The organism is Kitasatospora sp. NPDC023120, from assembly GCF_055560835.1.
The window spans coordinates 1-108,872 of the sequence record NZ_JBVHHY010000020.1 but is presented as its reverse complement, the minus strand read 5'-3'; the positions used below and the strand labels follow the sequence as shown (position 1 = coordinate 108,872).

General features: G+C 71.0%; 132 protein-coding genes and 1 pseudogene (1 of these 133 running past the window's edge). 89 read left to right on the top strand and 44 right to left on the bottom strand.

Annotation, left to right across the window (positions count from 1 at the left end):
- The 3 genes from ACZ3TI_RS27705 to ACZ3TI_RS27695 form a co-directional block, all read left to right on the top strand.
- Positions 1–176, top strand: the 3' portion of a protein-coding gene (locus ACZ3TI_RS27705) for a hypothetical protein (RefSeq protein ID WP_465730769.1). Its footprint begins 835 nt before the window's first position; only the last 176 of its 1,011 coding nucleotides appear in the window; its start codon lies beyond the left edge, outside the window; its stop codon occupies positions 174–176.
- 29 nt (positions 177–205) lie between these two features.
- Entirely contained in the window at positions 206–589 is a 384-nt protein-coding gene (locus ACZ3TI_RS27700) for a hypothetical protein (RefSeq protein ID WP_465730767.1), read from the top strand.
- Between the two features lie 353 nt (positions 590–942).
- Positions 943–1,221: a hypothetical protein gene (locus tag ACZ3TI_RS27695; RefSeq protein WP_465730765.1), complete on the top strand. Its 279-nt coding sequence runs from the start codon at positions 943–945 to the stop codon at positions 1,219–1,221.
- Positions 1,222–1,279: 58 nt separating this feature from the next.
- Here the strand turns inward: ACZ3TI_RS27695 and ACZ3TI_RS27690 are convergent, their stop codons facing one another.
- The 9 genes from ACZ3TI_RS27690 to ACZ3TI_RS27650 all read right to left on the bottom strand — a co-directional run bounded on the left by ACZ3TI_RS27690 (position 1,280) and on the right by ACZ3TI_RS27650 (position 6,200).
- Entirely contained in the window at positions 1,280–1,996 is a 717-nt protein-coding gene (locus tag ACZ3TI_RS27690) for a hypothetical protein (protein WP_465730763.1), read from the bottom strand.
- 29 nt (positions 1,997–2,025) lie between these two features.
- Positions 2,026–3,408 carry a replicative DNA helicase gene (gene dnaB, locus ACZ3TI_RS27685; RefSeq protein ID WP_465730761.1) on the bottom strand — a complete coding sequence of 461 codons (1,383 nt, stop codon included), beginning with the start codon at positions 3,406–3,408 and terminating at the stop codon, positions 2,026–2,028.
- Entirely contained in the window at positions 3,405–4,370 is a 966-nt protein-coding gene (locus tag ACZ3TI_RS27680) for a hypothetical protein (RefSeq protein ID WP_465730759.1), read from the bottom strand. Before ACZ3TI_RS27680 ends, dnaB begins: the two co-directional genes overlap by 4 nt.
- A 108-nt stretch (positions 4,371–4,478) precedes the next feature.
- Positions 4,479–4,673: a hypothetical protein gene (locus ACZ3TI_RS27675; protein WP_465730757.1), complete on the bottom strand. Its 195-nt coding sequence runs from the start codon at positions 4,671–4,673 to the stop codon at positions 4,479–4,481.
- Positions 4,670–4,888: a hypothetical protein gene (locus ACZ3TI_RS27670; protein WP_465730755.1), complete on the bottom strand. Its 219-nt coding sequence runs from the start codon at positions 4,886–4,888 to the stop codon at positions 4,670–4,672. The genes ACZ3TI_RS27675 and ACZ3TI_RS27670 overlap by 4 nt, the downstream gene beginning before the upstream one ends.
- Before the next feature lie 5 nt (positions 4,889–4,893).
- The gene (locus ACZ3TI_RS27665; protein ID WP_465730753.1) at positions 4,894–5,091 is read right to left on the bottom strand and encodes a hypothetical protein; all 198 of its coding nucleotides are present in this window, start codon (positions 5,089–5,091) and stop codon (positions 4,894–4,896) included.
- Complete coding sequence (locus tag ACZ3TI_RS27660; protein ID WP_465730751.1) at positions 5,088–5,300, bottom strand: hypothetical protein; 213 nt, start codon at positions 5,298–5,300, stop codon at positions 5,088–5,090. The genes ACZ3TI_RS27665 and ACZ3TI_RS27660 overlap by 4 nt, the downstream gene beginning before the upstream one ends.
- A 101-nt stretch (positions 5,301–5,401) precedes the next feature.
- Positions 5,402–5,917, bottom strand: coding sequence for an endonuclease domain-containing protein (locus ACZ3TI_RS27655; RefSeq protein ID WP_465730749.1), 516 nt, complete (start codon positions 5,915–5,917; stop codon positions 5,402–5,404).
- A 49-nt stretch (positions 5,918–5,966) separates the two neighbouring features.
- Positions 5,967–6,200 (bottom strand): helix-turn-helix domain-containing protein, encoded by a 234-nt coding sequence (locus ACZ3TI_RS27650; RefSeq protein ID WP_465730747.1) that lies wholly within the window; start codon positions 6,198–6,200, stop codon positions 5,967–5,969.
- Between the two features lie 119 nt (positions 6,201–6,319).
- On the opposite strand from ACZ3TI_RS27650, the gene ACZ3TI_RS27645 reads away from it, so the two are divergent.
- From ACZ3TI_RS27645 to ACZ3TI_RS27625, 5 genes are all read left to right on the top strand, one after another.
- Entirely contained in the window at positions 6,320–6,796 is a 477-nt protein-coding gene (locus ACZ3TI_RS27645; RefSeq protein ID WP_465730745.1) for a GntR family transcriptional regulator, read from the top strand.
- Positions 6,726–7,178 (top strand): UTRA domain-containing protein, encoded by a 453-nt coding sequence (locus tag ACZ3TI_RS27640; protein WP_465730743.1) that lies wholly within the window; start codon positions 6,726–6,728, stop codon positions 7,176–7,178. Before ACZ3TI_RS27645 ends, ACZ3TI_RS27640 begins: the two co-directional genes overlap by 71 nt.
- A gap of 366 nt (positions 7,179–7,544) precedes the next feature.
- Positions 7,545–7,832: a hypothetical protein gene (locus ACZ3TI_RS27635; protein WP_465730741.1), complete on the top strand. Its 288-nt coding sequence runs from the start codon at positions 7,545–7,547 to the stop codon at positions 7,830–7,832.
- A gap of 679 nt (positions 7,833–8,511) precedes the next feature.
- A complete protein-coding gene (locus ACZ3TI_RS27630; protein ID WP_465730739.1) occupies positions 8,512–9,711 on the top strand; it encodes a helix-turn-helix domain-containing protein in 1,200 nt (399 codons plus the stop codon).
- Entirely contained in the window at positions 9,708–10,235 is a 528-nt protein-coding gene (locus ACZ3TI_RS27625; protein ID WP_465730737.1) for a hypothetical protein, read from the top strand. Before ACZ3TI_RS27630 ends, ACZ3TI_RS27625 begins: the two co-directional genes overlap by 4 nt.
- Positions 10,236–10,371: 136 nt before the next feature.
- On the opposite strand, the gene ACZ3TI_RS27620 is transcribed toward ACZ3TI_RS27625, so the two are convergent.
- The 3 genes from ACZ3TI_RS27620 to ACZ3TI_RS27610 all read right to left on the bottom strand — a co-directional run bounded on the left by ACZ3TI_RS27620 (position 10,372) and on the right by ACZ3TI_RS27610 (position 12,473).
- Entirely contained in the window at positions 10,372–10,857 is a 486-nt protein-coding gene (locus tag ACZ3TI_RS27620) for a hypothetical protein (protein ID WP_465730735.1), read from the bottom strand.
- Between the two features lie 201 nt (positions 10,858–11,058).
- Positions 11,059–11,589: a GIY-YIG nuclease family protein gene (locus ACZ3TI_RS27615; RefSeq protein WP_465730733.1), complete on the bottom strand. Its 531-nt coding sequence runs from the start codon at positions 11,587–11,589 to the stop codon at positions 11,059–11,061.
- Between the two features lie 104 nt (positions 11,590–11,693).
- Positions 11,694–12,473, bottom strand: coding sequence for a GntR family transcriptional regulator (locus ACZ3TI_RS27610; protein ID WP_465730731.1), 780 nt, complete (start codon positions 12,471–12,473; stop codon positions 11,694–11,696).
- A gap of 538 nt (positions 12,474–13,011) precedes the next feature.
- On the opposite strand from ACZ3TI_RS27610, the gene ACZ3TI_RS27605 reads away from it, so the two are divergent.
- The 20 genes from ACZ3TI_RS27605 (at position 13,012) to ACZ3TI_RS27510 (ending at position 22,301) form a co-directional block, all read left to right on the top strand.
- Complete coding sequence (locus tag ACZ3TI_RS27605; RefSeq protein WP_465730730.1) at positions 13,012–13,155, top strand: hypothetical protein; 144 nt, start codon at positions 13,012–13,014, stop codon at positions 13,153–13,155.
- Entirely contained in the window at positions 13,152–13,370 is a 219-nt protein-coding gene (locus tag ACZ3TI_RS27600) for a hypothetical protein (RefSeq protein ID WP_465730729.1), read from the top strand. Before ACZ3TI_RS27605 ends, ACZ3TI_RS27600 begins: the two co-directional genes overlap by 4 nt.
- A gap of 152 nt (positions 13,371–13,522) precedes the next feature.
- Positions 13,523–13,693, top strand: a complete 171-nt coding sequence (locus ACZ3TI_RS27595) for a hypothetical protein (protein ID WP_465730727.1) — start codon at positions 13,523–13,525, stop codon at positions 13,691–13,693.
- Positions 13,693–13,893 carry a hypothetical protein gene (locus tag ACZ3TI_RS27590; protein WP_465730726.1) on the top strand — a complete coding sequence of 67 codons (201 nt, stop codon included), beginning with the start codon at positions 13,693–13,695 and terminating at the stop codon, positions 13,891–13,893. The genes ACZ3TI_RS27595 and ACZ3TI_RS27590 overlap by 1 nt, the downstream gene beginning before the upstream one ends.
- 11 nt (positions 13,894–13,904) lie before the next feature.
- Positions 13,905–14,177, top strand: a complete 273-nt coding sequence (locus ACZ3TI_RS27585) for a hypothetical protein (RefSeq protein ID WP_465730724.1) — start codon at positions 13,905–13,907, stop codon at positions 14,175–14,177.
- Between the two features lie 25 nt (positions 14,178–14,202).
- Positions 14,203–14,400: a hypothetical protein gene (locus ACZ3TI_RS27580; RefSeq protein WP_465730722.1), complete on the top strand. Its 198-nt coding sequence runs from the start codon at positions 14,203–14,205 to the stop codon at positions 14,398–14,400.
- A 196-nt stretch (positions 14,401–14,596) separates the two neighbouring features.
- Positions 14,597–14,896 (top strand): DUF7739 domain-containing protein, encoded by a 300-nt coding sequence (locus ACZ3TI_RS27575; RefSeq protein ID WP_465730720.1) that lies wholly within the window; start codon positions 14,597–14,599, stop codon positions 14,894–14,896.
- A 41-nt stretch (positions 14,897–14,937) separates the two neighbouring features.
- Entirely contained in the window at positions 14,938–15,141 is a 204-nt protein-coding gene (locus ACZ3TI_RS27570) for a hypothetical protein (protein WP_465730719.1), read from the top strand.
- 87 nt (positions 15,142–15,228) lie between these two features.
- On the top strand, positions 15,229–15,729 hold the full coding sequence (locus ACZ3TI_RS27565; RefSeq protein WP_465730717.1) for a hypothetical protein: 501 nt from the start codon (positions 15,229–15,231) through the stop codon (positions 15,727–15,729).
- 62 nt (positions 15,730–15,791) lie between these two features.
- The gene (locus ACZ3TI_RS27560; protein ID WP_465730715.1) at positions 15,792–16,016 is read left to right on the top strand and encodes a hypothetical protein; all 225 of its coding nucleotides are present in this window, start codon (positions 15,792–15,794) and stop codon (positions 16,014–16,016) included.
- 349 nt (positions 16,017–16,365) lie between these two features.
- On the top strand, positions 16,366–16,602 hold the full coding sequence (locus ACZ3TI_RS27555; protein WP_465730714.1) for a hypothetical protein: 237 nt from the start codon (positions 16,366–16,368) through the stop codon (positions 16,600–16,602).
- Positions 16,603–16,605: 3 nt separating this feature from the next.
- Positions 16,606–16,806 carry a hypothetical protein gene (locus tag ACZ3TI_RS27550; protein WP_465730712.1) on the top strand — a complete coding sequence of 67 codons (201 nt, stop codon included), beginning with the start codon at positions 16,606–16,608 and terminating at the stop codon, positions 16,804–16,806.
- 44 nt (positions 16,807–16,850) lie between these two features.
- Positions 16,851–17,396 carry a DUF6197 family protein gene (locus tag ACZ3TI_RS27545; RefSeq protein WP_465730710.1) on the top strand — a complete coding sequence of 182 codons (546 nt, stop codon included), beginning with the start codon at positions 16,851–16,853 and terminating at the stop codon, positions 17,394–17,396.
- Between the two features lie 14 nt (positions 17,397–17,410).
- A complete protein-coding gene (locus tag ACZ3TI_RS27540) occupies positions 17,411–17,674 on the top strand; it encodes a hypothetical protein (RefSeq protein ID WP_465730708.1) in 264 nt (87 codons plus the stop codon).
- A gap of 68 nt (positions 17,675–17,742) precedes the next feature.
- The gene (locus tag ACZ3TI_RS27535) at positions 17,743–17,877 is read left to right on the top strand and encodes a hypothetical protein (protein ID WP_465730706.1); all 135 of its coding nucleotides are present in this window, start codon (positions 17,743–17,745) and stop codon (positions 17,875–17,877) included.
- A gap of 14 nt (positions 17,878–17,891) precedes the next feature.
- A complete protein-coding gene (locus ACZ3TI_RS27530; protein WP_465730704.1) occupies positions 17,892–18,098 on the top strand; it encodes a hypothetical protein in 207 nt (68 codons plus the stop codon).
- 12 nt (positions 18,099–18,110) lie between these two features.
- Complete coding sequence (locus ACZ3TI_RS27525; RefSeq protein ID WP_465730702.1) at positions 18,111–18,443, top strand: hypothetical protein; 333 nt, start codon at positions 18,111–18,113, stop codon at positions 18,441–18,443.
- Positions 18,444–18,462: 19 nt separating this feature from the next.
- The gene (locus ACZ3TI_RS27520; RefSeq protein WP_465730700.1) at positions 18,463–19,881 is read left to right on the top strand and encodes a DUF2637 domain-containing protein; all 1,419 of its coding nucleotides are present in this window, start codon (positions 18,463–18,465) and stop codon (positions 19,879–19,881) included.
- 279 nt (positions 19,882–20,160) lie between these two features.
- Positions 20,161–21,999 carry an FtsK/SpoIIIE domain-containing protein gene (locus ACZ3TI_RS27515; protein WP_465730698.1) on the top strand — a complete coding sequence of 613 codons (1,839 nt, stop codon included), beginning with the start codon at positions 20,161–20,163 and terminating at the stop codon, positions 21,997–21,999.
- Between the two features lie 62 nt (positions 22,000–22,061).
- On the top strand, positions 22,062–22,301 hold the full coding sequence (locus ACZ3TI_RS27510) for a hypothetical protein (RefSeq protein ID WP_465730696.1): 240 nt from the start codon (positions 22,062–22,064) through the stop codon (positions 22,299–22,301).
- Here ACZ3TI_RS27510 and ACZ3TI_RS27505 read toward each other — a convergent pair.
- The gene (locus tag ACZ3TI_RS27505; protein ID WP_465730694.1) at positions 22,298–22,798 is read right to left on the bottom strand and encodes a YebY family protein; all 501 of its coding nucleotides are present in this window, start codon (positions 22,796–22,798) and stop codon (positions 22,298–22,300) included. The genes ACZ3TI_RS27510 and ACZ3TI_RS27505 overlap by 4 nt on opposite strands.
- A gap of 112 nt (positions 22,799–22,910) precedes the next feature.
- Here ACZ3TI_RS27505 and ACZ3TI_RS27500 point away from each other — a divergent pair, with 112 nt between their 5' ends.
- From ACZ3TI_RS27500 to ACZ3TI_RS27415, 18 genes are all read left to right on the top strand, one after another.
- The gene (locus ACZ3TI_RS27500; RefSeq protein ID WP_465730692.1) at positions 22,911–23,594 is read left to right on the top strand and encodes a hypothetical protein; all 684 of its coding nucleotides are present in this window, start codon (positions 22,911–22,913) and stop codon (positions 23,592–23,594) included.
- 862 nt (positions 23,595–24,456) lie between these two features.
- Positions 24,457–25,293 (top strand): SGNH/GDSL hydrolase family protein, encoded by an 837-nt coding sequence (locus ACZ3TI_RS27495; RefSeq protein WP_465730690.1) that lies wholly within the window; start codon positions 24,457–24,459, stop codon positions 25,291–25,293.
- Positions 25,294–25,373: 80 nt separating this feature from the next.
- Positions 25,374–25,943, top strand: coding sequence for a hypothetical protein (locus ACZ3TI_RS27490; RefSeq protein WP_465730688.1), 570 nt, complete (start codon positions 25,374–25,376; stop codon positions 25,941–25,943).
- Between the two features lie 18 nt (positions 25,944–25,961).
- Complete coding sequence (locus tag ACZ3TI_RS27485) at positions 25,962–27,557, top strand: hypothetical protein (protein ID WP_465730687.1); 1,596 nt, start codon at positions 25,962–25,964, stop codon at positions 27,555–27,557.
- Between the two features lie 13 nt (positions 27,558–27,570).
- A complete protein-coding gene (locus ACZ3TI_RS27480; RefSeq protein WP_465730685.1) occupies positions 27,571–29,910 on the top strand; it encodes a phage portal protein in 2,340 nt (779 codons plus the stop codon).
- Between the two features lie 224 nt (positions 29,911–30,134).
- Positions 30,135–30,626, top strand: a complete 492-nt coding sequence (locus tag ACZ3TI_RS27475; RefSeq protein WP_465730683.1) for a phage minor head protein — start codon at positions 30,135–30,137, stop codon at positions 30,624–30,626.
- Between the two features lie 9 nt (positions 30,627–30,635).
- Positions 30,636–31,013: an XkdF-like putative serine protease domain-containing protein gene (locus tag ACZ3TI_RS27470; RefSeq protein ID WP_465730681.1), complete on the top strand. Its 378-nt coding sequence runs from the start codon at positions 30,636–30,638 to the stop codon at positions 31,011–31,013.
- Complete coding sequence (locus ACZ3TI_RS27465; protein WP_465730679.1) at positions 31,013–32,602, top strand: hypothetical protein; 1,590 nt, start codon at positions 31,013–31,015, stop codon at positions 32,600–32,602. Before ACZ3TI_RS27470 ends, ACZ3TI_RS27465 begins: the two co-directional genes overlap by 1 nt.
- Before the next feature lie 81 nt (positions 32,603–32,683).
- Positions 32,684–34,183, top strand: a complete 1,500-nt coding sequence (locus ACZ3TI_RS27460; protein ID WP_465730677.1) for a hypothetical protein — start codon at positions 32,684–32,686, stop codon at positions 34,181–34,183.
- Positions 34,184–34,349: 166 nt separating this feature from the next.
- Complete coding sequence (locus ACZ3TI_RS27455; RefSeq protein WP_465730675.1) at positions 34,350–34,763, top strand: hypothetical protein; 414 nt, start codon at positions 34,350–34,352, stop codon at positions 34,761–34,763.
- A 41-nt stretch (positions 34,764–34,804) separates the two neighbouring features.
- On the top strand, positions 34,805–35,167 hold the full coding sequence (locus ACZ3TI_RS27450) for a hypothetical protein (protein WP_465730673.1): 363 nt from the start codon (positions 34,805–34,807) through the stop codon (positions 35,165–35,167).
- 126 nt (positions 35,168–35,293) lie between these two features.
- Positions 35,294–36,157 (top strand): hypothetical protein, encoded by an 864-nt coding sequence (locus ACZ3TI_RS27445; protein WP_465730671.1) that lies wholly within the window; start codon positions 35,294–35,296, stop codon positions 36,155–36,157.
- Entirely contained in the window at positions 36,157–36,564 is a 408-nt protein-coding gene (locus tag ACZ3TI_RS27440; RefSeq protein WP_465730669.1) for a hypothetical protein, read from the top strand. The genes ACZ3TI_RS27445 and ACZ3TI_RS27440 overlap by 1 nt, the downstream gene beginning before the upstream one ends.
- Before the next feature lie 11 nt (positions 36,565–36,575).
- Positions 36,576–36,953 (top strand): hypothetical protein, encoded by a 378-nt coding sequence (locus tag ACZ3TI_RS27435; RefSeq protein WP_465730667.1) that lies wholly within the window; start codon positions 36,576–36,578, stop codon positions 36,951–36,953.
- A gap of 11 nt (positions 36,954–36,964) precedes the next feature.
- The gene (locus ACZ3TI_RS27430) at positions 36,965–37,462 is read left to right on the top strand and encodes a hypothetical protein (protein ID WP_465730665.1); all 498 of its coding nucleotides are present in this window, start codon (positions 36,965–36,967) and stop codon (positions 37,460–37,462) included.
- Between the two features lie 11 nt (positions 37,463–37,473).
- On the top strand, positions 37,474–37,641 hold the full coding sequence (locus ACZ3TI_RS27425) for a hypothetical protein (RefSeq protein ID WP_465730663.1): 168 nt from the start codon (positions 37,474–37,476) through the stop codon (positions 37,639–37,641).
- Positions 37,641–38,009: a hypothetical protein gene (locus tag ACZ3TI_RS27420; protein WP_465730661.1), complete on the top strand. Its 369-nt coding sequence runs from the start codon at positions 37,641–37,643 to the stop codon at positions 38,007–38,009. Before ACZ3TI_RS27425 ends, ACZ3TI_RS27420 begins: the two co-directional genes overlap by 1 nt.
- Positions 38,010–38,107: 98 nt before the next feature.
- The gene (locus tag ACZ3TI_RS27415) at positions 38,108–38,692 is read left to right on the top strand and encodes a hypothetical protein (protein ID WP_465730660.1); all 585 of its coding nucleotides are present in this window, start codon (positions 38,108–38,110) and stop codon (positions 38,690–38,692) included.
- Positions 38,693–39,132: 440 nt separating this feature from the next.
- Here ACZ3TI_RS27415 and ACZ3TI_RS27410 read toward each other — a convergent pair whose 3' ends face one another.
- Complete coding sequence (locus ACZ3TI_RS27410; RefSeq protein ID WP_465730659.1) at positions 39,133–39,285, bottom strand: hypothetical protein; 153 nt, start codon at positions 39,283–39,285, stop codon at positions 39,133–39,135.
- Positions 39,286–39,432: 147 nt separating this feature from the next.
- Here ACZ3TI_RS27410 and ACZ3TI_RS27405 point away from each other — a divergent pair, with 147 nt between their 5' ends.
- Genes ACZ3TI_RS27405 through ACZ3TI_RS27395 form a run of 3 tightly spaced genes read left to right on the top strand, consistent with a single transcriptional unit; the run spans position 39,433 to position 44,018 of the window.
- Complete coding sequence (locus ACZ3TI_RS27405) at positions 39,433–39,822, top strand: hypothetical protein (protein ID WP_465730658.1); 390 nt, start codon at positions 39,433–39,435, stop codon at positions 39,820–39,822.
- 26 nt (positions 39,823–39,848) lie between these two features.
- A complete protein-coding gene (locus tag ACZ3TI_RS27400) occupies positions 39,849–40,139 on the top strand; it encodes a hypothetical protein (RefSeq protein ID WP_465730657.1) in 291 nt (96 codons plus the stop codon).
- A 3-nt stretch (positions 40,140–40,142) separates the two neighbouring features.
- Positions 40,143–44,018, top strand: a complete 3,876-nt coding sequence (locus ACZ3TI_RS27395) for a transglycosylase SLT domain-containing protein (RefSeq protein WP_465730655.1) — start codon at positions 40,143–40,145, stop codon at positions 44,016–44,018.
- A gap of 54 nt (positions 44,019–44,072) precedes the next feature.
- Here ACZ3TI_RS27395 and ACZ3TI_RS27390 read toward each other — a convergent pair whose 3' ends face one another.
- The gene (locus ACZ3TI_RS27390; RefSeq protein ID WP_465730653.1) at positions 44,073–44,477 is read right to left on the bottom strand and encodes a hypothetical protein; all 405 of its coding nucleotides are present in this window, start codon (positions 44,475–44,477) and stop codon (positions 44,073–44,075) included.
- Positions 44,478–44,829: 352 nt separating this feature from the next.
- On the opposite strand from ACZ3TI_RS27390, the gene ACZ3TI_RS27385 reads away from it, so the two are divergent.
- The 10 genes from ACZ3TI_RS27385 to ACZ3TI_RS27340 all read left to right on the top strand — a co-directional run bounded on the left by ACZ3TI_RS27385 (position 44,830) and on the right by ACZ3TI_RS27340 (position 53,998).
- Positions 44,830–46,077: a phage distal tail protein gene (locus tag ACZ3TI_RS27385; RefSeq protein WP_465730651.1), complete on the top strand. Its 1,248-nt coding sequence runs from the start codon at positions 44,830–44,832 to the stop codon at positions 46,075–46,077.
- A gap of 25 nt (positions 46,078–46,102) precedes the next feature.
- Entirely contained in the window at positions 46,103–47,182 is a 1,080-nt protein-coding gene (locus ACZ3TI_RS27380; protein ID WP_465730649.1) for a hypothetical protein, read from the top strand.
- On the top strand, positions 47,179–48,381 hold the full coding sequence (locus tag ACZ3TI_RS27375; RefSeq protein WP_465730647.1) for a hypothetical protein: 1,203 nt from the start codon (positions 47,179–47,181) through the stop codon (positions 48,379–48,381). Before ACZ3TI_RS27380 ends, ACZ3TI_RS27375 begins: the two co-directional genes overlap by 4 nt.
- A 24-nt stretch (positions 48,382–48,405) precedes the next feature.
- The gene (locus ACZ3TI_RS27370) at positions 48,406–48,717 is read left to right on the top strand and encodes a hypothetical protein (RefSeq protein ID WP_465730646.1); all 312 of its coding nucleotides are present in this window, start codon (positions 48,406–48,408) and stop codon (positions 48,715–48,717) included.
- Positions 48,714–50,414 (top strand): glycosyl hydrolase family 28-related protein, encoded by a 1,701-nt coding sequence (locus ACZ3TI_RS27365; RefSeq protein ID WP_465730644.1) that lies wholly within the window; start codon positions 48,714–48,716, stop codon positions 50,412–50,414. Before ACZ3TI_RS27370 ends, ACZ3TI_RS27365 begins: the two co-directional genes overlap by 4 nt.
- A gap of 111 nt (positions 50,415–50,525) precedes the next feature.
- Positions 50,526–50,969 carry a DUF1003 domain-containing protein gene (locus ACZ3TI_RS27360; RefSeq protein ID WP_465730642.1) on the top strand — a complete coding sequence of 148 codons (444 nt, stop codon included), beginning with the start codon at positions 50,526–50,528 and terminating at the stop codon, positions 50,967–50,969.
- Positions 50,966–51,775 carry a C1 family peptidase gene (locus ACZ3TI_RS27355; RefSeq protein ID WP_465730640.1) on the top strand — a complete coding sequence of 270 codons (810 nt, stop codon included), beginning with the start codon at positions 50,966–50,968 and terminating at the stop codon, positions 51,773–51,775. The genes ACZ3TI_RS27360 and ACZ3TI_RS27355 overlap by 4 nt, the downstream gene beginning before the upstream one ends.
- Positions 51,776–51,786: 11 nt before the next feature.
- On the top strand, positions 51,787–53,349 hold the full coding sequence (locus ACZ3TI_RS27350) for a GH25 family lysozyme (protein WP_465730638.1): 1,563 nt from the start codon (positions 51,787–51,789) through the stop codon (positions 53,347–53,349).
- A complete protein-coding gene (locus ACZ3TI_RS27345; protein WP_465730636.1) occupies positions 53,349–53,729 on the top strand; it encodes a hypothetical protein in 381 nt (126 codons plus the stop codon). Before ACZ3TI_RS27350 ends, ACZ3TI_RS27345 begins: the two co-directional genes overlap by 1 nt.
- A complete protein-coding gene (locus tag ACZ3TI_RS27340) occupies positions 53,726–53,998 on the top strand; it encodes a hypothetical protein (RefSeq protein WP_465730634.1) in 273 nt (90 codons plus the stop codon). Before ACZ3TI_RS27345 ends, ACZ3TI_RS27340 begins: the two co-directional genes overlap by 4 nt.
- 89 nt (positions 53,999–54,087) lie before the next feature.
- Here the strand turns inward: ACZ3TI_RS27340 and cyaB are convergent, their stop codons facing one another.
- Together cyaB and ACZ3TI_RS27330 are read right to left on the bottom strand one after the other, a co-directional pair.
- Entirely contained in the window at positions 54,088–54,651 is a 564-nt protein-coding gene (gene cyaB / locus ACZ3TI_RS27335) for a class IV adenylate cyclase (RefSeq protein ID WP_465730632.1), read from the bottom strand.
- A gap of 13 nt (positions 54,652–54,664) precedes the next feature.
- A complete protein-coding gene (locus ACZ3TI_RS27330) occupies positions 54,665–55,516 on the bottom strand; it encodes a helix-turn-helix domain-containing protein (protein WP_465730630.1) in 852 nt (283 codons plus the stop codon).
- A gap of 269 nt (positions 55,517–55,785) precedes the next feature.
- On the opposite strand from ACZ3TI_RS27330, the gene ACZ3TI_RS27325 reads away from it, so the two are divergent.
- Positions 55,786–56,301: a hypothetical protein gene (locus ACZ3TI_RS27325; RefSeq protein WP_465730628.1), complete on the top strand. Its 516-nt coding sequence runs from the start codon at positions 55,786–55,788 to the stop codon at positions 56,299–56,301.
- Between the two features lie 245 nt (positions 56,302–56,546).
- Here ACZ3TI_RS27325 and ACZ3TI_RS27320 read toward each other — a convergent pair whose 3' ends face one another.
- Entirely contained in the window at positions 56,547–56,792 is a 246-nt protein-coding gene (locus ACZ3TI_RS27320; protein ID WP_465730626.1) for a helix-turn-helix domain-containing protein, read from the bottom strand.
- A 380-nt stretch (positions 56,793–57,172) separates the two neighbouring features.
- Between ACZ3TI_RS27320 and ACZ3TI_RS27315 the strand changes: the two genes are divergently transcribed.
- From ACZ3TI_RS27315 to ACZ3TI_RS27290, 6 genes are all read left to right on the top strand, one after another.
- Positions 57,173–58,303: a CdaR family protein gene (locus tag ACZ3TI_RS27315; RefSeq protein ID WP_465730624.1), complete on the top strand. Its 1,131-nt coding sequence runs from the start codon at positions 57,173–57,175 to the stop codon at positions 58,301–58,303.
- Positions 58,304–58,446: 143 nt separating this feature from the next.
- Complete coding sequence (locus tag ACZ3TI_RS27310; RefSeq protein WP_465730622.1) at positions 58,447–58,950, top strand: Rossmann-fold NAD(P)-binding domain-containing protein; 504 nt, start codon at positions 58,447–58,449, stop codon at positions 58,948–58,950.
- Positions 58,951–59,003: 53 nt separating this feature from the next.
- Entirely contained in the window at positions 59,004–59,369 is a 366-nt protein-coding gene (locus ACZ3TI_RS27305; protein WP_465730620.1) for a hypothetical protein, read from the top strand.
- A 74-nt stretch (positions 59,370–59,443) separates the two neighbouring features.
- Positions 59,444–60,538 (top strand): M1 family aminopeptidase, encoded by a 1,095-nt coding sequence (locus ACZ3TI_RS27300; protein ID WP_465730618.1) that lies wholly within the window; start codon positions 59,444–59,446, stop codon positions 60,536–60,538.
- Positions 60,539–60,819: 281 nt separating this feature from the next.
- A complete protein-coding gene (locus ACZ3TI_RS27295; RefSeq protein ID WP_465730616.1) occupies positions 60,820–61,248 on the top strand; it encodes a nuclear transport factor 2 family protein in 429 nt (142 codons plus the stop codon).
- Between the two features lie 82 nt (positions 61,249–61,330).
- Positions 61,331–61,567, top strand: a complete 237-nt coding sequence (locus ACZ3TI_RS27290; RefSeq protein WP_465730614.1) for a hypothetical protein — start codon at positions 61,331–61,333, stop codon at positions 61,565–61,567.
- Between the two features lie 69 nt (positions 61,568–61,636).
- Here the strand turns inward: ACZ3TI_RS27290 and ACZ3TI_RS27285 are convergent, their stop codons facing one another.
- From ACZ3TI_RS27285 to ACZ3TI_RS27265, 5 genes are all read right to left on the bottom strand, one after another.
- Complete coding sequence (locus tag ACZ3TI_RS27285) at positions 61,637–63,328, bottom strand: sigma-70 family RNA polymerase sigma factor (RefSeq protein WP_465730612.1); 1,692 nt, start codon at positions 63,326–63,328, stop codon at positions 61,637–61,639.
- A gap of 201 nt (positions 63,329–63,529) precedes the next feature.
- A complete protein-coding gene (locus tag ACZ3TI_RS27280) occupies positions 63,530–64,513 on the bottom strand; it encodes a CAP domain-containing protein (RefSeq protein WP_465730610.1) in 984 nt (327 codons plus the stop codon).
- Positions 64,514–64,629: 116 nt separating this feature from the next.
- The gene (locus tag ACZ3TI_RS27275; RefSeq protein WP_465730608.1) at positions 64,630–65,109 is read right to left on the bottom strand and encodes a GNAT family N-acetyltransferase; all 480 of its coding nucleotides are present in this window, start codon (positions 65,107–65,109) and stop codon (positions 64,630–64,632) included.
- A gap of 173 nt (positions 65,110–65,282) precedes the next feature.
- Positions 65,283–65,813, bottom strand: coding sequence for a dihydrofolate reductase family protein (locus tag ACZ3TI_RS27270; protein ID WP_465730606.1), 531 nt, complete (start codon positions 65,811–65,813; stop codon positions 65,283–65,285).
- Positions 65,810–66,391: a TetR/AcrR family transcriptional regulator gene (locus ACZ3TI_RS27265; RefSeq protein WP_465730604.1), complete on the bottom strand. Its 582-nt coding sequence runs from the start codon at positions 66,389–66,391 to the stop codon at positions 65,810–65,812. The genes ACZ3TI_RS27270 and ACZ3TI_RS27265 overlap by 4 nt, the downstream gene beginning before the upstream one ends.
- A 168-nt stretch (positions 66,392–66,559) precedes the next feature.
- Here ACZ3TI_RS27265 and ACZ3TI_RS27260 point away from each other — a divergent pair, with 168 nt between their 5' ends.
- The 5 genes from ACZ3TI_RS27260 to ACZ3TI_RS27240 all read left to right on the top strand — a co-directional run bounded on the left by ACZ3TI_RS27260 (position 66,560) and on the right by ACZ3TI_RS27240 (position 70,648).
- Complete coding sequence (locus ACZ3TI_RS27260; RefSeq protein WP_465730602.1) at positions 66,560–68,110, top strand: ATP-dependent DNA ligase; 1,551 nt, start codon at positions 66,560–66,562, stop codon at positions 68,108–68,110.
- Between the two features lie 214 nt (positions 68,111–68,324).
- Positions 68,325–68,573 (top strand): ferredoxin, encoded by a 249-nt coding sequence (locus ACZ3TI_RS27255; protein ID WP_465730600.1) that lies wholly within the window; start codon positions 68,325–68,327, stop codon positions 68,571–68,573.
- Positions 68,574–68,695: 122 nt separating this feature from the next.
- Positions 68,696–69,877, top strand: coding sequence for a cytochrome P450 (locus tag ACZ3TI_RS27250; RefSeq protein ID WP_465730907.1), 1,182 nt, complete (start codon positions 68,696–68,698; stop codon positions 69,875–69,877).
- Positions 69,878–70,038: 161 nt separating this feature from the next.
- On the top strand, positions 70,039–70,203 hold the full coding sequence (locus ACZ3TI_RS27245; protein WP_465730598.1) for a hypothetical protein: 165 nt from the start codon (positions 70,039–70,041) through the stop codon (positions 70,201–70,203).
- Between the two features lie 106 nt (positions 70,204–70,309).
- Entirely contained in the window at positions 70,310–70,648 is a 339-nt protein-coding gene (locus tag ACZ3TI_RS27240) for a hypothetical protein (RefSeq protein ID WP_465730596.1), read from the top strand.
- 16 nt (positions 70,649–70,664) lie between these two features.
- Here the strand turns inward: ACZ3TI_RS27240 and ACZ3TI_RS27235 are convergent, their stop codons facing one another.
- From ACZ3TI_RS27235 to ACZ3TI_RS27220, 4 genes are all read right to left on the bottom strand, one after another.
- The gene (locus ACZ3TI_RS27235) at positions 70,665–71,603 is read right to left on the bottom strand and encodes a hypothetical protein (protein ID WP_465730594.1); all 939 of its coding nucleotides are present in this window, start codon (positions 71,601–71,603) and stop codon (positions 70,665–70,667) included.
- A gap of 29 nt (positions 71,604–71,632) precedes the next feature.
- Positions 71,633–71,953, bottom strand: a complete 321-nt coding sequence (locus ACZ3TI_RS27230) for a DUF427 domain-containing protein (RefSeq protein WP_465730592.1) — start codon at positions 71,951–71,953, stop codon at positions 71,633–71,635.
- 69 nt (positions 71,954–72,022) lie between these two features.
- Positions 72,023–72,259, bottom strand: a complete 237-nt coding sequence (locus tag ACZ3TI_RS27225) for a DUF6296 family protein (protein ID WP_465730590.1) — start codon at positions 72,257–72,259, stop codon at positions 72,023–72,025.
- Between the two features lie 85 nt (positions 72,260–72,344).
- The gene (locus ACZ3TI_RS27220) at positions 72,345–72,584 is read right to left on the bottom strand and encodes a DUF2277 domain-containing protein (protein WP_465730588.1); all 240 of its coding nucleotides are present in this window, start codon (positions 72,582–72,584) and stop codon (positions 72,345–72,347) included.
- Between the two features lie 173 nt (positions 72,585–72,757).
- Here ACZ3TI_RS27220 and ACZ3TI_RS27215 point away from each other — a divergent pair, with 173 nt between their 5' ends.
- Positions 72,758–73,612, top strand: coding sequence for an MFS transporter (locus ACZ3TI_RS27215; RefSeq protein ID WP_465730586.1), 855 nt, complete (start codon positions 72,758–72,760; stop codon positions 73,610–73,612).
- Here the strand turns inward: ACZ3TI_RS27215 and ACZ3TI_RS27210 are convergent.
- Both ACZ3TI_RS27210 and ACZ3TI_RS27205 read right to left on the bottom strand, forming a co-directional pair.
- A complete protein-coding gene (locus ACZ3TI_RS27210; protein ID WP_465730584.1) occupies positions 73,548–74,075 on the bottom strand; it encodes a gamma carbonic anhydrase family protein in 528 nt (175 codons plus the stop codon). The two genes, ACZ3TI_RS27215 and ACZ3TI_RS27210, sit on opposite strands and share 65 nt — an antisense overlap.
- A 195-nt stretch (positions 74,076–74,270) precedes the next feature.
- Positions 74,271–74,837, bottom strand: coding sequence for a DJ-1/PfpI family protein (locus ACZ3TI_RS27205; protein WP_465730582.1), 567 nt, complete (start codon positions 74,835–74,837; stop codon positions 74,271–74,273).
- 258 nt (positions 74,838–75,095) lie between these two features.
- On the opposite strand from ACZ3TI_RS27205, the gene ACZ3TI_RS27200 reads away from it, so the two are divergent.
- The gene (locus ACZ3TI_RS27200) at positions 75,096–75,644 is read left to right on the top strand and encodes an RBBP9/YdeN family alpha/beta hydrolase (protein ID WP_465730580.1); all 549 of its coding nucleotides are present in this window, start codon (positions 75,096–75,098) and stop codon (positions 75,642–75,644) included.
- Between the two features lie 19 nt (positions 75,645–75,663).
- On the top strand, positions 75,664–76,263 hold the full coding sequence (locus tag ACZ3TI_RS27195) for a hypothetical protein (protein ID WP_465730578.1): 600 nt from the start codon (positions 75,664–75,666) through the stop codon (positions 76,261–76,263).
- Positions 76,264–76,283: 20 nt separating this feature from the next.
- Here ACZ3TI_RS27195 and ACZ3TI_RS27190 read toward each other — a convergent pair whose 3' ends face one another.
- From ACZ3TI_RS27190 to map, 6 genes are all read right to left on the bottom strand, one after another.
- A complete protein-coding gene (locus ACZ3TI_RS27190; RefSeq protein WP_465730576.1) occupies positions 76,284–76,589 on the bottom strand; it encodes a hypothetical protein in 306 nt (101 codons plus the stop codon).
- A gap of 79 nt (positions 76,590–76,668) precedes the next feature.
- Positions 76,669–78,978, bottom strand: coding sequence for a transglycosylase domain-containing protein (locus tag ACZ3TI_RS27185; protein WP_465730574.1), 2,310 nt, complete (start codon positions 78,976–78,978; stop codon positions 76,669–76,671).
- A gap of 167 nt (positions 78,979–79,145) precedes the next feature.
- A complete protein-coding gene (locus ACZ3TI_RS27180; protein WP_465730572.1) occupies positions 79,146–80,645 on the bottom strand; it encodes an alpha/beta hydrolase in 1,500 nt (499 codons plus the stop codon).
- Between the two features lie 147 nt (positions 80,646–80,792).
- Positions 80,793–81,218, bottom strand: coding sequence for an acyl-CoA thioesterase (locus tag ACZ3TI_RS27175; RefSeq protein ID WP_465730570.1), 426 nt, complete (start codon positions 81,216–81,218; stop codon positions 80,793–80,795).
- 61 nt (positions 81,219–81,279) lie between these two features.
- Positions 81,280–81,975, bottom strand: coding sequence for an HAD-IA family hydrolase (locus ACZ3TI_RS27170; protein ID WP_465730568.1), 696 nt, complete (start codon positions 81,973–81,975; stop codon positions 81,280–81,282).
- 34 nt (positions 81,976–82,009) lie between these two features.
- On the bottom strand, positions 82,010–82,777 hold the full coding sequence (gene map / locus ACZ3TI_RS27165) for a type I methionyl aminopeptidase (RefSeq protein WP_465730566.1): 768 nt from the start codon (positions 82,775–82,777) through the stop codon (positions 82,010–82,012).
- A 439-nt stretch (positions 82,778–83,216) separates the two neighbouring features.
- Between map and ACZ3TI_RS27160 the strand changes: the two genes are divergently transcribed.
- Both ACZ3TI_RS27160 and ACZ3TI_RS27155 read left to right on the top strand, forming a co-directional pair.
- Entirely contained in the window at positions 83,217–83,696 is a 480-nt protein-coding gene (locus ACZ3TI_RS27160; protein WP_465730564.1) for an LppU/SCO3897 family protein, read from the top strand.
- A gap of 31 nt (positions 83,697–83,727) precedes the next feature.
- The gene (locus ACZ3TI_RS27155; RefSeq protein ID WP_465730562.1) at positions 83,728–84,006 is read left to right on the top strand and encodes a helix-turn-helix domain-containing protein; all 279 of its coding nucleotides are present in this window, start codon (positions 83,728–83,730) and stop codon (positions 84,004–84,006) included.
- A gap of 67 nt (positions 84,007–84,073) precedes the next feature.
- On the opposite strand, the gene ACZ3TI_RS27150 is transcribed toward ACZ3TI_RS27155, so the two are convergent.
- The 3 genes from ACZ3TI_RS27150 to ACZ3TI_RS27140 all read right to left on the bottom strand — a co-directional run bounded on the left by ACZ3TI_RS27150 (position 84,074) and on the right by ACZ3TI_RS27140 (position 87,356).
- Positions 84,074–85,471, bottom strand: a complete 1,398-nt coding sequence (locus ACZ3TI_RS27150) for an ABC transporter substrate-binding protein (RefSeq protein ID WP_465730560.1) — start codon at positions 85,469–85,471, stop codon at positions 84,074–84,076.
- 74 nt (positions 85,472–85,545) lie between these two features.
- Positions 85,546–86,439: a carbohydrate ABC transporter permease gene (locus tag ACZ3TI_RS27145; RefSeq protein WP_465730558.1), complete on the bottom strand. Its 894-nt coding sequence runs from the start codon at positions 86,437–86,439 to the stop codon at positions 85,546–85,548.
- Complete coding sequence (locus ACZ3TI_RS27140) at positions 86,436–87,356, bottom strand: carbohydrate ABC transporter permease (RefSeq protein WP_465730556.1); 921 nt, start codon at positions 87,354–87,356, stop codon at positions 86,436–86,438. Before ACZ3TI_RS27140 ends, ACZ3TI_RS27145 begins: the two co-directional genes overlap by 4 nt.
- Before the next feature lie 280 nt (positions 87,357–87,636).
- Here ACZ3TI_RS27140 and ACZ3TI_RS27135 point away from each other — a divergent pair, with 280 nt between their 5' ends.
- A complete protein-coding gene (locus tag ACZ3TI_RS27135) occupies positions 87,637–88,290 on the top strand; it encodes an SMI1/KNR4 family protein (protein WP_465730554.1) in 654 nt (217 codons plus the stop codon).
- A gap of 83 nt (positions 88,291–88,373) precedes the next feature.
- Here the strand turns inward: ACZ3TI_RS27135 and ACZ3TI_RS27130 are convergent, their stop codons facing one another.
- Complete coding sequence (locus ACZ3TI_RS27130; RefSeq protein ID WP_465730552.1) at positions 88,374–89,135, bottom strand: SDR family NAD(P)-dependent oxidoreductase; 762 nt, start codon at positions 89,133–89,135, stop codon at positions 88,374–88,376.
- A 223-nt stretch (positions 89,136–89,358) separates the two neighbouring features.
- Positions 89,359–89,946, bottom strand: coding sequence for a TetR/AcrR family transcriptional regulator (locus ACZ3TI_RS27125; RefSeq protein WP_465730550.1), 588 nt, complete (start codon positions 89,944–89,946; stop codon positions 89,359–89,361).
- Positions 89,947–90,110: 164 nt separating this feature from the next.
- Between ACZ3TI_RS27125 and ACZ3TI_RS27120 the strand changes: the two genes are divergently transcribed.
- On the top strand, positions 90,111–90,584 hold the full coding sequence (locus ACZ3TI_RS27120) for a DoxX family protein (protein ID WP_465730548.1): 474 nt from the start codon (positions 90,111–90,113) through the stop codon (positions 90,582–90,584).
- Positions 90,585–90,623: 39 nt separating this feature from the next.
- On the opposite strand, the gene ACZ3TI_RS27115 is transcribed toward ACZ3TI_RS27120, so the two are convergent.
- Together ACZ3TI_RS27115 and ACZ3TI_RS27110 are read right to left on the bottom strand one after the other, a co-directional pair.
- Positions 90,624–90,923: an MTH1187 family thiamine-binding protein gene (locus tag ACZ3TI_RS27115; RefSeq protein WP_465730546.1), complete on the bottom strand. Its 300-nt coding sequence runs from the start codon at positions 90,921–90,923 to the stop codon at positions 90,624–90,626.
- A gap of 82 nt (positions 90,924–91,005) precedes the next feature.
- Positions 91,006–92,496 (bottom strand): SulP family inorganic anion transporter, encoded by a 1,491-nt coding sequence (locus ACZ3TI_RS27110; RefSeq protein ID WP_465730905.1) that lies wholly within the window; start codon positions 92,494–92,496, stop codon positions 91,006–91,008.
- Between the two features lie 780 nt (positions 92,497–93,276).
- Between ACZ3TI_RS27110 and gcl the strand changes: the two genes are divergently transcribed.
- From gcl to ACZ3TI_RS27095, 3 genes are all read left to right on the top strand, one after another.
- The gene (gene gcl / locus ACZ3TI_RS27105) at positions 93,277–95,049 is read left to right on the top strand and encodes a glyoxylate carboligase (RefSeq protein ID WP_465730903.1); all 1,773 of its coding nucleotides are present in this window, start codon (positions 93,277–93,279) and stop codon (positions 95,047–95,049) included.
- A 139-nt stretch (positions 95,050–95,188) separates the two neighbouring features.
- Positions 95,189–95,677 carry a glutathione peroxidase gene (locus tag ACZ3TI_RS27100; RefSeq protein ID WP_465730544.1) on the top strand — a complete coding sequence of 163 codons (489 nt, stop codon included), beginning with the start codon at positions 95,189–95,191 and terminating at the stop codon, positions 95,675–95,677.
- Between the two features lie 229 nt (positions 95,678–95,906).
- A complete protein-coding gene (locus tag ACZ3TI_RS27095) occupies positions 95,907–98,348 on the top strand; it encodes a helicase C-terminal domain-containing protein (RefSeq protein WP_465730542.1) in 2,442 nt (813 codons plus the stop codon).
- A gap of 235 nt (positions 98,349–98,583) precedes the next feature.
- On the opposite strand, the gene ACZ3TI_RS27090 is transcribed toward ACZ3TI_RS27095, so the two are convergent.
- Positions 98,584–99,507 (bottom strand): LysR family transcriptional regulator, encoded by a 924-nt coding sequence (locus ACZ3TI_RS27090; RefSeq protein WP_465730540.1) that lies wholly within the window; start codon positions 99,505–99,507, stop codon positions 98,584–98,586.
- 109 nt (positions 99,508–99,616) lie between these two features.
- Between ACZ3TI_RS27090 and ACZ3TI_RS27085 the strand changes: the two genes are divergently transcribed.
- The 6 genes from ACZ3TI_RS27085 (at position 99,617) to ACZ3TI_RS27060 (ending at position 104,851) form a co-directional block, all read left to right on the top strand.
- Entirely contained in the window at positions 99,617–100,321 is a 705-nt protein-coding gene (locus ACZ3TI_RS27085) for a succinate dehydrogenase cytochrome b subunit (protein ID WP_465730538.1), read from the top strand.
- Complete coding sequence (locus tag ACZ3TI_RS27080) at positions 100,318–102,264, top strand: fumarate reductase/succinate dehydrogenase flavoprotein subunit (protein ID WP_465730536.1); 1,947 nt, start codon at positions 100,318–100,320, stop codon at positions 102,262–102,264. The genes ACZ3TI_RS27085 and ACZ3TI_RS27080 overlap by 4 nt, the downstream gene beginning before the upstream one ends.
- Entirely contained in the window at positions 102,261–102,998 is a 738-nt protein-coding gene (locus ACZ3TI_RS27075; protein ID WP_465730534.1) for a succinate dehydrogenase/fumarate reductase iron-sulfur subunit, read from the top strand. Before ACZ3TI_RS27080 ends, ACZ3TI_RS27075 begins: the two co-directional genes overlap by 4 nt.
- 353 nt (positions 102,999–103,351) lie before the next feature.
- The gene (locus tag ACZ3TI_RS27070; RefSeq protein ID WP_465730532.1) at positions 103,352–103,657 is read left to right on the top strand and encodes a hypothetical protein; all 306 of its coding nucleotides are present in this window, start codon (positions 103,352–103,354) and stop codon (positions 103,655–103,657) included.
- Between the two features lie 256 nt (positions 103,658–103,913).
- Entirely contained in the window at positions 103,914–104,474 is a 561-nt protein-coding gene (locus tag ACZ3TI_RS27065; RefSeq protein WP_465730530.1) for a DUF6232 family protein, read from the top strand.
- Positions 104,471–104,851 (top strand): hypothetical protein, encoded by a 381-nt coding sequence (locus tag ACZ3TI_RS27060; protein ID WP_465730528.1) that lies wholly within the window; start codon positions 104,471–104,473, stop codon positions 104,849–104,851. The genes ACZ3TI_RS27065 and ACZ3TI_RS27060 overlap by 4 nt, the downstream gene beginning before the upstream one ends.
- Before the next feature lie 34 nt (positions 104,852–104,885).
- Here the strand turns inward: ACZ3TI_RS27060 and ACZ3TI_RS27055 are convergent, their stop codons facing one another.
- Positions 104,886–105,824: a DUF2797 domain-containing protein gene (locus tag ACZ3TI_RS27055; RefSeq protein ID WP_465730526.1), complete on the bottom strand. Its 939-nt coding sequence runs from the start codon at positions 105,822–105,824 to the stop codon at positions 104,886–104,888.
- A gap of 617 nt (positions 105,825–106,441) precedes the next feature.
- Here ACZ3TI_RS27055 and ACZ3TI_RS27050 point away from each other — a divergent pair.
- Both ACZ3TI_RS27050 and ACZ3TI_RS27045 read left to right on the top strand, forming a co-directional pair.
- Complete coding sequence (locus tag ACZ3TI_RS27050; RefSeq protein ID WP_465730524.1) at positions 106,442–108,580, top strand: restriction endonuclease; 2,139 nt, start codon at positions 106,442–106,444, stop codon at positions 108,578–108,580.
- 171 nt (positions 108,581–108,751) lie between these two features.
- A pseudogene (locus ACZ3TI_RS27045) lies at positions 108,752–108,872 on the top strand (ABC transporter ATP-binding protein); the annotation flags it as partial.

Below are 108,872 nucleotides of genomic sequence, written 5' to 3'. Positions count from 1 at the left end.
ACGTCTTCGAGACCGACCACAGCGTCAGCACCAAGGGGGACTCAGGTTCAACTGTAGAGGTGGGCACGAGCGCCGGCCGCATCACCGGCCATGTCGTAGCCGGAGACGCCCTGCGGACCGTGGTGCAGGATCTTGACTACCAACTCACTTGGTTCAACGCGCAGCTTCGCCCCTGACCACACCCTCTCCTCACTGGAGGCGGCAAGTGAACGTGTTGCTCTGGATCGTAACTATCGCTGGGGTAGTTGGCGCTGGGGTGATGCTCGGTGTCGGCCTGAACCAGGACATCACCTACGGCTCGGTGGTGCGCGGAGCGGCGAAGGACGTGTTGGAGGCTGGACGGACGACAGTCCAACAGCAAGCGCAGCTGGTGACCAGCACGGCCAAGGAGGAGAACGGCGAAGAAGCAGTGCGGGCGCTGGAGGCGCAGTCCAGCGCCCTCGGCACAATGGGGAGCGCGCTCGAAGGCATGGCGAAGTTTGCCGAGGCGCTCAAGGGACTTGATGCTGCCTCGCGCGACTATCTGATCTCCGTCGTGTTCTTGCTTGTTGCAGTAGCGTCCGCGTCCGTCGGTCGGATTGCCGGTTGACACCGATCAGCTGACGACATTGGCGCGCATCCATCTCTTCCTCCCACGTCAGCATCCAGGCCCCCGAACAGGCCGAACTCGTTGCGGACGCAGGCTTTCGGGATGGCCCCGAACCATCCCGACACGCTGGGAAAGATCACACGATGGGTGGGGAGATCAACCGAGCAGGTTTGGCCTACCCCTGAGCACCGGGTGGGGAGATTCAAAGCGAGAGATCCATGGGTGAAACCTCCTGGTGTATGACGAATTGTTCCAGCCGTGCGGGCGTGCGGGTAGGCGTCTGACGTGACGAAATGCGCTCAAAGGTGCTCGATGCGGCGGCAGTTACCGACGGCCGCCGTAGCCTGTCGGCCATGAACCTGAGCGAAGACGAGAAGACCCTGCTATCCCTGATCGCCGCGGCGCAGCGGCCGGTGTCGGCATCGAGCTACTTCCACGGCATGTACCCGCCGCCCGCGGACATGGGCGAGGAGGGGCCGGTACGCGACGCGTGGACGGAGCAGCAGATCAGCTTGTACGGGGTGTACCTGAGCTTGCACGACAAGGGGCTGATCGAGGTGGCGGTACCGGCTGACGGCAGCAACCCGGACCTGGTCGTGCCCACCGGCGCGGGTCGCGGCCTGGTGGGCTGAGCCACTCGTGCCGGCCGCCGCGGCGCAGCGGCCGGCACCTTCGCTTCGTTACGGGCGGTCAGGCCGAGGATGCCGTGGCAGCCGTCGGCCACGGCATGTCCTTCACGACCGGCTGCTCGTACTCGTCCGCATCGAGTTCGGTCCGAACCCGCACCGTGCCGTCGTCGAGCCGGTGCACGACGAGGACGGTCCGGCAGAAGTCCGTCATCACGTTCGCCGGCGAGTCCAGGCTCGACCAGGCGCCGAGTCGCCTGTCGAAGACCGGTTCTTGATCGACCACCGTCGTGAAGAGCACCGGGACGTCCAACTCGCCGTACTGGCCGTCGACGGCGCGGCCGCACCACATCAGCTCGTCGCCGCGAGAGAGATTCTCGGGCCGGTCCGTGAGACGCATCCGCTCGTACCGCTCGACCACAATCAGCGCCGGCGGGGTGCCGAGCGCGATCAGCTTTCGCGCCTCGGTGTTCACCGTGTCGGGCGTGAGCTTGTCATCGTCGAGGACGTGCAGACGCTCCTGCGGCTGCGGCGGGTAGCCGGTGCACAGAAGGACGTGGCCGACCTCCTGGGCGACGAACTCGGCGATCCGGCGGCCGGCGGTTGCTTCCCGGGTGCGGCGCTGTGCGACGATCCCGACCTTGCGCCGGTATCCGAGGCGGAGGACCTGCTCCATGGCCGGCCACGGCATCGGCAGGTAGCGGCTGCGGCCGGACTGCAGGTCGTCGATGTAAGCGTCCCCCCTGGAGGCGATCGAGTCGGCGGGCGGGTTCTCTGCCATGGTGTTCCTTCCGAAGGGCTGAGGTGCTATCAGGCTGCCCGCAGATCCGCGACCATGTCGACGAAACGGGAGTAATGCCCCTGGAACGCCACCGTGATCACCGAGGTCGGCCCGGACCGGTTCTTCGCCACGATGAAGTCCGCCTCGCCGGCCCGCGGCGACTCCTTGTCGTACGCGTCCTCGCGGTGCAGCAAGAGGATCAGGTCGGCGTCCTGCTCGATCGCCCCGGACTCGCGCAGGTCCGCCGCCATGGGCTTCTTGTCGGTGCGCTGCTCCGGGCCGCGGTTCAGCTGCGACAGCGCGATGACCGGGATCTCAAGTTCCTTCGCGAGGAGCTTGATCGACCTGGAGAGGTCTGAGACTTCCTGCTGCCGGGACTCGTAGCGCTGGCCGCCGCCGGAGCGCAGCAGCTGCATGTAGTCGATGATGATGAGCTTGAGTTCGGTCTCCGCGGCCATCTGCCGGGCCTTGGTCCGGATCGACGTCATCGTGAGGTCCGGCGAGTCGTCGAGGTACAGCGGCGCCTGCGAGATCGACTGCAGGGTCTTGGCGGTGCGGGTCCAGTCGTCGTCGGTCATGCCGCCGCGGGTCTGCATGTGGTGCAGGGGGACGCGGCCTTCCGCAGCGATGACGCGCTTCATGATCTCGGTGCGGGACATCTCCAGGGAGAAGAAAGCCGTGCCGAGGCCATGCTTGATTGCGGCGGACCGGGCGATGTCCATGCCGGCCGTGGACTTGCCCATGCCGGGACGGCCGGCAATGACGATCATCTGGCCGGGGTGCATGCCGCCGGTGAGAGCGTCGAGGTCCCTGAATCCCCACGGCGCGCCAACCGGCACGGTTCCCTCGTTGACGGCCTCGATGGCGTCGAGGGTGGCCTCCAGGCTGTTCGCGATGGGGGCGAGGCCGACGTTGGCGCCGGGCATGTCGCCGGTGCCGGCCGCGGCGATGATCTCGGCCTGGATCGTCTGGATGAGCTCGTCCGGGTCGCCCTCGGCGGCGGCGACCATGTTGGAGCTGCGGTTGAGGGCGACGCCGACGGCCCGCAGGCGGGCCTTCTCGCGGACGATCTGGGCGTAGTACTCGGCGTTCGCCGGCGCGGGAGCGGACTGGATGAGGCCGTGCAGGTAGTCGGGGCCGCCGCAGCGCTGGAGCTCGCCACCGATGGTCAGCTGCCGGGCGACGAGGATCGGGTCGGCGGGGTCGCCGGCCGCGTAGAGGGCGGTGATCGCGTCCTGGATCTTCTCGTGGGCGGGCCGGTAGAACTCGGCGGGGCGCAACCCGGTACCGAGGACATCGGCGATCGCCTGGGCGGAGATCAACTGGGCGCCGAGGGCGGCGCGTTCGGCGTGGAGGTCCTGAGGCGGCTGCCGCTCGAAGCCGGGGTCGAACTCGGGCTCGCGGTCGGTCATGCGGCACTTCCTTGGGCTCGACGGGCGATAGCGCGCCCGGTGGGGTGGCAGACAGCGCAGTAGGCCTGTTCGCCATCGGGGAGGGTGAGCATGTGGGTGATCGGGTCACAGTTCGGGCGGCCGCAGCGTTCCTCATCCGGCACGGTCTGCAGTAGCGGGGGGAGCTTCTGGACCAGGCGCTTCCGGAGGAACCCGGCCGGGCTGGCGACGACGGCGGGCAGGCCGCTGGTGACGGCGAGCTCCATCCGCGTTTCGGTGGTGCGCTCCAGCCAGGGTTCGACGAGAGGGGCGAGTTCGGCGAGTTCGGTCTCGCCGAGAGCGAGTTGGGGGTGCTTGGCGGCGATCCGGGCAAGGGCGTTGTACGCGGCGGGGCTGTCTTGCCGCCGTGAGGCGGTCCTCCCGCCCTCCCGCCCTTCGACGGTTGGGGCCGGTTCGGGTCGGGTCTCGACAGCGGCCGGCGGGGAGGGGGGTTGGTAGGGAGGGGTAAAAGGAGGGGTAGGGGGGGTCAATCCGATGCCCCATTGGGCACTTGCGGCATCTGTTCCATGCCCCATTGGGTCACTTTCGGCATCTACCTCATGCCCCAACGCCGGTGTTTCGGCATCGGATCCATGCCCCAATGCCGGTGTTGGGGCATCCGGCTCATGCCCCAAGTCGGTTTCGGCATCCAATCCATGCCCCAACGGAGCGAAGCGCGGAACCCGATACTTCGCAGCCATCCCCCGACGCCCCGCGACAGCCACCTCCAGCGCACCCTTGCGCACCAAAGCAGCCCGCAGGTTCTTCCACCCCTCCAGCTTCAACCCGACCCGACGCACAATCCGCGGATCAGTCATCGCCGACCACGTCAGCCGAGTCTCGTCATTCGCGTCCTCCAACACCACGATCATGGCCTTCCACTCAGCCGGCGTCAGACCCGCCGGCGTGTGGTCCATGAACTCCACGATCAGCTTGATCCCCATCACGACACCGCCAACGCGGGCACGGGGGTACGCAGGTACACGGCTTCTCCAGCTGGACGTGAAGATGAAAGGGAGGGGCCGCCCGCGGCGGGGCGGCCCAGGGGTGTGTCAGCGGCCGAGGATCCGGTCGATCGTCCGCTGCGCCGTAGTCGCCGGCAGATCACCGGTCACCGTGTGGTAGCCGGTCGGCGGCTCATAGTGCGTCCGCACGTTCTCGAAGCCCAGCTGGCGGGCATCCTCGGCAGTCGCAACGATCTGCGCCGCGGCACCGGGCCGGCTCTCATGCAGGGACTGCAGGTTCACCGCGGCAGCCCCTCGACGAAGCTGATGGCGTCGCCGTGCACCGACCGCAAGACCATCACGACCAAGTCCTCCGTCAGGAACCGCGGGTCGAAGCCAACGACGACCTGGTCCGGCGCGATCCACGTCGCACGCATCGCCGGACCGTCGTCGGGAAGGGTCACGGTGATCAGACCCGCGGTGATACGCGGGCTGGCGGCGCTCAGGGTCGTTTGCACGGCAATCACTCCCCCACCCGGTCGCAGTTCACAGCACGCAGGTACCGGTGCGCGAACAGGCGAGCACCTTCGCGGTCCCCACGACGCAGCGCCCAGTTCATCAAGCGCAGCAGGAAGCCGGGCTCGGAGGAGGAAGTCGGCCGGCGGCTGGCGAGGCCGACCGCGAGGTTCTCGGTAGGACGGGCCACGGTGACGGCGATCATCGGGCCACCGCCGGGGTGACGTCGAACAGCGGACCGAACGCTGCGGTCAAGGCCGCCCAGGCGTCCACGCGGGAGATCCGCCTCGGGTCGAACGCCGCCGCGAGAGCACCCTGGATCCACCGGAAGTCCAGCGGGCACGGGGCGGTACTGGGGAGGATGCCGGCCAGAGCGGCCGGAGCGGGGTTGGGGGCAGCGACAGAAGATGCCATGATGGAGTCTCCGATCTGTGCGCGCTTCGGTTACCAGGCCTAAGGGCGCGCACGGTGAGATTAGCGGCCCCGCTTCTGCGGGGCCGTTTTGTTTAGTTGCTCTACTTCGCGTCCCGCTTCGGGGTCTCGCGCATCTTGACGAGAAGGCGCACGAGTACCGCGAAGCCCTGAGGGCTCATGTGCTTCCGGAGGGCCTCGGCCGTCTCACGCGGGCTACTGAGGGGCAGGAGGAGGTCCGTGGGCCTGGTGTTCAGCACGGCTGCCACCGCCCGCTGGTAGTACACGATGTCCTGCCAGATCTCGGTCGACCTCCGGTGAACCTTCCTGCCCGCCGAGATCTCGCGAGTCTTCCCCACGAACCAAGCGCGTTCGTAGTACTCGCGAAACGAGCGGCTCGGGTTGTGATCCCTCACCGCCGGGAACGGCATCAACCGGTCCAGAACCCCGAGACTCTGGTTGCACCGGTTGCACAGCAGGCCACGCACAGCGGAACGACCGTAGCGGTGGTCGTGGTCAATTACGAGGTTGCCGGGCGTCCCGCAGACCTCGCATGCACCCCCAGAGCGTTCCCAGAGGCTGTTGTAGTCCTCGCATGTCAGGAGGTACTTCCGGTGCACAGTGCAGCTGATGCCGCTCAGGTGGTGAGACATGAGAAGACCGGCGCCGTCAGGCCGCTGCGAGGGGCTGGCCGTCGGAGCACAGCAGCGTCTCCACGGTGAGTCCGTAGCTGGACGCGAGCCGAACGGCGGTGTCGAGGGACGGCGCGTTCTCGCCGCGAGTCACCCGGCTGAGGACAGTGAGGTCGATCCCGGTCCGCTTGTGAATCCGATACAGGCTCGTGTCGCCGTTGCCGGCCGCCGCCGATCGGAGTCGCTCCGTGTGGAGCGTGTAGGTCGCCACTTCAAGGCCCCCAAGGTCGATTGGCTGCACCCGTTGTGCGGCCACAACCACACAGTAGCACCCTCCAAGAGCACTAGACTAGTCTAACTAGGACGCTGGCTGACTTTCCCTCACCGCAGATGGAACGGGCGAGCCGTGGGCATGTAGCGGTAGTTGATGGACCACCAGATTCCCGTCGCACATCACACGCGCGGCGACGAGCCTCAGGAGTGGGCGGCGCAATGGACGAGAACGTGATCATTCCCTGGGCTCAGCACGAGCTCATGGCCAGCTATCTGCGCGAGGGCATTCTGAACGGAGACTTCCCGCCGGGGAGCAAGTTGCCGTCCACCCGAGTGATGCAAGAGAAGTTCGGCGCCGCGCCCCAGACGATCAAGCACGCGAACGACCTGCTCGCCAAGGAGGGGCCTCGCGGTCAGTCATCGGGGCAGCGGCATCATCGTCCGTCCCCACCGGCAGCGAACTCTGGTGCCAGCCGAGACCAAGATGCCGGCAGCTCCAGGGGAGGCATACGCCTGGATTGGTGTGGCGGAACAGAAGGGGATGCGCGGATCCAGCGAGCTGGTCTCAGTGGGGCCAGTAGAGCCTCCGGCTGATGTCCGCGAGGCCATGAGTCTTCCGAAGGGCGGCCAGGCGATCGAGAGGGTTCAGATCCTCTCACTGGACGACGAGCCGACGGAATTGGTGAAGTCGTATTACCCGCTCGATCTGGCAGAGGGAACGGCGCTGGAACAGAAGGGGAAGATCAAGGGCGGTGCACCGCGCCTGCTTGCCGACATGGGGCACAGTCCTGACCGGTGTGTCGACAAGGTCTCTGCTCGGATGCCAACCATGGAGCAGTTTCTGGCTCTTCGGATGCCAACCCGAGAGCCGGTGCTGCGGACGCTTCGCACTGTATTTGACCAGTCGGGGAAGGTGATCGAGGTGACAGCCATGGCCAAGGCTGGCTATCAGAGTGAGCTCCAGTACGAGTTCTGAGGCTCGGACGAAGGCGCCCTGTAGGAGATTGCTGTTGGGTGCTGGGGTTGCCGCCGCGCCTTCAGCACCTACAAGATCCTGTAGGTGCTCCCGAGGCGCAGTCTCTGGGCATCTCTTGGATGCGTCCGCTTTTCGGGGCTGGAGCTGGTCGTCCCGTCGCCTGGCCTCACGCTGATCATCATGAGCATGGACGGCGGAAGCTGTCTCCCCAGGGCCGTCACCCCCGAAATTTCGGGGGTGGTCATGTAAGACTCGCAGGCGCAGTCCCGTGATGTAGCGCTACGGTGGCTGCGCGCCGTTTTGCAACGACGGTGCTGGCGGGTCGTGCCCGCCTACCAGGGACCCGCCGCCACTGGGAGAGATCAGATGACCGCCCACCAGCCGTGGAGCATCGAGCGCATCGCTGCGGCTCTCGGCAACCCGACCCTTGCCCAGCGCTTCCTCAGCGAGATCAACAAGGCCCCCGCATATCAGGTAATGGAGGTCTTCGCCAAGTGGCAGGGCGTTGCCGAACGCCTTGAGGAGACCGCGGTCCGCATCGAGGAGGCCCGCGCCGCGGAGGCAGCCGGCCTGCCCACTCCTGGGGAGTGGGAGGACATCACTGAAGATGTCCAGGCGAAGGCCGCGCAGATCCGGGCGCGCGGCGCGGCGTGATCCGGCTGTTCGGGTGACGGTGGTCAACGGCGCACGCTACGCTCACGCTCGGTAGCCCATCTGCCACTAGATGCCACCCGCGCGACCCTCAGGGCGCCGCTGATCACCTGGACAGCGAATGACCTACTCCCTGCAGTGCAGTCGGACCGTTGAGGCAGTCTGGGACTCGCTTCCGCAGCCTGTGTCCGGCAGGCTTGCCGCCGCTCTTGCTCGTGCCTGCGACGATCCGATGGGCGAGACGCAACCGTGGGGGGTCGATGACGGGGTGACCCGGATGCTCGTCCTCAGTGACGTCTTTGCGGTGCTGTACCTGGAGCACTCGGCGAAGGCGCTGCACATCTACCAGATCGACTACCTGGGCTGACCTGGATCGCGTGCTTGCCCCGCTAGACCTGCCTGGCGGGGCATTTTTGTGCCTGCGTAGGTCCGCAGATCGTCTGCTGGGCGGGTCGGCAGGGCATCGCCGGCGGCGCGACGGGGCGTGCCGAACAAGGCGCCATTCTGGTCTGTACCAATGCCTGCGGGGCGCCCGCGCATCGGGTGTCCGCCTGCACTCGTCAAGCCGGTCGCACAGATCGAATGCCGGGCATTCCCGCAGCTCACCGCACTTGCGGAGTCTTTCTGTCAGCGCTCGGCGCGCGGTCACTCCGGCAGGTGAACCCCAGGTCACAACCTAGTCATGTCGATTGCGATTCTCGCAACGCAACTGTACGGTCACAGCATGGATGCCGGACTGATTGAACGCGTGCGTCAGGTCATCGGCACAGCGGGTGAGACCCAAGCCGCCGTTGCCGAGCGCATTGGAATCTCCCCAGACAAGCTGTCGAAGTCACTTGGCGGGAAACGCCGCTTCTCCTCCCTCGAACTCGCCCTGATCGCGGAATTCGGCGGCAAGACCGTCGACTGGCTGCTGCGCGGCACCGAGCCTCGGACTGCTCTCGGCGCTGCCGCACGCAAGACGACCACGTGCGAGCACACCACCGACGAAGTGCGGGAACTGCTCGGCCTCTACGAGCGAGTCATCGACTCCCTGGCGCGCATCGGAAACGAGCTGCCGCGATACCTGCACAACCGGCCCAAGGTCCCCGGCGGCGCCAACCTTGCCCGAGCTGCCCTCAGCCAGCTGGGGGCGGATCCTTGGACACTCTCCACCCGCAACCTGGCCTCGCGATTCGAACAGACATTCGGCATTGAGGTGGCGGGCGTCAAGCTCCCCAGCAAGCTGGACGGCCTGTCGTGGTCGACCGACAGCTTCGACCTCATCCTCGTAGCCAGGACCAGCGTATGGACCCGCCAGCGGTTCACACTCGCCCATGAGCTCGGACACATCCTCGCCGGCGACGCGCACGACGAGGCAGTCGTCGAAAGAGTGCAGCCAGGCCGGTCAACTGCGGCCATGGAGATCCAGGCAAACGCCTTCGCCGCGGAGTTCCTCATGCCCGGCGACGCGGTTCTCCACGACACGCAAGGCCGAACCCCCGGCGCCGAACTCGTAGCCGAGCTGGCCTGGAAGTACCGGGTCTCACCGAGCGCGATGGCAACCCGGCTCAAGGTGCTAGGCGTCCTGACGGCCGATCAGCGCCGCCAGTGGGGAACGATGTTGACCGCCGACAGCATCCGAATCGCAGGCGCCGCAGGTGGGTTGGAGCAGCATATGATCAACGCCGAGCGCGGCCAGCGGGGTTGGCATCCTCGGAGGCTAACAGAGCTCGCGATCAAGGCATATGCTTCGGGTGATACGACAGTCCGGCCGCTGGCAGCCCTCCTTGGCCTCGACCCGGACGAGCTCCTGGACCTCCTTGAGCCCGCCCCACCCGAGCCTGAGCAGCAGCAGGCGGCGCCGTCCGATCCTGGAACGGAGCTCGCGTTCAGCCCATGATCATCTGCTTTCCCGACAACACGGTCCTGTGCAACTTCGCTTCGGTCTCCAGGCTCGACCTCCTGGAAGACGTACTGAACGGACGGGGCCGCTGGACGGAAGCAGTGGAACACGAGGTCAAACAGTCCTCACGGTTCCTGCCGGCACTCGACCCTCCTGATATCAGCCGCTGGCTCGGCGAACCGATCGAAGTCGACGACCCTGACGCCGTCGAACGCATCCGCCAGGGCGTCTTCTTCGGCGACCCGTCGAAGCCGACCAAGCACCTCGGCGAGTCCGAGACGCTGCACGTCATCAGCACCCACCAGGAGTTCAAGGGCGCCACCTGGATCAGCGACGACAAGGCGTCGCTGGACCTCGCCCGCCTCCGGGGGATCCCAACGATGCGCACCAAAGACGTCATGGCGGAGGCCTGCGTCGGCTTCCTCATCTCCAAGCAGGACGGCTTCGCCCTGCTGCAGACAATGGTGGCAAACGGCAACACCCTCCGCCTGCCGGCCAGCGCCGACGAGCTGATGCGCTGAACACACAGCTGCGCCCCGTCCCAGATGATCTCCGGGGCGGGGCGCAGCTGCGTGTTCGGCAGGTTGGTGAACCCGTGTCAAGTACGCCTCGACGAAGGCTATCTCGCCCCGGGTCGGCAGCCCACGATGCGGAGAGCTACCCGATGGCAGTCCGCGGACTCTGCACGTCGCCGTAGTAGTGGCCATCCACCCAGACCCCAGTGGAGATCACGTAAGTGCCCCTCGGCGCGGTCCAGTCCGACCAGGACGAACCGTAGCCGGGGTCGCGCCCCGCCCACACCCAGTCCCCCCCGGCCGAGGACGACGTGCAGCCGAAATCATGGGCCCAGGGGCCGTAGATGTTGTTCACGTTGAGGGCGTGTGCGCAGTACGTCAGGCCCTGGCCGGTGTAGTTCGAAAACGGGATCTTCGCTTCGATGGTGCGGCGGTCGTCCAGGACGTTGTAGCAGGAGTCCAGGTAGACCGCGTTGCCGAGGACGGCCACATACCGCCCGTGGTCATTCCAGGAGCGGCACGCGTACGCGCTGTCGGCGTGGGCGCTGCCGGTGCCGACGACCATGCCGCTGACGGCAATGGCGCCGGCGACGACGGCCTTGGTGACCCGTCCGGTCATCTTGCGCATCTCTTCCCCTCCAGAGTCGGCCCTGGAGCTGAAACACGGACACCAGGGCGATACGGCAAGCCGACCGTGGGGCCGGCTCGGCACCATCTTCGCCTCGGCGGTAGCCGGCCACCACGACGTTGACCAGACGTTCGGCCGACACTTGCGCCGCGGGACGGACGCAGAGCCGAAGCGCACGTGACCGACCGGTCCGTGGGACAGCTACTTCCCCGCAGCAGGGGAGGCCTGGCGGGCCGACCGACACCCCCGGAGCCACCAGCGGCTGCCCCAACCCTCAAGAACATGATTTGTCGTTAGCTCGTGGAAGAGTGACGAGATGGTGGCTGGCGACGTCTCGTACCTCTCAGCGAGGACTGTGGCGTACGGGAGCACCCGACCCCGCCGATACTCCTCGGCGTCTATGTCAGCAAGCAGAAGAGCTTTAATCTCGGCCCTTCGCGGGTCTTCATAGATGTGATGAACACTGCAGGCGGGAGGGATGGGGTTCAGTCGCGAGGCATCGAACCTCGGACGCTCCGTTGTCAGAGCCTTCGCCTCAGCAGCCTCAGCCAGGGCCCTGTTTTCGAACCACTCGAAGGTCTTCCGGTGGACGAGATGCCACCACGTCTTGTCGAGCCGGTGGGTGTTCCACCGCTTCTCCAGGTCGTGGGTGATACCTGCATACAGCAGGACATCGTCTACGTCGTCGAAGCGGTAGAGGGCAGTACGCCGCTGCGCGAGTGGCTCCTTCATGTTTTCCCCCAAGCGAGATGGCGATCGGCTGTCGGTGGCCGCAACGACAGAACTTCTCTTGACGTGAAGCGAGTCGCGCCAGGCGAACCTGGCGCGACCGTGTCTCAGCTCGTCCTCGGCCAGACGGCGGAGGCGTCCCTCTGCACGCGGTAGGCCAAGGCAAACCGCTCCGACGACATGCTGGTCTCGTTGACCTCGGCGGCAATCAGGTCGCCTTCCCGGCGAATCCGGGCCACTCGGGTCACCACGAGGACAGGGATCGCCTTCGAGATCTTCAACTCTTCCTGCTCGATCTCGGTCGGCTGGCGCGACCAGGCGGTCTCTTCCCACTCAAGAGGGGCCTGGAAGTGCTCCTCCAAGCGGTCGTAGATGCCGCCAGGCCCTGCCTTCTCGGCGCCCAACACGGGGAGCTCCGCCACGAGAGCCATCGGCAGGTAGGTGGTCGCCAACTGGAGTACCTGCTTCGGATCCTTCGAACCCATCTTCCGATCTCGCACGAGAACGTCCTGGCCCCGAGGGACCCCCAGGAGGTCTGCCACGTGGTCCGGGGGGACCGCCAGACCGCGGGTGGGTGGCTCGACGGCATCCCACGTCTTCGCGTTCTGATCGAAGAAGTAGCCGATCGCGTCACGATAGACGGTGCGGTCCCGGACGATGAGCCGGCTTCGCGGGCGCTCCCGCACCCTGGCTGTCTGCCGATGAGCGATTGTCACGTGCCCCTCAGCCGCGAGCAGGCGAATTGCCTTGTACACGGTCTCCCGAGCCACGCCGAAGCGTTCTTGCAGGGCTTTCGTCGTAGGCAGGGCCTGGCCGGGGACCAGCCCGCCCTCCTCAATCTCCGCGCGCAAGGCGTCCGCGATGCGGCGGGATGCATCTCCAGTCATCGACCCTCCTTCTCTCTGTCCAAGAAACTACCTTCTAGACTAGTCCAGCATCCCTAGAGGCTGCTAGAGTCGTACTGCACCAAGCAACGCGGCCCTGGCGGTGATCGCACACCGGCCAGGGCTTGGAACGCCCACCTGCAGTTTCAGGAGAGGCATGCCATGCACGATCGTACGACCGCTAGCCCTGGTAGCACACTCCAGCAGGGCCAAGCCTCCTCCAATGGTTCTCCTCGGCTGCAGCAGCAGACCCGACCGTGGGACGGTCTCGACCCCGTCGAGCCGGGCCCGCAGCCTTCTCGCCCTAACCCTGCTTTCGGCGCGCCCGACATCGGTCAGCGCCACGTCAAGGAGGACTCCATGTTCCGCAACCAGGACGACCCAAAGGGTGACCACTCCGCGAACGGTGGTTACGGCCACCAGCCGCTACCGCCGCTGCCGAACCCGCAGCCCACGAAGTGACCGGCTGGGACAACCGGCCGGTGATCCCGAGGATCCCGCGGCCGCGTAAGCCGATCGACCCGATCGAGAAGGAGAAGTGATGGCTGCCGGTGACATCGTTCCGCGTCCCTCGGACGACCCGGACTGCCGGGATCTCGTCGAGATGCTGTGCCTGATGACGGCTGCGGACGGCACTCCCTACCTGGACCTCCTCCTGGAGGCCGATGAGGAGGACTCCGGATGAGTGACCGGACCGTCTACATCGTCAGGGTGTTCAACCCCGACGGATCCGCCTACCTCGACCCGATCGGCAAGTCCCTTGCCAGCCTGGGCGTTTCCCCGGCGGCGTCTGGGATCAGCGCCTACAGCGAGGCCGAGCGTGACCGGCGCATCGCCACTGCCCAGGCGAACGGCTACACCGCCACCTGGGAGGTCGCTCCCGATTGGAGGAGCGGCTGATGGCCGCCGGCCGGGGACCACCTTGAGGCCCAGGTCCAGACCGCCTACGCAGACGCCTTCGGAGGGTCTCCCGAGGTTCGTCGGGCCTGTGATGCCGAGGTTCGGGCGGCGATTGCCCACCTGCAGAGTACCGATACCCCCGAGGAGCACCGATGAGCGACCAGCAGACCCGCACCCTGGAGGACGAGATCCACCGCATCAGCGAGGCGATCCTCGCCGCGAGCGACCCGGCGGAGGGGCGGCGCCTCTGCACGGAGCTGGAGGCCAAGTGCGTGGAGCTCCGGCAGGCCGAGCTCGCCGACGGCGAGCGGAGCGTCGTCTGATGGCCACTTACCAGGAACGCCTGGACGGCATCGCCAGCGTCGAGGTCGCGCTCGGTCGGCTCCCCGCTGATGCGACCGCCGCCCAGCGTGAGGCCGCCGTCGAGGCGGTCCTCGCCGACAACGAGGCGCTCGTGGAAGCCCGCGCGACCGAGCTCCTCTACCGGCTCGGCGCGGGCCGCCATTACCCGGCCGCTGCCTGAAGGGAAGCCGCATGCCCTTGCGCCACGAGGTGGAGCGTCGGCAGTGGCCGGCCGATCTGCCGGATCGCGGAAGCGTCGTCTCCGTGTTCCAGGCGTACGGCGGTGGCAGTCACATCGCCGTCGTCCGAAGCCGTGCTGCGGCGGACCGAGCGAGCTCCGACCTGTGGGTCGCCTGCAACTGCGGGTTCAACACCATCCCGGCCCGGACGGACCGCAACGGCCTGCGCTCGACCCTCGACACGGTCGAGCAGGCCGCCGATCGGCACATCGAGCAGACCCGATAGATCACTTGCCCGAAAGGAAGCTCTCATGACCGCCATCGACCGGATCACCGGCGAGCCCGTCCACCTGATCCTGCGCCACCCGGACGGCCGCGACCCGATCTACCGGCCCGTCCACACCTATGGCGAGGTGAGCGACGTCTGGGTCCAGGCGTACGCCGAGCAGGTGTTGCACCTGCCCGCTGGCCAGGTCGAGGTCTTCCGCTACGACAACAAGGTCGGGTGATGCGGGCCCTCCGGGTCCTGTGGACCACCCCGTACAAAGCTCTGGCGGCGTTGGCCGGCCTCGGACTCGGCTCGATCACCGAGCCTGGTCACCTCACCCACCAGGCGACGGCGGCCGCCGCGGTTGCGCTGCTTACCGCCGCGGATGGCGCCTATCTGTGGGTCCGGTCTCGGGCCGCGGGGGAGGGGGTGGCCTGATGGGCTGGTCCTGGGATCACAACCAGACCGGCGGCACCCGCTCCTACACGGCGCACGCCGAACTCGGGGAGCACCTGTGCAGGATCGCGCCCCGCCGCGAATGGGAGGCCGTCCAGGCCCTGTTCAACCGCGGCAGCGGCGACCCGCACGACATTCAGCCCGAGCAGGCCCGCCGCATGGGGGAGGCCTTCAAGACCCTGGCGCCGCTCGCTGACCGCCGGTGGCGTCAGGCCTGCTATGAGCTCGGCGCAGCCGCCGCCGAGGCCGGCCGCACGAATTCCGTGTGGCACTGGTCCTAGCCCGCGGCACTCCGCAACCACCAACGAAGGAGCCCCAACTTATGAGCGTCTACAAGTACCCGACCGCCGGGAGCCCGACGAAGAACACCGTGGTCTACCGGGATTGGGGCCACGGCCGCGTGTACGCCTGGTGGAAGTGCGAGAACTGCGGTGAGGAATCGCGGTTCTCCCACAGGGACGACAACGAGACCGTCAACAACCTGCGCCGCGAGGCCAAGGCCCACGCCGCCGCCTGCGACATCTGAACACGCCCCGGGGCGGCCGTCTCGTCGCCAAACTCGCCGGCCGCCCCGGGCCCTCATCCACCCAACTGAGCAGACAGGAGTCCCATTATGGGCCTGCGTGACCTGATCGGCAGCATGTCCGGCAGCGTCGCCGCCTTCGACGACCGCCTCACCGGCGACCGTGCGATGCGGGCGGTCCGCCGGGAGCACGACTTGTGGGCGGCCAAGGCCCGCCCCGGCGTTACCTACTACACGGCGCTGCCGACCCTCGGCCAGGACCTGGTCAACGCCGGCTGGATCAGCCGGGTCGTCCACGGCGCCTATGTCTTCGACCGCCGCTCCAACTTCGGTCCGCTGACGGGGCAGTGGCTCATGCGCGACAGCAGCACCACCAGCTGGGGCCTGTGGCGCCAGCACGGCCCGCTCACCACGCAGCCCGCGTGGACGCAGCGGGACCAGGACGAGCTGGACGCCCGCCGCGACGCCGAGTTCGAGCGCGGCATGGGCGCGGAGGTCCTGCGCCGGGTCTACGACTCCGCCGAGTACGCCCACCTCGTCCGCCGCATGGAGCGCGAGTACCCGGCCACCGTCGCCGCCCTCGCAGCCTGAGCAACCTCTCAGTTCCCGCACCCGCCCGCCTGACCGACCCAAACCCAGAAGGAGACATCCCGATGCCCACGACGATCACGCCGCCGACCGACACCGAGTGGCCGCGCATCTACGACCTCATGGACCGCGCGGTCGACAACGAGGTCGCCGCCGAGGCCGCCGCGCTCGCCGGGGAGAAGACCTCCTCGACCGCCCTGGACCTGGAGGGCGCCGTCGAGATGGTCACCGAGCTGTACGGCATCGACGCGCTGCGTCAGCTGCTGACCGGCCGCTCACCCAGGGCCTGACCACCCGCCAACCGCGAGGGGTGCGAAATCGCGCAGGCGTCAGACTCCTCGCACTCGAAACCCGACACGACACAGCCGGATAGAGGACTCCGATCACGACCACTTACGCGTACGGCCGCTACTACGAGCCCAAGTCCGTCGTCGCCCGCTACCGCACCGCCGGCGGCCACACCATCGAGGTCCGCGAGGGATGGGACTGCGACCACTTGTTCTACGAGTGGACCTGCCCCGGCTGTGGCACCGAGAAGCCATTCACCGCCTAGGACGACCAGGCGGCCAAGCAGGCCGCCGAGAGGCACGCCCGGGCCTGCAAGGCCAATCTGACCGCCCGACAACCCGCGAGGACGAAATGCAGTACACCCTCTACCCCGGCTACTACGACGTCGACTGCTACGGCTGGGAGCTGAAGTCCGACGACCGGAGCGTCACCGAGTGCCACGGCTCGTTCGCTGACGCCCGGGCCGACGACATCCGTGCCGCGCAGTCCTGGGCGGACCAGATCCTCGGCCGCCCCCAGGCCTGGATCCGGGGCGACGAGCGAGGTCACGACGGCATCTACGGCCACCACTACACCGCGGAGGCCTGACCCATGCCCCGGCTCACCAACGGCCACACCCTTACCCGCGCCGACTACGACACCCTGATCTGCTGCGGCAAGCCGATGATCGTCGGCCACGCCACCGCCCAACTGCCCACTGCCGGCGCGACCTGCAAGACGTGCCGGTGTGTCATCACCTCTCAGGACTACGGGCCGATCCACCTGAACGCCTGCTCTGTTCACCGCAGCTGACCAACGCCAAGCCCTACCCCACCGACCAGGAAGGGAGGCCGTACATGGCCGCCACCGCGACACTCCAACTTGACCCGGACCTGTACGGCCCCCTCCTGGTCCGCGAGATCGAGGCCTACCTCGCCGCCGTCGCACCCACGCCGGTGTGGCGCACCCGCCTTCGCAAGGCCATCGTCGACGCCCACCATCCGGCCCCGGCTGAGCCCGCCGTCGGCGATACCGAACCGTGGTGGCACGACGCGCCTACGCCCACCCGCACCCTTGCTGACCGGCTGCTCCGGCGGCGTTCCTTCATCCACACCACAGCCCGCCAGCACCTGCAGCTGATGGACCGCTACATCCGCCAGCATGGCTGGACCCAGCGCCAACTGTGGGACGACGAAGGCCGGGTCTGCATTCTCGGCGCTCACGTCCAGGTCCTCGCCGCCGGTTACGGCAACGCCGCAACCGCGTGGCAGGCCCGCCTCGCCATCGGCAATGCCCTCGGCTACGCGGGCCAGTTCATGCACGTCGACACGTGGAACGACCAGACCAGCACCACACAGAACGACGTCCACCAACTGTTCGCCCGGGCTGCAGCCCGCGCCTGACAACGGGAACAGCCATGACCGTCTGGCCCGAGGGCGTCATCGCCCGCTACCTCAACGTTGGCGGCGCGTACGTCGACATCACCGACGACACCCGCATTGCCCGGGTGTCCGCCCGATGCCACGGCTGCACGTGGTCCGACTACCACTGCACCGGTGGCCTGTACACGGACACGGCTGACCAGGCTGCCGGGCGCCTTGCCGAAGCTCTGCCCGGCGTCCGCGCGCTGGCGCAGCAGCACGCAGAGGTCTGCCGCGCCATGAGCAAGTCCGACAGCTGAACATCCAGCAGGGCGACCGACGCCACGTCGGATGTCCCAGCCCAGCAACTCCTCGAAGGGCCCGACCAGTGAACGACTACCTGCGCTTCCTTGCCGCGCCTCACCCCGACCCCGGCGACAGGGCCCTCCGCTCCGCCCACCTCGCCGCGATCAGCCTCCTCGCCGCACTCATCGCCTCCGCCTACTACCGCCGCACCACCTGACCCCGGAGCCCACCATGACCACCTTCAAGAAGGGCGACCGCGTCCGCATCGCCCGCGACAACTTCGCCAAGCACGAGGCGCCCACCCGCTTCCTCGGCCGCACCGGCACCGTCACCGCCTTCCGCCAGGGCTGGGTCTCAGCCAACGGGCTCCAGGACCCCGGCCAGCCCAACGACCCCACGCCCTACGGCTTCGAGGCCAGCGAAGTCGAACACGCCTAACAGGAGACCCCAGTGGCCCGCACCGCCGCCCCAGCCGAGCAACACGCGCTCACCACCGTCAGCCTCGCCCTCGCCGGCCTGGCCGCCACCCAGACCCCCGGGGCGGCGGTCACCACCATCCTCCTCGCGAGCGTCGCCCACTACGCGATCCTCGCCCTCGCCGCAGCCGTCCTGCGCCTCAACCTCCCGCTCCTCCTCGCCGGCCACCACAAACAGCTCCGCGCCACCGCCGCAGCCCTACTCCTCGGCGCAGCCCACGCCACCCGCATGGCCGCCACCGCCATCCTTTGGGCCCTCACCACCACAGCCCACGCCATCGCACCCAACCAGCCGCCCACCACCTGACCCGAACAGGAGCCCAGCCGTGACCGCCACACCCGAACAGCCGGCCGCCCCGGCCGAGGCACCCCGACGACCCGCGCCCATCACCCTCAATCGCACCCAGAAGGGCCTCCTCGGCACCGTCGCCGCCGGAGCCGTCCTCATCGCCGGCATCGGCTTCGCCGGCTCCTACCAGGCCGTCGTCAAGCTCGCCAAGGACAAGCACTTCGGCGAGTTCGCCAACTGGTTCCCCATCGGCATCGACGCAGGCATCGGCGTCCTCCTCGCCCTCGACCTCGTCCTCACCTGGCTCCGCATCCCCTACCCCATGCTCCGCCAGGCCGCCTGGGGCCTCACCGGCGCCACCATCGCCTTCAACGCCGCAGCCGCCTGGGGCGACAACCTGGCCGTCGGCATGCACGCCGCCATCCCCGCCCTCTTCGTGATCGTCGTCGAAGCCGCCCGCCACGCCATCGGCCGCCTCGCCGACATCGTCGCCGAGCGGCACATCGAATCGCCGCCCTGGCAGCGTTGGTTCCTGTCGCCGTTCGACACGTTCTTCCTCTGGCGGCTGCAGCGGGTCTGGCAGATCCCCTCCTACCTCCGAGTCATCGAGCTCCGGCGAGACCTTCGGGTATACAGGGCCAAGCTTCGGAAGGAGTACGGCTGGCGGTGGCGCTGGCGCGCCGACGCCGACGAACTTCTCCCGTTCACCATGGCCCGCTTCGGGATTTCGGTTTTGGACGCCCTCGCCCTTCCCGAAACCGAAGCCGAAGCGCAGCGGCAAGCCGAAGTGGCGCGCGCAGCTGAAGCCCGCCGAAACGCCGCAGCCGAAGCCGAAGCGCTTCGGGTTGAGGAAGCGAAGCGCGCAGCCGAAGCCGAAGCCCGCCGCGTTTCCGAAGCCGAAACCGAAGCGAAGCTCGCGGAGATCGCGAACGCCCGGCGCCTCTCCGAAGCCGAAACCGAAGACGAACTGTCCGCCCGGGAGCAGCAGCGCCTCACCGCCGAAGCCGAAGCCGAAGTGAAGCGTATGCAGCTTCTCGCCGCCCAACGGCAGGCCGAAACCGAAGCCGAACTGAAGCGATTGGCCCTCACCGCAGACGCGGCTCGCCGGGCAGCAGAAGCCGAAACCGAAGCGCTTCAGGCGGCGCGGGAGCGGGCGAGGCTCGAAGCCGAAACCGAAGCGCTTCGGGATCAGGCGTACAGCGCGAAGCCGGAGCAGCTCGAAACGGCGGGCCGGTCGAACCGGAAACCGAAGCAGGCGGCGGAACTCCCCGGCCGCCAGGCTCGGATCAAAACCGAAGTCGACAAGCTCCTCGACCTCATGACCGCCGAGGGCTACGAAGCCGTCGACCTGAAGCGTGCGATGGCCGAACTGAATCTGAAGCAGACCACGGCCTACGACCGTCTCCTGAAGGCTCAGGAGAAGTGGCTGCAGAAGAGCACCGGCCTGACGGTCTGATGGCGGCGCCCAGTCCGACTGGGCGCACGCCACCTGCCCTCAGCTCAACCCGACCCACTCCCCCGCCCCACCGAACCCCCTGAGGAGGCCTCCGTGGCCCAGCAATACACGCCCGCCGAGACCGACAACGTCCTCCCGTTCATCCCCCGCCCCCAGCGCTCCGAGCCCGCGACGACCACGACGACGATGCCGACGACGACGACCGTTTTGGAGCCGCGACCTGCGGAAACGTTGCCGGAAGCGGGCCCGGCGGCGGCATCGTCATCGGCCTCTGGGTCCGTGCAGGACTCTGTCTACCTGCCCGTCCAGGCCAAGCCGTCCCTCTCCCACCGCTTCTTCGAGGGCTGCGTCGCCGTCGCCAACCGGGTCGGCGCCCTGGTCGTCAGATACCGAGTCGAACTCGTTCCCACCGCGGTCGTCGGAACGGTCACTGGCCTCGGCTGGTGGCAGAACCTGGCCGGCGTCGGCGGGTGGGGGACCGCCGCCTACGCGGGCCTCGCCGTCCTCGGTGCGGGCATCGCAGCGTGGGGGGTTGAGCAGAAGAACGACATGCTGATCCGCACCGGCGCGGGCATGACGATGACGTTCGCCGACGTCGCCACCGCGGTCGGTGCCGGCCCCGGCGGGATCTCCCTCACCGCGGCTGCGGTCACCACCGGAGCCGCGTACGTGGTGTACGTGCCGTGGCTGCTTGGTCACCGCAAGGGGCAGAAGAAGCTGCCCTCGAACCCGACCGCCACGGCGAACGCCAACGCAACCGTTGACGTACAGGTCCAAATGGACAAGGGCCAGGCCGCGCTCAAGGCTGCTGCGTCCAGCACCGGCACCGGAGCCGACATCCTCGCCGAGGAGGAGCAGCCCACCGCGCGCGTTCCCGGCGGCCCGTTCCACGGCGACGTCATCCCCTACGCCGACGAAGACTCCACGGACGTCGCCGACCCCATCCGCCTCGGCTGGGACGAGTTCGGGCAGCCCGTCTACCTGACGATGCTGTACCGCCACACGCTCATCGCCGGCGCCAGCGACTGGGGCAAGTCCGGCGTCGCCAACCTCATCATCAAGAAGCTCCTCAAGAAGCAGCACGTCGAGATCTACGGCATCGACCTCAAGCCCGGCGCCCCCGAGCTCGGTCCCTGGGCGCCGCTCCTGAAACGACTCGCACGAACCCCGGAAGAGGCCCGCGAACTTCTCAAGGACCTGCTGGCCGAGGGCGAGCGCCGCGGGGCCCACCTGGAGAACCTGTCAAGGCAGTCCCTCGCACGCGGCGGGCCCGCCGTACGCAAGTGGATCCCCGGGGACTCGAACCACCCCGACCCACGGAAGCGCGGCCACGGCACCGCGGTCTTCCTGATCTGTGACGAGCTCGGGGAGCTGGTCCGGCAGGACGAGGAACTCCGCAAGGAAGAGGCCGAGGCGCGAAAGCTCGAACCGGACGGTCTCCCCGCCGAGCCCGCCATTACGAAGCTGTACGAGTCGGCTCTCGCACTACTCCGGTTCCTGGGGATGCAGTTCGTTTCGGCAACCCAGCAGCCGTCGTCGACGGTCTTCGGCGGCCGGACCGACGCCCGTGGGAATTACGTCAACCGGATCTCCACCAGGGTCGCTGACCCAGACCACGCCCAGTTCGTGTTCGGCAAGCGCTACCAGGCGCTCGGCCTGGACCCGGCAAAGCTCCGGCGCCCTGGCGAGATCTTCCTGGCGTGCCCGGAGATGCCGGAAGCCGCGCCGCCCCCACGGATCCGCGTCGAGTACGTGTCGGACCAGGACATCTCCGACGACGTAGCGCACCTGCACGCCAGCCTTCCGGCGCGGGAGCCGATCGGCCGGTTCGCCCCCCAAGGCCAGCCGCGGGCGGACCTGACGAAGCCGGAGCAGCCTGCCCGGCCGCAACTGCTCTACCCCGACGGGCAACCTGTCGACGGCGAGTGGCCCGGTCTGTACAAGGTGTTCCTGCAGTTGTGCTCGGAGCAGGGCTACGCCACCAAGAAGGACCTTGGCGAGCGTGGCCCGTTCAGCAGCCTGGACACCGTCCGACGCGCCCTGGAGGTGTGGGTGCAGCACGGTGTCCTGGTAGAGAAAGTCGGGCCCGTCAAGCAGTTCTCGCTGCCGACCGACTGACCCGTGCCGCTGTCCCCGCCCTGGTGCTACCAGGGCGGGCCTTCGCGCGAGAGGATGAGCCCATGAGCCACGCAACCGCCATCAATCCCGACGCCCCAGCCACAGATCGGCGCCGGCAAGTCCTCGACGCCATCCGCCGCGCCGGAGGGACCTGGAACCGGCAGCGCGCCTGGCAGCTCTACCAGCCCCGGCCCGACAACAAGTTCGTCCGCCGAGACCTCCAGGCTCTCTACGCCCGCGGTCACCTGATGCGGCCAAGGCTTGGCGAGTACGAACTGACGGCCACCCCTCAGTCGAGCTAACAGAGCGCGTGGCCGGCGTCGATCACGGACCCGATGTCGACCTTCAGCCCGTTCCCGAGCTGCACGTCATCAGCCCAGATCGGCTGCGGCTTCGGATACTTCGCCTGCGCGAGGCCGTTCACCCCGTACTCGACCCCGTTCGCCTCGAAGGTGATCTGCTGGCCAGGCCGACACCGGAGAGTTCCGGAGGGCACGGTGAACGGCCATGGCGTGACAGACGCCTGCGTCACCTCCCGGCTGTGCCCTCCGTCAGGCGAAAGCGGGACACCCGACGCCACGTTCGCGCTGCGGCCTGCCGGCATCACCGGGCTCGGTGTGCCAGCTGCTCCGGATGGGTTCCCACCGCCGCCGGAGCCGACCAACCACCACATCAGTGCGAGAGCGGCGATCCCTCCGAACACGTACAGGCCCTGTTTGGCTTGCCGGCGTTCGCGCTCCCGTTGGAGCCGTTGCCTTTCGCTCAACTCCCACTGCACCTGCGGTGTCATGTCGTCCACGAGTACACCTCCCTGGTCGACCGATCAGCGTAGTAGGCGCCCGGCACCGGGGTGACAGATTCCGGATCGGTGCCACACTGGACTGATCACCCCGCCGCCCGGGAGGACCAGCATGCCCACCCTCACCGACGACACCCTCGACACCCGGTGCGCCCACTGCCCCCGCCTCCTGCGCGGCGACGAACTCCACCGCCACGCCTGCTACGTCTGCGAAGACCGCGCCACCACCCAACTCGGCGCCATGCCCAGCCTCTACCGCCAACTCGGCGACAAACTCATCCCCGGCTCCCGCACCGACAACGCAGGCCAAGTCACCGGCTCCCCCGGCTCCACCCGCCTCGGAGCCGCCCTCACCCCGCTCGACCTCCGCGGCCCCGGAGGCATCGTCTCCCTCCTCCTCGGCATCGAGCAGCGCTGGCGAATCCACCTCGACTGGGCGCAGCTCCCCGAACGGGGAGGCTACGAGTCCAGCCTCGCCGGGTGCGTCACTATGCTGGTCAACAACCTGCCGTGGGCGTGCGAGCGGTACGCGGACATCGGCGCGGACCTGCGGCTGATCGGCAGCCTCCACGCCCAGGCGGAGTCGACGGTCACCGGCCAGTGGGAGGTGAGGGTGCCGGTCGGCTGCTGCCCGGCCGTGCCGGTGGACGGCGGGCCGGCGTGCGGTGAGCGCCTGAAGGTGTCGCCTTGGGCCATGGAGATCAAGTGCCAAGGTTGCGGGGCACGGTGGGGTCGGTCTGAGTGGCTGCGGCTCGGCGCGACACTCCGGGGGATCGTTTTGCCGGTCGCGGCTTGACAACCCGTCGGACCGAAGCGACTATCTGATCAACTAGAACATCTGTCGAAAGGGCCGCCCCGCGCCGGGTGGCCCTTTCGCGTTCCGTAAGGCGGTGCCAGGTGGATCCCATACTCGTCACCGCCACGGAAGCGCGCCTGTGGACCGGCCGCCCCGTCGGCACGATCTGGCGCTGGGCGAGCGAGGGCCGTATCACCCGGCACGAAACGCCGACGGGTACCCGGTACGACCTGCGTGAACTGCCGCCGGCGTCCGAGACCGGCCCCGGTTCGGTGCCCGTCCTGCCTGAAGGCCGCCGAGCGGCTTGAACCCCGAAGCTCCCCGCCGCGTGCCGCCCGCGCGAGCCGGCCGGCGGGGACGGCCCGCCCTGAGGGCGGCGGGCCCCAGCTCGCGGCCTGGCACCACCGCTTCCTGCCAGGCCGCGGGCGCCCATCCCCCGGGAGGTGCGCATTGCCACGGAAGAGACCCCCACGCCCGTGCCAGCCGCCGCGCGCCGCACGGCTGCCTCTCCACGCCGAGCTGGAAACGAACTTTCCGCTGATGGAGCGCCTCGAACGCCTCGCGGACTCCTGGATCGCAATCGCCCGCACCCTCACACAGGCCGATTCGTGACGGCCGGCCCGCAGCGTGCCCTCGACGCCCCGTTCACCCACCCCACAGCCTGGACACCAATCCCCGGCACCTGCTCACGCTGCGGCGCGCGCGCCTGGCTCGGCGAGCGACGCTGGTGGCACCAAGGCCCCACCTGCAGGGCCCGGCCCACCAACCGCGTCACGGCCCCCCTCGCAGCGGAGTTCATCCCAGACAGACGGCCGCGCTGACGCCCGCCCACGCACCTGCCCTCACCTGAAGGAGCGCTACGGTGACCGCCCCCATCGGCTACAGCCCCGCCACAGCCACCTCCATAGCCGAAGGCGCCACCGACGCCGGCTTCGTCGAGTCGAACGGCCAGGTCGGCTGGGACATCTGCGCGTCCCGGTTCAACCTGCTGGAGGTCATGCAGCAGAGCTCCAGGCTCGCCATCGACACGCGCGACAACCTGAACTTGCTCCGCAACCAGCTCCTGCCCGCTCCCGCCACCCAGGTCCGGGTCATGGCGTGCGGCGACTCCATCACCGTCGGATTCGGCTCGACTGACGGTCAGGGCTGGCGGGGTTGGCTCGCCGACCTCATCGCCCGGCAGCGCGTCCAGCCGGTCATGTCGATGTGTGCTCACGGCGGCTGGTACCTCGCCGACCTCAAGGCCAGCATCGGCGCCGCGCTGGCCGCGAACAGCCCCGACGTCGTGCTGATCAACATCGGCACGAACGACGGCGACTTCGCCAGCACGTTCACCGCCACCACCTACGGTGCGCTGATCGACCAGATCCTTGCGTCCAGCCCCACTGTCAAGGTCGCCTGCGCCCTCGTCGCCCTCAGCCAGCAGGCCACCGGCATCCTCAGCAATGAGCAGCACGCCAACGCCGTCATCACGCAGGCCGTGAACGCCCGCATCTCAACCGGCCGGGTCGTCCTTTCCGACCACACCCACACCACCACGGCCCGCTGGGAAGTCGACGCCACCCAACCCAACAGCGCGCCGCCGCCCGGCCGGTGGACGATCGACGGCGTCCACCCGACCGATGCCGGCTACCTCCAGATGGCCCGTGTCTGGCTCAACACCATCCAGCCGCTGGTGCCCGGCCTTACCGCCATCTGACCGCCCGAAGGAGCCCTCATGTCCATCGCCGATGCCGCCAAGGCCATCGCAGCGAAGCTGCCCGCCCCGCAGGCCTGACCGTGGCCGCCGGCAACAAGCCCATCTGCGGAGCCAAGACCCGGCAGGAGGAATCCGCCGACTTCTGCGGCCTGCGCGCCGGCTGGGGCACCGACCATCCCGGGACCGGCAGATGCCGCCTCCACGGCGGCAGCACCCCCGGCCAAAAGGTCAAGGCCGCCCAGGAGATCGCCGAGAGGGAGGTCCGAGCCTTGCTCGCCGAACTCGACGTCCAGCCCGTCGACGACCCGCTCACGGCCCTCATGCAGCTGGCGGGCCAGGTCGTCGCATGGCAGACCGCCACCGCCACCCTGGTCAACCGCATCGGCAACGAGATCCGCTACGAGGGCCACGCCGGCGCCGAACAGCTCCGTGCCGAAGTGCAGCTGTACGAGCGGGCTATGGACCGGGCGAACACCGTCCTGTCCTCCATAGCCCGTCTCGACATCGAGGCACGGCTCGCCGCGATCTCCGAGGCGCAGGCCGACCGGGTCCTCAGCGCGATCGACGCCGTCCTCGCCCACCTCGGCGTCAGCGGCGTCCAGGCCGCCGAGGCCAAGACCGTCGCGGCCCGCCACCTGCGCTCCGTGTAGGCCGCGAGGGGGTGGCAGGTGCGGGCCGACCCTCTCGCTCTCGCCGCCCGGCGACTCGAAGAAGACAGCGCAGCCCGTGCGCGGGTCGACGAGTACGCCGCCGACCCGGCACTGTGGGCGCGGGAGAAACTCGGCGAGCACCTGTGGTCGAAGCAGGTGGAAATCGCCGCGTCCGTCCGGGACCACCGCATGACCGCAGTCCAGTCGTGCCACGGCGTCGGCAAGTCGTTCGTTGCCTCCCGGCTCACCGCCTGGTGGCTCGACACCCACCCCGCCGGTGAGGCCCGCGTCGTCACCACCGCCCCAACCGGCGACCAAGTCAAGGCCATCCTGTGGTCCGAGATCAACGCGGCGTTCTCCACCGCCGCCGCCCGCGGCACCCCACTGCCCGGCCGGATCAACGAGACCGACTGGAAACTCGGAAAGCGGCTCATCGCCTTCGGCCGCAAGCCGAGCGACTACAACCCGCACGCCTTCCAAGGCATCCACGCCAAATACGTCCTCGTCATCCTCGACGAGGCCTGCGGCATCAACAAGCAGTTCTGGACCGCCGCGAACGCCATCGCCACCGGCGAGCACTGCCGCATCCTCGCGATCGGCAACCCAGACGACCCCGGCTCCCAGTTCGCCCGGGTCTGCGCCAACACCGGCCGTTGGAACGTCATCCGCATCTCGGCGTTCGACACCCCGAACTTCACGGGCGAGACGGTGCCGGCCGAGCTGCAGCCGATGCTCGTCTCACACGCCTACGAAGCCGACATGCGGGCCGAGTTCGGTGCGCAGTCCCCGACCTACATCTCCAAGGTTCTCGGCGAGTTCCCGTCGGACGCCGAGGACGGCATCGTGCGGCTCTCCGCGATCCGCGCCTGCGGCCTTCCGCCAGAACAGCCGCTCAGGTACACCGACCTCACCCCCGTCGAGCTCGGCGTCGACCTCGGCGCCGGCGGAGACGAGACCGTCATCCGCGAACGCCGCGGCACCCGCGTCGGCCGCGAGTGGCGCAGCCGCGAGAAGGACCCCACAAAGGTCGTGCACACGATCGTCGCGGCGATCCGCGAGTCGAAGGCCACCAGGGTCAAGGTCGACTCGATCGGCATCGGCTGGGGCATCGTCGGCACTCTCAGGGAGCGCCGCGCCCAGGGCGAGCACGACGCGGAGATCATCGGCGTCAACGTCTCCGAAGCCAGCAGTGAGCCCACGAAGTTCGCCCGGCTGCGGTCGCAGATCTGGTGGCAGATCGGCCGGCAGCTGTCCGAGGACTGCGGCTGGGACCTGTCCGAACTCGATCCGGACGACAGGGAGCGGCTCGTCTCCCAGTTGACCGCACCCAAGTACTCCACGGACGCGTCCGGCCGGATCGTGGTGGAGCCGAAAGCCGAGACGAAGAAGCGGATCGGCCGCTCCCCCGACAACGCGGACGCCCTGCTCCTGGCGTTCTACACCGGCTGCGGCCTCGACGCGCACGCCTGGCTCTCCTACGGCCGCCGTAAGGCAGCCGAAGCTGCCCCGGCGGACTCGCCGGACGACCCCGTCCCCGCCGCCGTGCCCGACGACCCGGCCCTCGCCCGCAAGCGGGCCCGCGACGCAGCTCTCCGCCGACAACGCCAACCCTGAGATGGGAGGCAGCGTGGGCATCTGGGACCGCATCACCAAGGTCTTCGGCCCCGGCACCCGGGTACCCACGGAGATCGTCGCCGCCGAACAGGCCGCCCAGATGACCATGCAGACGCCGTTCGCGCCGGGCACCCCCCAGATGCCGTTCGACGGCTACTCGCGGCAGCCCCGCAGCCGTGATTTCCCGGCCGGCGTCAACATCGCGGCCCGGCCCCGCATCAACGAGCGCGTCGCCTTCCACACGCTGCGCGGCCTCATCGAGGCGTACGACGTCGCCCAGGCCTGCATATGGCACCGCATCGACTCCATCAGGGCGTTGGACTGGTCGCTCACCCCGGCGCCTGGATTCCACGGCGACGCCGCCGCGGCGATTGCGCAGGGCATGGCCGTCCTCACCAAGCCCGACCGGCAGACCCCGTTCGCGAACTGGTTGGCCACATGGCTGTACGACGTGCTGGCGTACGACGCGGGCACCCTCTATCGGCTGCGGAACCGTCGCGGTGACGCCATCGGCCTGCGGGTCGTGGACGGCACCACCATCGCGCCGCTGCTCGACTACTGGGGCAACATCCCCGAGCCGCCGGCCGAGGGATACGTCCAGTACGTGCAGGGCCTCCCCTGGAACTGGCTGACCAGGGACGACCTCATCTACCAGCCGTTCCGGCCACGCCCCAACAGCCCGTACGGCACCGCCCCATTGGAGACGGTGCTCCTCAACGCCAACACTGACCTGCGGTTCCAGTCCCACTTCCTGCAGCGCTTCACCGAGGGCAACGTGCCGGAAGCGTTCGCGTCCGCACCCGAGACCTGGAGCCCCGACCAGATCGAGGAATGGCAGACCGTCTGGGACGCCATGATGCTCGGCGACCAGGCCGCCAAACACCAGATCAAGTGGATGCCCGGCGGGTCCGGCATCACCTGGAGCAACGAGAAGGACTTCAGCGACACCTTCTCCCTGTTCCTGATGCGAAAGACCTGCGCCGCCTACCACGTCGTCCCGTCGGACCTCGGGTTCACCGAGACCGTCAACCTGTCCTCGTCCGAGTCGCAGGGCGACGTGCAGCACCGCGTCGGCGACCTGCCGCTGATCGCCCACATCACCTCCGTCCTGACCGACTTCCTCCAGAACGACCTCGGCCTGCCGATCGCGTTCAGCTTCGACACCGGCCAGGAAAAGGAAGACAGGCTGCAGCTCGCGCAGGCGTGGCAGGTCTACATCGAGACCGGCATGGCCTCCGTCGACGAAGGCCGCGAGGCCCTCCTCGGCCTGCCCGGCGACCCCACCCGGCCCACCCCGCGCTTCTACTCCACCCCGCGCGTCGGGCCGATCCCCCTCCTCGCCATCGACGGCGTCGCAGGCAGGGTCGACCCGGAAACGTTCGGCCCCGCCAAGGACCAGCCGGTCCTCGACCAGCCGTACGTTCCCCCGCCCGGCGCCGTGCCGGCCGCGGGCACCACCGACCAGGCGGCGGCGGCCGCCGCCGAGAACGCGTACCAGACCCGGTACAACGCGATGGTGCACGACACCGAGGTCGCCAAGGACGGCGGCGCCCAGACCGGGCCCACCGCGGGCATCACCTCGGCGACGGGCATCACCGGATACGACCTCGTCGGCACCGAGGACGAGGAGGACGACGACCGGGCGGAACTGGTCAAGCGGGAGCTGGGCTCGTTCAACCGGTTCTCCCGGGCGCGGCGGCGCGACGGCCGTTGGCGCGACTTCACCTTCCAGCACGTCGCCGCCCGCCAGGCCCGGCGCCTCAACCAGACAGGCCGTCTTGCCGTCCGAAAGGCAGCGGGCGAGGTCGCAGTCGCCGGACTCGCCGTCCGCGCGGCCGACACCGGCCGGGTCCTGATGATCCAGCGGGCCCTCGACCCCGAAGACCCCGCGGCCGGCATGTGGGAGTTCCCCGGAGGCCACTTGGAGGGCGCCGAGACGCCGCTCCAGGGCGCCTGGCGGGAATGGGCTGAGGAAACCGGGTGTATCCCCCCGCCGGGAACACTCACCGGCACGTGGACCAGCGCGAACGGCATCTACCGGGGCACGGTCTGGGAAGTCGAATCCGAGACTGCCGTACCGGTCAGCACCGGCCGCAACCAGGTCACCAACCCCGACGACCCCGACGGTGACCAGGTCGAAGCCATCGCCTGGTGGGACCCCGCCCTGCTCGACGCGAACCCCGCCGTACGGGCGGAGCTGCTGGCCAGCCTGCCCGACGTCCTCGCCGCGCTCGGCGTCGACAACCCTGCGGCCGTAGAGAAGGCAGGCGGCGGTGACGCGGACCCAAAAGCCCCGACGCCTGGCCCGGATGGGACCACGATGAGCGCACCGCCCGCTACTGGGCTCCGCTGATCGCCGCCGCGCTCGGCACCGCACTCACCGTTACGGCCGCAACCCGACTGGCCCACGCCTTCGCCTCCAACAACGGCGGCAACGGCACGGACCGGCAGACGCTGACCGCGGCCGCCACCACCTACCTCACCAGCCAGGACATCACGCCCGGGCCCGCACTCGCCGACGCGCTTGCCGGCCTCTACGCCGACGCCTACCTCGTCGGCGCGGTATCCGCCGCGACCGTGACCAGTGGCACCACCTACAACCTGAACAGCTGGCAGCCCGGCGGCGAACCCGCAGCACAGGCAGGCATCGAGGACCACGGCACCGGCCCGGCCCTCACCATGCTCTCGCTCGGAACCGGCGCCACCGCAGCGGCCCTGACCGCTTCCCGCATCAAGGACGCGGCCAAGGCCCTCGCGGACGGCACCGCAGCCGGCGACACCCCGCGCACCATCGGCGCCGCGATGCATGCCGCTATGGCCGACTCCGACCGCGCCTACGCCGCAGCCGTCACCGAAACGACCCGGGCAATCGCGGCAGGCGCAGCCGACGGCTACCGGCGCAGCGGGGTCGCACACGGCCGCTGGCAGACCGAGCCCGACGGCCATGTCTGCCCGGCCTGCGAAGCCAATGCCGCCGCCGGCACGCTCCCACTCGGCAGCACCTACCCCAGCGGCGACACCGCACCGCCCGCCCACCCCCGGTGCCGATGCGCCGTACTCCCCGCCTAGGAGGTCCCCGTGCCTGAGCAGCGCTATGTTCTCGGCATCGCTTACCAGGCCGGCCCCGACCCGCGGATCCAGAAGGGCGCCGACGGAGGCCGCGACTTCTTCACTCCGGAGGAGCTGGAGAAGGCTGCCTGGTCCTTCCTTCAGGACGGTGGCTCCCAGGTCGGCCTCAACCACGTCGACGGCACCACCGGTGCGGCCACCGTCGTGGAGTCCTACGTGTGGCGCGGCCCCGACTGGGACCTCGGCGACGGCGTCGTGGTCAAGGCCGGCGACTGGCTCGTAGGCGCCGTCCTCGACGAAACCGCCTGGCAGCTCTACAAGTCCGGCCGGATCACCGGCTTCTCGCCGCAGGGCACGGCGCGGCGTATCCCCACCAGGAGCAGCTGATGACCACACCCGACGACGAGTTCACCGAGCTGCGTGACGCGACCATCCCGCGCGTGGATCTGGTCGACAAGGCCGCCAACGGCACGCGGTTCCTCATCGCCAAGAACGCCGCCGACAGCCGGGGCCTCATGGCGCCTGGCTTCGTGCGGGACCTGATCGGCAAGACCGCCGAGCCCACGCCCCAGGAGGAGACCGTGACGATGACCGGCAGCCCCGGGGCCATTGCCAAGCTGATGCACGAAGCGGCGCAGCGCGCACGCCACCGCGACGACGTCACCAAGGACGCTGGAATCGGCGCCGACCTCGACGACTCCGAGGACGGCCTCGACCCCACGATGGTCCTCGCCGCCCCCGACGACGACGTTCCCGGCGACCCCAATGACCCCGGCTCCCCCGCCTGGGAAGCGATCGATGCGGCCACCGCCCAGAAGTGGACGTCGATCGCGGTCCGCCTCAAGAACGCCCTCGGCGTGCTGGCCGAACGCGAGATGCTCGAAGCCGCCGGTGCCGACCCCGACGACGCCTACGACGCGTGGGACCTGCAGGACGCGCAGTGTGCCCTCGACTACGTGATCGACACCCTCGCGTCGTTCGCCGTCGGCGAGCAGGCCGCGGCCGACCTGACCGGCGAGGCCATGGCCACCGTCGGCAAGGCCCTCGGCGGGTTGGAGCCCGCGGCGCTGGACACCGTCGAAGCCCTCGGCCAGGTCGCCAAGGCAGGCCGCGTCCTGTCCGCGGCGAACGAGGCCGCGATCCGCACCGCGACCGAGCACCTGCAAAAGGTGCTGGCGTCGCTGCCCGAAGCCCCGGTCGCCAAGACCGCCCACGAGGAGCCCAGCATGCCCACGCCCACCCCGTCCGAGGACCGCACCGCAGCGGCCGGCGAGGAGCCCGCGATGGGCACCGCCGAGGTCGAGAAGACCACCGAGCCCACTGCCGCCCCGGTGGCCAAGGCCGAGGCCGAGAAGCCGCCCGTGGTCGTCGTCTACGACCAGGCCGGGCGCCTCATCGGCATCGTCGACCCCGCCGACGTCACCCCGGTCGCCAACTCCGAAGCCGAGCCGGATGACATGGACGACGCCGCCGCCGAAGCGGCGGACAGCGCCCCAGCCGACGACACCCCCGACCTCGCACCGCAGCCCGCCGCCGAAGCCGGCACCCCCGCCGACGCGGCGCCGGACGATGACGTCACCAAGACCACCGACACCTTCTCCGAGATGTTCAAGAGCAGCCTCCTGGCAGCGGTCGAGGACGTCCTGACGAAGAGCAGCGCCGACCAGGCCGAAAAGATCGCCAAGACCGGCGATGCCGTCCTGGAGCTGGCGGAGCTCGTCGAGACGCTCAAGAGCCGTATCGGGGCGCTGGAGGAACAGCCCGCCATGCCGCGGGTTTTCACCAACGGAGCAACTCCGCCGCGCGAGCAGATGCGCGGCCAGGACCACGGCGCACCCGCGGCCGTCGACGTCGCCAAGGCCGCCCAGCTCAAGCGGACCCTCTACCGGGGTACCGCCGCCGAGCAGAACCAGGCCGCCACCGACATGCAGGCCGCCGCCATCGCCGCGCTCCAGGCGATCCACCAGCCGCGGTAACCACCCGCACCCAGACAGCCCCCAAGCCTCCGGACGAGCGCCCAGCGCCCCGGGGGCTTTCGCATGCCCAGGAGGCACCCCTTGAACGCACCGCTCGGCAGCATGACCGAGGACACGCTGGCCGCCATCAGCAAGGCGCAGACCAGCGGCATCCTCAACAACACCGGCATCTACTCGTACGACCTGAGCCAGCTCGTCTCCCTCATCCCGGTCGTCACCCCGTTCCGCGACATCGTCGCCCGCGTGCAGAGCCCCAACGGCAACCCGTACGCCGTGTGGCGGGCCATCATGAACCTCACCAACAGCCAGCCGTCCCCGGCCATGGGGTTCGACTACGCCGCCAACGAAGTGGTGTTCCAGGAGCAGGACTTCCAGGCCCGCTACAAGCCCACCGGGTTCGCCGGCCTCGTCACCCAGGACGCCTACGACCTGGCCCAGGGCTACGGCGACCCGTTCGCCATCAGCACCTTCCAGGTCCTCAATCAGGTCCTGATCGGTGACGACCGGCAGCTCATGTGCGGCCAGTCGTTCCCGCTCGCCCGTCCCGCCGCGCCGACCCTGGCCACGTCGACCAGCGGCGGCACCATGGCCGCGACCACCACCGTGTACGTCGGCGTCGCCGCGCGCACCGGCACCGGCTACTACTACGGCAACGGCAACAGCCAGGGCAACAGCGCCAGCATCGCGACCGGCTCCGGGTCCACCAACTCGATCTCGGCGACCGTCGGTTCGGTGCGCGGCGCGGTCTGCTACGACTGGTTCCAGAGCGCGAACGGCACGACCTGGTACTACTACACGACCACCACGGTCAACGCGGTCACCATGACCAAGATCATCAACGCGAACCAGGCGCTCCCCTCCCTCAACGCCGCCCCGGACCTCTCCACCTCCTGGCAGGGCACCGCCAACGCGACGCCGACCTACAGCGCCGCCGCCGACAACGGCTCCGCCGCCCCCGCCGAGTACGGCGGCTTCCTCGCCAGCCTCGCCGGCGACTACAACGGCTCCGGCCAGTGGGCGCAGCCCGGCACCGGAACCGCGAACCCCTCCATCAACAACTCGCTCAACGGCGCCGCCCTCACTCTCACCGGCGGCAGCATCACCGAGATCGAGAACCTGCTGTTCCTCCCCCTGTGGCAGCAGGTGAAGTGCTCCCCCACTGCCATCATGGTCAACGCCGTCCAGGCCCAGTCGATCGCCAACCTCATCCTCGGCTCGTCCTCGGCGACGACCTACCTCAACACCGACTCCTCCGGCCGCGTCTCCGTCACCGCGGGCGGCCGCGTCGGCGAGATCGTCAACGCCCCCGCCGGCGGCGTCACCGTGCCGATCGAGGTCCACACCTCGCTACCGCCCGGCACGATCATCGCCCGCACCGACCGCGTCCCGTTCCCGCAGGCCAACATCCAGTCCGTCCTGGAATACCGCGCCCTGCGCGACACCGCCCAGTTCGACTACGGCGTCTCCCGCATCGCCAACACCGCAGGCGGGGGCCCGAGGCGCGAGTACGAAATCCGCAGTGTCGGAGCCTTCCTGAACCGCGCGCCCGTGGCGATGGCGACCCTGCAGAACGTCGCCTGACACCGGCGACGACCTGCAGTTCACCCGGCCGGCAGCAGTGTCGACAGCGAGTCTCCTGCCCAACCGGACAAACAAGATCGGCGCGCAAGGCCGGCAACCCCGGCCTTGCGCCACCGCCGACAAACAGGAGGCGGCCCGGATGCCGCCGGCCCGCGCGGGTGTACCGATGCCCAACTTCACCGCTACACAGGAGCTGTTCCGCGCCGACGGGCTCACGCTGAACAGCAACTCGGACACCGTTATCGCGAACATCACCAACCAGGTCAACGGGGCCACCGGTGGCTTGATCGATGTCTCGTCGGTGTCGAACGGGCTTCTGATCGTGCGCGTCGCGAACGCCCCGACCGGAACGAGCCCCGGGCTCGCGGTGTTTTTTGACACCTGCGACGCGTTCGGGAACTGGGTCCTGACCTCGAACGCGACCGCCATCTCGGGCGCCGTCCTCGGCTTTGCCGCGACGGTCGCAGGCAACATCTCGACCGGCTACGGCCTCACCTACAACGGCCGGATCCGCTGGACGGTCACGGGGACCGGCAGCCCGACCTTCACCGGGGTCAGCTTCAGCCTGTTCGGCCGCTGACCCGCCCTCATCCGCTCCATCACCCTTCGAGGAGAGCAGGCATGCGCCTCTACTCGCGTACGGGCGCGACCGCGCTCGAACACCCCGTACACGGCCGTATCGAGGCCGACCCGGTTCACGGCGGGTTCGACCTGCCGGAGGAACTCGCCGAGGAGCTGCAGACTTTCCCCGCGTGGGAGACGGACGTGGCCCGGCAGCACCGTCTGGTCGCGGAGGAGATGGAGCGCCGCAAGGACCCGGCGACACTCCTCGACGCGGTACAGCAGCTGGTGCAGGCGGCTCAGGCCGTGAGCGCGGCACGGCAGGAGTCCGGTGCTGCCGGGCAGGCCGAGGAGTCCGCTCCCGCGAAGGCCACCCGCGGCCGGAAGGCCGCCGCAAGCCGCCCGGACCTGTCCTCCGAATAGCCACCTCATCAGGGCAACTGCGCGCAGCAGCACACCTATCCGAGCAGGAGGTGACCGACTGTGGCCACGCCGTACATCACAGCAGGGATGCTGCTGGCACAGCCGGCCGGGATCAGCTGGAAGGTCATGCCGACCCTCACCGCTGACGCCTCGTCACAGTTCGCACAGCTCCAGCAGGTGTGCTGGAGCGCCACCGCGGCGATCGACACCTACTGTCGGCAGCCTCTGCGGGCGACAGTCGTGACCGAGACGCAGGCCGGACCGGGCGGGTCGAGCGTCTCGGTGGACCGGCACACCCGGATGGGCATGGTCGTCGCCCGGCACCGGCATCTGTCTGACGTGTGGGCGGTGCTCGTGTCGCCGGCCCGCACTTTCCCCGCGGTCTGGTCACCGGTGCCTGCCGGCCAGTTCCGACTCCGCACTCCAGTGGCCTTCGCCGGGCCGGTACCAGCGACAGGCCCGTCCGGCGGAAGTGCCATCGACGTGGCGGCGGGCTGGATCGACTGGCGGCAGGGGCGGGGCGGCTGGCAGGTGCAGACGTCCTACACGTCGGGGTGGCCGCACGCGGCTCTCACTGCTCCTGCTGTCGCGGGCGCGACTTCGATCAGGGTGGACGATGTGACGGGCTGGGGCGGTGCGCATGGCACGGCGGGGTTCTGCTACGACGGACCCGGCACGGAAGGCATCGCCGTGAGCAGCGCCGCTGCCACCACCCCGACGGTGCTGCCCGGCACCACGATCACAGTCCAGACCGGGCCCGGAACCGTTCAGCTCGCCCAGCCTCTCACCCAGGCCCATCCTGCCGGGGCGGTGGTGTCGGCGCTCCCAGCGAACGTCCTCCACGCCGCAGTCCTCGCCGCCGCGGTGGAGGCTCTGGAGGGCATCGACGCCATCGCGACCCAGTCGCTGTCCGGCCAGCTGGCGGGCGGGACCGGTGCTCTGGCAACCGAGGTCGAGATGCTCCTCGACGACTACCGGCGGATCGCCTGATGGCCCGCCGACGCCCCAACTTCGGTAGTGGTGGAGCGAGCGGCACACCCGGTGTGCTGCGCTTCTGGAACCGCACGATCACCATCATGCGCGGCACCGCCATCAACGCCTACGGCGACGCGACGGACGTGGGGGTGCCCCTCTACACGGGGGTCCCGGCTGCGCTGGCGGAGACCGAGCAGGTGGCGTTCGATTCGGCGAGTCAGCGCCAGCAGATCATCCGCAGCATCACGTGCACGGTGCCGAACTGGGCCGACGTCCGAACCACCGACACGATCCGGGACGAGACGACGGGCCGCTACTTCATGATCGAGAACATCTCTGAGCAGCCCGGCATCGGCTACTACCCGCCACCGAAGACCCTGACGTTGCGCGCACGGTCCGGGGTCACCGCAGCATCCGACTGAGGAGGCACCCCATGGCCCACGCAGAGATCGACGGCGCCTGGGAAGAAGCGGTGACCACCGCGCTCGGGCGCCTGTTCACCGAGAAGCTAGGGCCGGCCATCGCCGCCGACGCCACCCGTTACTGCCCCCAGCACACCGGGGCGCTCGCCGCCTCCATTGAGCACCACATGGAGGGCCGGGACCTGATCGTGTCCGCGACCGGCGGAGCAGAAGGTCGCACCTACGCCGCGTACGTCGAGCTCGGCACCGGCCCGCACATCATCCGCCCCAACGGCAAGCAGGCTCTCTACTGGAAAGGCGCAGCCCACCCGGTGCGAGAGGTCCACCACCCGGGTACGCGACCCAGGCCGTTCCTGCGGCCCGCGCTGTACCAGCAACGCGGCGACTGACCGGGGGCCAGGTGACCACTCCCCTTCCGCTGGAGGCCACCCACGAGCTCGTCTGCGCGCAGTGGATCGCCACCATCCCAGGTTTCAACCCGGGGATGGTCGGAACGACTCTGCCTCCGGACGTCAACGCCGACGGCACCCTCGCCGCGTGGGTCTCCACCGGGTTCGTCACCGTCGCCGTCGTCGGCGGGTACCCCGACCCGGAACTCCTGATCAACTGGCCCGTCCTGCAGGTCGACTGCTGGGCCACCGTGCCCGGCAGCAACAAGCCGCCCTGGCACCAGGCAGTTTCCCTGGCCGGCGCGATCCGCCGGGCCACCTTGGACCGGCGCGCTATCTCCCGGCCGCTGCAGATCAGTGCGAACGGGGTCATCTATCCCACCGCAGCCGTCAAATCGGCGTACCTGACGACGGCGTTCCGCCGCCTGTACGACGACCAGGGCGACTACGCCCACTACCAGGCCGACATGTCGCTGTCGTGGGTGACCGTCAACGACCGCCTTTACTGAGTGAGGAACCCATGCCTCTGGTCCGCACCACTTTCTTCTCCGACCCGGTCGAGGTCCCCGACGACGAGATCCCGGTGCTCCGCGCCCAGGGCCTCCTCGTGGAGGAGTCCGAGCCACGGCCCACCGAGCCCGCACCGGCGCCCGCCAAGCAGGCCGCCTCCAAGCCGAAGGACGCGTGATGGCCCGCCTTGCTCTGACCGCGACCAGCCAGCCGAAGACCGGCTCCGCGTCCCCCCTCAACCTCACTGCCCTCCTCACCGCAGGCACACTCGGCGCCAACACCGGCGTCTCCTTCGTCAACACCGGCCGCGAGGTCCTGCACATCGCGATGGGCGCGGGCGCTAGCACGGTCATCGTCAACATCGGGATGACCGTCGAGGGGCAGCCCGTCACCGCGATCACGGCGTCGCTCACCTCGAACGCCACCAACATCGTGGGCCCCTTTCCGTCGGACGAGAACCAGCCCAACGGGCAGATCTACGTGGACTTCGGCACCCCGGCGAGCATCACCGGCGTCGCCCTGCTCCAGAACGCCGGCGTCTTCTAGTCCCGGTCCCGCAGTACCGCTCCCGGCCCGCTGTGCGGGCTTTTTTCATGCCCGCGCCCGGCAGTGGCGCCCGACCCTAGGGGATGATCCCTGTGGCTGTGAATGCCGCCAACCTGGTACTCGGCCCGGCGCGTCTCTACGTCGCCCCGTTCGGCTCCACCGAACCTCTCGACAGCGCTGTCACGCCGAACGGCCCCACGACCCCGCCGTCCTCCCCGTGGACCGACGTCGGTGGCACCGACGGCGGCGTCACCTGGGAGGTCGACAACACCTACACGGGTCTTCAGGTTGACCAGATCACGATGGAGGTCGGCGCCCGCCTGACCGCCATGAAGATGACGGTCACCGCGAAGCTCGCCGAGATGACGCTCGGCAACCTGCAGACAGCGCTCAACAACATCGGCACCCTGGCGACGAACTCGGGCTACTCGACGCTGGATATCCCGGTGACCTCGGCGTCCACGCAGCCGAGCTACGCCGCCCTGATCATCGACGGCTGGGCGCCGATGCTGTCCAGCGGCCAGCCGGCACTGCGCCGCGTCATCGTCCGCAAGGTCCTCAGCCAGGTCAAGGCGCAGCTGTCGTACGACAAGAAGACACAGCAGGCCTACGACTGCACGTTCTCGGCGTACTACGTGAGCAGCAGCATCCCGCCTGTTCACATCATCGACCAGACAATGTGATTCGGCAGGTGAGAGCGACTATGCGGGATGCGTTCTAAGTGCAATGGTCCTAAGCTCGGGGCGTGGCAAGACCCAGGGACCCCGAGCACGAGTACCTGCCTGACAAGAACGGAAACTTCCGACCGCACACCCGGATCACCTGCGAAACATGTGGTCGGGAAGCCCTTGCCCGCACGGATGGCTCTAAGCGGTTCTGTTCCAAGAGCTGTTCCACCACCAAGCAGCATGCGGAGGGGCGCAGTCGCCAGGCCAGTGGCGCAGAGCACTACCGGTGGAAGGGCGCAGACGCGAAGTACCAGGCCCTTCATATGCGGGTTATCCGCCTGCGCGGCAAGGCCAATCACTGCGAGTGGCGCGCCACCCTAGGCTGCCGCAGCCGGAAGTACGAGTGGTCTCATATCCACGACAGTGACCCAAGCGATCCACAGAACTACCGGTCGCTATGCAAGTCCTGCCATCACCGGTATGACGAACAGACCGGATCCGACCACACCAACGCCAAGCTGGCGCCAGAGCAGATCGCTCTGATCCGCAAGCGGTACGTCCCAGGCGTCGTCAGCCAGCAGGTGCTCGCCGACGAATACGGCGTTCATCAGACCAACATCAGCAGGGTGGTCCGGAGACGTACGTACCGTTAACCACGCACCGCGTCCGAAGCCCGGCACGTCCGACCGTGCCGGGCTTCTGCGTGTCCAGTTCCGCGATCGCGGATCCTCCATCACCCAGCAAAGGAAGCCTTGATGGCCGCGAAGGTCACCGCCAGTAAGAAGTCCCCTGCTCGCCGGTCCGCGCCGTCCCCCGCGGCGCGGACAGCCGAGCCCGACTTCGAGGTGCTACGCCTCACGACGAGCCCGCAGGTGGACGAGGAGCGGGTGCCGCTCTTCTACATCGACGACGTCGAGTACTGCATCCCGAAGCGCCCGCGGATGAACGTAGCGCTGCAGTACATGCACCTCGCCAAGGACCAGGGCGACGCGATCGCCACGGACTTCCTCCTCGGCAGCCTCCTGGGCGAGGACGGCTACCGGGCGCTGCGCGAGTACGACCAGCTCACCCCGGAGCAGTTCCAGCAGATCACCGCCATCGCCACCCGGCAGACCCTGGGCGCTCTGGAGCTCCCAAAAGCGTAGTCGACCGGGTGGTACAGGTCGCCTGGGTGCTGGACCACCTCGACGACCTGGCCTCGGATTTCAGCGTCTTCCACCGGATCCCTGACGTCAGCGTCCTGGACGGCCCGACATTCCTGCGTCTCGCGTGGCGGATGTCCGCCTATCAGGGCGTGATGCAGGCCAGGGCCGCCGCCCACCAGGAAGCGGACGCCAGCGCTGGGGCTACACCTCGGATGGCTCCGGGTCGGCGCGAGGAGATCAATCCCGGCACGCACACCTCCCTTATGGCCGATCCGGCGTTCGCCGGTCTGTTCAGCTACGGATCGTCTCGGGGGTGAGCTGTGCCCGAGGGCTTCCGCATCGCAAGTGCGTGGGTGAGGGTCTCGCCGGACCTGGAGGGGTTCCGGGAGGAGCTCCAGGCCAAGCTCGATGAGGCTACGGCGGGTGCCGTGGGCCGGGTGCGGGTGGTCCTGGAGACCGGCGAGTTCGATGCCAAGGCCGGCGAGGTCAAAGCCAAGCTGGACGAGCTCGGCGGCGAACGGGCCGATCCGTCGGTGCATCTGGAAGTGGCCGCGTTCGAGGCCAAAGCCGAGGACGCGCGCGCCCAGCTGGAGGAACTGGGCGGCCGGCGCGCAGGGCCGGAACTGCAGTTGGACGACGCTGAGTTCGAGGCCAAAGCCGACGATGCCCGGGTGCGGATCGATCGCCTGGCGCACGACCGGGCGCGGCCTGAGATCAGCCTCGACACGGCGGCATTCGATGCCCGGCTCGACCGGGCCGAGGCGCGCTTGCACGCTTTCGGGGCCAGGGAGGCTTCCGCCCGTCTCGGCGTCAACGTCAGCCGCTCGGGCGGCCACGGAGGCGGGGGAGTCGGCAGCGAGGCTGGCAGCCTGCTCGGTGGCCTGGCCCCGTCTCCGATGCTCGCCGGTGTCACCGCGGGCATCACGAGTCTGCTCCCGGCCGTCGGCGGGGCCGTGATGGGCGGCGGCCTCCTCGCGGGCGCGGGCGCCCTATCCCTGGGGCCGGTCGCGAAGGCGCTGAGCGACGCCCACCAGGCCTCCCTCAACATCGGCATGACCCCGCAGCAGGCCGCGGCCATCCAGTTCTCGAACTCGGTACAGCGGCAGGGCGCACAGGAGCAGGTCACCACCGCGCGCATGCAGCAGGCGCAGGACGCCATCACCGCAGCCCGCACGATCGAGACCGCGCAGATGACCCTGGCCTCGGTCGAGCGGTCCACTGCGGCGCAGCAGGTTCAGGCCCTGCAGTCGGTGGTGCAGGCCGAGCAGGGCGTCCAGCAGGCCGACTACGCCCTGTCCGAGGCGCAGTACAACCTGAACCAGGCGTGGGAGCGGGCACGGGAGAATCTGCGGGAGCTCAACGACCAGCTGGCGGACAGCAAACTGAACGTCGAGCAGGCGGAGCTCGGCATCAAGCAGGCGATGTACCAGCAGAAGCTGATCAACGAGAACGCCTACTCGACTCAGCTGGACCGGCAGCAGGCCGCCCTGTCGGTCGCGCAGGCGCAGCAGCGCCTTGTGGACGCGCAGGACCAGCTGGCCGCCTCACAGTACGCCGCGAACCGGGCGAACCAGGAGGGCATCGAAGGCTCGCAGGAGATCATCAAAGCCAAGCAGGCCGTGGTCTCCGCGCAGTACGGGCAGATCGACGCGCAGGCCCAGTACCGGATCGCACAGCAGGATCTGACGAACACGCAGCTCAACAACATCACCCAGCTGCGAGAGGCGCAGATCCAGCTGCAAGCGGCGGAGCAGGACGCCTCCTACCGCCGGCAGATGGACGCGCGCAGTGTCGAGCTCGCCGAGCGCAACGTCTCGAACATGGTCCGGGAGCAGGAGCTCCAGTGGGCGTCGATGAAGTCGACGGAGAACGAGGCGGCGAACGCTCTCGCCAAGGACCTGGCGCGCATGACCCCGGCGATGCGGTCCGTGATGGAGCAGATTTTCGGGATGACGGGCGCGTTCCGGGGGATGCGGGATGCCGCGCAGAACGCCGTCGCCCCGGGCCTGTCGCAGTTCATCAGCGGCCTGTCCGATTCCATGCCTGCGCTGACTTCTGGCGTGACGGGCATGGGCAGGATCATCGGGGATGCTTTCGGCTCGATCGGTAAGGCGCTGGAGTCGAACCACGGGAAAGAGGTTCTGCAGGGGCTTATCGACAACGGGCTGAAATTGGCGCAGACCGTTGTTCCTGCGATCGGCGGTCTCGCCGGCGCTCTGGCGACGCTGGGGTCGCAGAAGGGCGCGGCCGACGGCCTGGGCGGGGCGTTCACCGGGATCCTCAACGCCGTGACCGAAGTGGTGAAAGCGGTGTCGCCGTTCGTGGGATCGCTGTCGTCGGTTCTCGGCACCCTCGGGCAGGCCTTGGCACCGATCGGCACGCTCCTGGGCACGGTCGTCGGGCAGGCCGCGCAGGCGCTCGCCCCAGCGCTGTCGGCTCTGCTGCCTGCGGTGACGACCCTTGCCGGGGCGCTCGGGCAGAGTCTGAGCCCGATCTTCGCCGCACTGGGTCCGCTGCTGCTGCCGGTGGCTCAGGCAATCACCGGGGTGGTCGAGGCGTTCGCGCCCATGCTGCCGGTCGTGGGCCAGATCATCGGCCAGATCGGCTTGAGTCTGGCGCCGCTCTTTCAGGCGCTGGTGCCGATTGTGCTCCAGATCGCCCAGCTCCTGGTGAAGGATCTGCAGGTCGGTCTGTTCCAGACGCTGCAGGCGCTGCTGCCGCTGATTCCGGTCGGTGTCCGGCTGATCGAGTCGCTGTTGCCGCTCGTCAGCCTGATCCTGAAGCTCGGTAGCATTTTCATCGAGTTCGCAGCGAAACTGATAGGACCGGTGATCAGCGGAATCGTTGCCGTTGTCGCGGCTGTTGGCAATTTCGTGTCGAATTGGCGCGAGGCGGTCGACTGGGTCGAGGCCAAGGCTTCGTGGCTGTGGCACAACGTCTTCGAGCCGCTATGGAAGGGAATTCGCCAGGGCGCCGAGGATTTCGTCGCCGGTTTCAAGACGGTCTGGGACACGCTGAAGGACATCTTCAAGACGCCCGTGGCCTTCTTGATCAACACGGTGTATGACGGCGGTATCGCCAAACTGTGGAACTCGGTCACGGGCGCGATCGGCATGCACAACCTGGACTTGCCGATCATCACCGGTTTCGCCACCGGCGGTGTCGTTCCCGGGTACGCCCCGGGTCAGGACACGGTTCCGGCGATGCTGTCGCCTGGCGAGGGTGTGCTGGTGCCAGAGGCGGTGCAGGCGATCGGCGCCGATACGGTGCATAGCCTGAACGCGGCTTACGGCGGCGGCCGGCAGTCCGTTGGTGGCCATTTCTCCGGTGGTGGCATCATCGGCGGCATTAGCGACTTCGTTGGCGGCCTGATCGACAAGGCTGTCGACATCGGGAAGATCACCGCAGCGATTGCCACGGGCAACGGCGACGCCCTGACCAACGCGCTGACCAAGTTGGTCGGGACCCAGGGCGACGTCGGGAACTACAGCAAACTCATGCTGGGCATTCCGGGCTCGCTGATCCACAGCATGGTGCAGGCGATCCTCGGCTCGCACCCGGCCGCCCCGGCCAGTGGCGGCGGGGTGATTCCGTCCGGTGACCACCTGGCCATCATCGACCAGGCGCTCCAGGCAGCCGGCGTGCCCCCTCCGGGCACGCAGGACGAGTGGCGGGCCGGGCTGAACACGTTGATCACCCGCGAGTCCGGCTGGAACCCGCGGGCCATCAACAACACCGACATCAACGCCCAGAACGGCGACCCGTCCCGCGGCCTGGCGCAGACCATCATGTCAACGTTTTTGGCGAACCACGTGGCGGGGACCAGCACCGACATCTACGACCCGGTCGCGAACGTCGCCGCAGCGATTCACTACATCGTGGGCCGCTACGGGAGCATCAGCCGGGTGCAGCAGGCCAACCCGAACCTGCCGCCGAAGGGGTACGACCAGGGCGGTTGGCTGATGCCGGGCAGCACGATGACGGTGAACGGGCTGGGCAAGCCCGAGGCTGTGCTCACACCCGACCAGTGGGACATCGTACGGCAGCTCATCCAGCGGGCGGCTGAAGGCGCCGTCGGAAGCGGCCCGGGGCGTCAGGTGGTCGTCCAGCAGCACTACCACGGCACCCAGCTGCCGACGGTGGAGCAGCAGGCGGACATGCAGCGGCGCCTGGCGCTCGCGCTGAGCGGCGCCTGACCGCCCGCTGAGGGCACTGCGGCAACCTGCGGTGCTCTCCGGTGGGCGGGCCGCCTACACCTTGCCGATCCGGGTCACGCCCACCCACAACTGCTTGAGCTGGGAGGGGGTAAGTGACGGGTCGGGGTTGAGGTTGACCTTCAACGAAATCGACTTCCCCGGCCCGATGGGCCCCGTCGTCGCGTCGACACCGGGTCCGCCGGATCGCCCGGTCGCACTGCCGATGGCCTGGGTCACGTGAAAGGAGTACTGGAGTGGCGCAGCGCAGGGGTTGGTGAACTCGAATGTCACGATCACCACTCCCGCGTCGGCCTGGGCATTGAGGAGCTGGGCCTCGTTGCCGGAGTCGTCAGCCGGGACGATGCACGGGTCGGCGCCGGTCTTCATGACCTGCACGTCGTCGAGGTCGGGCGCGCCCTGGACCGGCTTGTACGGGAGGCGTGCGGCCGGGATGGCCACCTCCAGGCGCCCCGGCGTCTGCGATGCGGTGCCTGGCGCCGGGGCCGGGCCGGAGGCTGTCGTCGGAGCCGGTGCGGGCGCCGAAGTCGTCGCTGCCGCAGGCGACGCTGGAGGGCTCTCCGTCTGGGCCGGCGCCCGGCTCGGCGGTGCAGCGGCCGGATGCGTGGTGGTACTGGCGCAGGCGGCAGTCAGCAGGACAACACCGGCGAGGGCTGGGATGACACGGCGCACTGATTCCCCAGGGGCTGTGACGGGTTGGTGCGGCCAGTGTGGCAGTGCCGCAGGCAAGGCCTTGTGGCCCTTTGCCGGACTGTGACCGATTTTCAGCGTGACGTGCCGGAGGTGGTGACGGGTGGTGCAAGCCGTCGCGGGCCAGCCCTGGACGCTGTATCTGAACTTCTACAACCAGACCGGCGGCGCCCTCACTGATCCGTCCGCGGTGCAGCTCGACATCACCTACGGGCAGCAGGTCGGTTTCGTTGCGGACGTCGCCGGCCCGTACACCTACCAGGGCGCCAGTCAGCCCGTCTCGGGCCAGGTGTGGCGGATCGGCGTCGGCCAGTACGCCTGCACCTGGAACGTTCCCCCCACTGCTACGCAGGGCGTGTACGTCGCGAACTGGGCCTGCCAGTACGGTGCCAACACGTTCCTCGGCGTCGAGGACTTCGCGGTCACCGGCGGGTTCACACCGCCGGTCCCGGCGAGGGACACCGGGTTCTGGACCGGCGGCCTCATCTTCGGAAGCCTGGACATCGAGTTCGGGCAGGTGGACAGCAACGGCATCGCCTGGCTGTGGCAGAAGCTGGAGGGCTGGGACGGCCCCGACGTCCAAGGCGCGGGCGTCATCCCCCGATCCGGCGACCACGGAGGGTGGGCGTCACCGCAGTTCTACGCGCCGCGGACCATGACCTGGACAGTCACGGCATCCGCTCCGACGCAGGCCCTGCGCGACCAGGCCCGCGCCCTGCTGCAGCAGGCGGTGCCGATCAGTGGGTTGGCTCAGCTGCGCTTCGACGAGCCGGTGCCCAAATACGCGTGGGTACGGCGCAGCGGGAAACTGCCCGAGTCCTATCCCACCCTGACGGACGTCACGTTCACCGTCGGCCTGGTGGCCCCGGACCCGCGCAAGTACGGGACCACGCAGCGCTCGCTGGTGATCGGCGTGGTGCCCGCCACCGCGGGCGGCAGCATGGTGACCCCGTTCACGGTGCCGTTCACCGTCAAGGCGTCGCCGCCCCCGGGTGTATCCGTCGCGAACAACGCCGGCGGCTTCGCATCCCCGCCGGTCGTGGTCATCACCGGGCCGGTCACCGGTCCCACCCTGACCAACCTGACCACCCGGCAGACGGTCTCGTGGTCGACCCTGACGCTCAACACCGGCGACACCCTCACAGTCGACTTCCTGAACCGCCAGGGCTTCGTGAACGCCTCCACGATCTCCACCACCCCGGGCGTGCCGTCCGCCGGCGGCACGTTCTGGCCGGCCGACCTCAACTCCGGCTGGTGGCAGCTGTCAGCGGGCTCCAACCAGGTGCAGTACGGCGGCGGAACAGGCACCGGATCCACCGCGACCATCTACTGGCGGGACGCGTGGGTGTGACACCGCTCCGCAGGGAGGGACTCCAATGGCAACACAGGTGACCACCAGCCTGCCCATGTGGCTCACGGGCGCCACTTATGACGCCAACAGCGGCAACGACCTGCGCAACAGCGGCGTCACCGCCTACTTCTACGACCAGGGCATCGCCACCGGCACCACGATCGGAGTCCTCGGCGGGGTGGTCGGCGGCACCGGCCTCGCGGTGAGCCCCGGGACCGGCATGACGGTGACGGTGCAGCCCGGCTCGTACGTGGTTCCGAACTCGTCGACGCCGACCGCGGGCGGCTACGCGTCGACCCTGTCGACGCAGGCGACGCTGACCGTGCAGACCGCGGACCCGTCGAACTCCCGGATCGACATCATCGTCGCGTATGTGTCCGACGTCGGCAGCTCATCCTCGTTCGGGGCGATCCAGATCATCACCGGCGTGGCCGGGCCCTCGCCGTCGGTCCCCACGGCCCCGGCGAACTCAATCACCCTGGCACGACTGACGGTCACCGCCGCAGCAACGTCCATCACGGCCGGGATGCTCACGGACGTACGGCCGTTCACCGTCGCTACGGGCGGCGTCCTCGTCGCGCCGCGGGGCACGGTGAACGGCTACAAGGGGCAGATCGCCTACGACCCCGGGTCGAACGCGTTCTACCACAACAACGGCACCACCAACGCCACCCAGCTGCACGTGCTGCCGTGGGTGCCGATCATCCAGACCCAGACCGCGAACTTCGTGTTCGACGGCAGCGAGCAGACCGTACTGTCGGCCACGATCACCACCGACGGCAACACCGACATCGAGATCTACTTCAAGTACGCGGGAATCGGCTGCAGCCGGGGAGCCGGCACCTCGTTCATCGCCACCTTCCGCATGTACATCGACTCGTCTGCGGTCGACGGCACGTGGACACCGAGCCTGCCCGGCGACGGCACGATCTACAACGGCTCCGCATGGTCGTACTTCACGAGCTCCGGTGCGGGTGACACCCCGAGCGCGGGAACGCACACGGTGAAGGTCACGGCGCAGAACGGCAGCGGCCTGTACTCGACTACGATCGCCGCTTCGGGCACCGCCAAGACGCTCCTGCGTGTGGGGCCGGGCGGAATGTGAGCACCTACACCTATGCGTCCACCGACCTGATATCCGGACGGGTCCTCGCCGACAATCTCCCCCTGACCGTGCAGAGCTTCGGCGCGCAGCTCAACGGCTCGGGCACCCTGACCGGGTCCCTCGCTCTCAACGCGGAGCCAGCGGTCAACGCACCGGCCGTCGCCGCGCTGGAGCCCCGCCGCTCTGTCCTATGGGTCCTGCAGGACGGCTACCCGGTGTGGGCCGGCATCGTGTGGGACTGGCCCGACCAGGGCCGTGGGCCCGGCACCCTGCCGATCTCCGCGCAGACCATCGACACCCTGTGGTCGCACCGGCTGATCACCGACACCATCATCTACCAGCAGGTCGACCTGTTCACCGCCTTCATGGACCTGTGCCGCTACGGCACGTCCAAGCAGTCGTCGTACATCTCGTCCGTCTCCCCGGCCGCGACCCGAACCCCCGCCTACCTAGCGATGGTCGCGCAAAACGGCGGCGTGGCACGGCTTGTGATGCCCCAAGGCTCAGCGGGCACAGCCGGCGTGCCGTGGACCGCCTCCTACACGTACTCAGACCTGACCCAGATCAGCGGCGCCTGGCAGGACATGTGCGCAAGCGGCAACCTCGAATACGCCTTCGTCCCCGGCCTCGACTCCTCCGGCAACCTCGCGATCTTCCTGCGACTCGCCTACCTGCGGATGGGCCGCTCCGCCGCCTCCTCCGGCTACAACCTGATCTACCCGGGCAACGCCATCGACTACGGCTACCAGCGCACCGGAAGCCAGAGCAGCAACATGGTGTGGGCCACCGCTCCACCGAACGGCGCCGCCCTGCAATGGCAGTCCGCATACCCCCACGGATCCGACGCGGCCGACCTCGCCGGCGGCGTGTACCCGCTGATGGAGTCCAACGTGTCCTGGCAGGGCTCCTGGGTTGTGACCCAAGCCCAAATCGACGGATTCGCCGACGGCGAGGTCGCGATGAAAACCCGCGCGATGACCAACCCGGTCGTGACCGTAGGACCCGGATACCCCCGCGTGCGGGACATCATCCTGGGCGACGCCACCACCCTGGTCGCCACCTCACCACTGCACCCGCCCGGCCCGAACGGACAGCCCGGCCTGCAGCAACGCGTGCGTGTCGTGGGGTGGACGGCGTACCCGCCGGGCCCGCAGCAGGCCGAGAAGATCCAGCTCCAGACATCGGCCGTGGGCGCCTGACAGAGCAGAGAGAGGAGGCCGCTGGTGACCCGCTACCCCGACCCGCTGGAATCCCGGTTCGCCGCAACGATGCAGAACATCCAGCAGCGCATCAGCCGGCTCGAAAACCGCACGACCAGCATCGACTCCGGGTTCCCGCTCGCCGCGCTGGCCGCAGTCATCGACCCCGCCTATAGCAGCGGCCAGCCCAAGGCCTACATCAACGGGGCCACCGCGCTCACAGGGCCCTACCGGCGCCTGTCGTCCTACACCCCAGCGGCGAACGATTCCGTGCTTGCCATGCCCGTACGCATAGGCCAGGTCGGCACCTACGTGATCCTCGGGAAGCTCATATGACGGCCTCCATGTACGGCGCGGCGGACCGCGTCGCCAAGGCCGGCGACACCATGACCGGCACCCTCGTGCTTACCGGAAGCCCGCCAGCGCAGGTACCGTCCGGTGCCGCCACCGGCAGCGTGCTCACCTCCGACGCCTCCGGCAACCTCACCCTGCAGGCACCCGGCGCGGTGTCCGGCACCGACTACCTCAACGTCAAGACCTACGGCGCCAAGGGCGACGGAACCACCAACGACACCAGCGCGATCCAGTCCGCGCTGACCGCAGCCGCCACCAAGGGCGGCACCCTGTACTTCCCCGCCGGTACGTATGTGCTGTCGTCCGCGCTCGCCCCGGCCAACCAGGTCAGCCTCCTCGGCGCGGGCCCCGGCGCCACCATCCTCAAACAGACCTCCACCAGCGCCCACGGCGTCGCCTACAACCCGACCACCCTCAACTACGTCTCCATCCAGAACCTGACCCTGCAAGGCCCCGGGTCCGGCACCGGCGTCGGCCTGTACATGCAGGCCAACAGCGGCGCGAACCCGGTCACCTCGTGCCAGGTCAACAACGTCGCCGTCACCGGGTTCGGCAGCCACGGCGTCCAACTGGTCACGCCCACCGGATGCAGCCTCGCTTCGGTCAGCGTCTCCAGCGTGGCCGGGCACGCCTTCTACCTTTCGGGCGGCACCGGTAACGCCCTCGACGCCTGCGCGGCCGTCGGCAGCGCCAGCACCCAGCAGGGCTTCAACCTGTCGTCGGTGTCGTACACCACCCTCACCGGGTGCAAGGCGTCCGCCTGCGGCGGCGGCTACCTGATCAGCAGCGGGTCCGGAAACGTCCTGAACGCCTGCGGTGCCGACACGATCGTCGCCCAGGTCAGCCAGGACGGATCCGGGTTCAAGGTCTCCGGCGGGTCCGTCCACACCTTGATCGGCTGCTACAGCACCGTCAACAAGGCCGCGGCGTTCTGGGTCACCGGCAGCGCCACAGGTGTGTCCCTGATTGGCGTTCAGGAGGCCTCGCCGGGCGCCGGGGCGACATCTTCCATCAAGGTCGACACGGGGTCCAGTGCCACCGTCATCGACAGCGCCACCGTCACCGCGACGAGCTATGCCTCGTCCACGACGAACAGTGTGACCGCCGCCGCCGTCACCCTTCCGGGCGCCCTCACAGCGGGCAGCGCAAGCGTCACCGGGAGCCTGAGTGCAGGCAGCGGATCCGTCTCCGGCAACCTGTCCGTCACCGGGAACCTGACGGTGTCGGGCATCGGACAGCGGGTAGCCGCCTACAAGGCCTCCAACCAGTCGGTGACCAGCTCGACAACCCTGGTCAATGACTCCGCGCTCGTCGTCGCGCTGGCGGCCAACGCGACGTACCGGATCGACGGCTACATCTCCTACACCGGCGACAACTCGCCCGCCGGCGACCTCCAGTGCACCCTCACGGTCCCCAGTGGAGCCACCGGCTCCTGGTCGTCCTTCGGGGTGCCCACCGGCGCTCTGACCGCATACGACGCTGTGTCGATTGGCTTCGCGACGACCCGGCGGCTCGGCACGAACGGCACCTCGACGCCGATGGCTCTCAGGCCTGGCGGTGTGGTGGTCACCAGCGCAACGTCCGGCAACCTGCAGTTCCAGTTCGCCCAAGGGGCGTCCAGTACCACTGCCACGACCGTCAAGTCCGGGTCCGTCCTCGTCGCCACCCGCATCGCCTGACCTGCCCGGCTCCCGCTCACCGTGCCCCCGCTCTCGGGGGCTTCGTCACTTCTCCGGAGGACCCGTGCCGATCGCCAGCATCGACCTGCACCAGACCAGGCGGGGCGGCACGTGAGCCGCCCGGACGCCGCCCCCTCTTCGGGGCACCAGCATCCCGCGAACCAGGTCCGTCACGACGACCGGGCGCTCGGCGACCGCATTGCCGACGGCCTGGCGGGCGGAATGGGCAGTTGGCGGTTCATCATCGCCCAGGCGATGTTCACCGGCACCTGGATCGGGGCGAACACCATCCACGGCTGGTCCCGCTGGGACGAGTACCCATTCGTCCTGCTCAACTTGGTCTACAGCTTTCAGGCCGGCTTCACCGGGCCGATCCTCCTGCTCAGCCAGAACCGGCAGGCGGAACACGACCGCCTGCGGGCAGAGCACGACTACGAGGTCGACAGGGAAGCCCTGGCCTGGACGAAGGCCATCGCCGCGCGCCTCGGCGTCGCCGATCCGGAAACCGACACCGCTGCCATCGACGGCACTCCCACCCCCGAGGAGGCTCGATGACCCCCGCCCTCGGACGGATCGTCGACCACGACCCGCGGTCCCTCGCCTACGCGCACGGCGTCCTGCCGCGGTCAGCACTGGCCACGACGTCGTGGACTCGCCGCATACCCGTGCTCGACCAGGGCCAGCTCGGGTCGTGCACCGGAAACGCCGCGACCGGCCTGCTCGGCACGGACAGTACCGGCCGCACGGGAGCCACCACCGTCACCATCAGCCCTGCCGGAGCCGCATCGTCCCACGGTGTCTTCCAGGCCGGCGAGCACTCGCTCAACGAGGCCTTCGCCGTCAGTCTCTACTCGCTGGCCACCGTCCTGGACGACGTGTCTGGCCAGTACCCACCCGCCGATACCGGCAGTAGCGGCCTCGGCGTCGCCAAGGCGCTCAAGGCGCTGGGCCTGGCCACCAGTTACAGCCACGCGTTCGCCCTCTCTGCGGTGCGCTCCGCACTGCAGTCCGGGCCCGCGCTGCTCGGCATTCCGTGGCTGAAGAGCATGTTCACCCCGGGCACCGACGGGCGGATCCCGGTCGACCCGACATCCGGCGTCGCGGGTGGCCACGAGATCGAGATCACCGGCTGGGATGCCAGCACCGACAGGTTCTGGCTCACCAACTCGTGGGGCAACGGTTGGGGGCAGGACGGGCGCGGCTACCTCGCGGCGCCGGACCTGCAGTGGCTGCTGTCCCAGCAGGGCGACGTCACGGTGCCCGTGCTCTCCGCCCCGCCCACGCCGCAACCGACTCCGGCGAACCCGGACGCGGCGTTCGCGGCCGCGGCCCGCACCTGGCTGACCGCCAAAGGCCTGTGAGAGGAGGGACCGTGGTGCTCGCGCGGGGCTATGACGTCTCCGACTACCAGTCCACGATTCCATTCGACGCTGAGTTCGTGTTCGTCAAGGCAAGCGAGGGCGCGCGGAGTGAGCAGACCGGCTACGCGGCCAAGGTGGCCGAGGCCCGGCGCCGCGGCATCGCCGTTGGCCACTACCACTTCCTGCACGCCGAGAACCCGGTCCAGGGGGAGATCGATCACTTCTGCCGAGTGGTGGGCGATGTCCCGCCAGGCGAGCTGCTGGTGCTCGACTTCGAGCCCTACGGGCAGCCAGTGAGCGATGTGCAGGCAACGGCGGCGAAGAACACCTGGCTGTCGGCCGTGGCGGCGCGCTACCCGAACAACCGGGTCGGTTTGTACACCAACACGGACTGGTGGCACCGGGGCGACGACAACGCTGGGGCCTTCCTGTGGATCGCCGACTACGGGGTCTCGGCTGGCTCCCCGCGTGTCCAGGCCCAGTGGCGGTTCCACCAGTGGACGGACAGCCCTGTCGACGCCAACGTGTACGTCGGCAGCATCGACGACCTTCGGGCCTGGGCCGGCGGGGCACCTGCCTCCCCCGCGGCACCGCCTCCAGCCGCATGGCCGGGACTGCGGCTGGTCACCCGCGACCAGTGGGGCGCGCGGCCGTGGCGGGAGCCGAACGGCTCGATCCCGTATGCCAGCCCCCGTGCCGGCGTGAAGGTCCACTACCTGGGCGAGCCGTACACCTTCGGCGACCACTCCACCTGCCCTGCATACGTTCGGAAACTGCAGGCAACCCACATGGACGGCAACGGCTGGTCCGACATCGGCTACTCGTTCGTCGTATGCGAGCACGGTTACGTGTTCGAGGGGCGCGGGCTGAACCGGCGCAACAGCGCCAACGGCGACGTCCCGCTCAACGAGGCGCACTACGCGGTGTGCGGACTGGTCGGCTCCTCCGGCTCGACCGTGCCGACCCCGGAACAGCTCAACGGGCTGCGGGACGCCATCGAGTACTGCCAGCAGCACGGCCCCGCGGGCCCCGAGATAAAGGGCCACAGGGACGGCTACCAGACCGACTGCCCCGGCGGACCGCTCTACACCTGGGTCCAGGCCGGCGCCCCACGACCCAACGAGGAGGAAGACGACATGGCCGCTCGCACCGACGACGAGATCATCGCACTGGTCGCCAAGGGGGTGTTCGCCGCCCGCGACGACGTGACCTGGTCCGGCCGGCACTACACCGGCGACGGCTCCCCGAGCCTCCTCGACCTGATCTCCGGGATCCCCGCGGCCGTGTGGGAGCACGGCCTGCCGAACGTGGATGCCAGCTGGCAGCAGCGGACCGGTGACGACGCCCTCGTGCCGGCGAAGTGGCTTGCAGCTGCGGCCAACCCCGTGCAGCTCCAACTCGCGGCAGCCCGAGCCCAGATCGCTGCCCAGGACGCCGTCGTCCAGACCCTCCTCGACCGCACCGCCGGCGTCGACACCGCCACTGTCACCGCCGCCATCGAAAGCGCCGTCACCAAGGCCCTCGCGGCCGGCGTCGACATGCACGTCACCACCACCCCGAAGGAGAACAACTGATGCCTCGCATCCTGGGCCGTGAGCCCGCCCTGTGGCTCGCCCTGGTCGCAGTGCTGGTCAAGGCCGGCGCCGCGTTCGGCCTAAACGTCAGCCCGGACCAGCAGGCCCTCATCAACGCGGCTGCCGCCGCAGGGGTCGGCCTGATCGTGGCGCTCATCGTCCACGACGGCGCGGGCGCCGCGATACTCGGGCTGGTGCAGGCGTGCATCGCGCTGGCGGTCGGGTACGGCCTGGACTGGTCGTCGGATCAGCAGGCGGTGGCCATGTCGGTGGTCGCGGCGGCGGTGGCGATGTGGACCCGGACCCAGGTGACCGCGCCGGTCGCGTCCCGGCTGGCGTTGCCCGACCCGCTCGTTCCGCCGGCCGGGAGCCGCGGGTGACTGCCCCGCCCCCTACCCCTACGACGGTGGACCTGCTGGTGGTGTTGACCCGACTCGAGACCAAGTTGGACTCGGCCACGACTGGGATCGCCGACCACGAGACACGGATCCGCGCCCAGGAGCAGTCAGCCGTCCACGAGGCCGACATCGCCCAGCTGCGGGCCGATGTCGAGGCCCTGAAGCGTGCCCGCTGGCCGCTGCCGACGATCGGCGCCCTCGGCGGCATCGCCGGGGCGGCCGCAGCTGTGTACGCCGCGCTCCACCCCTGAACGACCACGCCCCCGCTCTCCTTCGGGCCCGCCTCGCCGCGTGAACGGCGAGGCGGAGTCCTTCGGGAGGGCGGGGGCGCTTCGTCGTGTCAGGGCCGAGCAGCGGCGACAGCGTCGGTGTAGAGCTCCGTTGTCAGGTCGTCCTCGCCGATCCCAAGATCAGCGAGGACGATTCGGACCGCGGCGAGCGCCGGTGCGAGGTCGGCCTCGGTGGCCGCGGCAGTCTCTACCTCGATGAACGTGGCGTCCAGCTCCGGAACCCGGACGAGCGTCGCCAGGAGGCGACGGCCGTCCCGCGCGAAGCTGTAGTTGCGGCACCGCTTCTCGAACTGGATGCGCGGCGCAAACCCGAGCCCTTGGACGATCTGATGCGCGGCATCCTCGTCCTCGACGCGGGTCTCGTGCTCCGGCTTCGACCCGGAGGCCTCGTCGATCCGAGCCCCCTTGTAGGTGAGCACGGTACGGGTGTCGTCGGGGCTGTGGACGGTACGGATCCGCAGCTCGCGATCACCGCTCATCAGACTGCCGTCAGGCGCGTCGTAATAGGTGTCGCGGTAGACCTCGGCCCGGCCGGCGCCGTACCGGTCCTCCAACTGCTTGAGAACCGCCTCAGGGTCGCGCACAACCGCCTTGAGTTCCGCCTCGATCGCCATCGTGGTCCCTCCGTCAGATCACGCGCTCAGCGCCGTCCAGCAACACCTCGAACTGCCTTCGCCAGCCCCGATACAAGGGCCCGCTGGGGGTGGGCAGCACCTTATACGTTGCCGACTCGTGCCCCTCCCAACCCGTATCGAACGCCCCGACGTAGAGAGTGCGATCCAGCCTGATCAGGCGCCACACTGGAACCGTGGCGTACCGGTAGACCTCGACCTGGCCGATCTGGGCCAGCTCCCGGAGTCGGGCCTCCGCGAGCAGGATGCCGCTCGCGAGGGACTCAGCCGACTCACCGATCTCCGCCGCCCGCCGGGCGACCGCCGGCGATTCGGGGTCGAGGAGGAGCACCCGCAGCCTTGGCCCGGGGTCTCCGTCGCGGTCGAGGTGCTGCCGCAGCAACGAGTCCCGGAGGGCGAGCAGACCAAGCCCGCGTACGGCCAATACGTCCAGCTCCGCCGCCGCCCGGGCCGCGCGCTGGATCTCAGAGGTTGCCGAGGCCTGGTCGTTGTAGACCCGCACGATTTCCGGAAACGCGGCCAGATCGAAAGCCGCGCCGACGGCGCGCTGGCCCTCGGCGCGTGGGGCGAGGCCGAGTAGACGGCGAGCCGGGTCGGGCATCTGAAGACCGTCGGCGATGCGCTCGAAGACGTCCAGCTGCGTAACTGCTCGTCTACCGTTGATGATCTCGTTCACGCGGCTCTGGGTCATACCAGTCTGGGCCGCGATACGGGCCTGGCTGGCGCCGCTGTGGTGCTGAACGTAGCGGAACAGCGTGGCAACATCTCGGCGGCGGAGCGCGTCGCGAACCTCGCCGTTCTGCCATGCGAGATCCGGAAGGGCAATCGGTTCCAGGGCGATGCCCATGGTGTTCCTCCGCAATCTCGAGGATGCATCTCACGGTGAGATTACCGCCTGGGTATCGGGATTGATGTCACATCGGACGAACCTGAGAGCGTGACACCTGTCCGATACACCCGGGCTCAACTCCACGAGTTGGCGTGCATCCACTGCGGTGGCGAGAGCGGCGAGTTAGAGCCCGCTGGCCACGTTCCCACCGTTACCCAGCAGGGGAAAGCACCGCTCAGCTGGCCTGTAGTTGCCCACCCCGATTGCATCCGCGAGGAGCGTGCCGAGTGAGCATCGAGGGCCCCCTCACAGTGTCAGTGGATGGCCACCTCGACCCCGTTACCGCGCCACCCCTGGAGGCACTGGACGCGGTGTGGTCGGCGGTACGCGCGCTGCCGATAGACCGCTGCCAGTGGCGCGGAATGGAACGGATGTTGGGCAGCGGCTCCACCGCCGACCTCGAGCGCTGGATGGGTGGCGATGCCACCACCACCATCACGATCGGCCTCGCTGGCGGTGAGCGCGCCATCGTGCGCGTGTCGCACTCCGACGGGCTGACCGTCGCCCAGCGGATTGCCGGACGGTACACCGTCGAACAGCTTCTGGACGACCGGCGAGGCCGACGTCCGTGGGCGATCCGGGACGCGCTGACCGGCGACCTGCTCCCGGCCGGCACCGGCGGCCAGCGCCCGCTGGAGTTCCCGCTCCGAGACAGCGCCGAGGCGTGGGTCCGTGGCCGAGTGAATCTCGCCGGATACCCCGCCGGGTACCGCTCCGACCCGGGTGGGGCGGTGGGCCGGTGACCGCCGACGGCGGGACGCCGGTCGACGTCGTAATGACCACCGGTACCTGCATCGGATGTGGCGCCGAGGTCTACGGCCGCCTCGTGACCACGGTGGATGAGCGCCTCGAGCTCGTCGACGGTCACGAGGGCTGCCCGGGGCGCACGCGCGGACCGCGTCCGCGCCGCCATTCCCGCTGAACCTCGGTGCCGACGGAGTAACAGGACTCCCTGGCCGACCGCACGGCGGTGCGGCCGGCCAGGGCTCTACCCGTAGAACAGTCGCCAGGTCGCAACGCCGAGCACACGCGCCATGGCCACGAGATCGTCCAGGTTGGGCGGCGTGCGGCCGTTCTCCCAGTTGGAGATGGACTGCCGGTCGCGGTCGATCATCTCGGCGAGGCGCTCCTGGCTGACGCCCTGCTGGCGCCGGAGGTACCTGATCCGGTCGCCGACCTCGCGGCGTTCCTGCAGCTGGCGGTCGTCTGGTGGTCGTCGGGGCGGGGTCGGCACCCCTTGACGTTGGCGCGATCATGAACAAATGTCTGCATGCCAAGGTGAGCATCTTGTCGGTCGCATGTTCGATAGGGTCTGCCCACACCCCGGGGCATACACGCAGAGGAGTAGCCGCGGAGAGTAATCAAAATGTTGATCATTCGTTCGATGTATCGCTAGGCGCACGCCCCAGCCGCATGGAACCCTGAGCGCCCGCCACACGCCCGAACGCCTACTGACCCCACCAGGAGGCCCCATGCCCACAGGCTGCAGACTCCCTCACCCCGCAGCCACCACGCCCAGACCGAACAACCGATCCGCCACCTGGCTGCCCGAATCCTCCTTAACCCCACCGCGACAGGAGACGCCGATCCAAGGACAGACAGGACGACACCGCCATGCACCACCCAGACCCACACGCACTTCTCGACCAGGTCCGAGTCGCCGGACTCCAGCTCCTCATGACCGGACACCCCGACCACTTCCAACGCGTCATCGGGCCACTCCTCAACCCGGGCACGCTTGAAACCGACTCCTGCCGTGTCTACATCGCACAAGGCCTCCCTCGTGAACGCAACGACGTCATCGCCGCCTGCCAGGAATCCGTCGGCACGAGCGCACTCGTCACCCGCTGTCCCGCCTACGAATCCGACATCATCGTCGTCGCACCCCTACCTAGCCGCGCCGTCACCAACGGCTGGGACCTGACCGGCCTGCGACTCAGAGCCATCACCGACCTGCACCCGAACTGGCATCTCGGCGGCAGCGGCATCTCCAACCTGGCCCACACCGCCCAGGCCTACGGAGACGCCTCCAACGCCCTCCTCAGTGCCCGCTACACCGCCGGACGTGCCGCCCTATACAGCTCAGACATCCGCCTGGCCCATGTCCTCGACCGCCGCGCCGCCGCCTGGGCTACGGCCTTCCTCGCTCCCCTTCTCCGGCAGCCGGCGAACCGGCGCGAGCAGCTCAGGGAGACTGTCCGACTGGGGCTCGTGTTCAACAACTCGGCGTCCGCCCGGATCCTCTTCACCAGCCGGAACATCGTCGCCCAGCGGGTGCAGAAAGTGGGCCGACTCCTCGACCTGGACCTTGACGGCTTCCGTGACCGCGCCGTCCTCGATGTCACGCTCGAAGTCCACGCCAGCACTGAGGAACTGCCGCCGCCGTCCCCAGAGGTGACGTTCGCCGACCTTATCGGCACGCCCGAGGTTCACACCTGGGCAGCATCCCTCCTGGGGCGCCTGGACGCTGACAATCGGCCGCTCCGCCGCACGGTGATTGCCTGGCTCGCTCACGACGGTCGAGTCGCCGACACGGCAGACGCGCTCTCTCTGCGGCCAGCGGCAGTGCGGGAGCACCTGAAGGCGGCTGAGGCGCTGCTTCACCGGCGGCTTGCCGGGTCGCTGCTCCATGACCCAAGCGAGGCCGATCTCGGGGTTGTGGGCAGTGGTGAGGTCTACCTTGCAGCCGCGGCTCTTGGCGAGATTCCACCGCAGGCCTGGCCGACCCCGGGACTCACAATGTGACGATGGTTCGACAAATGGTGCAGATGTTGTGGGTTCGCAGAAAAACAGGTGCACTTTTTCCGTTTCGTGCGCCGGGCGTGCGCCTCTACCGTGGTCCTCCCACGCTAGGAGATCGATCAGTCTCAGCCAGTCCGGAGGCCTTGGTGACCACCCTCACGATCCTCGGCAACACCGCACACGCCAGAACCATCACCAACCGCCTCATCAGGGCAGGGCACGACACGAGAACCTGCGGCCTCCCGGCCTGCGGTGGCACACCTGCCGCCACAGCACGGGAGGCTGCGCAGGGCGCCTCATTCGTCCTCACCTCATTCGACTCAGCCGAGGAGACCGCGTCCGCCATCGCCTCCGCACTGCCGACCATGCCCGCGGGGGCATACTGGGTCGACTTCCGTGCCACCGCCCGGGCAGACAGCTCCGCCGGCCAGGCCGAACAGCACCGCGTCGCCTACGTGGCTGCGCCGACCAACGAGGTACGCGGAATGCTGATGGCGACAGTGTCAGCTGACCTCGACCTGCACACCCGGTTCCACTGCGACCCGATCCTGGCCGCCGCCGTACACCTGGTCATCCGCAGCCACCAGCCCGCGCTCAGCATCGTCGACCTAGACCTGGACGCACACCTCGGCATCCCCGCGGAGATGTAGCCCGGCTACGTCTCCAACGCCCCGGCCTCCAGCTGACCAAGGACGATCAGAACATGCGCTCGGCACGTGCAGCAGTCCTCGCCTTTCCCGTCACCCCGGCCAAACGGCCCGAACCCGCAGGCATCGCGATCGCACCCCCGCCGTCGCCCACAGTACTCGCCCGCCTCGACCTAGCCCAGGAAATCCTCTCCCGCGCCCAGGAAGCCCGACTTGGGAGCATGACCCCCGGCGAACTGGTGCTGCTGATAGAACAGCTGCGAGGGGCCCTCTTTGACGCCCTCATCGCCCTGCAGCGCCCTCAGCGGCAGTGGGCCAGTCTGCGACGGGCCGAGCTGGTCAACCTCGCGACCATGCGCACCGCCGACCTAGGGGCGATCGCCCGCGAGCTTCGAGACGACCTCGCCGTGACAGTGTCCTAGCCCCTCCGACCAGGGAGGATCTGATGCCGGGCCGAATGGGGCTCATACCCCCTTTCACAAAACCCGCGCACACCGTGTTCCCGTGCAATGACCACCCGAGCGACAAGGCGCAGTTCACCATCGCGGTGACCACGCCGGACGGCCTCCTGGGCATCGCCAACGGCGAGTTGACGCGGACCGAGCGGCACGGCGACGGCCGCACCACCCGGCGCTACGTCTCCCGCGAGCCGATGGCCACCGAGCTGGTCCAGGTCTCGGTCGGCGACTACACCGTGCGCGAGCGCACCGGCCCGCACGGCCTGCCGCTGCGCGACGTCGTCCCGGTCGCCCGCGCCGCCGAGCTGGAGCCCGCGCTGGCCCTCACCGCCGACCAACTCGCCTGGGCCGAGGCGCACCTGGGGCGCTTCCCGTTCGAGGCCTACGGCATCCTTCCCGCCAACACCGACGACCCGGAGGCGTTCGCCTTCACCGGTCTGGAGACCCAGACCCTGACCCTCTACAAGCCGAACTTCCTGCGCCAGCCGGAGGAGAAGATCGGTTCGCACATGATGCACGAGCTGGTGCACTCCTGGTTCGGCGACAGCGTCTCCCCGGCCCGGTGGTCCGACCTCTGGCTCAACGAGGGCCACGCCGACTTCTACAGCCTGCTGTACCGCTACGAGCGCGGCTGGCCGGACGCCTGGGGCTACACCAGCCTGGTCGACCGGATGCGCCACCTGTACGGCCTCGGCGACCGGTGGCGGCGCGACGCCGGGCCGGTCGCCTCCCCCACCGCCGCCCACCTCTTCGACAGCCAGCGGTACGCGGGCGGCGCACTGGTGCTGTTCGCGCTGCGCGAGAAGGTCGGCGCGGACGCCTTCGACCGGATCGAGCGCGCCTTCCTGGCCGCGTACCGGTACGGGAGCGCGACCACCGAGGACTACGTGCGGACGGCCTCCGAGGTGTCCGGGCAGGACCTGGGCGGGTTCCTGGACGACTGGCTGTACGGGCTGCGCACGCCGCCGATGCCGGGGCTTCCGGACTGGACGGTGGGGTCGGACTCCCCGGCGGGGGCGGTCGGCACAGCTCCGGTCGGCACAGCTCCGGTCGGGGCGGCCCCGGGCGGGGCGGCCCGGGTGGCGGGCGGAGCGGACGGGGCGGGGGTGGCGCGGGGCTCCGGGACGCTCTGACGGCGCCGCTGGGGCCGCTGTTGCACGCCCCGGCGCGTCGGTTTGCGTCCGGTCGCCGGGTGCGCGCTCCTGACCGGCAGGGGCGGGTGGGGCCATGGTGGTTCCCACGGCCCGCCCGCCGCCCGGCCTGAGTCCCGGTCGGCTCGCGGGCCGTCCAACTTCCCGCATATCCCCGCTCCGGGTTCCCCGTAGCCCCGCTCCGGCCGGATTGTCAGTGGCCGGTGCTAGCGTCCTGAGCACGATCGAGGAACGGTCGGCGAAACGGAACCGGGGGCTTTCTCATGGGTGTTGAGCTGCGGGAGTTCGGGGTCGAGGTCTACGACCGCTGGACGGCGCTGTGGAACGGCGAGCTGGGGCTGGCCGAGAAGATCATGGCGCCCGACTTCACCCTGCGGTACACGCAGGCGGGGTCGGAGGTGTTCGACGAGGTGCGGACGCCGGCGGGGCTGGCCGAGGTGATCCGGCAGTGGCACGCCAAGCGGTCGGAACTGCGGTTCGAGGCCGAGGGCGTCGCGGTGGTGGACTTGGAGTCGGTCGACGGGGTGGTGTCCGGCCTCGTGGCGCGGCCCTACCTGGCGAGCTTCTCGGACGGCGAGGGCGGCGTCGTGGCGCGCAGCGGGACGGACACCCTGCGGATCACCGACGGGCTGATAACCGAGGTGTGGTCGGTCTCCTCCGGTTCCGCCGGGCGGACGTTCTACCGCGCCTGACGCACCGTCGGCGGCGAGGGGCGGGGCGGTTCACGACGGCCGCCTCCCGTAACCCTTCCGGCGCAGTGTCGTTGGACGGGCCATGAAGAAGCGCAGCATGCTCGCCGTTGCCTCGCTCGCCGTGGGTGTCGTGGCCTCCCTCACCGCGCCGAGTGCGCACGCCAGTGCCGTGGGCGGCCAGGAGGGACTGCCCGGGCCGCTCAACAGCGCGCCCGACGTGGTGCCCGGCCAGGTGGGCGACGCGGGCGGTGTCGTCGGGCACGCCACGGGCTTCGTGACCGGCTCGGCGGACGGGCTGGTCGGGATCACCCCCGCCTAGTCCCGCCCGCCGTACCGTCCGGCGTACCGCCTGCTCGACCCGCCTGCCTGCTCCGCACGCTCGACCGGGTCAGGACATCGGTGCTCCGAGGTCCTGGGTCCAGTAGGCGGTGCCGGACGGGCTGGTCGCCAGGCCGACGCCGATGTCCTTGAAGCCGCAGTCGAGCATGTTCGACTGGTGGATGCCCCCGTCCATCCAGCGGGCGAAGACGGCGGCCGGGGTGGTCGGGCCCCGGTCGAGGTTCTCGCCCCACTGGGACCAGCGGTACCCGGTGGCGGTGATCCGGGCGTCGGCGCGGACACCGTCCGGGTTGACGTGGTCGAAGAAGCCGCGGGTGGCCATGTCGTCCGCGTGCTTCTGGGCGGCGGTGTGCAGTCGGGGGTCGATCCGCAGCGGGGCACAACCGGCCTTGGCGCGTTCGGCGTTGACCAGGTCCACCATCTGGCGTTCCGGGCTGGGCACCGGCGCGGCGGTGACCGTCCGGGTCGGGGTCGACGTCGGAGTCGGAGTCGGAGTCGGTGTGGGCGTGGGCGTCGGGGTGGGGGTCTCCGTGGGCGTCGGAGTCGGCACGGGCGTGGGGACGACGGCCACGGGTGCGGCGGCGACCGGCGGGGTGTCCTGGGCGGCGGCCGGTACGGTCGGCTCCGGCGCGGCGACGTGCGGGGGCTCGCTGTGCTGCGGCCAGACCAGCGCAAGGGTGGTCACGGCCACCGCGGCGGCCGCGCCGCTCACCAGGACGGCCTTGCGGGCGGCGGTGCCGGCCCAGCCGCCATGACCGCCGCCCGCACCGGCGTGCGCGCCCTGGCCCGTGCCGGCGTGCGCGCCCTGGCCCGTGCCGGAGCCGGCTCCCGTACCGGATCCAGCCCCTGTACCTGCACCGGCGCCCGAGCCCGTACCCAGCCCGGCACCGGAGCCGGCGGCCGTGCCGGTGGCGGCACTCTGGGCGGCGACGGTGGCCGCGGTGTGCTGGAAGTGGAGGAGCATCGGCGAGCCGTGCGGGATCGGCACCAGGGCAAGGCCGGCCAGCAGTCCCTCGGCGGGGAAGAGGTCGCGGCCGAGGCCGTCGCAGCCGGCGCAGCTGCGGATGTGGCGGGCTATGCGCTTGCGCCAGACCGAGTTCGGGGTGCCGTCGAAGCCGGTGGTGAGTTCGGTCAGTTCGGGGCAGCGGGGGTAGGCGCTGAGCGCGCGGACGACGACACGGCCGACTTCCAGCTGCTTCTTCATCCGCTGGACGCGGACGGCGGTGTGCGCCGGGCTCAGGTCGAGGGCCTCGGCGAGCTCGGCACGGGTGAGGTCGCCCGTGGCCTCCAGCCACCACAAGGAGAGCAGTTCGCGGTCGTCCGGGTCGAGCCAGCGGGTCGCTTCAGCGACCTCGCGGCGCTGGCCGGAGAGGCCGAGCCGCAGGATGGTCAGGTCGGTGAAGTCGGCCCTGGGGTCGGCGACCTCCCAGGTCTCGTCCAGCCCGCCGACGGCCTGCTGCTGGCCGACGGCGTAGCGGTGACGGACCTGGTTCATGGTGATGGCGACCAGCCAGGAGCGGAAGGACTCCGGGTCGCGGAGCCCGTCCAGACCGTCCAGGGCGCGGATCATGGTCTCCTGCGCGACGTCGTCCACGTCGGCATGGCCGCCGAGGGCGCGGCCCGCGACGTTGTAGACGAGCGGCAGCCAGGTGGCGACCAGCGCCTCCTGGGCCTGCCGGTCGCCGGCCTGCGCCGCGAGCACCAGGGTGCTCCCGGTCCTGTTCTGCACATCAGCGTTCATGGTCCGCACTCCGTCTTGCCGTGTTTCCGTCCGCCGCTGCCTCCTCGGAGACGTGTGGGGAGTGATCAGATAACAACAATGTGCGCGGAATCGGAAAATCGGCCCGGCCCGGACACCGGATCGAGGCGGACCGGGCCGGGGGCGGAAAGGGGCGGAAGCGGGCGGGGCCGAGGGTGGGTCGAGGGCGGGACGAGGGTCGGGTCAGGCCGAGGCGGCGAACACCTGGGTCCACCACGGACCGCCGGAACCGGTCCGCACACCCACGCCGAGCTGCTTGAACGCGCAGTTCAGTATGTTGGCGCGGTGGCCGGGGCTGTTCATCCAGGCGTCCATCACGGCGGCCGGGTCCTTCTGGCCGCGGGCGATGTTCTCTCCCCAGGTGCTCCAGCGGTAGCCGGTGGCCTCGATCCGGTGGTCGGCGTGGTAGCCCTCGGGGCTGGCGTGGTCGAAGTAGTTCCGGTCGGCCATGTCGTCGCTGTGCGACTGGGCGGCGGTGGCCAGCCGGGGCTCGGCGGTGACCGGTCCGCAACCGGCCTTGGCACGCTCGGCGTTGACCAGGTCCACGACCGCCTGGGCGTCCGACGGGGCCGCGCCGCCGCCCACCGGGGTGGCCGGCGAGGTGGCGGTCCGCCGGGCGGAGGTCGCCACGGCGGCGGTGGTCCGGGTCGCGTCGGTGGTCGCCTTCGCGGCGGAGGCGGTGGGGGTCGGGGTCGGGGTGGCGGGCGCCGTGGCCGAGGGCGTCGGGGTGGCCGGGGCGGTGGCGGTCGGCGTGGCGGAGGCGCTCGGGGTGGCCGCCGGGCCGGTCGTGGGCGCACCGGCCGGTGCCGCCGGTGCGCCGCCCGGGTTCGCTCCCCCGGCACCGGGCACCTGGATACCCTCGTGCGTGCCGAGCTCGGCGGCGATCAGCGCGTCGGCTGCCATCGCCTGGCCCATCGTGTCCCGATCGGTCTGCTTGCCGCCGTACGCCGCGTACCCGGCACCGGCCAGCGCGGCGATCAGCCCCGTCCCGGCCACGGCGGCGACGACCGCGGTGACCGGCACGAACCCGCCGCGCCGGCGCCCCCGACGGCCCCGGCCGGCGTGCCGGTCGGCGGCCCGCCGCGCGGCCCGGCCACCCGGGCGGCCGCCCGTGCCACCGTCGCCACCGGTCGCCGGGAGGATGGTCGTCCTGTCGTCGCTGTTCACGTGGTCACGCTCTCTGTTCCGGGTCGGCTCGTCGGGTGTCGACACCTGGGAGAGCTTTCGGCGGCGCGCCGATAACAGAAAGTCCGAACGAATGTCCTGGCGGCCCGGTCACGGCCTCAGCGGGCCGGGGTGTCCGGGGCCATGTCGTAGGTGAGGAACTGGGTCCGGGTGGCGACCTGGTCGTACTTGCCGCGGGCCCGGTAGTTGGTCTCGGAGGTGATCCAGCGGACGGTGTTCCAGCCGTGCTCGGCGGCGATCTCCCGCAGGCGGGCCAGCAGCAGGTCGACCGCCCCGCCGCCGCGCACCTCGGGCGCGACGAACAGGTCGTCCAGGAAGCAGGCGACGGCCCCGTGCAGCGGTCGCACGAACGGCCGGTAGTGGGCGAACCCGACCGGCGTCCCGTCACCGTCCCGGACCAGCAGCCCGTCCAGCTCGTGGTCCGCGTCGGTCAGCCAGGACCAGACCAGCTCGGCTTTCTCCTCCGGGCACGGCACCCGGTAGAACTCGCAGTACCCGCGAAAGAGTTCACGCCAGGCGGCGAAGTCGCCGGCCTCGGGCGCGCCCACGGTCCAGCGGGCGGTGGGGGTGTCGCTCATCTCGGTCTCCTCGGGGGTCACGGCGCAGTGCGGGCTCCCAGCATGACGCCCCGTCGCCCCGCCACCCGACCTCCACCCCGGCCAAGATCGGCAGCCCCGCACTCCACTGCGGCACTTGGAAGGCGGCCGGCACCGGGCCGACCCGTGGGGCGCGCCGACCCGTGGGGCGTGCGCTACTTCTCCACGGTGTAGCGCAGCTGCGCGAAGCCGCCGCCCGCGTCGGCGGCCGACTCCAGGCGCAGCGGGACGTCCTCGAGCAGCTCGCCGAAGAGCCGGTGGCCGGCGCCGATGAGGACCGGGGCGACGCTGATGATGAACCTGTCGACGCGTCCGGCGCGGATGAAGCCCTGGATCAGCCGTCCGCCGTCGGGGTAGACGTGCTCGATGCCGCGCTCGTCGAGGTCGGCGAGGAGTCCGTCCAGGTCGCGGTAGACGGTGACGCGCGGGTCGGCGTCCTCGGGGAGGATGGTGCTCAGGACGCCGACGTGCCGGTCGCCGTAGTGCCAGTTCTCCTCGCCGAAGCCGACGACCTTGTCGTAGGTGTTGCGACCCATGACCACGGCGTCGACCGTGTCGAGGAACTCGAGGAAGCCCAGGTCGCCGGCCTGTTCGCCGCGCGAGGTCAGCCATGCGATGTCGTCGTCGGGCCGGGCGATGTAGCCGTCGAGGCTGGTGCCGATGAAGACGGTGGCGGTGAAGGTCACGGTGTCCTCCGGAGCAGGTGGTCGAGGTCGTCGTGGAGCAGGGCTGCGGGGTCGCCGTCGCCGGTGAGGGCCCAGCGCAGCAGCGAGCCGTCCGTGGTGATCCTGACGGCGCGCGCCAGGCGCGGCACGTCCGTACCGGGCGGGAGTTCGCCGCACGTGACCGCGTCGGTGAGCAGCTTCCGCAGTGCCGCGTCTGCCGCGTGGGTGTGCGCGGCGGCGTGGACGCGGAATTCGGGATCGGCGAGGTCGAGCTGGAGCATGCCGAGGTGGTTGGCCATCTCCTCGGGCGTGGACATGTGACCGGCGAACTCCTCGGCGACGGCGTGCAGCGCCGCCAGCGGGGAGTCGTGCGCGGCCCGCGCCCTCCGGTAGGGCTCGGCGGCGTTCGCGGCGACGTCCGCGGCGAACGCCAGCAGCAGGCCCCGCTTCGACCCGAAGCGCTGCGACAGCGTCGCCGGGGAGACTCCGGCCTCGGCACCGACGTGCGCCAGGGTGAGCCGGCCGGGGCCGTGCGCGCCGATGGCACGCGCGGTGGCGGCGAGGATCTCGGCGTCGCTGGTGGTGCGTGGTCGTGGCATGGCTCCTCCGTTCGCGACCGACCATAGCACGTTAGTAAATGGCTATTCATTTATTAATGGGAGCCTCCCGGGGGCGCGCACCAGGGGCCGCGGGCTCCGCCAGGCCCGACCCGCCCCTCGTGCAGCGCGTGGAGCGGGCGCGGATGCTGGGGAGGAGGAGGTGGCGGCGTGGCCGGATTGCGGCGGTTGGCGGAGGTGTCGCGGGCGGTGGCGGCGGACCCCGGGCGGCGGGCGAAGACGGGGCTGCTGGCCGGGTGCCTGCGGGAGTTGGGGGCGCAGGAGGCGCCGGCGGCGGTGGCGCTGCTGTCCGGGGAGTCACAGCGCTTGCGGACGGGCGTCGGACCGGCGGCGCTGCGGGGGTTGCCGGGGCCGGCCGCGGAGGCCTCGCTCGGGGTGCGGGAGGTCGAGCGGGAGCTGGAGCGGATCGCGGGGGTGCACGGGGCCGGGGCGCAGGCGGAGCGGCGACGGTTGCTGCACGGGCTGTTCGCCCGGGCGACCGGGGTGGAGCAGGGGTTCCTGCGGGCGGTGCTGGTCGGGGACCTGCGACAGGGGGCGCTGGACGCGGTGGTCGGGGACGCCGTGGCGCAGGCGGCGGGGGTGTCGGCGGTGGCGGTGCGGCGGGCGCTGATGTTCCGAGGCTCGGCCCGCGCGGTGGCGCAGGCGGCGCTGACCGGCGGGGAGGATGCCCTGGCCGCGTTCCGGCTGGAGGTCGGGCGGCCGGTGCGCCCGATGCTGGCCGCCTCCGCGCCGGACGTGGCCTCGGCGCTGGAACGCACCGGACCGGCCGCGCTGGAGTGGAAGCTGGACGGGATCCGGGTGCAGGTGCACCGGGCCGGCGACGAGGTCGCGGTCTTCACCCGCAGCCTGGACGACATCACCGCGCGCGTCCCCGAGGTGGCGGAGGCCGCGCTCGCGCTGCCGCTGCGCTCGGCGGTGCTGGACGGCGAGGCGATCGCGCTGGGCGCGGACGGGCGCCCGCGCCCGTTCCAGGAGACCGCCGCGCGCACCGCCGCCCGGCGGGATCCGGAGCGGCTGCGCACCGAAGTCCCGCTCAGCGTCTGCTTCTTCGACCTGCTGCACCGGGACGGCGAGGACCTGGTGGACCGTCCGGGCCGGGAGCGCTGGACGGCGCTGGCCGAGGCGGTGCCGTCGGACCTGCGGGTGGCGCACACCGAGACCGGGGACCACGAGCGGGCACTGGCCTTCTTCCGCGACACCCTGGCCCTCGGCCACGAGGGCGTGCTGGTCAAGGACCCGGCAGCCCCGTACGCGGCCGGGCGGCGCGGCATCGGCTGGATCAAGGTGAAGCCTCGGCACACCCTCGACCTGGTCGTGCTGGCCGCCGAGTGGGGTAGCGGTCGGCGGCACGGCTTCCTCAGCAACCTGCACCTGGGCGCCCGGGCGGCGGGCGAGCCGGGGCTCGGCCCGTGGGTGATGCTCGGCAAGACCTTCAAGGGCCTCACCGACGAGACGCTCGCCTGGCAGACCGCCGAACTGCTGGCCCGGGAGACCGAGCGGGACGCCTGGACGGTGCGGGTCCGCCCGGAGCTGGTGGTCGAGATCGCCTTCGACGGGCTGCAGCGCAGCCCCCGCTACCCGGCCGGCCTCGCCCTGCGGTTCGCCCGGGTGGTGCGCTACCGGCCGGACAAGAGCGCCGCCGAGGCGGACACCGTCGCGACGGTTCAGGAGATCGCCGCCGCCGAGGGGCTGTCGCCCTGAACCGGCCCCGAGCCGGCGGCAGCCGCGCTTGACCGGGCGACGCCGATTCAAACCTGCCGCGCCGCCCGCATCCTCCGACAGGGGCCGAATCGGCCATTCTCGACCATCCCGTCACGGCACCATCCGTGGACGGAGCAGCGGCGGTTAGGTTGGCAATGACAACGAGAGGCCGCCGCCGGGCAGCCGGCGGCGCACTGGCGAGAGGTGCCCGACCATGCAGGTGAGCGTCGACCGGGACCGCTGCTGCAGCTCCGGGATGTGCGTCACGAACGTCCCCGACGTCTTCGACCAGGACGACCAGGACAGTCTGGTGAGACTCCGTCAAACCACCTTCGAGCCCGAGCAGTTCGCCGACCTGCGGTTGGCCGCCCAGCTCTGCCCCGGCGGCGCGATCACCGTCACCGAGGACGAGCCCGCCCAGGACGAGCCCACCGGCGTCGGGCCCGCCGAGGTCGACGGCTGAGGACCGCGGCCGCGCCCGAGGACGCCGACGGAACGCCGGTCACCACCCACCCCCCACCGGAGAACACCGCCACGCGAGGAGACCCCGCCTTGACGAGCACACCCACCGCCCCCGCCGTCCCGATGCCGGCCCCGCACTCCGCCGTCTGCCCGTTCAGCCCGCCGCCCGCGTACACCGAGGCCGCCGCCACCGGTGTCCTCGCCCGCGCCGTCCTGCCCGGGGGCGAGCCCTGCTGGCTGGCCACCGGCTACGCCGAGGTCCGCACCGTCCTGTCCGACCGCCGCTTCAGCGCCGACGTGCGCCACCCGAACTTCCCGCTCCTGCTCCCCGGCCGCCGGGAGATCCTCGCCCAGAACCCGAGCTTCCTGCGGCTGGACGACCCCGAGCACGCCCGGCTGCGCCGGATGGTCACCGGGGACTTCCTGGTCAAGCGGGTCGAGGCGATGCGCCCGGCCGTCCAGCGGATCGTCGACGAGGCACTGGACCGGATGACCGCAGGCCGTACGGAGGCCGACCTGGTCACCGACTTCGCGCTGCCCGTCCCCTCGCTGGTGATCTGCCTGCTGCTGGGCGTCCCGTACGAGGACCGCGAGTTCTTCCAGAGCATCAGCCGGACGCTGCTCAGCAACAACAGCACCCTGGAGAAGCTCTCCGACGCCCAGAACGAGCTGCTGGACTACCTGAGCGGGCTGGCGGCCCGCAAGCGGGAGCAGCCGGAGGACGACATCCTCAGCCGCCTCGCCGCACGCGACGACCTGACCGCGCGCGACGTCGCCGGCACCGGCATCCTGCTGCTGATCGCCGGGCACGAGACCACCGCGAACATGATCTCGCTCTCCACCGCCCTGCTCCTGGACCGGCCCGAGCAGACCGCCCGGTTCGCCGACCCGGCCGCGGTGCCCGGCGCGGTGGAGGAGCTGCTGCGCCACCTCACCATCGTGCACAGCGGGCTGCCCCGGGTGGCCCTGGAGGACGTGGAGCTCGGCGGCACCGTGGTCAGGGCCGGGGAGGGCGTGATCGCGATGCTCTCCACCGCCAACCGGGACGAGTCGGTGTTCGGCGGCGCCGACCGGCAGTCCGTCGACGAGCTGGACGTGGACCGGGACGCCCGGCGGCACATGGCCTTCGGCTTCGGCGTGCACCAGTGCCTCGGCCAGCCGCTGGCCCGCGCCGAGCTGCAGATCGCCCTGGCCACCCTGTTCCGGCGGCTGCCCGGGCTGCGACTGGCGGTCCCCCGCGAGGACCTGGCGTTCCGCACGGACTCGTTCATCTACGGCATGAGGTCGCTGCCCGTGACCTGGTGACCCCGCCCGGTCGGGACCCGGGTGCGGGAGTACCGGGCGCCGGTCACCCGGCTGGCCCCGGCGCCGGGGCGGGGGCAGGCTGGAAGGGCGAAGAGAGACACCCGGCCCAGCCGCGCCGCCGGCCCGGCGTGCCCGGACCGGCCGAGGAGACGGAGCCCGCGATGACCGACATGAGCGAACGGGCCGAAGTGAGCACCGACCGCGACGAGGACATCCGCGCCGCAGACCCCGAAGAGGGCATCACCTCGATGCAGAACCTGCACGCGCAGGACACCTCCCAGGCTGAGGGCGACCCCATCCTGGACGAATCCGGCCGACTCGACTGACCATCCGCCGTACGCACTGACCGACCGCCCGGTGGGACCGGGCGGTCGCCGCGACCGCAGGTGTCGCTGCCCGGTTGGCGACCGACCAGCGGGAGAGGATAGGCGCATGACCGAACACGACCAAGGCAATCAGCAGGCCCGGCCGCCCGCGGACCCGCGCGCGTCGTGGGCGACCTGGACCACCCAGTCGATCATCAGCGGCCCCGGCGGGGTCACCACCGCCGAGGTCGGCCCGATCTCCGGCGACCTCACCATCCACACCACCTGGGTGGACGGCGAGGTACGGCTGACCGTCCAGTACACCGGTGCGCTGGACTGGTACACGGTGGCCGGCAGTCCGGTGCCGGCCGCCGACGAGATCACGGCGCGGGCGCTCCACCAGGCGATGGTGAACGGCGTCAAGGCGGGCCGCGGCGCGGGTGCGCCGTCGCCGCCGACGCTCTAGCCGGGGGCGCGGAGCTCTACTCCGGCCCACCCTCCACCGCGGGCGGCTCGCCTTTCACCACGGGCGTGTCGCCCTTCGCCACGGGCGTGTCGCCTTTCGCCACGGGCGCGGCCGCGGCCCAGTAGGCGCGGTCCGCCGACGGGCGGGAGCGCAGGTCCGCCCGGACCTCGTCGGCCAGCCGGCCGGTGTCGCGCCGGTTCATGGTGGCGCCGATGCCCGCGCCGACCAGCAGCGGGATCAGCACGGGCAGGTGGCGCAGCGAGCTGCGGGTGAGTCGGCGGCGCACCTGCCGGCGCACCTCCGCGCTGACCGCCAGCGCGGCGAAGCCCGCCGGGCGGACCAGCAGGGACGCGTCGATCCCGCGGCGGTTGGCCCAGGCGCCGAGGTAGGCCCCGGCGCGCTGCGCGGGTCGGCCCTGGGCCGGGGCACCGTAGACCTCGTGCAGCTCGGCGATCAGCTTGATCTCCACGGCCGCGACCGCGAGCGTCTCGGCGGCGATCTGCGCCGGCATCGCGAGTGGCACCGGCATCATCGCGGCCGCGCCGACACCCGCGCCGAGCGCGCCGGAGGCCCGGACGGCGCCGGTGACCAGCAGGTCGGCGAGCCGCTCCGGCGAGTCCGCGCCCGGGTGCTGAGCCCGCAGCGTGGCGAGGTTGCGTACCGGGATCCGCGGGGCGGCCCGCACCAGCTGTTCGGTCAGGGCCCTGCTGCCGGACGTGGCGCCCCGGGTGGCGGCCCGCCCGCGACTGCCGAGCCGCCGCGCGGTGTGCAGCACCAGGGCCCGGCCGCGGCCGCGCTCCTTCTCGGCGTAATCGGCGTACTCGGCGACCGGGACGTGGTCGACGGGCCGCTCGGACTCCTCGACCAGCTCGGCGAGCTGCTCGGCCAGGTTCGGCTCGGGGGACGGCGGCCCGGGGTTCGGCCGGGAGCGCCCCGGTCTACGGAAGACTGCCATGGGGATCTCCTACCCCCTCGGTCGGAGCGCTACGCGGTGCCCCCCGCCGACCCGGTGGCCTCCACCGACTCCGTGACCTCCACCCCGCGCCAGAACGCGACCCGCCCGCGCACGTGCTCGGCCTCGGGCTTCGGGTCGGTGTAGAACCAGGCGGCGTCGGGGTTGGTCCGCCCGTCCACCTCCAGGGTGTGGTACTCGGCGGTGCCCTTCCAGCCGCACACCGTGGTGGTCTCGGAGGGCCGCAGGTACTCGGTGCGGACCGATTCTGCCGGGAAGTAGTGGTTTCCCTCGACGACGACCGTGTCCTCGCTCTCGGCGATGACGACGCCCTGCCAACTCGCTGTGATCATGCGGTGATTGTGCCCGAGGAGTGGTCTCCGCGACCAGTGCTCCGCGACCGGTGCACCGGGGCCCCGCGGTCAGGGCAGCGGGTGGGCGTGGACCGGCAGGTGCGGGGTCTGGTGGCCGCCGCTGGCCAGCATCCGGACCTCGCCGGAGTCGCTGATCTCGGCCCGGACGATGCCGCTCTCGTCCTCGTACACCGGGTGGCCGCCCGGGCCGGTCGCGCTGGTGCGGGTGACCACGACGACGTCCTGCGGGGCCTGGGTACCGGGGGTGCCGGGGAAGGTGAGGGCGTAACGCTTGGCTGGGTTCATCACCGGCTCCTGCTCCCTGTCGGCGGACGTCCGCGGACGTCCGCTTCGGTCCACGGACGTCCGTTCCGGGTCCGCGTCGGTCCTGTCACCCGGCGGCGGCCTCGGCGGTCCGGGCGTGCGAGCCGCGGACCTCCAGCTCGCCGAGCAGCCGGGCGGTGGCCTCGGCAACCGCGTCCACGGCCCGGTCGAAGGCCTCCCGGTTGTGCGCCGCCGGGGCGCGGAAGCCGGAGACCTTGCGGACGTACTGCAGCGCGGCGGCGCGGAAGTCGTCCTCGTCGGCGTCGGGTGTGACGGGCGGTCGCAGCGTCTTGATGTTGCGGCACATGCACCCAGTCTCGCGCGCGGAGGCCGGACTGGCGACCCCCTCCCGTCGCACGCACCTCACGGAGGCGTCATCCGACCGGATTAGGATTCCGGACGAACGAATTCGTCCGCCGTCATCCCCCTTCATCCGCCGCGCGCTCCCCCGGTCCTCGGCATCACCCCGGAGTCGTCCCCTTGCCTCTCGCGCTGCTCGCGCTGGCCGTCACCGCGTTCGCGATCGGCACCACCGAATTCGCCGCCATGGGTCTGCTCCCCCAGGTCGCCGGCAGCCTCCACGTCTCCATCCCGCAGGCCGGCTGGCTGATCTCGGCGTACGCGCTGGGGGTGGTGATCGGCGCGCCGTTGCTCACCGCGCTGGCCGCCGGACGGCCGCGCAAGGCGGTGCTGGTGGCGCTCGCCGGGCTGTTCGCGACTGGCAACCTGCTCTGCGCGCTGGCGCCGGACTTCTGGACGCTGGCCGCTGCGCGGCTGGTCACCGGGCTGCCGCACGGGGCCTTCTTCGGGGCGGGCGCGGTGGCCGCGGCCGAGCTGGTCGCTCCGGACCGGCGGGCCCGGGCGGTGGCCGTGATGTTCTCCGGGCTGACCGTGGCCAACATCGTCGGCGTCCCGGCCGCCACCCTGCTCGGCCAGCACCTGGGCTGGCGGGCGACCATGCTGGTGGTCGTGCTGATCGCGGCCGCCGGCACGCTCGCCATCGCCAGGCTGGTGCCCGCGCTGCCCTCCCCCGCCCAGTCCGGGCTCGGGCACGAGCTGCGGGCCTTCCGCAGCGGGCAGCTGTGGCTGGCGCTCGCCACCGTGGTGTTGGGCTGCGGCGGCTTCTTCGCCTGCTACTCCTACATCGCGCCGCTGCTCACGGGCCTGGCCGCCTCGGGCGCGCTGCTCGCGGTGCTCGCCTGGGCCGCCGACCGGCGGCGGCCCGCACCCGCGGTCACGGAGCCGGCCACCCTCCTCCCGACCCCCGCCTCTAGTGAACCTCGATCTCCCGGTGGGCCCCGGCGAGCAGCTGGTAGCCCTCGCCGTTGGCCTTGATGCCCGTCCGCTCCTCCTCGCTCAGCTCCCGGCGGACCTTCGCCGGGACGCCCGCGACCAGCGAGCCGGGCGGGACGACCATGCCCTGCGGGACGACCGCCCCGGCCGCGACCAGCGAGCCGGCGCCGATCCGGGCGCCGTTCAGCACGGTGGCGTTCATCCCCACCAGCACGTCGTCCTCGACGGTACAGCCGTGCAGCACCGCGTTGTGGCCGACCGAGATCCGCTCGCCGACCACCAGCGGGAAGCCGGGGTCCGCGTGCAGGGTGCAGTTGTCCTGGATGTTGCTGCCGGCGCCGACGCTGATGGACTCGGCGTCGCCGCGCAGCACCGCGCCGTACCAGACGCTCGCGCCCGCTCCGACGGTCACGTCCCCGACCACGACGGCGTTCGGTGCGAGGAAGGCGCTCGGGTCGACCGCGGGCACCTTGCCCCCGACTGCGGCGATCAGCGGTTCTGCCATGGCTCGTCCTCCTGTTGACGCTCAGCCGTACCGGCGTACGACCCGCCGGTCAGCGTAGAAGGTCGGCCTCCGGCGCCGGGACGGGAGGGGACGGCGGTGGCGGTTGGGGTCCCGCAGGGACGGTGACCGGACAGCCCCGGAGCCGTACCCCGAGGCGGTTCAGGGTACGGCTCCGGGCCCGGGCAGGCGGGCCGGTCAGGCGACCGGGGCGTGCTTGCGCAGGACCTCGATGAAGGCGCGCAGCCACGCCGGGTGGTCGGGCCAGGCGCGGGCCGAGACGACCACGCCGTCCACCACGGCCTCGCCGTCGACGAACTCGGCGCCCGCGGCCTTGATGTCCGGGGCCAGCGCCGGGTAGGCGGAGGTGCGGCGGCCGTCCAGGACCCCGGCGGCGGCGGTGATCAGCGGGCCGTGGCAGATCTGCGCGACGGGCTTGTCCCCGGCGAGGAAGTGCTGCACGATCCGCTGCACGTCCGGGTCGTTGCGCAGGTACTCGGGGGCGCGGCCGCCGGGGATGACCAGGGCCACGTAGTCGGCCGGGTCGACGTCGGCGAAGGCGATGTCGGCGGGCCAGGTGTAGCCGGGCTTCTCGGTGTACGTGTCGTAGCCCTCGACGAAGTCGTGCACCACGAACTGCAGGCGCTTCTTGGTCGGTGCCGCGATGTCGACCTGGTAGCCCTCCTCGCGCAGTCGCTGGTACGGGTAGAACACCTCCAGCGACTCGGCGGCGTCCCCGGTGACGAGCAGGATCCTCGATGCCATCGCCGACATCCCTCCATGTGATCGAGCGTCAGGTCCGTTGCGGGCCGGGGGTGGTGACGACCGCCCGGGGCCCGGTCCAACCTCCCGTACCCGTCGCACCGTTGGCAACAGGGCGCACCGGGCGTACGGCGGCGCATACGGAAGTGCGCACGCCGGTTGCGGGGAGTGCGCGCCGGGTGAACCGCCCGGCTGCTGCGTCCGGCGGCCCGCGCCCTAGACTCCTGCTGCCCACGATCGACCTTCACCCGGAGGAGCCCGATGCCGGACCGCACCACCTACCTCGTCCTCCCCGGCTACCAGAATTCGGGTCCCGAGCACTGGCAGACCCACTGGGAGGCCGCCGAGCCGGAGACCTTCCGCCGGGTCGAGCAGGCGGACTGGGACCACCCGGAGCGCGAGGACTGGGTGGCCCGGGTGGACGCGGCGGTGGCGGCGGCCGCCGCCGAGGGCCCGGTGGTGCTGGTCGCCCACAGCCTGGGCTGCGTCACGGCCGCCCGCTGGGTGGCCTCCGCGACCGCCGAGCAGCTCGCCGCCGTGCGCGGCGCGCTGCTGGTCGCCCCGGCCGACATCGACACCGCGGAGGTGCCGGAGCTGGTGGACTTCCGCCCGGTGGCGCTGGAGCCCTTCCCGTTCCCGACCGTGGTGGTCGCCTCGACCGACGACCCGTGGGTCTCCCCCGAGCGGGCCCGCGCCTTCGCCGCGGCCTGGGGCGCCCGGTACGTCGAGCAGGGCGCGCACGGGCACCTCAACTCCGACTCCGGACTGGGCGACTGGCCGGAGGGCCGCAAACTGCTCGCCGAGCTGTGACACCGTGATCGGGGGGACGATGGACAAGCGCACGTCCCGGACCAGGCGCGTCCTGGTCCGGATGCTGGCGGCCGGCGGGCTGGCCGCCGTCCTGCTGTACACCGAGGGGCAGTGGGAGAGCCGCTCGGGCGGCCGGATGCTGGTCGCCGACCTGCTCAACCGGCCCGAACTGCTGCTCGGCGCGGCGCTGGCGGCGCTGATCGCCGCCGCCTGGCTGGGGGACCTGCGCGTCGCCGCGCTGCGCACCGCCACCCGGACGGTCACGGTGACCGCGGGGGTGGTGTTCCTGCTCGGCTCGCTGGCCGCGCACAAGGTGTCGGCGGCCGAGACCCGCAGCCGGGAGACCGCCCCGGCCGGGGCGGAACGGGCGCTGGTGGTGGTGCACCGCTCGTATGCCACCGGGCCGGCCCCGGGCGAGCACTGGCAGGTGTTCCTGGAGTCCGGCGAGGGCTGGGAGGCGCGGCGCTGGTCGCTGGCCGACATCGGCGGGGGCCCGGACGACGCCCGGCTGGTGGAGGCGAGCTGGACCGGGCGGGAGCAGATCACCGTGGTGACCGACTCCTACCGGCGGGTGTTCAACCTCGACCAGGACAGCGGCGAGCCGCTCGAGGCCCGGTAGCGCGGCTCATGCAGCCCGGTTCATGCGAGCCCCAAGGCGTGGGCGGCGAGTGCCAGCAGTACGGCGTTGCCTGCCGTGCCCAGGGCGGTGGCGGACAGGAAGCGGGCCGCGGTGCCGTCCGGGAACGGGTTGAGGGTCATCGCGGACAGGAAGCCCGGCATCGTCCAGACCACCGCCGTCCACTGCCACGCCGTGCCCTCGACGCGGGACGGGCCCCGGTCGGCGCGCAGCTCGTGTGCGGCGGCGAGGCCGATCGCCAGCGAGCCGGCCAGGTAGCCGATCGAGGGGCAGAGGACGGCGGGGACGCCGAGGATGCTGTGCGGCATGGCGCCATCGTCCGTCGACGCGCCGCGGCCCCGCATGAGTACGGGTACTCAGACGGGGCCGGGCTTCGCGGGGCGTCGGCTACTGGTCCTCGGCGTCCGAGGGGGCGGACGGCGGTGTCGGGGTGGTCGGGGCGGAGCGGCCGGTGGGGTTGGTGCCGCGCGGCTTGCCCGGGCTGCCGGTGGCGGGGGCGCCGGTGCAGGTGACCGAGCTCGGCGAGCCGCTGGAGGTGGTGCAGCCGGGGTCGCGCTTGGGCGGGTCCGGGATGTAGACGGTGGTGAAGTCCTTCTCCGGCATGGCCCGGACCGCGTCGCTCATCGCCTTCTGCCAGATCGGCCCCGGGCCGGTCGCACCGAACACCTCGGCCTGGTACTTGCCGCCGATCCGGATGTTGCGCATCGGCACCTTGGTGCCCGGGCTGCCCAGCCAGACCGAGCCGGCCAGGTTGCCCGTGTAGCCGGTGAACCAGGCCGACTTCTTCTCGTCCGTGGTACCGGTCTTGCCCGCGATCTGGCGGCCGTCGTCCAGGCCGAGGTCCCGCGCGGTGCCGCCCTTCTCGGTCACCCCGAGCAGCACGCTGTTGATCACGTCGGCGGTGTCCTCGGACATCGCCCGGGTGCACCGGCTCTCCGGCACCGGCACGTCCTTGCCGTCCACCGTGGTGATCCGGTTGATCGCCATCGGCGCGCAGTAGCTGCCCCGGGCGGCGAAGGTCGCGTACACGTTGGCCATGGTCAGCGGGCTGACCTCCTGGGTGCCGAGGCCGAGCGCGGGCACCTCCTGCAGCGCCGAGCCGTCCGCCTTGCCCGCCACGCCCAGCTTGTTGGCCATCTGCTTGACCGCGCAGAGGCCGATCTCCTGCTCCATCTGCACGAAGTAGGTGTTCACCGAGAGCGCCATCGCCTGCTTGAGCTCGTACGGGCCCTTCTCGGACTCGGACTCGTTGGGGATCGTCCCCTCCTTCTTGCCCTTGCTGAGGTTCTTCCAGGTGCCGTCGCAGGTCTTCATCGTCGGCCAGTCCATGCGGTTCGGGGAGTCGTACCGCTGGGTGGACGACAGGCCCGCCTCCAGCGCGGCGGCGGCCACGATCGGCTTGAAGTTGGAGCCGGGCTGGAAGCCGATGCCCCCGCCCATCACCGCGTCCACGTTGTAGTTGACGACGGTCTCGTTCTTCTCCTTCTCCAGGCCGTACGGGCGGGTCTGCGCCATCGCCAGGATCTTGCCGCTGCCGGGCTCGACCATCGTCATCGCGGCCGAGACCGGGTCGGTGACGAACACCTTGGTGGAGACGGCGTTCTGGGCGGCGGCCTGCTTGTCCGGGTCCAGCGTGGTGTAGATGTTCAGACCGCCGGTGTCCCACAGCTTCTTGCGCTCGGCCGCGCTCTTGCCGAACGCCGGGTCCTGCTTCACCACGTGGCGCACGTAGTCGCAGAAGAAGCCCATCCCGGCCTGGGCGGTGATGCAGCCGTTCTGCGGGTCCTTGTAGGCCAGGCCCAGCGGTGCGGCCTTCGCCTCCTTCGCCTGCTCCGCGGTGATGTGCTTGCTCTCCACCATCTTGTCGATGACGGTGTCGCGGCGCCGCTGGGCGGCCACCGGGTGCAGCTTCGGGTCGTACTGGGAGGGGTTCTGCACCAGCCCGGCGAGCATCGCCGCCTCGGGCAGGGTCAGGTCCTTGGCGTCCTTGCTGAAGTAGCGCTGCGCGGCGGCCTGGATGCCGTACGCCTGGTGGCCGTAGAAGGTGATGTTCAGGTAGTTGGTGAGGATCTGCTCCTTGGTCAGGTCCTCCTCCAGCTTGATGGCGTACCGGAGTTCCTGGATCTTGCGGCCGAGCGTCTTGCGCTGCGCCTCGCGCACCGCCTCCGGGTCGTCGCCAGCCTTCTCCACATTGACGTTCTTCACGTACTGCTGGGTCAGGGTGGAGGCGCCCTGGACGGTGGCACCGCTCTCGGCGTTCTTGGTGACGGCCCGCAGGATGCCCTTGAGGTCCACCGCTCCGTGCTCGTAGAAGCGGGAGTCCTCGATGTCCACCTGCGCCTGGCGGATCAGCGGGGACATCTGGTCGGCGGTGAGGACGGTGCGGTCCCGCTCGTAGACCTTGGCGATCAGGCCGCCGCTCGCGTCGAAGATCTGGGTGGCCTGGGTGAGCGGCGGGGTCTTGAAGTCGTCGGGGATGCTCTCGAAGCCCTCGGCGCCGCTCTTCGCCCCGAGCCCCACCGCACCCGCCGCCGGGAGGATCAGCCCCGCCAGCAGCACACCGCCGAGGACGCTGGCGCCGAGGAACCTGGTCGCGTGGCCCAGGAGTCCGAGCGGAGTCTCACGGCGCCTCGGGCGCGGCACCCAAGTGTCGCCCGGGTCCGGGGCGGATATGCGACGGCGGCTCTTCGGTGACATAGTTCGAACATTAAGGCCGTCAACACGCCTTGCGGGCTGGGTGTCGGCGAAGGATTGTCACAAAATCGCGACAGATTCGACTCATTCACGAGGGTCGAACGGACGTGCACGCAGGAACAAGGGCCGTTCGTCCACGGCCCGTTGACCCCGCGCGCCGCCGCTCCCGCTCACTGCGCCGGGCAGGACACGTCCTTCGCCGGCCGGCGGCCGGTGACCAGGAAGTCCGTCACCACCGCGTCGCCGCAGGCGTTCCCGTTGGCGACGTAGACGTCGTGGCCGCCGGAGTCCACCGTCACCATCCGGGCCCGCTCCCCGAACGCCGCCCGCAGCTTGAGCGCGCCGGTGTACGGGGTGGCGGGGTCGCGCAGGTTCTGGGCCAGCAGGATGTTCGCCGGGCCGCGGTCGGTCACCTTCACCGGCGGCTCGGCGGGGGCGAACGGCCAGAAGGCGCAGGGCATCACGTTCACCGGCATGCCGGCGGTGAGCGGACGGGCGGCGCGGTCGGCGGCGACGTCCTTGGCGTACGCGGCCGGGTCGGTGGGCCAGCTCACGTCGTTGCACAGGGTGCCGACCGAGACGGCGATGGTGTTCTGCACCGCCTGCTCCGGCGGCAGCACCGGGGCGGGCAGCGGGCGACGACCGAGACCGGCCAGCATCAGCCGCGCCAGGTCCGGGAACTTGGCGTCCGCGTACAGGCTCTCCAGCATGGTCTCGCGCAGCACGTTGCCGTTCAGCTCCGCCGGGTTGGCGCCGGGCCAGGGCAGCGGCGACCGGTCGAGGCGGGCGGCGAGGTCCAGGAAGAGCGGGCGGACCTCCTCGGCGGTGTCCGCGACCCGGTCCGGATTGCCCGGCGCGGAGGCCCACTTGGCGAAGTCCGGGAAGCGGTCCTCGGCGCCCCGGCCGAAGGCGGCGAGCCAGCCGCGCTCCACCCGGGTCGGGTCCGGGTCGTCGTTGCTGTCCAGCACGATCCGGTCGGTCCGCTGGGGGAACATCGTGGCGTAGACGGCGCCCGCGTAGGTGCCGTACGAGGTGCCCCAGGCGGAGAGGCGGTGCTCGCCGAGGGCCCGGCGGATGCTGTCGATGTCCCGCGCCTCGTTCACCGTGGAGATGCTGCGCAGCACCGGTCCGCCGTTGCGGGCGCAGGCCTCGGCGACGCGGCGCCCGGTGGTGAGGTTCTCGTCGATCGAGCCGTCGGCGGCGGGCCAGGGACGCAGCTTGACCATCGCCAGGTCGTCGTGGTCCAGGCCGCAGCTGACCGGGGTGGAGCGGCCGACGCCGCGCGGATCGAAGCCGACCAGGTCGAAACGGTCCAGGACGGACTGCGGCAGGCGCCCGGCGGCGCTGCTGGGGACGTTCAGGCCGGAGCCGCCCGGACCACCCGGGATGGTCAGCAGGACACCGTGGCGCAGGGCCGGTTTCGCGGCCGGGATGCGGGAGATCGCGAGGGTGATCTGCTTGCCGTGCGGGTCGCGGTAGTCCAGCGGGACGGTGACGTCGGCGCACTGCTGGCGCGGGTCCGCCTTCCCTCCGCAGGCGGACCAGGCGAGGCGGTCCTTCCCGGCGGCGGGGGCGTCGGCGGCGACGGCGGGCAGGGCGGTCAGCGCGGTGGCGGCGAGGGCGGCGGCCGCGGTCGCGGCGGCGGTGGCGGTGATCGTGTTCTTCGGCATGCCCAAGAGTCTGCTGTGGACGGGGTGTTCGGGCCCATCCGGGCAGCGGGCCGGTCGGAGGTGGGGAAAACCCCCGCCCGCCGGTGGAGGCCGCAGCCGGGTGCGGCCTCCGGTGGTCGAGATCGGGGTGGTTCTCCGGAAGGGGCGTCAGAGGCCGAGCAGGGCCGGGTCGGAGGCGAGGGCGCGCAGCGGCTCGCGCGGGTCGGCGACCAGCCTGCGCTCGGCCAGGTCGAGGATGCCGCCCACGCCGGTGAGCTCGGCGGCGAGTACGCCGTCCTCGCGGACCAGCCGCTGCACCACCTGGAAGGTCTTGCCGTCGCGCCAGGCGAACGAGCAGCTGACGTCCACCGAGTCGCCCGCGCGCAGCTCCCGCAGGTACTTGATCGTGGTCTCCAGGACGACCGGGCCCACGCCCTTGGAGACCAGGTCGGCCTGGCGGATCCCGGCCGCCTGCAGGTACTCCCAGCGGGCGTGCTCGGCGTACTGGAGGTAGACGGCCTGGTTGAGGTGGCCCTGGCTGTCGGTCTCGTACCCGCGGACGGTGATGCGGGTGGTGAAGTCCTGATCGGTCATGCCCCGCACGCTACTCCGGGCGACGGGGCGCCACCTCGTGTCCTCCGTCACCCCGGACCGGTCAGTCCGGAAGTGTCGCGAGCAGCGGTGCGAGGGCGTTCGGGCGCTGGTAGACGGGCAGGTGGTCGACGGGGTGGAAGACGCAGCCGAGCGCGGTCGCGCCGCCGTCGCAGGTCCGGTCGTCACCCACCATCAGCACGTCGGCCGGGGCGAGGCCGAGCCGGGCGCAGGCGGTCTCGAAGATCAGCGGGTCGGGCTTCTGGGCGCCCACCTCGTAGGACAGGACGTAGGTGTCGACCAGCTCGTCCAGGCTGTGGGCGCGGAAGACCGGGCGCGGGTCCCAGCCGATGTTGCTCACCACGGCGACCGGGACGCCCCGGCGGCGCAGCTCGCGCAGCACGGGGGCGACGTCCGGGTACGGGCGCCAACTGGCGGGCGCCATGTGGGTCTCGTAGAGGGCGTCCACGTCGACGACGGCGGGCGGGGCCGCGGCGCGGGTCAGCGCGGTGTACGCGGCGCGGTGCAGTTCGGGGGTCAAGTCCCGGGTGTCCCAGGCCTGCTGGACCTCGGACGGGATCCGGCGCGGCGGCACGCCGCCGGGCAGTGCGCCGAACTCCTCCAGTCGGTGGACCAGTTCGGGCAGGGCGTCGGCGGGCAGGGCAAGGCCGCTGGCGGCGGCGTAGGCCGCCAGCCACTCGGCGGTGGAGACCACCCGGAAGAGGGTCCCTGAGAAATCGAACATCACGCCTTTGGTCATGGCGTCGAGCTTAGGCCGGTGTCCGCGGGCGGCTTCAGCGGAGGGTGAGGATGCGGGGGCCGTCCTCGGTGATCGCGACGGTGTGCTCGATGTGGGCGGCGCGCGTGCCGTCGGTGGTGCGCAGGGTCCAGCCGTCCGGATCGGTGTCGTAGTCGTCGCGGCCGCCGGCGGTGAGCATCGGTTCGATGGCCAGCACCAGGCCCGGGCGCAGCGGGTAACCCCGGCCCGGGCGGCCGGTGTTGGACACGTGCGGGTCCTCGTGCATGCGGCGGCCGATGCCGTGTCCGCCGTAGCCCTCCGGCGTGCCGTACCGCCCGGCGCGGACGACGCGGCCGATGGCGTGGGAGATGTCGCCGGTCCGGTTGCCGACGACGGCGGCGGCGATGCCGGCCTCCAGGGCGCGCTGGGTGGCGTCGATCAGTGCGGTGTCCTCGGGACGGGCGGTGCCGACGGTGAAGCTCACGGCGGCGTCACCGGCCCAACCGTCCAGGATCGCACCGCAGTCGATGCTCACCAGGTCGCCGTCGCACAGCCGGTAGCCGTTCGGGATGCCGTGCACGACCGCGTCGTTGACCGAGGCGCAGATGACGGCGGGGAAGGGGACGGGGGCGAAGGACGGGCGGTAGCCGAGGAAGGGCGAGCTCGCCCCGGCCCCGTCCAGTACGCCCCGCGCCACCTCGTCCAGCTCCGACAGGCTGACGCCGACCGCCGCCGCCTCCCGCACGGCGGCCAGCGCGTCGGCCACCACCCGCCCCGCCTCGCGCATCGCCTCGAGGGCTGCGTCCGACTTGATTTCGACCATGGTGAACCACTCCCCTGGATCCAATTCTTATACCGGTATTTGTATCACGGTCGCGATGATGGGTGCGCTGTGCGGGGGCACGGCAGGTGGCGGCGCCGCGAGGCAGCGCGCCGCAGCGATGGGCGCAGCCAGGGGGCGCAGCGGCAGGGGGTGCGCGCAGGGGTGGCGGCGTGGTGCGGCTCGGCGCGGGCTGGCGGAGGGGTGCGGCCGGCAAGATCCGGAAGAGCGTGAGCGGCGACCTGCGACGCGGTGGGCTCCTTCGGGGTGCGGCGTTCGGTACGTCCCCCCAAGGACGGTTCGGGCGGTGGCGGGGTTCCTGACCTGGGCGCCTTCCCGATCCCGCCGCTCGGCCCCGTCCGGCTGCCCGTGGGGCGCGGTCGCTCCGCGATCCGCTAGTGTTCGGCGGCGCAATCCGATGATCTGACCATGAGGAACCCACGTGACGACCCCGCCGACCGCCCCCGCCGACGAGACCGCGAGACCTGCCGAGCCGCTCGCCCAGGAGCCCTGGGGTGCCGGAATCCCCGCCCCTGCCGAGCCCTCGCGGCTGCGCCGGATCGTCCGCCGCGTCGGGGCACCGCTCCTCTTCGTCGTTGTGATCGCCGTCGGCCTGGTGGTCGCCGGCCAGGTCAGGAAGTCCGAGCCGGCGGCCGCGCAGGTCGGCGACTGCGTGCGCGACCTCGGCAGCGGGTCCAAGCCGAAGATGGAGCTCGTGGGCTGCACCAAGCCCAACGCCGACTTCAAGATCACCAAGGTCTCCCACGACGGTGACGCCAAGCACGCCTGCGACTCGGAGCCGGAGGACGTCTTCGGCTCCTACAGCGAGGAGCGCAGCAGCACCATCGTCATCCTCTGTCTGGCCCTGAACCCCGACCGGCCGGGCGGCAAGGCCGACCTGCCCAAGTGGCCCGAGCAGTAGGGCGTGACCGCGCCGCAGTAGACTCGGCGCCATGGTGAGGACTCCGCTGACCCCGTGGGAGCGCGAGCGTGGCGAGCGCTTCGGGGCGCTGCTGCGCGAGGCGCGCGGTGAACGCAGCATGGTCGAGGTGGCGGCGGTGGCCGGTGTCTCGGCGGAGACGCTGCGCAAGATCGAGACGGGACGGGCACCGACGCCGTCCTTCTTCACCATCGTGGCGCTGGCCTTCGCGCTCGACCTGTCCCTGGACGAACTCGCCTCCGCCTGCGCGCTCCCGGAGGACGGCGAGCAGGGCGAGGCACTCTCGGCATGACGGGCGACGGCCCGCCCGGCGCCTGGTGCGCGGGGCGGGCCGTCTGCCCGGTCACGGCCGCGGCAGGTCAGCCGACCGAGCTGTTGTAGCTCTCGATCGCCGGCTGCAGCTCCTTGGCGGCGTCGGCCAGCGCCTGCTGGGCCGGCTTGCTGCCCGAGATGGTCTGCTCGATCGCGGTCTCCACACCCTTGCGGGCCTGCGGCATCACGCCGAGCAGGCAGCCGGCGGTGGCCGGGGTGGGCTTGGTGGCCTTCAGCTGGTCGATCGCGGTCTGGAACTGCGGGTACTTGGCCACCCACTCCTTGTCCTTGGGGTCGTCCAGGGACTTCTTGTTGACCGGGAAGTAGCCGGTGCCGGTGTGCCAGACGGCCTGCTGCTCCGGGGCGGTCACGAACTTCTCGAACTCCCAGGCGGCACGCTTCTCGGCGTCCGAGTGGCCGGGGCCGCTGATCCACAGCGAGGCGCCGCCGATCACCGGGCCGCCCTGGTCGGCGGCGGTGACCTTCGGGAAGGCCGCGGTGCCGACGCCGAACTTCGCCGCCTCGGTGTAGCCGCGCAGCACGCCGGTGGACTCCAGGTGCATCGCGACCGTGCCGGCCTTGAAGGCGGCCTGGGCGTCGTCGGTGGTGCGGCCGGTGTTGGCCGCGTAGCCGCCCTTGACCAGGTCGGCCCACCACTGGACGATCCGGGCGCCCTGGGCGGAGTCGAACACGACCTTGCCCGCCTTGTTGCTGCGGCCGTTGTCGTTGTCGCAGTACATGGTGCCGGACTCGGCCAGCAGCTGCTCGACGAACCAGCCGTAGATGGCGGCGCCGAAGCCATAGCGGACGGTCTTGCCGTCGGCGTCCTTCTTGGTCAGCTTCTTCGCCAGCTCGCCCAGCTCGTCCAGGTCCTTCGGCGCCTGCGCCGGGTCGAGGCCGGCCTCCTTGAAGGCGTCGGTGTTCAGGTAGAGCAGCGGCATCGAGGAGTTGAACGGCATCGACTGGAGCTTGCCGCCGACCGAGTAGTAGTTGCGGATGTTGGCGTCCAGGTCGTCCAGCGCGTAGGCGTCCTTGTCGGCGAAGGCCTGGGCGGGGACGGTCTGCTTGGAGTCGATCATGAAGCGGGTGCCGATGTCGTAGACCTGCACCAGCGCGGGGGTGCCCTTCTGCTGCACCGCGGCCTTGTACTTGGTGACGAGCTCGTCGTACTTGCCCTGGAACTGCGCCTTGACCTCGATCTTGCCCTGGTGCGCGGCGTTGAACTGGTTGACCAGCCCGGTGAGGACCTCGGCGTTCTTGCCGGTCATGGAGTGCCAGAACTCGACGGCGGTGACGCCGGAGGCCTGGTCGAGCGCCTGGGCACCGGGCGCGGCGGCGTCGTTGGAGCCGCCGGAGCCGGACCCGAAGTCGCCGGAGGAGCTGCAGGCGGTCAGGGACAGGCCGGCCACCAGCAGGGCCGCGAGCGCGCGTGCACTCTTCTTCACGAGGGTTCTCTCTCTGGTCGGAGGGGACGGGCGTGGACGGGACGGGACGGGCAGAGCGTGGCCGGCACGGACGGTCAGCGCACCGCGCCCGCGGTGAGGCCGCGGACGATGAAGCGCTGGCCGAAGACCACCAGGGCGAGGGTGGGCAGCAGGGAGAGCACGACGCCGGCCAGGATCAGCCCGGGGTCGGCCATCTCGGAGTCGCGCAGCGAGGTGAGGCCGATCTGCAGGGTCTGCATGTTCGCCGTGCGGGTGATGATCAGCGGCCAGAAGTACTGGTTCCAGGCCGACAGGAACACGTAGATCGACAGCGCGGCGAGCGCGGGCTTGTTGAGCGGGACGACGATCCGCCACAGGAAGCGCCAGTGCCCGGCGCCGTCGATCCGGGCCGCGTCGCGCAGTTCGCCGGGCAGCTGGCGAAAGGCCTGGCGCAGCATGAAGGTGCCGAAGCCGGAGGCGAGGAAGGGCAGCACCAGGCCGAAGTATGTGTTGCCGAGCCCCCAGCCGGACAGCGTCAGGTAGTTGGGGATGATGATGGCCTCCCACGGGACCATCAGGGTCGCCAGGAACACCCCGAACACCGCGGCCCGCGCCTTCAGTGGCAGGAAGACGAAGGCGTACGCGGCCAGGATCGAGGTGAACAGCTGGGCGAGGGTGATGACGGTCGCGACGACCGCCGAGTTGGCGTACTGGCGGGCCAGCGGGATCGCGTCCACGGCACCGGAGAAGTTCCGGCCGGTGACCGAGTGCGGCACCAACGCGGGCGGGTAGGAGGAGAGTTCGGACGGGCCCATGAAGGCGCCGGCGATCGCGTAGTACACCGGGAAGGCCACGGTGACGACGGCGACGGCGAGCAGCACGTAGACGGCGGCGCGGCCGAGCAGGTCGCGCGGGGAGCGCCCGGCGAGGACGCCGGTGCGCGGGCGGGGCGCCTCGGGCGCCTCGGCTCCGGTGGCGATGCTGGTCATGCGTAGTGCACCTTCCGCTCCAGGACGCCGAACTGGACGGCCGTACAGGCGAGGACGACCACGAGCAGCACCACGGCCTGGGCGCTCGCGGTACCGAAGTCGCTGGAGCCGTAGGCGAAGGCCTTCTCGTAGACGGAGTAGACGAGGGTCCGGGTGGAGCCGTCCGGCCCGCCCTTGGTGAGGATGTGGATCTGGCCGAAGCTCTGCAGCGCGTGGACGGTGGAGACCACGGTCAGGAAGAACAGGTGGGGGCCCAGCATCGGGACGGTGATCGAGCGGGCCAGCCGCAGGCCCGAGGCGCCGTCGATGCGGGCCGCCTCCACGATCTCGCCCGGGATCGAGCCGATGCCGGCGGAGAGCACCAGCACGTTGTAGCCGAGGTTCATCCAGACCGTGGTGACGGCCACCGAGACCAGCGCGTAGCGGGAGTCGGTCAGCCACCCGATCGGGCCGAGGCCGACGTGCGAGAGCAGGCCGTTGAGCACCCCGCTGGCGGGGTTGAAGAACACCGCGAAGACCACCGACGCGCTGGCCACCGAGAAGGCGAAGGGCAGCGCGAACGCGGAGCGCAGCAGCCGCACGCCCCGGATCCGGTTCTCCAGGAGCAGCACCAGCACCAGCGCGCCCAGCACTCCCGGCACCACGGTGAACAGCGTGAACAGCGCCGTGGTGCCGAGGGTGCGGCGGAAGTCCGCCGAGGCCAGCAGGTCGGTGTAGTGCTTCATCCCGATGTAGCGGGAGGGCGCGCCGAAGAGGTCGTTGGCGTGCCCGCTCAGGTAGATCGTCCGGCCCAGCGGGTAGCCGATGAAGAGGACGAAGACCACCAGGGAGGGCAGCAGGAAGGCCCAGGCGAGCCCGTGTTCGCCCCAGCGGCTTCGGGCGCCCGCGCGGGGCGCGGTGTGCGGTGCGGTCGGCATGCGGTGCGCGTCCGCCTTTCGTGATGTCGGTTCCGGCCGAAACCGTGTCTTGCCCACACGACGCGGCGGAAACCCCGTGGTGATCAACGGGTGTCGCCGGGCTTACGCGTTCGCGTCAGATTCGGCCGGTCACGGTCCGGTCGAGGTCCGGTCGTGTCCCGACGGGGTCGAGGCGGAATCGGACGGGCTCCCGGACGGCCGTCGAGCGGCTCACCGCCCTGTCGGAGGGGTGCCGTACGGTGCGCGGGTGGACGAAACGGAATTCGACATACGGGCCGCAATGGCCGAAAGTCAGCGCAGCCGCGCGGGCTCCTGGGCACTCGTCAGGGGCTTCGCCGCGTACTGGGGCGAGCCGCTGGGGCCGGACGACGGCTTCCCGGACGCCGAACTCGACGCGGCGGAGCAGCGGCTGGGCCTGCGGCTGCCGACGGCGCTGCGCGAGGCGTACCGGCTGTTCGGCCGGCGGGCGGACCTGACCAGCAACCAGGACGTGCTGCTGACGCCGGACGAGCTGTACGTGCTGGACGGCGCGCTGGTCTACCGGGCGGAGAACCAGGGCTGCGCGCACTGGGGCGTCCTGCTGGACGACCTCGACCGGGACGACCCGCCGACGGTCGCCCGACCGGACCTCGCGGACACGTCGCGGGAGCGCTGGGAGCCCTGGGAGGAACGCTTCTCGACGGCGGCGGCGGTGATGGCGATGGCGGAGAAGCTGCTGGAGGACCACGAGCTGACCGACTTCGTCGAGTCGGAGGACGGACTCCCGGACGGTTTCGAGGAGTTGCCCGCCCTCGGGCGGGGCTGTCGCTGGTACCGGGGGCCGGACGTGCTGGTCTCGGTGGTCGAGGACGCCTGGACGGCGGCCCGGGCACGCACCCCGGAGGCGCTGGAGGCGCTCTACGAGGCGGTGCCCGGGGACTGGCTGGGCGAGTGAGGGCGGCTGCGTTCCGGCCGTGAGCCGGGCTCAGGCCGTGGACCGGGCCCGGACGTGAACCCGGCTCAGGCCATGGGTCCGGCTCAGGCGGTGGAGCCGCCGTCCAGCACGAGATCGCTGCCGACGGTGTAGCCCGCCTCCTCCGAGGCCAGGTGGAGCACCGCGGCGGCGATCTCCGCCACCGCGCCCGCCCGGCCGACCGGGATGTCGGCCTTCATCCGCTCGGCCTTCTCGGTGGCGCTCTCGCCGGGCCGGCCCGACATGGGGGTGTCCACCGCCCCCGGGCTCACCGTGTTGATCCGCACGCCATCGGCGATGTGGTCGAGGGCGGCGGTGCGGGTCAGCACGGTGACGGCGGCCTTGCTGGCGGCGTAGGCCGCGAGGCCCGGGACCCGCTTGTGCGCACCCAGGTTGGACGAGACGTTGACGATCGCACCGCCGCCGTGGGCCCGCATGTGGCCGATCTGGTGCTTCATGGCGAGCAGGGTGCCGGTGACGTTGACGTCGAACACCTGCTGCCACGCGGCCGGGTCGATGTCGGCGACCGGGCCGATCGCGCCGAGCACCCCGGCGTTGTTGACGGCGACGTCCAGCCCGCCGAACCGCTCGACGGTCTCGCGGACCAGCCGGGCGGCGTCCTCGCCGTTCGTCACGTCACCGGTCAGCGCGACGGCCTTGCCACCGGCCTGCTCGATCAGCTCGACGGTCTCGGCGAGCGGGGCGGCGCCCCGGCCGGCGACCGCGACCCGGGCGCCCTCCCGGGCGAAGGCGAGCGCGATGGCCCGTCCGATGCCGCTGCCGCCGCCGGTGACCAGGACGGACTTGTCGGCGAAACGCGTGGTCATGATGTGAACTCCTCGATCCGAGTGGTGCGTTCTGGTGCGGCTGCACGGTGAGGATCGTGATCGTGAAGATCAGCACCGCCTGCGGCGAGCAGTGCGAAGCCGGCGCGGACCGCCGTAGCGCCGCTCGTGCGCCTCCCCTTGGCTTCCATGAGCCCCCTCCTGTAAAGACCGTTCGGTACAGAATCGCGACAGCATAAGGACATCCGACCGGCAGGGCCGAGCGTCAGTCCACGTCCAACAGCGCGAGCGCCTGCTCGGCCGCGTCCCGCACCCGGGCCGCGCCGTCGGCGGTCTTGCCCATCACCCGCATGCCCTGCATCAGCACCATCAGCATCCGGGCCAGCGCCCGGGGTTCCCGCCCCGCGGGCAGTTCGCCCTGCGCCTCGGCGCGCACCAGGGCGGCGGTCAGCACCGCCTCCAGGTGGGCGAGGCTGGCCTCGACCCGGCGAGCCGCCGACGGGTCGTGCGGCGCGAGCTCGACGGCGGTGTTGGTGACGAAGCAGCCGCGTTCCCGGCCCTCCCCGGCCGACTCCGCGGCGTACCGGCGCACCACCGCCCGCACGGCCGGCAGCACCGGGCCGGGCCGGGACAGCTCCGCCAGCAGCACGGGGTCGACCTGCTCGGCGTAACGTTCCAGCGCGCGCAGGTAGAGCTCGTGCTTGCTGCCGAAGGTGGCGTAGATGCTGGCCCTCGCGATGCCCAGCCCCTCGACCAGGTCGGCCATCGAGGTGGCCTCGTAGCCGCGCCGCCAGAACAGCTCCAGGGCCGCCTGCAGCGCCGCGTCCGGGTCGAATTCCTTCGTTCGCGCCATGAGGGAACGCTAACCCTTTCTAGATCGATCGGTCAAGAAAGAGCCCGAACCTCGAACGTGCCAATGCGTGAAGACATCTGACGGAGCATTGACAATTAAACAAAACTAAGCCTAGCCTTACCGCCCCGCCCCCTCCTTCTCCCCCTTCCCGGAGGCGCTTCCCCATGTCCACGAACGCACACACGAAGCCCCGCCAGGCCGCCGAGGCAGCCAGACCGCTGGTCCTGACGGCCTTCCGGATCGTCGTCGGCCTGCTCTTCACCTGCCACGGCGCCGCCTCCCTCTTCGGCGTCCTGGGCGGCGCCAAGGGCGGCGGCACCGTCCCGCTCGGCCAGTGGCCGGGCTGGTGGGCCGCGCTGATCCAACTGGTCGGCGGCGTCCTGGTCCTCCTCGGCGCCGGCACCAGGTCGGCCGCCCTGGTCTGCTCCGGCTCGATGGCCTACGCCTACTTCACCGTCCACCAGGAGCACGCGCTGCTCCCGCTGCAGAACGGGGGCGAGGCTTCGGTGATGTTCTGCTGGTCCTTCCTCGCCATCGCGGTGCTCGGCTCCGGCCCGTACGCCGTGGACCGGCTGCTCACCCGACGTCCGGACGCCACGGCGGTCGAACCGGCCGCCCAGCCCACCTCGACGGGCTGACCTCGCCGAGCGGCACGGGCTGAGCCCGATGAGCCGGGCTCAGCCCTCGTCCGCGAGGTAGCGCTCGACCGAGGCGACCTTGGCGGTGAGGCCGTCGGTGACCCCGGCCCGGTCGTCGATCTTGATGACCGTGCTCACCCGGTTGCTGTGCGCCTTCACCGCCTCGATCGCCGCCCGGATCACCGGCATCACCTCGTCCCAGTCCCCCTCGATGCTGGTGAACATGGCGTCCGTACGGTTCGGGAGCCCGCTCTCCCGGACCACCCGGACGGCGGCGGCGACCGCCTCCCCCACGTCCTCGCCGATCCCCAGCGGGGTCACCGAAAAGGCTGCGATCACGGCTCTGCGCTCCTTGTGTCGACGGCACTGGTCGCCGGTCCGGGCCGGCCCGGACCGGCGACCAGGCTAACCGGACGACCCGTCAGGCCACCGAAGGCAGCGGCGGTTCGACGGCCAGTGGTGCGGTGGAGCGGGCCCGGTGCTGGGTGGCCCAGGCGGCGAGGGCGACGGTGCAGGCGTGGTCCAGGTGGCGCAGCCCGGACCAGTCCAGCTCGACCGGGCGGTCGTCCGGCAGCCGTTCCAGGGTGTCCAGCAGCCGGGGCAGCCGCAGGAAGGTGGCGTTGCCGCTCAGCCGGACCCGGTGCAGCGCCTGGCCGGTCTCCGGCACCAGCTCCTCCACCGCGATCTGCAGGTGCGAGGTCTGCCAGGCGGACTTGACCACCGCGAGGCCGATGCCGATCAGCACGCCCTCGAACAGGTCGGTGGTGATGATCGCGACCGCCGTCACCACCAGGACCAGGGCCTCGCCCCGGTGGCCGCGCCAGAGCGCGGCGATCCGGCGCAGCGGTACGAGCTTGGCGCCGGCGTGGACCAGGACGGCGGCGAGCGCGGTGAGCGGGACGAGCCCGAGCGCGCCGGGCAGCAGCGCGGTGAACAGCAGCAGCCAGCAGCCGTGCAGGAACCGGGAGGCCTTGGTCTTCGCCCCGGCCTGGACGTTGGTGGCGCTGCGGACGATCACCGCGGTCATCGGCAGGGCGCCGAGCAGCCCGCAGACGGTGTTGCCGATGCCCTGGGCGGTGAGCTCGCGGTCGTAGTCGGTGCGCGGACCGTGGTGCATCCGGTCGACGGCCGCGGCGCTGAACAGCGTCTCGGCGGAGGCGATCAGGGTGAAGGCGACGACCGTGCCGATCCCGGCGGTGCCGGCCAGTGCGCCGAGCGCGGCGCGGTCGGGCAGCTGGACGACGTCGAGCAGGGCGGACACCCGGATCCGGGCGACCGGCAGGTCGGCGGCGGCGGTGACGGCGGCGGCCAGTCCGACGGCGGCCAGCGGTGCGGGGACGGCCCGGGCGGCCCGCTCCGGCAGGTACTTCCAGCCGACCAGCACCAGCAGGGTGCCGAGGCCGAGGGCGACCGCCGCGGGGTCGGCCGCGGCGGTGAGGACGTCCTTCAGCAGGGCGGGCAGTCCGGCGATCTTCTCCGCTCCGGTGGCGGGGGCGCGGCGGTCGGCGATCGCGTAGAGCTGGCCGAACACCAGGGTCAGCCCGATTCCGGCCAGCATGCCGTGCACCACCGAGGCGGACATCGCTCGGAACCAGCGGCCGAGGCGCAGGGCGCCCATCGCCAGCTGGAGCAGGCCGGTGGCGAGCACCAGCAGCCCGAGCGCGGCGGCGCCGAACTCCCGGACGGCGTCGGCGACCAGCACGGTCAGCCCGGCGGCGGGCCCGCTGACCTGGAGGCTGCTGCCGGGCAGGGCGCCGACCACCAGGCCGCCGACGATGCCGGTGACCAGTCCGAGTTCGGCGGGCACGCCGGAGGCGACGGCCACGCCGACGCAGAGCGGCAGGGCGACCAGGAAGACCACCACCGAGGCGGGCAGGTCCCGGCGCCACGGCACGGCGCGCAGCACGGCGATCGGGGGCCGGGGCCGGCCCGGCGGGGCGTTCTTCCGGGGGCGGCCCGGCGGGCTCTCGCTCCGGTGGGGCGGCCGGCTCACCCGGTCACCACCGGGGGTCGGGCGGGGGTACAGCAGCGCATGGGGACGTTCCTTCCGCGCGCCCGCCGCTGCGGGCACGCCGTTGCAGGACGGAGGCAGGAGGAGGGGACGGCGGGAGGAGCGGCGAACAGGGGGCGGGAGGAGGCGAGGAGAAAGGACCGCGGAACGGCGGCGACGGCGGTGCGGCCACAGGCCCGGGGGGCCGGAGGGCGGCGGCGGGTGTCGGGTCGGTGCGGCCGGGGGGTGCGTCCCTCGCTCGGGTGCGGCGGACCGGGCGCGCTGGTCCTGGACGGGGCCGCCGGCGGACTTCCCCCGCTCCCCGGCGCTCCCAAACCCCCCTGCCGCGGCCTCAGTTGGACGTCACGGGCCCGGCGTGCCACCGACGGTACCCAGGGCCGCGGAGCCGGCCCACCTCGGGCACCGTCCCTTCACAGGCACTGCACACGGGGTCCGCTTCCCGGCGCGGAACGTCCGCTTCCCCGCGCACACCAGCACGGCTGCTGTCCGGGCGTACGAATCCCGCCCCTCGGACGACCCTGGCCGTGGCTTCCACATTCTGTTGAAGTCCCGCTTGACGCCCCGGCGAGGCCCGCCCTACCTTGTTTCCACATACAGAAACCGTTCTTCCGTATGGTGGAATTCAGGAGATGAGCCCTCCGAGCCACTGCGGGCCGACGCAGGAGAGACCCGATGCCTCGTATGACAGCCGCCCGCGCGGCCGTGGAGATCCTCAAGCTCGAAGGCGTTGAGGTCGCGTTCGGTGTGCCGGGCGCAGCCATCAACCCGTTCTACGCCGCCCTCAAGGCCTCCGGCGGGATCAGGCACACCCTGGCCCGGCACGTCGAGGGCGCCTCCCACATGGCCGAGGGCTACACCCGCGCCAAGGCCGGCAACATCGGGGTCTGCATCGGCACCTCCGGCCCGGCCGGCACCGACATGATCACCGGCCTGTACTCGGCGATCGCCGACTCGATCCCGATCCTGTGCATCACCGGCCAGGCGCCCGTCGCCCGGCTGCACAAGGAGGACTTCCAGGCCGTCGACATCGCCTCGATCGCCAAGCCGGTCACCAAGGCCGCGACCACCGTCCTGGAGGCCGCGCAGGTCCCCGGCGTGTTCCAGCAGGCCTTCCACCTGATGCGCTCCGGCCGCCCGGGCCCGGTCCTGATCGACCTGCCGATCGACGTCCAGCTGACCGAGATCGACTTCGACCCCGAGGCCTACCAGCCGCTCCCGGTCTACAAGCCGGCCGCCAACCGCGTCCAGATCGAGAAGGCCCTCGCGCTGCTCCAGGAGTCGGAGCGCCCGCTGATCGTGGCCGGCGGCGGCGTCATCAACGCCGACGCCTCCGCGCTGCTGCTGGAGTTCGCCGAGCTCACCGGGGTCCCGGTGATCCCGACCCTGATGGGCTGGGGCATCGTCCCGGACGACCACGAGCTGAACGCCGGCATGGTCGGCCTGCAGACCTCGCACCGCTACGGCAACGAGAACTTCCTCGCCTCCGACTTCGTCCTCGGCATCGGCAACCGCTGGGCCAACCGCCACACCGGCGGCCTGGACGTCTACACCGCGGGCCGCACGTTCGTCCACGTCGACATCGAGCCCACCCAGATCGGCAAGATCTTCGCCCCGGACCTCGGTATCGCCTCCGACGCCAAGGCCGCGCTGGAGCTCTTCGTCCAGGTCGCCGGGGAGCTCAAGGCCGACGGGCGGCTCAAGGACCGCAGCGCGTGGGCCGCCGCCACCCAGGAGCGCAAGGCCACCCTGCAGCGCCGCACCCACTTCGACAATGTGCCGCTCAAGCCGCAGCGCGTCTACGAGGAGATGAACCGGGCCTTCGGTCCGGAGACCCGCTACGTCACCACGATCGGCCTCTCCCAGATCGCCGGCGCGCAGATGCTGCACGTCTACAAGCCGCGGCACTGGATCAACTGCGGCCAGGCCGGCCCGCTCGGCTGGACCATCCCGGCCGCGCTGGGCGTCGCCACCGCCGACCCCGAGGGCCGGATCGTCGCGCTCTCCGGCGACTACGACTTCCAGTTCATGATCGAGGAACTGGCGGTCGGCGCGCAGCACCGGATCCCGTACGTCCACGTGCTGGTCAACAACTCCTACCTGGGCCTGATCCGCCAGGCGCAGCGCAACTTCGACATCGACTTCCAGGTCAAGCTGGAGTTCGAGAACATCAACGCGCCGGAGCTGGGCGTCTACGGCGTGGACCACGTCAAGGTCGCCGAGGGCCTGGGCTGCAAGGCGATCCGGGTCACCGAGCCGGAGGGCCTGCTGCCCGCGTTCGAGGAGGCCAAGAAGCTGGCTGCCGAGTTCCGCGTCCCGGTCGTGGTCGAGGCGATCCTGGAGCGGGTCACCAACATCTCGATGAGCGGCAACGACATCGACAAGGTCAACGAGTTCGAGGAGCTCGCCACCCTCCCCGAGCACGCGCCGACGGCCGTCAAGCCGCTCGCGCTCTGACCTGTCTGGGGGCGTGCGAGCCGCTCCGTACGCCCCCTCGCAGCCGGAACACCGTCGACGCCCGCATGGTTGACCCGTAGGGCCGATACCGTGTGCCCGGGCGAAGACCCGCTGCCGACCTGCCGAAAGGACCACCACCGTGAGCCTGTACGACATCCCGCTGCGCACCCTCGCCGGCGAGCCGACCTCGCTGGCCGACCACAAGGGCAAGGCCCTGCTGATCGTCAACGTCGCCTCCAAGTGCGGCCTGACCCCGCAGTACGCCGGGCTGGAGCGTCTGCAGGAGCGCTACGCCGGGCGCGGGTTCACCGTGCTGGGCTTCCCGTGCAACCAGTTCGCCGGACAGGAGCCGGGCAGCGCCGAGGAGATCCAGACGTTCTGCTCCACCACCTACGGCGTCTCCTTCCCCCTGTTCGAGAAGATCGACGTCAACGGCGACGACCGGCACCCGCTGTACCAGCAGCTGACCCAGGTGGCCGACGCCGAGGGCCAGGCCGGGGACGTCTCCTGGAACTTCGAGAAGTTCCTGATCTCCCCGGACGGCACCGTCGCCGCCCGGATCCGCCCGCGCGTCGAGCCGGAGGCCCCCGAGCTGATCACCGCCCTGGAGGCCGTCCTCCCGGCCTGACGCCGCCCGCCGCGCGACGAGCGCCGACGAGAAGGGCCGCCCCAGGCCCTCCCGCTCGCGGGAAGGCGTGTCGGGGCAACCCCTCACGAGTTCGAATCTCGTATCCGCCGCCTTCGCGAAGGCCCGGACCGCACCACGCGGTTCGGGCCTTCGTCGCACTCACCCCCGCTGGTACGCCATCCTTGTGCTTCCGGTCGGCTCCGGCCGGGCATGGACGTCCTCCTACGCGATGAGGTGCCCCATCAGCAAGAAGAGCGGATCGGCACTGGCCGCATGGCTGGGCGGTCTCGATGCTGTCCAGTTGGAGCGGGTCCTTGCGGCCCGCCCGGACGCCGCGTCGGCTCCGGAACCGCGGTCGGTCGGTGAACTGGCGGACCGCCTCCAGCGCCCGACGTCAGTGGCGTTGGCCCTGCCCCGACTCACGCTGCCGTGCCTGCAGGTGGCGGAGGTCATCGCCGCGCTGACGGCCGTGTCACGGGACGATCTGGCGGGCCTCCTGAAGGCGACGCACGGTGACCGCGCCCACGGGTTGGATGCCGTTCTGGAGGCGCTGGCCGATCGTGCTCTGGTGTGGCCGGACGAGAACGGCCTGCTGCGCATGGCGGCACCGCTGCGGAGCGCGTGGGCCTCGCCGCTGGGGCTCGACGCACCGCTCGTGCAACTGCTCGCGGGGGCGAACTCCGACGAGCTGGGCCGCATGTTGGCGAAACTCGCCGTGAAACCTGTCGCCAACCGGAAACAGCAGCGGCTGGCGGCGCTGGTCGAGCATCACAGCGATCCGGCTCGGGTCGCCGCACTGATGGCCGAGGCGCCCGCAGCCACCCGGAAAATCCTCGAACGGCGGGCGCGTGAGGCCCCGGAGCGACCGGGCTTCATCATGTTCGGGGCTCCGCAGGACGGCACCAAACCCGGAGAACAATGGGCGCTGGAGCGGGGGCTCCTGATCCGGGACCGCCACTGGTACGGGCCGGCCCGTATGCCCGCGGAGGTGGCACTCGCACTGCGCGGCTCCGACTGGCACGCCCCGTTCACGCCCGCCCCGCCCGACGTACGGTCGGTGCCCACCGCCCTCCCGGACATCGGCCGGGAAGCCGCAGCCGCCTCCATGGCGTTCGCCGCCCACGCCGTGTCCGTCCTCGGCGTGTGCGCCGTCACTCCACCCGCCCGGCTCAAGGCCGGCGGGATCGGCGCCCGCGAGCTGTCCCGGATCGGCAAAGCGGCACAGTGCGACGAGATCCTGGTACGCCTCGTACTGGAGACGGCGAGCGCGGCCGGGCTGCTGGCCCGGGACGGCGACGGGGTCTCGGCGACCACGTCCTACGACAGCTGGGCCGAGCAGGAACCGGCCGACCAACTCGCCGTGCTGCTCCGGGCGTGGTGGGCGCTCCCGCTGACTCCCGGCGGGAGCCGCGACGGGGACGGGAAGGCTCTGCCGGCGCTCGCCGGGGCACCGCCCTGCGGAGGCTGCGTACAGGCCCGGCACGGGCTACTCGCAGCCGCGTCACAGCTCCCGGCCGGCGAAGGCGCGGCGAACTCGGCAGACCTGGGGGCGCTGCTCGCGTGGCTCCGCCCGCTCGTCGACGAACTCCCCCAGGACGCCACGCCGTTCGCCACCCTGATCCGGGAGACGGAACTGTTTGGCGCACTCGCGCTCGGTGCCGTGTCCCCGATCGGGGCCGCCCTTCTCGCCGACGACGCCGAAGCCCTGACCGACGCCTGCCGGCGGCTGCTGCCCGCCGCCAGCGGGAGCGCCCGCTTCGGCAGCGATCTCACAGCCGTGGTCGCCGGTACGCCGTCGGCGCACCTCCTCGCCCTGCTGGACTCCGTCGCGGACCGGGAGACCTACGGTGCGGCGTCCGTATGGCGGTTCACCCCGGGAAGCGTCCGCCGCGCCCTCGACGCGGGCCTCACCCTCGACGCCCTCACGGCCGACCTCGCCGGCGTCGCCGTCGAACCGCTCCCCCAGCCACTCACGTACCTGATCCACGACACCGCCCGCAGCCACGGCCGAGTGCGCGTCGTCTCCGCAGCCTGTGTCATCCACGGCCAGGATCCCGCCCTCCTGGCCGAACTGGCCGCCCATCGCAAACTCGCCCCACTCGGCCTGCGGCAGCTGGCACCGACGGTGTTGATCAGCCGGACCCCGCCGGACAAGACGCTCGCGGCACTGCGGTCCGCCGGCTACGCCCCGGTCGCCGAGAAACCGGACGGTTCCGTCCGGATCGAACGGCCCCAGCGCCACCGCGCGGCGAGCCCCGTCCCACCGCCGCGCGTAGCCGGGGGCAGTTCCCGCACGCAGCGTCCTGGTGCCCGCACCGAACAGGCCCGGACGGCCGTCGACCTACCCGCCCTCGCCACCCGGCTTCGAGGCGCCCCGCAGGACATCCCGGAGCCTGACCCGCGGGACGGTCGCCCCTATGACAGCGACACCGAGGAGATCATCGCCGGGCACGCGCGCAACCTGTCCTTCACCGACGTCCGCCAGCTGGCCCATGCCGTCAACGACGGCCAGGCCATCACGATCGAGTACGTCGCCACCTCGGGCAACGCGACCGTCCGCACCCTCAGCCGACTCGAACTGGACGCCCCCTACCTCCACGCCTGGTGCCACCTGCGCAACGACGAACGCGTGTTCACCATCTCCCGCATCCACGGGGTGATGCCCGCATAGCCCGCCGAAGGAGGAGGGACCAGGCCGAGCTGCGGGCGGCGGAGGCCGTGTGGGAGCGGTGATTGCGCGAAGGGCGACCGGCCAGACACGGGGGGCTTGGCCCTGGGCTCGGCCTGTCGATGGAAACGCCCCGAACAGTGGCTCTCCAAGGACGAGAGGCTGCGAGTGTTCGCCCGGTTCGTCGCTCGGCTCGAACCACACGGCCGCCGTTTCCCACGCAGGATCGGGAGCGGGATCACGGCAGCAACAGCCGGGTGCCCGGCGGGAGTTCGCCCGACTTCGCGGCGTCGTGCAGGTGCGCCAGCAGGGTGCTGCGCAGCGCCTCCGCGGCGCGGGTGAGGGGCACCTCGTGGCCGTGGGCGACGGCGATGGTGCGGCCCAGGCCCGGCCCGGCGAACGGGGTCACCGCGAGGCCCGAGCGGGCCGCCACCATGCCGGGGACGACGGCCGGGCCGATGCCCGCCCGGACGAATCCCAACACCGCGTCCATCTCGCCGCCCTCCACCGCGAACTCCGGCTCGAAGCCGGCCGCCCGGCAGGCCGCCAGGGTCGCCTCGCGCAGGTCGTAGCCTTCCCGGAACATCACCAGCGGCCGCCCGCGCAGCTCCGTCACCCGGGCCTTGCGCCGGGCCCGCCGCTCGGCGGAGACCAGCACCAGCTCCTCGTGCAGCAGCTCGGTCACGGCGAGGGCGGGTGCCTGCTCGCCGCTCGTCGGGGTGATGATCAGCGCGAGGTCCAGCTCCCCCGCGGCCAGCGAGCGGACCAGGTCGCGCGAGCCGCCCTCGCGGACCACCAGCGCCACCCCCGGGTAGCGGTCCCGGAACACCCGCAGCACGTCCGGCACCAGGCTGGTGCACAGGCTCGGCGGGGCGCCCAGCCGGACCCGGCCGCGGCGCAGCTGCACCGTCTCCTGGACGGCGAGGCGGGCGCTCTCGGTGTCCGCGAGGATGCGCCGGGCCAGCGGCAGCAGGGCGTCCCCGGCGTCGGTCAAGGCGATGTTGCCCCGGGTGCGGTGGAACAGTTCGGCGCCCAACTCCCGTTCCAGCGACCGGATCTGTTGCGAGAGGGACGGCTGCGCCACATGTGCGGCCTCGGCCGCCCGGGTGAAGTGGCGGGTCTCGGCGACGGCCAGGAAGTAGCGGAGTTGCTGGAGCTGCACCCGGCCAGGATAGGCCGCCGCCCCCGGCCGCATCGATAGTCGGCACCTATCGTGACGAGCCGCATCATGTCTTGGACGCACCCTGGCGGCCGTCCCTACCGTTGCAGGCATGACAACCGCGACTCGGACGGGCCGGCATCCGTCCACCCTGGCGACGCTGTGGCGGTCGACCGTCGGCAAGAAGGCGGTCATGGCCGTCACCGGACTGGTCATGCTGCTGTACCTGGTCGCACACATGCTGGGCAACCTCAAGGTGTTCTTCGGCCCGGACGACATCAACGGCTACGCGGCCTGGCTGCGCACCATCGGGCAGCCGTTCCTCGGCCACGAGTGGTTCCTGTGGATCGCCCGGACCGGCCTGCTCGCCTCCGTCGTGCTGCACGGCGTCTCCGCGTACCAGCTCAGCCGCCGCGACCTCGCGGCCCGCCCGAGCAAGTACGCGCACAAGCGCCGCCGCGCGAGCTACGCGACCCGGACCATGCGCTGGGGCGGGGTGATCCTCGGGCTGTTCATCGTGTGGCACATCCTCGACCTCACCACGCTCACCGTGAACCCGGTCGCCGAGCACGGCCACGTCTACCGGAACGTCGTGGGCACCTTCGGCCGCTGGTACAGCGACGTGTTCTACATCCTCGCCGTGGTGGCCCTCGGCTTCCACATCCGGCACGGCTTCTGGAGCGCCGCCCAGACCCTCGGCGCCAACAACGCCCGCCGCGACCGGGCGCTCAAGCTGACCGCCAACGGCCTGGCGCTCGTGCTGACCGCCGGCTTCCTGTCCGTCCCCGTGGCCGTGATGACCGGAGTGGTCAAGTGAGCAGTTTCAGCGAGTACACCCTCGGCGCGCCAGTCGCCGACACCAAGGCCCCCGCCGGGCCGATCGACCAGCGCTGGGACCAGCGGCGCTTCGACGCCAAGCTGGTCAACCCGGCCAACCGGCGCAAGCACACCGTGATCGTGGTCGGCACCGGCCTGGCAGGCGGCGCGGCCGGTGCGACCCTCGCCGAACAGGGCTACCACGTCGTCCAGTTCTGCTTCCAGGACTCCCCCCGGCGGGCCCACTCGATCGCCGCCCAGGGCGGCATCAACGCGGCCAAGAACTACCGCAACGACGGCGACTCGATCCGTCGGCTGTTCTACGACACCGTCAAGGGCGGCGACTTCCGCGCCCGCGAGTCCAATGTGCACCGGCTCGCCCAGGTGTCGGTGGAGATCATCGACCAGTGCGTGGCCCAGGGCGTGCCCTTCGCCCGCGAGTACGGCGGCCTGCTGGACACCCGCTCCTTCGGCGGCGTCCAGGTCTCCCGCACCTTCTACGCCCGCGGGCAGACCGGCCAGCAGCTGCTGCTCGGCGCCTACCAGGCGCTGTCCCGGCAGATCGCCGCCGGGAACGTGGAGCTCCACCCGCGCACCGAGATGCTGGACCTGCTGGTCGTCGACGGCCGGGCCCGCGGCATCGTCGCCCGCGACCTGGTCACCGGCGAGATCCGCTCGTACACCGCGGACGCCGTGGTCCTCGCCAGCGGCGGCTACGGCAACGTGTTCTACCTCTCCACCAACGCCAAGAACTCCAACGCCACCGCGATCTGGCGGGCGCACCGGCGCGGCGCGTACTTCGCCAACCCGTGCTTCACCCAGATCCACCCGACCTGCATCCCGCGCTCCGGCGACCACCAGTCCAAGCTCACCCTGATGAGCGAGTCGCTGCGCAACGACGGCCGGATCTGGGTCCCCAAGGCGCAGGGCGACACCCGGCCGCCGGCCGAGATCCCCGAGGAGGAGCGGGACTACTACCTCGAGCGGATCTACCCGTCCTTCGGCAACCTGGTGCCGCGCGACATCGCCTCCCGCGCCGCCAAGAACGTCTGCGACGAGGGCCGCGGCGTCGGCCCCGGCGGCCAGGGCGTGTACCTGGACTTCGCCGACGCGATCCGCCGGCTGGGCCGGGACGCCGTCGAGGCCAAGTACGGCAACCTCTTCGAGATGTACGAGCGGATCACCGCCGAGGACCCGTACCGCGTGCCGATGCGGATCTACCCGGCGATCCACTACACGATGGGCGGGCTCTGGGTCGACTACGACCTGCAGACCACCGTCCCCGGCCTGTTCGCGATCGGGGAGGCCAACTTCTCCGACCACGGCGCCAACCGGCTCGGCGCCAGCGCCCTGATGCAGGGCCTCGCCGACGGCTACTTCGTGCTGCCGCCCACCCTCAACGACTACCTGGCCCGCAACCCGCTGCCCCCCGTGCCCGCCGACCACCCGGTGCTCGCCGAGACCGAGGCCGAGGTCGAGGACCGGCTCCACCTGATCCTCGCCGTGGACGGCGACCGCACCCCCGACTCCTTCCACCGCGAACTCGGCGAACTGCTCTGGGACGAGTGCGGCATGGCCCGCGACGAGGCCGGGCTGAAGCGCGCGCTGGAGCGGATCCCGCGGCTGCGCGAGGAGTTCTGGCGCCGGATCAAGGTGCCCGGCACCGGGCAGGAGCTCAACCAGTCACTCGAGAAGGCGAACCGGCTCGTCGACTACTTCGAGCTGGCCGAGCTGATGTGCCTGGACGCCCTGCACCGCGCCGAGTCCTGCGGCGGCCACTTCCGTACCGAGAGCCAGACCCCCGACGGCGAGGCCGCCCGGCGCGACGAGGAATACTCCTACGCCGCCGCCTGGGAGTTCACCGGCACCGGCGCGGCACCCGTCCTCCACCGCGAGGCGCTCGACTTCGAGTACGTCCACCCCACCCAGCGGAGCTACGCATGAACCTCACCCTGCGCATCTGGCGCCAGGCGGGCCCGGACGCACCCGGGTCGATGACCACCTACCGGGTCAGCGGGATCAGCCCGGACATGTCCTTCCTGGAGATGCTCGACACCCTCAACGAGGAGCTGATCACCCGCGGCGACCAGCCGGTCGCCTTCGACCACGACTGCCGCGAGGGCATCTGCGGCGCCTGCGGCATGGTCATCAACGGCCAGGCGCACGGCCCCGAGCGGACCACCACCTGCCAGCTGCACATGCGGCACTTCCGGGACGGCGACACCATCGACGTCGAGCCCTGGCGGGCGGCGGCCTTTCCGGTGGTCAAGGACCTGGTGGTGGACCGCTCCGCCTTCGACCGGATCATCGGCTCCGGCGGCTACATCACCGCCCCCACCGGCAGTGCGCCCGACGCGCACGCCACGCCCGTCCCCAAGGACGCCGCCGACACCGCCTTCGAGCACGCCGAATGCATCGGCTGCGGCGCCTGCGTGGCGGCCTGCCCGAACGGCTCGGCGATGCTCTTCACCTCCGCCAAGGTCGTCCACCTCAACGTGCTCCCGCAGGGCGCGCCCGAACGGGCCTCCCGGGTACGGAACATGGTCGCGGCGATGGACGCCGAGGGCTTCGGCGGCTGCACCAACACCGGCGAGTGCGCCACCGCCTGCCCCAAGGGCATCCCGCTGCCCAGCATCGCGGCGATGAACCGGGAGTTCCTGCGGGCCGCCCGCGGCTGACACTCCCCCGCAATCGGTCGGGCCCACCGACCCTCGGCCCCTCGCGCTGGTGCTCGCGCGAGGGGCCGACCGCGTTCCGGCGGGGCGTGCGGCGACATCTCGCGCTCCCCGTACGGGTGGTGGATCGCCGCGAGCGGTGCTCACGGGTGGAAAATCGCGCTACGGTGGTGCTCCGCTACGGAGGGACGGCATATGCCCGAGGTTCAGTCCTGTTCCGGTTGCGGCGGGTCCGGGGGGACCCAGAAGACCGAGGCAACGGTCGAACTGGACGAGGAAGGAAGCATGGTGCCCAGGATCCACGAGTTCTGGTCCCCCTGCGGTCGGTGCCACGGATCCGGGACGGTGATCGTCGGATGAGGTTGGTCTTCGAGTGCGTCGAGTGCGGCGGGCACTACCTGCCGCCCGAGGGCATGGTGTACCCGGACGGGCCGGCCTCGCCGGTCTGGTGCACCTCCTGCCAGGGCGCCAAGCACGCGGCCGGGCTCCGGGAGGACCCGCTGCTCGCCCGCGTCGCCCTGGCCGCCGCCCGGGCCGCGCTCGCCCGCCGGACCGCCGAGACCGCCGACCCCGGCCCCCGCCACGACGTCCGCCCCTCCCGGCCCCCGCTCTCCCGCCGGTCCCGCTCGGGCCCGGGCGGGATCCGCAGCAAGCTGGGCTGACCCCGTCTCGGACCGCCGATCGGACGCGAGCGCAGACGGACCGTCAGATTCGGCTTGTCGCGAAAGACTTGTGCGGATACGGCGGGTGCTGGTTCATTGTCGGCGGACGCACGACAGCTTTGGGGGAATGCCCATGCAGCCGAACGATCCGGCTGACCGGACCCGGGCCGGCCAAACCGGCTCCACTCCGTTCGTTCCACCTCCGCCCCCGGCGCCTCCGCAGGCGGCCGCACCGGTCCCGGGCAAGCTGGCCTCGATGGCCCAGACCACCATCAGGGTGGCCGTGACCAGGCGGATCCTCTGGGTCGGCAACGCGGCGTACCCCTTGGCGACGCTCGCCCGGGTCAGCAGCACCGTCATCGTCGCGAACCGTCTGGCCGCGGTCATCCGGTTCCTCAAACTCGCGGCGGCCGTCGCACTGGCCGCGATCGGACTCGCGGCGGTCACGGACGCGTCCGGCGGCCTCGGTTCCACGGGCTCCTACGGCGACGGCGGCAGCTCCGCCCCGGGCTGGATCATCGGTGTGGCATCGCTGCTCGTGGTGGTCTACTTCGCGGTCGACACCCTGCCCGTCCTGCTCCAGCCGCGTCTGTACGCGCTGACCGTGGACACGGCGGGGCCGCCGACCGCACTGCTGGCCTGGCAGTCACCGGAGCCCGCGTACGAACTGCAGGCCGCGATCACGCAGGCGATCGAAAACCCGCAGATCGAGTTCCAGCAGTACGTCAGCAGCGTCGTGGTCGACCTGCGGCGCTATCAGTTCGGCGACAGCGTCAACATCTACGGTGGTCAAGGGAACACGGGGGTCAGCAAGTGAACGGCAACGGCGACGGTCTCGGCGGCGGCCCGCACGTCCACGTCGGCGATCAGGTCACCATCCACGGCGGCAGCCACCACATCGGCATCCAGCACAACAACGGCCCGGTCGGCGAGGCCCTGCCGCCGGAGGTCGCCGCACTGTTCGCCCAGCTCGCGGCCGTGGTCGCGGAGCTGGCCGGCGACGACCGGCTCCGCGAGGCGGACCGGCGTCGCCTCGCCTCGGCCCTGCCCGTGCTGTCCAGCCCCGCCACCGAGGAGCGGAGCCGGTGGCAGGACACCCTCTACCTGCTGTCCGGGCTTGCCCAGAGCATCGGCGAGGCCGCCGCGCCGGCGCTGGGCCTGGCGAACCAGCTGATCGCCCTGATCAGCGGCTGAGCCCACCGGACTGCCCAGGGGCTGTCCGGTGGGCTCAGAACAGCGCCTCCTGGGTGTCCGGCTCCGGCGGGCGGACCCGCTCCTGCAGGGCCAGCCCCTCGGACGGGCGGCCGGGGACGGGGGTGAGCGTCCAGCCGGTGAGCCGGCGGGTGTCCAGCAGCAGCGGGCCCGAGCCGTCCGCCTGGTCGAGGAAGAGGTGCTTGCCGATCGGCGGCCGGAGGCGGCCCGCGACCACCGCGCCGTCGGCCAGACCGGCGATCTCCCGGTACGCCTCCGGGGCGCCGCCCGCCAGGCCGTAGCGCTCCACGTGGTCCACCACCGGACGGTCCGCGAGCAGCTCCACGGCGTGGCCGTCGAGCAGCCGGTGCGCCCGGGTGCGGGCCTCGGTGAGCACCGTACGGCGATGCCCGGCGTCGCCGTGCGACCACCACTGGTCGGCCTTGAGCCGGGACTTGTACCGCTCCCGGGCCAGGCCCGAGGCGGCGACGGTGAGTTCGGCGCGGCGCACGGCGGGCAGTCCGCCCCGGGCGGTGAACGTGTAGGCCAGCGCGCCCTGTTCGAGCAGCCGGCTGTCGCCGCGCTGCTCGGCGGTCAGCCCGACCTTCAACAGGCCCTCGCCGAACCAGGCGAGGTAGAGCAGGTAGGTGCGGCCGTCGTCGAGGATCTGGTCCCGCGCCAGGGCGAGGCCGCGGTCCACGCTCTGGCAGGCCGGGCACTGCGTCGCGCCGCCGTCCGGATCGATCACCGCGACGTGCGGGCAGGGGGTGCGCTCCGTCGCCCCGGCCAGCCAGGCCCCGGTGCACCGCCGCGGGCCGCCGAGCAGCCAGCCGACCTCCGCACCCGGCTCCACGGCGCGCTCGTGCACCCGGGCGCCGCGCACGGCCCCGAGCACGGCGCGGCCGTCCTGCCAGCTCAGGCCGGTGGAGATCCAGCCCCCGGGGCGGTCCGGGCGCTGCGGTGCGGGGATCGTCACGGGCAGCTCTCCCTGTGGGTACTCGACGGGTCCTCGATCAGCCGAGGCTACCCGCCGGCACCGACAACCGCCCCGGCCCCCCACTGGAACCGTGCTCGAGGAGGCATCGAGCCGGCGTGACCCCGTCGGCCGCGTCGTTAGCGTCCTTCCCAGTGCATTCCCCACGAACTGCCACTTCGGCCTTCACCGGCCGGATCGTCTGCTACAAGCCGGGCTACGGCGACTACACCCCACTACGGCACCCGCGCCGAGTCCGGCGGCACCTCGACCACCTGGTGCGACCTCGGCGCGACCATCCGGCGGGCCGACGCCGTCGCCTCCTGACCCCGAGGCCCGGCCCCCGCGGCCCGGGCCCGGCCTCCCGTCCCCGGGCGGCCGGACCCGGGCCTCTGAACTTCTCCACCGAGTCCGCTCGTTGACGGCCCCGCAGTGGCTCCGCGCCCGGCCTCCATGCCCCGGAAGGGCCCGCTGGTCACGGGCGCGTGGCCCGGTGGGGTGTCCACGTTCTATTGTGGCGGGCGCGGTCGGCGGTGCGGCCGGGAGGCGAGCTCGCGCGGCCGGGGTCGGCGCGAGATGAATGGGGTGGACGGACGGTGTCGGGGCGGCGGAGCAGCGGGGTGCTGGCGATCTGGGCGGAGGCGCAGCGGCAGCAGCAGCGCCGGGACGAGGCCCGGTGGCGCGCCGAGGCGGCGGAGGAGCGCCGGCGGGAGCGCGAGCAGCGGGAGGCGCAGCGGGCGGCGGCCCGCGACGAGCGGGAGGCGCAGCGCGCCTACCAGCAGTCGCGGGAGGCGGAGGCGGCCCGGCGGACGGCCGAACTGGACGCCCGGGTCGAGGAGTTGAAGGGCCTGCTGGCCGCCGGGCTGGCTGCGCCGGCCTTCGGTCCGCAGGCGCTGCTGGCGCCGAGCACGGTGCCGCCGTTCGATCCGGGCCCCCTGGGTGAGCCGGTGGTGATGCCGGACCAGACGTCCGCCGTCTACTTCGTGCCGCCGCCGGATCCGGTGCAGGCCCGCAATCCAGGAGTGCGGCGCCAGTACGAGCAGTACCTGGCCCAGGCGCGGGCCCGGTTCGAGCAGGACTGGTACGCCGCGCAGGCGCGGGAGGCGGACCGGCAGCAGCGGCTGGCCGCGTACCACCGGGAGTACCTGGCCTGGGCGGAGCAGGTCCGCCGCCAGGACGAGGAGCGCGGTGCCCGGACCGAGGAGCTGCTGCGGCGGCTGCGGGCGGGCGAGCCGGAGGCGGTGCAGGAGTACTTCACGGCGGGCCTGTACGCCTCGGCGGCCTGGCCGGAGGGCTTCCCGCACCGGCTGGTGGCGGCCTTCGACGCCACGGGCCGCCAGCTGGTGGTGAACTGGGAGCTGCCCGGGTCGGACGTGGTGCCGGCGGCCGCCCGGGTGCGGTACGTGAAGTCGGACGACCGCGAGGCGGAGGTGTCCCGTCCGGCGACGGAGCGCAAGGCGCTGTACCGGCAGGTCCTGGCGCAGTCGGCGCTGCGGGTGGTGGCGGAGCTGTTCCGGGCGGACCGGGATGGGCTGTTGGACTCGGTGGTGCTGAACGGCTTCGTGCTCGGCATCGATCCGGCGACCGGCCGGGAGGCCGAGCGCTTCGTGTCGACGCTGACCGCGACCCGGGCCGGGTTCGCCGGGCTGGCGCTGGACCGGGTGGACGCGGTGGAGTGCTTCCAGGGCCTGGGCGGCCGGCTGTCGGCGCGCCCGGAGCGGCTGGACGAGGTGCGGCCGGACCGCCGGCCGGAGACGGTCGGCGGGATCCTGGCCGGGCACGGCGGCGAGGACGAGCCGGACCTCTTCGAGATGGACCCGCTGGACTTCGAGGACCTGATCGCCGAGCTGTTCCGGCTGCGCGGCTTCCGGGTGATGACCACCGCCCGCAGCGGGGACGTCGGGGTGGACGTGGTCGCCGAGGACCTGGACCCGGTGACCGGCGGCAAGATCGTGATCCAGGCCAAGCGCTACAAGAAGACCGTCCCGCCGACGGCGGTGCGCGACCTGGAGTCCACCGTCCGCCACCACGGCGCGATCAAGGGCATCCTGGTCACCACGGCGGGCTTCGGCCGCGGCTCGTACAGCTACATCGAGGGCAAGCCGCTGACGCTGGTGAGCGGCCCGGAGCTGGTCCAGCTGCTGGCCGAGCAGGGCCTGCGCGGGCGGCTCGGCGGCGGCACCTCCGCCGCCGCCTCCACCGCCGGTGCGGGCGCCGGGCCGAAGGAGGCCGATCCGGCCGGGCGGGAGACCGCCCTCACGGTGAGCTGGCAGAGCCGGACGGCCGGCGGGGACGCGGTGGAGCTGGACGTCACCGCCTTCCTGTGCGCCGGCGGCCGGGTGCTGAGCGACGAGCACTTCGTGTTCTTCAACAGCCCGCAGGACCCGGACGGCGCGGTCCGCCTGCACCCCACCCACTCGGTGCCGGGCGAGCCGACCCGGGCGGCCCGGCTGACCCTGGGCCTGCACCGGCTGCCCGCCGCGGTCGAGGAGGTGGTGGTCGCGGTCTCCACCGAGGAGGAGGAGCCCCCGGCGCTGCCGCTCGGGTACGTGCACGGGCTCGCCGTCGCCGCCGCGTACGGGCCGGGCGCGGCCGGCCCGGCGGACTGGGCGGGCACCACCGGCGGGGTGCCGGACAGCGCCATGCTGCTCGGCGCCTTCCGACGGGCCGACGGCGGTTGGGAGTTCAGCCCGTCCGGGCGGGCGGTGACGAACGGTCTGGCCGGGCTGGCGGCCGCCTTCGGCGTGGCGGTCGAGTAGCGGCGTGTCGCACCCCTCAGGGATCACGTCATACCTGAGGAGGAGAGCGCCCCCGCCGACCCGGCGAGGCGGCGGGGGCCGACCGCCCGCTCGGCATACACATCACCTAAGAACCCCTTGGGAGGATGGACTGGAGTCAGATTTTCCGTTTTATCGCCCTCAGGAGTCCACGTGACCTTCGCCGCAACCGCCGTCCACACCGGCCGGGCGGCCGCCCGCGCCACCGGCCTGAACAAGGTCTACGGGGAGGGGGAGACCCGCGTCGTCGCCCTGGACAACGTCAGCGTCGCCT

Coding starts and splice junctions, on each gene's coding strand:
- ACZ3TI_RS27695 (WP_465730765.1), top strand. CDS start 943: ATGAACCTGAGCGAAGACGAGAAGACCCTGCTATCCCTGATCGCCGCG.
- ACZ3TI_RS27690 (WP_465730763.1), bottom strand. CDS start 1,996: ATGGCAGAGAACCCGCCCGCCGACTCGATCGCCTCCAGGGGGGACGCT.
- dnaB (WP_465730761.1), bottom strand. CDS start 3,408: ATGACCGACCGCGAGCCCGAGTTCGACCCCGGCTTCGAGCGGCAGCCG.
- ACZ3TI_RS27680 (WP_465730759.1), bottom strand. CDS start 4,370: ATGGGGATCAAGCTGATCGTGGAGTTCATGGACCACACGCCGGCGGGT.
- ACZ3TI_RS27665 (WP_465730753.1), bottom strand. CDS start 5,091: ATGATCGCCGTCACCGTGGCCCGTCCTACCGAGAACCTCGCGGTCGGC.
- ACZ3TI_RS27660 (WP_465730751.1), bottom strand. CDS start 5,300: ATGGCATCTTCTGTCGCTGCCCCCAACCCCGCTCCGGCCGCTCTGGCC.
- ACZ3TI_RS27645 (WP_465730745.1), top strand. CDS start 6,320: ATGGAACGGGCGAGCCGTGGGCATGTAGCGGTAGTTGATGGACCACCA.
- ACZ3TI_RS27635 (WP_465730741.1), top strand. CDS start 7,545: ATGACCGCCCACCAGCCGTGGAGCATCGAGCGCATCGCTGCGGCTCTC.
- ACZ3TI_RS27630 (WP_465730739.1), top strand. CDS start 8,512: ATGTCGATTGCGATTCTCGCAACGCAACTGTACGGTCACAGCATGGAT.
- ACZ3TI_RS27625 (WP_465730737.1), top strand. CDS start 9,708: ATGATCATCTGCTTTCCCGACAACACGGTCCTGTGCAACTTCGCTTCG.
- ACZ3TI_RS27620 (WP_465730735.1), bottom strand. CDS start 10,857: ATGCGCAAGATGACCGGACGGGTCACCAAGGCCGTCGTCGCCGGCGCC.
- ACZ3TI_RS27615 (WP_465730733.1), bottom strand. CDS start 11,589: ATGAAGGAGCCACTCGCGCAGCGGCGTACTGCCCTCTACCGCTTCGAC.
- ACZ3TI_RS27610 (WP_465730731.1), bottom strand. CDS start 12,473: ATGACTGGAGATGCATCCCGCCGCATCGCGGACGCCTTGCGCGCGGAG.
- ACZ3TI_RS27605 (WP_465730730.1), top strand. CDS start 13,012: ATGGCTGCCGGTGACATCGTTCCGCGTCCCTCGGACGACCCGGACTGC.
- ACZ3TI_RS27600 (WP_465730729.1), top strand. CDS start 13,152: ATGAGTGACCGGACCGTCTACATCGTCAGGGTGTTCAACCCCGACGGA.
- ACZ3TI_RS27595 (WP_465730727.1), top strand. CDS start 13,523: ATGAGCGACCAGCAGACCCGCACCCTGGAGGACGAGATCCACCGCATC.
- ACZ3TI_RS27590 (WP_465730726.1), top strand. CDS start 13,693: ATGGCCACTTACCAGGAACGCCTGGACGGCATCGCCAGCGTCGAGGTC.
- ACZ3TI_RS27585 (WP_465730724.1), top strand. CDS start 13,905: ATGCCCTTGCGCCACGAGGTGGAGCGTCGGCAGTGGCCGGCCGATCTG.
- ACZ3TI_RS27580 (WP_465730722.1), top strand. CDS start 14,203: ATGACCGCCATCGACCGGATCACCGGCGAGCCCGTCCACCTGATCCTG.
- ACZ3TI_RS27575 (WP_465730720.1), top strand. CDS start 14,597: ATGGGCTGGTCCTGGGATCACAACCAGACCGGCGGCACCCGCTCCTAC.
- ACZ3TI_RS27570 (WP_465730719.1), top strand. CDS start 14,938: ATGAGCGTCTACAAGTACCCGACCGCCGGGAGCCCGACGAAGAACACC.
- ACZ3TI_RS27565 (WP_465730717.1), top strand. CDS start 15,229: ATGGGCCTGCGTGACCTGATCGGCAGCATGTCCGGCAGCGTCGCCGCC.
- ACZ3TI_RS27560 (WP_465730715.1), top strand. CDS start 15,792: ATGCCCACGACGATCACGCCGCCGACCGACACCGAGTGGCCGCGCATC.
- ACZ3TI_RS27555 (WP_465730714.1), top strand. CDS start 16,366: ATGCAGTACACCCTCTACCCCGGCTACTACGACGTCGACTGCTACGGC.
- ACZ3TI_RS27550 (WP_465730712.1), top strand. CDS start 16,606: ATGCCCCGGCTCACCAACGGCCACACCCTTACCCGCGCCGACTACGAC.
- ACZ3TI_RS27545 (WP_465730710.1), top strand. CDS start 16,851: ATGGCCGCCACCGCGACACTCCAACTTGACCCGGACCTGTACGGCCCC.
- ACZ3TI_RS27540 (WP_465730708.1), top strand. CDS start 17,411: ATGACCGTCTGGCCCGAGGGCGTCATCGCCCGCTACCTCAACGTTGGC.
- ACZ3TI_RS27530 (WP_465730704.1), top strand. CDS start 17,892: ATGACCACCTTCAAGAAGGGCGACCGCGTCCGCATCGCCCGCGACAAC.
- ACZ3TI_RS27510 (WP_465730696.1), top strand. CDS start 22,062: ATGAGCCACGCAACCGCCATCAATCCCGACGCCCCAGCCACAGATCGG.
- ACZ3TI_RS27500 (WP_465730692.1), top strand. CDS start 22,911: ATGCCCACCCTCACCGACGACACCCTCGACACCCGGTGCGCCCACTGC.
- ACZ3TI_RS27465 (WP_465730679.1), top strand. CDS start 31,013: ATGACCACACCCGACGACGAGTTCACCGAGCTGCGTGACGCGACCATC.
- ACZ3TI_RS27455 (WP_465730675.1), top strand. CDS start 34,350: ATGCCCAACTTCACCGCTACACAGGAGCTGTTCCGCGCCGACGGGCTC.
- ACZ3TI_RS27450 (WP_465730673.1), top strand. CDS start 34,805: ATGCGCCTCTACTCGCGTACGGGCGCGACCGCGCTCGAACACCCCGTA.
- ACZ3TI_RS27445 (WP_465730671.1), top strand. CDS start 35,294: ATGCCGACCCTCACCGCTGACGCCTCGTCACAGTTCGCACAGCTCCAG.
- ACZ3TI_RS27440 (WP_465730669.1), top strand. CDS start 36,157: ATGGCCCGCCGACGCCCCAACTTCGGTAGTGGTGGAGCGAGCGGCACA.
- ACZ3TI_RS27435 (WP_465730667.1), top strand. CDS start 36,576: ATGGCCCACGCAGAGATCGACGGCGCCTGGGAAGAAGCGGTGACCACC.
- ACZ3TI_RS27425 (WP_465730663.1), top strand. CDS start 37,474: ATGCCTCTGGTCCGCACCACTTTCTTCTCCGACCCGGTCGAGGTCCCC.
- ACZ3TI_RS27420 (WP_465730661.1), top strand. CDS start 37,641: ATGGCCCGCCTTGCTCTGACCGCGACCAGCCAGCCGAAGACCGGCTCC.
- ACZ3TI_RS27410 (WP_465730659.1), bottom strand. CDS start 39,285: ATGAACGCCGTATTCGTCGGCGAGCACCTGCTGGCTGACGACGCCTGG.
- ACZ3TI_RS27405 (WP_465730658.1), top strand. CDS start 39,433: ATGGCCGCGAAGGTCACCGCCAGTAAGAAGTCCCCTGCTCGCCGGTCC.
- ACZ3TI_RS27380 (WP_465730649.1), top strand. CDS start 46,103: ATGGCAACACAGGTGACCACCAGCCTGCCCATGTGGCTCACGGGCGCC.
- ACZ3TI_RS27365 (WP_465730644.1), top strand. CDS start 48,714: ATGACGGCCTCCATGTACGGCGCGGCGGACCGCGTCGCCAAGGCCGGC.
- ACZ3TI_RS27355 (WP_465730640.1), top strand. CDS start 50,966: ATGACCCCCGCCCTCGGACGGATCGTCGACCACGACCCGCGGTCCCTC.
- ACZ3TI_RS27345 (WP_465730636.1), top strand. CDS start 53,349: ATGCCTCGCATCCTGGGCCGTGAGCCCGCCCTGTGGCTCGCCCTGGTC.
- cyaB (WP_465730632.1), bottom strand. CDS start 54,651: ATGGCGATCGAGGCGGAACTCAAGGCGGTTGTGCGCGACCCTGAGGCG.
- ACZ3TI_RS27330 (WP_465730630.1), bottom strand. CDS start 55,516: ATGGGCATCGCCCTGGAACCGATTGCCCTTCCGGATCTCGCATGGCAG.
- ACZ3TI_RS27315 (WP_465730624.1), top strand. CDS start 57,173: ATGCACCACCCAGACCCACACGCACTTCTCGACCAGGTCCGAGTCGCC.
- ACZ3TI_RS27305 (WP_465730620.1), top strand. CDS start 59,004: ATGCGCTCGGCACGTGCAGCAGTCCTCGCCTTTCCCGTCACCCCGGCC.
- ACZ3TI_RS27295 (WP_465730616.1), top strand. CDS start 60,820: ATGGGTGTTGAGCTGCGGGAGTTCGGGGTCGAGGTCTACGACCGCTGG.
- ACZ3TI_RS27290 (WP_465730614.1), top strand. CDS start 61,331: ATGAAGAAGCGCAGCATGCTCGCCGTTGCCTCGCTCGCCGTGGGTGTC.
- ACZ3TI_RS27285 (WP_465730612.1), bottom strand. CDS start 63,328: ATGAACGCTGATGTGCAGAACAGGACCGGGAGCACCCTGGTGCTCGCG.
- ACZ3TI_RS27275 (WP_465730608.1), bottom strand. CDS start 65,109: ATGAGCGACACCCCCACCGCCCGCTGGACCGTGGGCGCGCCCGAGGCC.
- ACZ3TI_RS27265 (WP_465730604.1), bottom strand. CDS start 66,391: ATGCCACGACCACGCACCACCAGCGACGCCGAGATCCTCGCCGCCACC.
- ACZ3TI_RS27255 (WP_465730600.1), top strand. CDS start 68,325: ATGCAGGTGAGCGTCGACCGGGACCGCTGCTGCAGCTCCGGGATGTGC.
- ACZ3TI_RS27250 (WP_465730907.1), top strand. CDS start 68,696: ATGCCGGCCCCGCACTCCGCCGTCTGCCCGTTCAGCCCGCCGCCCGCG.
- ACZ3TI_RS27245 (WP_465730598.1), top strand. CDS start 70,039: ATGACCGACATGAGCGAACGGGCCGAAGTGAGCACCGACCGCGACGAG.
- ACZ3TI_RS27240 (WP_465730596.1), top strand. CDS start 70,310: ATGACCGAACACGACCAAGGCAATCAGCAGGCCCGGCCGCCCGCGGAC.
- ACZ3TI_RS27235 (WP_465730594.1), bottom strand. CDS start 71,603: ATGGCAGTCTTCCGTAGACCGGGGCGCTCCCGGCCGAACCCCGGGCCG.
- ACZ3TI_RS27230 (WP_465730592.1), bottom strand. CDS start 71,953: ATGATCACAGCGAGTTGGCAGGGCGTCGTCATCGCCGAGAGCGAGGAC.
- ACZ3TI_RS27225 (WP_465730590.1), bottom strand. CDS start 72,259: ATGAACCCAGCCAAGCGTTACGCCCTCACCTTCCCCGGCACCCCCGGT.
- ACZ3TI_RS27220 (WP_465730588.1), bottom strand. CDS start 72,584: ATGTGCCGCAACATCAAGACGCTGCGACCGCCCGTCACACCCGACGCC.
- ACZ3TI_RS27210 (WP_465730584.1), bottom strand. CDS start 74,075: ATGGCAGAACCGCTGATCGCCGCAGTCGGGGGCAAGGTGCCCGCGGTC.
- ACZ3TI_RS27205 (WP_465730582.1), bottom strand. CDS start 74,837: ATGGCATCGAGGATCCTGCTCGTCACCGGGGACGCCGCCGAGTCGCTG.
- ACZ3TI_RS27200 (WP_465730580.1), top strand. CDS start 75,096: ATGCCGGACCGCACCACCTACCTCGTCCTCCCCGGCTACCAGAATTCG.
- ACZ3TI_RS27195 (WP_465730578.1), top strand. CDS start 75,664: ATGGACAAGCGCACGTCCCGGACCAGGCGCGTCCTGGTCCGGATGCTG.
- ACZ3TI_RS27190 (WP_465730576.1), bottom strand. CDS start 76,589: ATGCCGCACAGCATCCTCGGCGTCCCCGCCGTCCTCTGCCCCTCGATC.
- ACZ3TI_RS27185 (WP_465730574.1), bottom strand. CDS start 78,978: ATGTCACCGAAGAGCCGCCGTCGCATATCCGCCCCGGACCCGGGCGAC.
- ACZ3TI_RS27180 (WP_465730572.1), bottom strand. CDS start 80,645: ATGCCGAAGAACACGATCACCGCCACCGCCGCCGCGACCGCGGCCGCC.
- ACZ3TI_RS27175 (WP_465730570.1), bottom strand. CDS start 81,218: ATGACCGATCAGGACTTCACCACCCGCATCACCGTCCGCGGGTACGAG.
- ACZ3TI_RS27170 (WP_465730568.1), bottom strand. CDS start 81,975: ATGACCAAAGGCGTGATGTTCGATTTCTCAGGGACCCTCTTCCGGGTG.
- map (WP_465730566.1), bottom strand. CDS start 82,777: ATGGTCGAAATCAAGTCGGACGCAGCCCTCGAGGCGATGCGCGAGGCG.
- ACZ3TI_RS27155 (WP_465730562.1), top strand. CDS start 83,728: ATGGTGAGGACTCCGCTGACCCCGTGGGAGCGCGAGCGTGGCGAGCGC.
- ACZ3TI_RS27145 (WP_465730558.1), bottom strand. CDS start 86,439: ATGACCAGCATCGCCACCGGAGCCGAGGCGCCCGAGGCGCCCCGCCCG.
- ACZ3TI_RS27140 (WP_465730556.1), bottom strand. CDS start 87,356: ATGCCGACCGCACCGCACACCGCGCCCCGCGCGGGCGCCCGAAGCCGC.
- ACZ3TI_RS27135 (WP_465730554.1), top strand. CDS start 87,637: ATGGCCGAAAGTCAGCGCAGCCGCGCGGGCTCCTGGGCACTCGTCAGG.
- ACZ3TI_RS27130 (WP_465730552.1), bottom strand. CDS start 89,135: ATGACCACGCGTTTCGCCGACAAGTCCGTCCTGGTCACCGGCGGCGGC.
- ACZ3TI_RS27125 (WP_465730550.1), bottom strand. CDS start 89,946: ATGGCGCGAACGAAGGAATTCGACCCGGACGCGGCGCTGCAGGCGGCC.
- ACZ3TI_RS27120 (WP_465730548.1), top strand. CDS start 90,111: ATGTCCACGAACGCACACACGAAGCCCCGCCAGGCCGCCGAGGCAGCC.
- gcl (WP_465730903.1), top strand. CDS start 93,277: ATGACAGCCGCCCGCGCGGCCGTGGAGATCCTCAAGCTCGAAGGCGTT.
- ACZ3TI_RS27095 (WP_465730542.1), top strand. CDS start 95,907: ATGAGGTGCCCCATCAGCAAGAAGAGCGGATCGGCACTGGCCGCATGG.
- ACZ3TI_RS27085 (WP_465730538.1), top strand. CDS start 99,617: ATGACAACCGCGACTCGGACGGGCCGGCATCCGTCCACCCTGGCGACG.
- ACZ3TI_RS27075 (WP_465730534.1), top strand. CDS start 102,261: ATGAACCTCACCCTGCGCATCTGGCGCCAGGCGGGCCCGGACGCACCC.
- ACZ3TI_RS27070 (WP_465730532.1), top strand. CDS start 103,352: ATGAGGTTGGTCTTCGAGTGCGTCGAGTGCGGCGGGCACTACCTGCCG.
- ACZ3TI_RS27065 (WP_465730530.1), top strand. CDS start 103,914: ATGGCCCAGACCACCATCAGGGTGGCCGTGACCAGGCGGATCCTCTGG.